The organism is Burkholderiales bacterium (assembly GCA_036262035.1).
In the GTDB taxonomy this organism is placed as follows: domain Bacteria; phylum Pseudomonadota; class Gammaproteobacteria; order Burkholderiales; family SG8-41; genus JAQGMV01.
Genome location: DATAJS010000029.1, coordinates 1 through 112999, shown reverse-complemented (window position 1 = coordinate 112999; position 112999 = coordinate 1). Strand labels below are relative to the sequence as shown.

113 protein-coding genes, 2 tRNA genes and 1 pseudogene (1 of these 116 cut by a window edge) are annotated in these 112999 nt (G+C 65.1%); 75 read left to right on the top strand and 41 right to left on the bottom strand.

Annotation, left to right across the window (positions count from 1 at the left end):
- Nucleotides 1–424 carry the 5' portion of a signal recognition particle-docking protein FtsY gene (gene ftsY / locus VHP37_28590; GenBank protein ID HEX2830330.1) on the bottom strand. 626 nt of this gene lie to the left of the window's left edge, so 424 of the gene's 1050 nt are visible here — the first part of the coding sequence; it begins with the start codon at nt 422–424; its stop codon lies off the left edge, out of view.
- A 149-nt stretch (nt 425–573) separates the two neighbouring features.
- Here ftsY and VHP37_28585 point away from each other — a divergent pair, with 149 nt between their 5' ends.
- The 5 genes from VHP37_28585 to VHP37_28565 are packed head-to-tail and all read left to right on the top strand — an operon-like array spanning nt 574 to nt 4615.
- Entirely contained in the window at nt 574–1965 is a 1392-nt protein-coding gene (locus VHP37_28585; protein ID HEX2830329.1) for a pitrilysin family protein, read from the top strand.
- A complete protein-coding gene (locus tag VHP37_28580) occupies nt 1955–3304 on the top strand; it encodes a pitrilysin family protein (GenBank protein ID HEX2830328.1) in 1350 nt (449 codons plus the stop codon). The genes VHP37_28585 and VHP37_28580 overlap by 11 nt, the downstream gene beginning before the upstream one ends.
- A gap of 17 nt (nt 3305–3321) precedes the next feature.
- Entirely contained in the window at nt 3322–3867 is a 546-nt protein-coding gene (gene rsmD / locus VHP37_28575; GenBank protein HEX2830327.1) for a 16S rRNA (guanine(966)-N(2))-methyltransferase RsmD, read from the top strand.
- Complete coding sequence (coaD, locus tag VHP37_28570) at nt 3864–4358, top strand: pantetheine-phosphate adenylyltransferase (GenBank protein HEX2830326.1); 495 nt, start codon at nt 3864–3866, stop codon at nt 4356–4358. The genes rsmD and coaD overlap by 4 nt, the downstream gene beginning before the upstream one ends.
- Nucleotides 4358–4615: a YfhL family 4Fe-4S dicluster ferredoxin gene (locus tag VHP37_28565; GenBank protein HEX2830325.1), complete on the top strand. Its 258-nt coding sequence runs from the start codon at nt 4358–4360 to the stop codon at nt 4613–4615. The genes coaD and VHP37_28565 overlap by 1 nt, the downstream gene beginning before the upstream one ends.
- A gap of 126 nt (nt 4616–4741) precedes the next feature.
- On the opposite strand, the gene mutM is transcribed toward VHP37_28565, so the two are convergent.
- From mutM to VHP37_28535, 6 genes are read right to left on the bottom strand one after another with little or no spacing between them, the layout of a single operon-like run.
- Nucleotides 4742–5560, bottom strand: coding sequence for a bifunctional DNA-formamidopyrimidine glycosylase/DNA-(apurinic or apyrimidinic site) lyase (gene mutM, locus VHP37_28560; GenBank protein ID HEX2830324.1), 819 nt, complete (start codon nt 5558–5560; stop codon nt 4742–4744).
- 6 nt (nt 5561–5566) lie between these two features.
- On the bottom strand, nt 5567–6712 hold the full coding sequence (locus VHP37_28555) for a hypothetical protein (protein ID HEX2830323.1): 1146 nt from the start codon (nt 6710–6712) through the stop codon (nt 5567–5569).
- Nucleotides 6709–7578, bottom strand: coding sequence for a DUF4340 domain-containing protein (locus VHP37_28550; GenBank protein HEX2830322.1), 870 nt, complete (start codon nt 7576–7578; stop codon nt 6709–6711). The genes VHP37_28555 and VHP37_28550 overlap by 4 nt, the downstream gene beginning before the upstream one ends.
- 16 nt (nt 7579–7594) lie before the next feature.
- Nucleotides 7595–8956 (bottom strand): GldG family protein, encoded by a 1362-nt coding sequence (locus tag VHP37_28545; protein HEX2830321.1) that lies wholly within the window; start codon nt 8954–8956, stop codon nt 7595–7597.
- A 2-nt stretch (nt 8957–8958) separates the two neighbouring features.
- Entirely contained in the window at nt 8959–9729 is a 771-nt protein-coding gene (locus tag VHP37_28540; GenBank protein ID HEX2830320.1) for an ABC transporter permease, read from the bottom strand.
- Nucleotides 9726–10661, bottom strand: a complete 936-nt coding sequence (locus VHP37_28535) for an ABC transporter ATP-binding protein (GenBank protein ID HEX2830319.1) — start codon at nt 10659–10661, stop codon at nt 9726–9728. Before VHP37_28535 ends, VHP37_28540 begins: the two co-directional genes overlap by 4 nt.
- 196 nt (nt 10662–10857) lie before the next feature.
- Between VHP37_28535 and VHP37_28530 the strand changes: the two genes are divergently transcribed.
- The 9 genes from VHP37_28530 to VHP37_28490 all read left to right on the top strand — a co-directional run bounded on the left by VHP37_28530 (nt 10858) and on the right by VHP37_28490 (nt 18994).
- Nucleotides 10858–12642: a tetratricopeptide repeat protein gene (locus VHP37_28530; protein ID HEX2830318.1), complete on the top strand. Its 1785-nt coding sequence runs from the start codon at nt 10858–10860 to the stop codon at nt 12640–12642.
- Nucleotides 12642–13202, top strand: coding sequence for a lipoprotein insertase outer membrane protein LolB (gene lolB / locus VHP37_28525; protein HEX2830317.1), 561 nt, complete (start codon nt 12642–12644; stop codon nt 13200–13202). The genes VHP37_28530 and lolB overlap by 1 nt, the downstream gene beginning before the upstream one ends.
- Nucleotides 13199–14050: a 4-(cytidine 5'-diphospho)-2-C-methyl-D-erythritol kinase gene (ispE, locus tag VHP37_28520; GenBank protein HEX2830316.1), complete on the top strand. Its 852-nt coding sequence runs from the start codon at nt 13199–13201 to the stop codon at nt 14048–14050. The genes lolB and ispE overlap by 4 nt, the downstream gene beginning before the upstream one ends.
- A gap of 98 nt (nt 14051–14148) precedes the next feature.
- Nucleotides 14149–14223: transfer RNA gene (locus tag VHP37_28515), tRNA-Gln, on the top strand.
- Nucleotides 14224–14330: 107 nt separating this feature from the next.
- Complete coding sequence (locus tag VHP37_28510; GenBank protein HEX2830315.1) at nt 14331–15281, top strand: ribose-phosphate pyrophosphokinase; 951 nt, start codon at nt 14331–14333, stop codon at nt 15279–15281.
- Between the two features lie 143 nt (nt 15282–15424).
- Complete coding sequence (locus VHP37_28505; protein HEX2830314.1) at nt 15425–16102, top strand: 50S ribosomal protein L25/general stress protein Ctc; 678 nt, start codon at nt 15425–15427, stop codon at nt 16100–16102.
- 147 nt (nt 16103–16249) lie between these two features.
- Nucleotides 16250–16840, top strand: coding sequence for an aminoacyl-tRNA hydrolase (gene pth / locus VHP37_28500; GenBank protein ID HEX2830313.1), 591 nt, complete (start codon nt 16250–16252; stop codon nt 16838–16840).
- Nucleotides 16841–16990: 150 nt separating this feature from the next.
- Nucleotides 16991–18085 (top strand): redox-regulated ATPase YchF, encoded by a 1095-nt coding sequence (ychF, locus tag VHP37_28495; protein ID HEX2830312.1) that lies wholly within the window; start codon nt 16991–16993, stop codon nt 18083–18085.
- Between the two features lie 132 nt (nt 18086–18217).
- Entirely contained in the window at nt 18218–18994 is a 777-nt protein-coding gene (locus tag VHP37_28490; GenBank protein ID HEX2830311.1) for an ankyrin repeat domain-containing protein, read from the top strand.
- Here the strand turns inward: VHP37_28490 and VHP37_28485 are convergent.
- Together VHP37_28485 and VHP37_28480 are read right to left on the bottom strand one after the other, a co-directional pair.
- Complete coding sequence (locus VHP37_28485; GenBank protein HEX2830310.1) at nt 18991–19308, bottom strand: DUF1840 domain-containing protein; 318 nt, start codon at nt 19306–19308, stop codon at nt 18991–18993. The two genes, VHP37_28490 and VHP37_28485, sit on opposite strands and share 4 nt — an antisense overlap.
- Nucleotides 19309–19328: 20 nt before the next feature.
- Nucleotides 19329–20264, bottom strand: coding sequence for an arginase (locus VHP37_28480; GenBank protein HEX2830309.1), 936 nt, complete (start codon nt 20262–20264; stop codon nt 19329–19331).
- A 285-nt stretch (nt 20265–20549) separates the two neighbouring features.
- On the opposite strand from VHP37_28480, the gene VHP37_28475 reads away from it, so the two are divergent.
- Nucleotides 20550–20909 (top strand): SPW repeat protein, encoded by a 360-nt coding sequence (locus tag VHP37_28475; GenBank protein HEX2830308.1) that lies wholly within the window; start codon nt 20550–20552, stop codon nt 20907–20909.
- A 114-nt stretch (nt 20910–21023) separates the two neighbouring features.
- Here the strand turns inward: VHP37_28475 and VHP37_28470 are convergent, their stop codons facing one another.
- Entirely contained in the window at nt 21024–22547 is a 1524-nt protein-coding gene (locus VHP37_28470; protein ID HEX2830307.1) for a helicase HerA-like domain-containing protein, read from the bottom strand.
- A 70-nt stretch (nt 22548–22617) separates the two neighbouring features.
- Between VHP37_28470 and VHP37_28465 the strand changes: the two genes are divergently transcribed.
- From VHP37_28465 to VHP37_28395, 15 genes are all read left to right on the top strand, one after another.
- Nucleotides 22618–23346, top strand: coding sequence for a YebC/PmpR family DNA-binding transcriptional regulator (locus VHP37_28465; GenBank protein HEX2830306.1), 729 nt, complete (start codon nt 22618–22620; stop codon nt 23344–23346).
- A 1-nt stretch (nt 23347) separates the two neighbouring features.
- Nucleotides 23348–23884 carry a crossover junction endodeoxyribonuclease RuvC gene (ruvC, locus tag VHP37_28460; protein HEX2830305.1) on the top strand — a complete coding sequence of 179 codons (537 nt, stop codon included), beginning with the start codon at nt 23348–23350 and terminating at the stop codon, nt 23882–23884.
- Nucleotides 23881–24456 carry a Holliday junction branch migration protein RuvA gene (gene ruvA, locus VHP37_28455; protein ID HEX2830304.1) on the top strand — a complete coding sequence of 192 codons (576 nt, stop codon included), beginning with the start codon at nt 23881–23883 and terminating at the stop codon, nt 24454–24456. Before ruvC ends, ruvA begins: the two co-directional genes overlap by 4 nt.
- Before the next feature lie 147 nt (nt 24457–24603).
- Nucleotides 24604–25647 carry a Holliday junction branch migration DNA helicase RuvB gene (ruvB, locus tag VHP37_28450; GenBank protein HEX2830303.1) on the top strand — a complete coding sequence of 348 codons (1044 nt, stop codon included), beginning with the start codon at nt 24604–24606 and terminating at the stop codon, nt 25645–25647.
- Between the two features lie 11 nt (nt 25648–25658).
- On the top strand, nt 25659–26132 hold the full coding sequence (gene ybgC, locus VHP37_28445; GenBank protein ID HEX2830302.1) for a tol-pal system-associated acyl-CoA thioesterase: 474 nt from the start codon (nt 25659–25661) through the stop codon (nt 26130–26132).
- Nucleotides 26129–26809 carry a protein TolQ gene (tolQ, locus tag VHP37_28440; protein HEX2830301.1) on the top strand — a complete coding sequence of 227 codons (681 nt, stop codon included), beginning with the start codon at nt 26129–26131 and terminating at the stop codon, nt 26807–26809. The genes ybgC and tolQ overlap by 4 nt, the downstream gene beginning before the upstream one ends.
- Nucleotides 26809–27228 carry a protein TolR gene (gene tolR / locus VHP37_28435; protein HEX2830300.1) on the top strand — a complete coding sequence of 140 codons (420 nt, stop codon included), beginning with the start codon at nt 26809–26811 and terminating at the stop codon, nt 27226–27228. The genes tolQ and tolR overlap by 1 nt, the downstream gene beginning before the upstream one ends.
- 19 nt (nt 27229–27247) lie before the next feature.
- On the top strand, nt 27248–28126 hold the full coding sequence (tolA, locus tag VHP37_28430) for a cell envelope integrity protein TolA (protein ID HEX2830299.1): 879 nt from the start codon (nt 27248–27250) through the stop codon (nt 28124–28126).
- Entirely contained in the window at nt 28126–29433 is a 1308-nt protein-coding gene (gene tolB, locus VHP37_28425; protein HEX2830298.1) for a Tol-Pal system beta propeller repeat protein TolB, read from the top strand. The genes tolA and tolB overlap by 1 nt, the downstream gene beginning before the upstream one ends.
- 55 nt (nt 29434–29488) lie before the next feature.
- A complete protein-coding gene (pal, locus tag VHP37_28420; GenBank protein HEX2830297.1) occupies nt 29489–30046 on the top strand; it encodes a peptidoglycan-associated lipoprotein Pal in 558 nt (185 codons plus the stop codon).
- Nucleotides 30047–30073: 27 nt separating this feature from the next.
- Nucleotides 30074–30940, top strand: coding sequence for a tol-pal system protein YbgF (gene ybgF, locus VHP37_28415; GenBank protein HEX2830296.1), 867 nt, complete (start codon nt 30074–30076; stop codon nt 30938–30940).
- A gap of 7 nt (nt 30941–30947) precedes the next feature.
- Complete coding sequence (gene queE / locus VHP37_28410) at nt 30948–31637, top strand: 7-carboxy-7-deazaguanine synthase QueE (GenBank protein ID HEX2830295.1); 690 nt, start codon at nt 30948–30950, stop codon at nt 31635–31637.
- A gap of 63 nt (nt 31638–31700) precedes the next feature.
- Nucleotides 31701–32372, top strand: a complete 672-nt coding sequence (queC, locus tag VHP37_28405; protein ID HEX2830294.1) for a 7-cyano-7-deazaguanine synthase QueC — start codon at nt 31701–31703, stop codon at nt 32370–32372.
- 24 nt (nt 32373–32396) lie between these two features.
- Nucleotides 32397–33524 carry a YeeE/YedE family protein gene (locus VHP37_28400; protein HEX2830293.1) on the top strand — a complete coding sequence of 376 codons (1128 nt, stop codon included), beginning with the start codon at nt 32397–32399 and terminating at the stop codon, nt 33522–33524.
- 53 nt (nt 33525–33577) lie between these two features.
- Nucleotides 33578–33653, top strand: a tRNA-Lys gene (locus tag VHP37_28395).
- Between the two features lie 58 nt (nt 33654–33711).
- Here the strand turns inward: VHP37_28395 and VHP37_28390 are convergent.
- Complete coding sequence (locus VHP37_28390; GenBank protein HEX2830292.1) at nt 33712–34827, bottom strand: hypothetical protein; 1116 nt, start codon at nt 34825–34827, stop codon at nt 33712–33714.
- A 162-nt stretch (nt 34828–34989) separates the two neighbouring features.
- Here VHP37_28390 and VHP37_28385 point away from each other — a divergent pair, with 162 nt between their 5' ends.
- The 7 genes from VHP37_28385 to VHP37_28355 all read left to right on the top strand — a co-directional run bounded on the left by VHP37_28385 (nt 34990) and on the right by VHP37_28355 (nt 42634).
- Entirely contained in the window at nt 34990–35568 is a 579-nt protein-coding gene (locus VHP37_28385; protein ID HEX2830291.1) for a CHRD domain-containing protein, read from the top strand.
- Nucleotides 35569–35687: 119 nt separating this feature from the next.
- Nucleotides 35688–36005, top strand: a complete 318-nt coding sequence (locus VHP37_28380; protein ID HEX2830290.1) for a hypothetical protein — start codon at nt 35688–35690, stop codon at nt 36003–36005.
- On the top strand, nt 36002–37888 hold the full coding sequence (locus VHP37_28375; GenBank protein HEX2830289.1) for a PAS domain S-box protein: 1887 nt from the start codon (nt 36002–36004) through the stop codon (nt 37886–37888). The genes VHP37_28380 and VHP37_28375 overlap by 4 nt, the downstream gene beginning before the upstream one ends.
- A 94-nt stretch (nt 37889–37982) precedes the next feature.
- The gene (locus VHP37_28370) at nt 37983–38735 is read left to right on the top strand and encodes a TonB family protein (protein HEX2830288.1); all 753 of its coding nucleotides are present in this window, start codon (nt 37983–37985) and stop codon (nt 38733–38735) included.
- 4 nt (nt 38736–38739) lie between these two features.
- Entirely contained in the window at nt 38740–39213 is a 474-nt protein-coding gene (locus VHP37_28365) for a hypothetical protein (protein HEX2830287.1), read from the top strand.
- A 77-nt stretch (nt 39214–39290) separates the two neighbouring features.
- A complete protein-coding gene (locus tag VHP37_28360; GenBank protein HEX2830286.1) occupies nt 39291–41435 on the top strand; it encodes a TonB-dependent receptor in 2145 nt (714 codons plus the stop codon).
- Entirely contained in the window at nt 41429–42634 is a 1206-nt protein-coding gene (locus tag VHP37_28355) for a sialidase family protein (protein HEX2830285.1), read from the top strand. Before VHP37_28360 ends, VHP37_28355 begins: the two co-directional genes overlap by 7 nt.
- An 18-nt stretch (nt 42635–42652) precedes the next feature.
- Here the strand turns inward: VHP37_28355 and VHP37_28350 are convergent, their stop codons facing one another.
- On the bottom strand, nt 42653–43534 hold the full coding sequence (locus VHP37_28350; protein HEX2830284.1) for a LysR family transcriptional regulator: 882 nt from the start codon (nt 43532–43534) through the stop codon (nt 42653–42655).
- Nucleotides 43535–43630: 96 nt separating this feature from the next.
- On the opposite strand from VHP37_28350, the gene metE reads away from it, so the two are divergent.
- The 4 genes from metE to VHP37_28330 all read left to right on the top strand — a co-directional run bounded on the left by metE (nt 43631) and on the right by VHP37_28330 (nt 48392).
- Nucleotides 43631–45919, top strand: a complete 2289-nt coding sequence (gene metE / locus VHP37_28345) for a 5-methyltetrahydropteroyltriglutamate--homocysteine S-methyltransferase (protein HEX2830283.1) — start codon at nt 43631–43633, stop codon at nt 45917–45919.
- 65 nt (nt 45920–45984) lie between these two features.
- Complete coding sequence (locus VHP37_28340) at nt 45985–47301, top strand: hemolysin family protein (protein HEX2830282.1); 1317 nt, start codon at nt 45985–45987, stop codon at nt 47299–47301.
- Nucleotides 47302–47415: 114 nt separating this feature from the next.
- Nucleotides 47416–47805, top strand: a complete 390-nt coding sequence (locus VHP37_28335) for a hypothetical protein (GenBank protein ID HEX2830281.1) — start codon at nt 47416–47418, stop codon at nt 47803–47805.
- A gap of 8 nt (nt 47806–47813) precedes the next feature.
- The gene (locus tag VHP37_28330; GenBank protein ID HEX2830280.1) at nt 47814–48392 is read left to right on the top strand and encodes a hypothetical protein; all 579 of its coding nucleotides are present in this window, start codon (nt 47814–47816) and stop codon (nt 48390–48392) included.
- Here the strand turns inward: VHP37_28330 and metC are convergent.
- Nucleotides 48389–49555: a cystathionine beta-lyase gene (metC, locus tag VHP37_28325; protein ID HEX2830279.1), complete on the bottom strand. Its 1167-nt coding sequence runs from the start codon at nt 49553–49555 to the stop codon at nt 48389–48391. The genes VHP37_28330 and metC overlap by 4 nt on opposite strands.
- A gap of 48 nt (nt 49556–49603) precedes the next feature.
- Here metC and VHP37_28320 point away from each other — a divergent pair, with 48 nt between their 5' ends.
- Genes VHP37_28320 through VHP37_28305 form a run of 4 tightly spaced genes read left to right on the top strand, consistent with a single transcriptional unit; the run spans nt 49604 to nt 54221 of the window.
- Complete coding sequence (locus tag VHP37_28320; protein HEX2830278.1) at nt 49604–50590, top strand: tripartite tricarboxylate transporter substrate binding protein; 987 nt, start codon at nt 49604–49606, stop codon at nt 50588–50590.
- A gap of 12 nt (nt 50591–50602) precedes the next feature.
- On the top strand, nt 50603–52921 hold the full coding sequence (locus VHP37_28315; GenBank protein HEX2830277.1) for a xanthine dehydrogenase family protein molybdopterin-binding subunit: 2319 nt from the start codon (nt 50603–50605) through the stop codon (nt 52919–52921).
- A gap of 28 nt (nt 52922–52949) precedes the next feature.
- Complete coding sequence (locus VHP37_28310; protein HEX2830276.1) at nt 52950–53750, top strand: xanthine dehydrogenase family protein subunit M; 801 nt, start codon at nt 52950–52952, stop codon at nt 53748–53750.
- A gap of 3 nt (nt 53751–53753) precedes the next feature.
- Nucleotides 53754–54221, top strand: coding sequence for a (2Fe-2S)-binding protein (locus tag VHP37_28305; protein ID HEX2830275.1), 468 nt, complete (start codon nt 53754–53756; stop codon nt 54219–54221).
- A gap of 145 nt (nt 54222–54366) precedes the next feature.
- Here the strand turns inward: VHP37_28305 and VHP37_28300 are convergent, their stop codons facing one another.
- The 5 genes from VHP37_28300 to VHP37_28280 form a co-directional block, all read right to left on the bottom strand.
- Nucleotides 54367–55662 carry an MFS transporter gene (locus VHP37_28300; protein HEX2830274.1) on the bottom strand — a complete coding sequence of 432 codons (1296 nt, stop codon included), beginning with the start codon at nt 55660–55662 and terminating at the stop codon, nt 54367–54369.
- Nucleotides 55663–55863: 201 nt separating this feature from the next.
- Entirely contained in the window at nt 55864–57006 is a 1143-nt protein-coding gene (locus VHP37_28295; protein ID HEX2830273.1) for a CocE/NonD family hydrolase C-terminal non-catalytic domain-containing protein, read from the bottom strand.
- 78 nt (nt 57007–57084) lie between these two features.
- Nucleotides 57085–57594 carry a CocE/NonD family hydrolase gene (locus VHP37_28290; protein HEX2830272.1) on the bottom strand — a complete coding sequence of 170 codons (510 nt, stop codon included), beginning with the start codon at nt 57592–57594 and terminating at the stop codon, nt 57085–57087.
- Between the two features lie 86 nt (nt 57595–57680).
- On the bottom strand, nt 57681–58844 hold the full coding sequence (locus VHP37_28285) for an alpha/beta hydrolase (GenBank protein ID HEX2830271.1): 1164 nt from the start codon (nt 58842–58844) through the stop codon (nt 57681–57683).
- Between the two features lie 11 nt (nt 58845–58855).
- Nucleotides 58856–59818 (bottom strand): tripartite tricarboxylate transporter substrate binding protein, encoded by a 963-nt coding sequence (locus tag VHP37_28280; protein HEX2830270.1) that lies wholly within the window; start codon nt 59816–59818, stop codon nt 58856–58858.
- A gap of 97 nt (nt 59819–59915) precedes the next feature.
- On the opposite strand from VHP37_28280, the gene VHP37_28275 reads away from it, so the two are divergent.
- From VHP37_28275 to VHP37_28255, 5 genes are read left to right on the top strand one after another with little or no spacing between them, the layout of a single operon-like run.
- A complete protein-coding gene (locus tag VHP37_28275; GenBank protein ID HEX2830269.1) occupies nt 59916–60896 on the top strand; it encodes an enoyl-CoA hydratase-related protein in 981 nt (326 codons plus the stop codon).
- A complete protein-coding gene (locus tag VHP37_28270) occupies nt 60893–62113 on the top strand; it encodes a CoA transferase (GenBank protein ID HEX2830268.1) in 1221 nt (406 codons plus the stop codon). Before VHP37_28275 ends, VHP37_28270 begins: the two co-directional genes overlap by 4 nt.
- Nucleotides 62110–62526, top strand: coding sequence for a methylmalonyl-CoA epimerase (gene mce, locus VHP37_28265; GenBank protein ID HEX2830267.1), 417 nt, complete (start codon nt 62110–62112; stop codon nt 62524–62526). Before VHP37_28270 ends, mce begins: the two co-directional genes overlap by 4 nt.
- Before the next feature lie 15 nt (nt 62527–62541).
- Nucleotides 62542–63519 (top strand): tripartite tricarboxylate transporter substrate-binding protein, encoded by a 978-nt coding sequence (locus VHP37_28260; protein ID HEX2830266.1) that lies wholly within the window; start codon nt 62542–62544, stop codon nt 63517–63519.
- A gap of 22 nt (nt 63520–63541) precedes the next feature.
- Nucleotides 63542–64597 (top strand): Ldh family oxidoreductase, encoded by a 1056-nt coding sequence (locus VHP37_28255; protein ID HEX2830265.1) that lies wholly within the window; start codon nt 63542–63544, stop codon nt 64595–64597.
- 152 nt (nt 64598–64749) lie between these two features.
- On the opposite strand, the gene VHP37_28250 is transcribed toward VHP37_28255, so the two are convergent.
- Nucleotides 64750–65730, bottom strand: coding sequence for a fumarylacetoacetate hydrolase family protein (locus VHP37_28250; GenBank protein ID HEX2830264.1), 981 nt, complete (start codon nt 65728–65730; stop codon nt 64750–64752).
- A 252-nt stretch (nt 65731–65982) separates the two neighbouring features.
- Between VHP37_28250 and VHP37_28245 the strand changes: the two genes are divergently transcribed.
- The 6 genes from VHP37_28245 to VHP37_28220 all read left to right on the top strand — a co-directional run bounded on the left by VHP37_28245 (nt 65983) and on the right by VHP37_28220 (nt 71038).
- Nucleotides 65983–66582 carry an ABC transporter substrate-binding protein gene (locus tag VHP37_28245; GenBank protein HEX2830263.1) on the top strand — a complete coding sequence of 200 codons (600 nt, stop codon included), beginning with the start codon at nt 65983–65985 and terminating at the stop codon, nt 66580–66582.
- 99 nt (nt 66583–66681) lie between these two features.
- Nucleotides 66682–68163 carry an ATP-binding protein gene (locus tag VHP37_28240; protein ID HEX2830262.1) on the top strand — a complete coding sequence of 494 codons (1482 nt, stop codon included), beginning with the start codon at nt 66682–66684 and terminating at the stop codon, nt 68161–68163.
- A complete protein-coding gene (locus VHP37_28235) occupies nt 68160–68783 on the top strand; it encodes a hypothetical protein (GenBank protein HEX2830261.1) in 624 nt (207 codons plus the stop codon). Before VHP37_28240 ends, VHP37_28235 begins: the two co-directional genes overlap by 4 nt.
- Before the next feature lie 13 nt (nt 68784–68796).
- Nucleotides 68797–70179 carry a sigma 54-interacting transcriptional regulator gene (locus VHP37_28230; protein HEX2830260.1) on the top strand — a complete coding sequence of 461 codons (1383 nt, stop codon included), beginning with the start codon at nt 68797–68799 and terminating at the stop codon, nt 70177–70179.
- A gap of 222 nt (nt 70180–70401) precedes the next feature.
- Nucleotides 70402–70710, top strand: a complete 309-nt coding sequence (locus VHP37_28225; GenBank protein HEX2830259.1) for a hypothetical protein — start codon at nt 70402–70404, stop codon at nt 70708–70710.
- Between the two features lie 79 nt (nt 70711–70789).
- Nucleotides 70790–71038, top strand: coding sequence for a hypothetical protein (locus VHP37_28220; GenBank protein ID HEX2830258.1), 249 nt, complete (start codon nt 70790–70792; stop codon nt 71036–71038).
- 106 nt (nt 71039–71144) lie between these two features.
- On the opposite strand, the gene VHP37_28215 is transcribed toward VHP37_28220, so the two are convergent.
- Genes VHP37_28215 through VHP37_28200 form a run of 4 tightly spaced genes read right to left on the bottom strand, consistent with a single transcriptional unit; the run spans nt 71145 to nt 74984 of the window.
- Nucleotides 71145–73262: a bifunctional (p)ppGpp synthetase/guanosine-3',5'-bis(diphosphate) 3'-pyrophosphohydrolase gene (locus VHP37_28215; protein ID HEX2830257.1), complete on the bottom strand. Its 2118-nt coding sequence runs from the start codon at nt 73260–73262 to the stop codon at nt 71145–71147.
- A 3-nt stretch (nt 73263–73265) separates the two neighbouring features.
- Nucleotides 73266–73478: a DNA-directed RNA polymerase subunit omega gene (gene rpoZ / locus VHP37_28210; GenBank protein ID HEX2830256.1), complete on the bottom strand. Its 213-nt coding sequence runs from the start codon at nt 73476–73478 to the stop codon at nt 73266–73268.
- 31 nt (nt 73479–73509) lie between these two features.
- A complete protein-coding gene (gmk, locus tag VHP37_28205) occupies nt 73510–74124 on the bottom strand; it encodes a guanylate kinase (GenBank protein ID HEX2830255.1) in 615 nt (204 codons plus the stop codon).
- Nucleotides 74121–74984: a YicC/YloC family endoribonuclease gene (locus VHP37_28200; protein ID HEX2830254.1), complete on the bottom strand. Its 864-nt coding sequence runs from the start codon at nt 74982–74984 to the stop codon at nt 74121–74123. Before VHP37_28200 ends, gmk begins: the two co-directional genes overlap by 4 nt.
- 115 nt (nt 74985–75099) lie before the next feature.
- Between VHP37_28200 and rph the strand changes: the two genes are divergently transcribed.
- The 4 genes from rph to VHP37_28180 all read left to right on the top strand — a co-directional run bounded on the left by rph (nt 75100) and on the right by VHP37_28180 (nt 78899).
- Nucleotides 75100–75816 (top strand): ribonuclease PH, encoded by a 717-nt coding sequence (gene rph, locus VHP37_28195; GenBank protein ID HEX2830253.1) that lies wholly within the window; start codon nt 75100–75102, stop codon nt 75814–75816.
- 182 nt (nt 75817–75998) lie between these two features.
- On the top strand, nt 75999–76625 hold the full coding sequence (gene rdgB / locus VHP37_28190) for an RdgB/HAM1 family non-canonical purine NTP pyrophosphatase (protein ID HEX2830252.1): 627 nt from the start codon (nt 75999–76001) through the stop codon (nt 76623–76625).
- 4 nt (nt 76626–76629) lie between these two features.
- Nucleotides 76630–77817 carry a radical SAM family heme chaperone HemW gene (gene hemW, locus VHP37_28185; protein HEX2830251.1) on the top strand — a complete coding sequence of 396 codons (1188 nt, stop codon included), beginning with the start codon at nt 76630–76632 and terminating at the stop codon, nt 77815–77817.
- Between the two features lie 110 nt (nt 77818–77927).
- The gene (locus tag VHP37_28180) at nt 77928–78899 is read left to right on the top strand and encodes a tripartite tricarboxylate transporter substrate binding protein (GenBank protein HEX2830250.1); all 972 of its coding nucleotides are present in this window, start codon (nt 77928–77930) and stop codon (nt 78897–78899) included.
- A gap of 67 nt (nt 78900–78966) precedes the next feature.
- Here VHP37_28180 and trmB read toward each other — a convergent pair.
- The 5 genes and pseudogenes from trmB to VHP37_28155 form a co-directional block, all read right to left on the bottom strand.
- Nucleotides 78967–79629: pseudogene (gene trmB / locus VHP37_28175) on the bottom strand (tRNA (guanosine(46)-N7)-methyltransferase TrmB).
- Nucleotides 79630–79643: 14 nt separating this feature from the next.
- Complete coding sequence (locus VHP37_28170; GenBank protein ID HEX2830249.1) at nt 79644–80450, bottom strand: thiazole synthase; 807 nt, start codon at nt 80448–80450, stop codon at nt 79644–79646.
- 84 nt (nt 80451–80534) lie between these two features.
- Nucleotides 80535–81494 carry a tripartite tricarboxylate transporter substrate binding protein gene (locus VHP37_28165; GenBank protein HEX2830248.1) on the bottom strand — a complete coding sequence of 320 codons (960 nt, stop codon included), beginning with the start codon at nt 81492–81494 and terminating at the stop codon, nt 80535–80537.
- A 38-nt stretch (nt 81495–81532) separates the two neighbouring features.
- Complete coding sequence (gene thiS / locus VHP37_28160; GenBank protein ID HEX2830247.1) at nt 81533–81733, bottom strand: sulfur carrier protein ThiS; 201 nt, start codon at nt 81731–81733, stop codon at nt 81533–81535.
- A 182-nt stretch (nt 81734–81915) separates the two neighbouring features.
- Nucleotides 81916–84051 carry a TonB-dependent receptor gene (locus VHP37_28155; protein ID HEX2830246.1) on the bottom strand — a complete coding sequence of 712 codons (2136 nt, stop codon included), beginning with the start codon at nt 84049–84051 and terminating at the stop codon, nt 81916–81918.
- 156 nt (nt 84052–84207) lie between these two features.
- Between VHP37_28155 and VHP37_28150 the strand changes: the two genes are divergently transcribed.
- The 4 genes from VHP37_28150 to VHP37_28135 are packed head-to-tail and all read left to right on the top strand — an operon-like array spanning nt 84208 to nt 88037.
- The gene (locus VHP37_28150) at nt 84208–85890 is read left to right on the top strand and encodes a PQQ-dependent dehydrogenase, methanol/ethanol family (GenBank protein HEX2830245.1); all 1683 of its coding nucleotides are present in this window, start codon (nt 84208–84210) and stop codon (nt 85888–85890) included.
- Between the two features lie 10 nt (nt 85891–85900).
- Complete coding sequence (locus VHP37_28145; GenBank protein HEX2830244.1) at nt 85901–86224, top strand: cytochrome c; 324 nt, start codon at nt 85901–85903, stop codon at nt 86222–86224.
- A gap of 24 nt (nt 86225–86248) precedes the next feature.
- The gene (gene soxC / locus VHP37_28140; GenBank protein HEX2830243.1) at nt 86249–87493 is read left to right on the top strand and encodes a sulfite dehydrogenase; all 1245 of its coding nucleotides are present in this window, start codon (nt 86249–86251) and stop codon (nt 87491–87493) included.
- 58 nt (nt 87494–87551) lie between these two features.
- Nucleotides 87552–88037, top strand: coding sequence for a cytochrome c (locus tag VHP37_28135; GenBank protein HEX2830242.1), 486 nt, complete (start codon nt 87552–87554; stop codon nt 88035–88037).
- 67 nt (nt 88038–88104) lie between these two features.
- On the opposite strand, the gene VHP37_28130 is transcribed toward VHP37_28135, so the two are convergent.
- Both VHP37_28130 and VHP37_28125 read right to left on the bottom strand, forming a co-directional pair.
- Entirely contained in the window at nt 88105–88737 is a 633-nt protein-coding gene (locus VHP37_28130) for a response regulator transcription factor (protein ID HEX2830241.1), read from the bottom strand.
- Nucleotides 88734–89687 carry a sensor histidine kinase gene (locus VHP37_28125; GenBank protein ID HEX2830240.1) on the bottom strand — a complete coding sequence of 318 codons (954 nt, stop codon included), beginning with the start codon at nt 89685–89687 and terminating at the stop codon, nt 88734–88736. The genes VHP37_28130 and VHP37_28125 overlap by 4 nt, the downstream gene beginning before the upstream one ends.
- A gap of 93 nt (nt 89688–89780) precedes the next feature.
- On the opposite strand from VHP37_28125, the gene VHP37_28120 reads away from it, so the two are divergent.
- The gene (locus VHP37_28120) at nt 89781–92048 is read left to right on the top strand and encodes a TonB-dependent receptor (protein ID HEX2830239.1); all 2268 of its coding nucleotides are present in this window, start codon (nt 89781–89783) and stop codon (nt 92046–92048) included.
- 889 nt (nt 92049–92937) lie between these two features.
- Here the strand turns inward: VHP37_28120 and VHP37_28115 are convergent.
- The 7 genes from VHP37_28115 to VHP37_28085 all read right to left on the bottom strand — a co-directional run bounded on the left by VHP37_28115 (nt 92938) and on the right by VHP37_28085 (nt 97704).
- On the bottom strand, nt 92938–93234 hold the full coding sequence (locus tag VHP37_28115) for a hypothetical protein (protein HEX2830238.1): 297 nt from the start codon (nt 93232–93234) through the stop codon (nt 92938–92940).
- Nucleotides 93235–93453: 219 nt separating this feature from the next.
- Complete coding sequence (locus VHP37_28110; GenBank protein ID HEX2830237.1) at nt 93454–93645, bottom strand: hypothetical protein; 192 nt, start codon at nt 93643–93645, stop codon at nt 93454–93456.
- The gene (locus VHP37_28105) at nt 93642–94745 is read right to left on the bottom strand and encodes a radical SAM protein (GenBank protein HEX2830236.1); all 1104 of its coding nucleotides are present in this window, start codon (nt 94743–94745) and stop codon (nt 93642–93644) included. The genes VHP37_28110 and VHP37_28105 overlap by 4 nt, the downstream gene beginning before the upstream one ends.
- A gap of 44 nt (nt 94746–94789) precedes the next feature.
- Nucleotides 94790–95272, bottom strand: coding sequence for a hypothetical protein (locus tag VHP37_28100; GenBank protein ID HEX2830235.1), 483 nt, complete (start codon nt 95270–95272; stop codon nt 94790–94792).
- A complete protein-coding gene (locus VHP37_28095) occupies nt 95269–95724 on the bottom strand; it encodes a hypothetical protein (GenBank protein HEX2830234.1) in 456 nt (151 codons plus the stop codon). The genes VHP37_28100 and VHP37_28095 overlap by 4 nt, the downstream gene beginning before the upstream one ends.
- Nucleotides 95725–96156: 432 nt before the next feature.
- Nucleotides 96157–96456: a hypothetical protein gene (locus VHP37_28090; protein HEX2830233.1), complete on the bottom strand. Its 300-nt coding sequence runs from the start codon at nt 96454–96456 to the stop codon at nt 96157–96159.
- A 636-nt stretch (nt 96457–97092) separates the two neighbouring features.
- On the bottom strand, nt 97093–97704 hold the full coding sequence (locus VHP37_28085) for a zinc ribbon domain-containing protein (GenBank protein ID HEX2830232.1): 612 nt from the start codon (nt 97702–97704) through the stop codon (nt 97093–97095).
- 445 nt (nt 97705–98149) lie between these two features.
- Between VHP37_28085 and VHP37_28080 the strand changes: the two genes are divergently transcribed.
- Together VHP37_28080 and VHP37_28075 are read left to right on the top strand one after the other, a co-directional pair.
- Entirely contained in the window at nt 98150–98428 is a 279-nt protein-coding gene (locus VHP37_28080) for a helix-turn-helix transcriptional regulator (GenBank protein ID HEX2830231.1), read from the top strand.
- Between the two features lie 626 nt (nt 98429–99054).
- Nucleotides 99055–99441, top strand: a complete 387-nt coding sequence (locus VHP37_28075) for a hypothetical protein (GenBank protein ID HEX2830230.1) — start codon at nt 99055–99057, stop codon at nt 99439–99441.
- Between the two features lie 58 nt (nt 99442–99499).
- On the opposite strand, the gene VHP37_28070 is transcribed toward VHP37_28075, so the two are convergent.
- Both VHP37_28070 and VHP37_28065 read right to left on the bottom strand, forming a co-directional pair.
- Complete coding sequence (locus tag VHP37_28070) at nt 99500–102598, bottom strand: plasmid replication protein, CyRepA1 family (protein ID HEX2830229.1); 3099 nt, start codon at nt 102596–102598, stop codon at nt 99500–99502.
- Between the two features lie 137 nt (nt 102599–102735).
- Nucleotides 102736–103503 (bottom strand): hypothetical protein, encoded by a 768-nt coding sequence (locus tag VHP37_28065; GenBank protein HEX2830228.1) that lies wholly within the window; start codon nt 103501–103503, stop codon nt 102736–102738.
- A 200-nt stretch (nt 103504–103703) separates the two neighbouring features.
- Between VHP37_28065 and VHP37_28060 the strand changes: the two genes are divergently transcribed.
- Nucleotides 103704–104780, top strand: coding sequence for a site-specific integrase (locus VHP37_28060; GenBank protein ID HEX2830227.1), 1077 nt, complete (start codon nt 103704–103706; stop codon nt 104778–104780).
- On the opposite strand, the gene VHP37_28055 is transcribed toward VHP37_28060, so the two are convergent.
- Both VHP37_28055 and VHP37_28050 read right to left on the bottom strand, forming a co-directional pair.
- Nucleotides 104746–105510 (bottom strand): hypothetical protein, encoded by a 765-nt coding sequence (locus VHP37_28055; protein ID HEX2830226.1) that lies wholly within the window; start codon nt 105508–105510, stop codon nt 104746–104748. The two genes, VHP37_28060 and VHP37_28055, sit on opposite strands and share 35 nt — an antisense overlap.
- Nucleotides 105511–105565: 55 nt before the next feature.
- Nucleotides 105566–106663: an XRE family transcriptional regulator gene (locus VHP37_28050; protein HEX2830225.1), complete on the bottom strand. Its 1098-nt coding sequence runs from the start codon at nt 106661–106663 to the stop codon at nt 105566–105568.
- Between the two features lie 236 nt (nt 106664–106899).
- Between VHP37_28050 and VHP37_28045 the strand changes: the two genes are divergently transcribed.
- The 7 genes from VHP37_28045 (at nt 106900) to VHP37_28015 (ending at nt 112647) form a co-directional block, all read left to right on the top strand.
- The gene (locus tag VHP37_28045) at nt 106900–107619 is read left to right on the top strand and encodes a hypothetical protein (protein HEX2830224.1); all 720 of its coding nucleotides are present in this window, start codon (nt 106900–106902) and stop codon (nt 107617–107619) included.
- A gap of 36 nt (nt 107620–107655) precedes the next feature.
- Nucleotides 107656–108696 carry a 5'-nucleotidase gene (locus VHP37_28040; GenBank protein ID HEX2830223.1) on the top strand — a complete coding sequence of 347 codons (1041 nt, stop codon included), beginning with the start codon at nt 107656–107658 and terminating at the stop codon, nt 108694–108696.
- Between the two features lie 6 nt (nt 108697–108702).
- Nucleotides 108703–109263 carry a non-canonical purine NTP pyrophosphatase gene (locus VHP37_28035; GenBank protein HEX2830222.1) on the top strand — a complete coding sequence of 187 codons (561 nt, stop codon included), beginning with the start codon at nt 108703–108705 and terminating at the stop codon, nt 109261–109263.
- Entirely contained in the window at nt 109264–110082 is an 819-nt protein-coding gene (locus tag VHP37_28030; GenBank protein ID HEX2830221.1) for an SIR2 family protein, read from the top strand.
- 153 nt (nt 110083–110235) lie between these two features.
- Nucleotides 110236–110748, top strand: a complete 513-nt coding sequence (locus VHP37_28025; GenBank protein HEX2830220.1) for a hypothetical protein — start codon at nt 110236–110238, stop codon at nt 110746–110748.
- Nucleotides 110749–110850: 102 nt separating this feature from the next.
- Nucleotides 110851–111852 (top strand): PD-(D/E)XK nuclease family protein, encoded by a 1002-nt coding sequence (locus tag VHP37_28020; GenBank protein ID HEX2830219.1) that lies wholly within the window; start codon nt 110851–110853, stop codon nt 111850–111852.
- Between the two features lie 21 nt (nt 111853–111873).
- Nucleotides 111874–112647, top strand: coding sequence for a hypothetical protein (locus VHP37_28015; protein HEX2830218.1), 774 nt, complete (start codon nt 111874–111876; stop codon nt 112645–112647).
- Nucleotides 112648–112999 lie beyond the last annotated feature (352 nt).

Below are 112999 nucleotides of genomic sequence, written 5' to 3'. Positions count from 1 at the left end.
TGACGAAAGGCTTGTGCGTCGACACGTCGAGCGGTTTGGCGATCGGCTCGAGCTCCTGCATGAGCAGATCGGCGAGGGCGACTCTCAACTGTGAAGCTTCGGTGTAGCCTTCGCGCTTCGCGCGCGCGCGCAGGTTCTCGATCAGGAACTCGGTCGCGGTGACCCCGACGTCGGAGGTGAGCAGCACCGTCTCGAGCTCTTCGTAAAACGCCTCGTCGAGCTTGCGCCCGCCGCCGAACAGGCCGACGAGCTGGCCGCCGAGCTGCTGGCGCGTCTTGCTGAGACCGTCCCTGAGACGCCTGAACCAGCCGCCGCCGCCCTCGGCTTCTGCGGCGGGCGCGGCTGCCGGAGCCTCGTCGGCTTTGTCGGCAGTCTCGGGCGCAGGCGCCGGCGCACGGGATTTCGGCTTGAGGAAACTGAACATGATGGAGTCGGTCTGAAACAACGGGACGCGCGTTCGGTGCGCGTCTTGCATGCGGAGCGCAGTCGCCCGAATGACGCAGAAGCGGGCGAAAACGCGACTTCGCTACAATTCTACCCCATCGTTTTCCGAGGCCCAGCGCCCGCACCTTCATGCCCATCCTCCTGCGAGCTCTACTTCAGGCGCTGTTCGCCGTGCTGCTTGCTTCGTCCGCCGGGGCCTACGCGGCGGCCGGCGCGGCGATCGCCGAGAGCAGCCTGCCCAACGGCATGCGCATCCTGGTCAAGACCGACCGCCGCGCGCCGGTCGCGGTGGTGATGGTCTGGTACAAGGCGGGCAGCATCGACGAAGTGAACGGCACGACGGGCGTCGCGCACGTGCTCGAGCACATGATGTTCAAAGGCACGAAAGCGGTGCCGGCGGGGGAGTACTCGCGCATCATCGCGGAGGCCGGCGGCCGCGACAACGCCTTCACCAGCCGCGATTACACCGGCTACTTCCAGACGCTGCACAAATCCCAGCTCGAGCTCGCGCTGAAGCTCGAAGCCGACCGCATGGCGAACCTCACGCTCTCGGCCGAGGAGTTCAAGAAGGAGATCCGCGTCGTCATGGAAGAGCGCCGCTGGCGCACCGACGATCGCCCGCGCGCGCTGGTCTTCGAGCAGCTCATGGCGGCGGCGCTCAAGGCGCACCCGTACCGCCATCCGATCATCGGCTGGATGAGCGATCTCGAGAACATGCGCGTCGAGGACGCGCAGGACTGGTACGACAAATGGTACGCGCCGAACAACGCGACGCTCGTCGTGGTCGGCGACGTCTCGGCGGCCGAGGTGCAGAAGCTCGCGCAGCGCTACTTCGGGCCGCTCAAGCAGAAGCCGCTGCCGCCGCGCCGGATCACCGAGGAGCCGCGCCAGCTCGGCATCCGGCAGTTCACCGTCAAGGCGCCCGCGGAGCTGCCGTACGTGATGATGGCGTATCACGCGCCGGTGCTGCGCGACATCGGCAAGGAATGGGAGCCGTTCGCGCTCGAGATGCTCGCCAACGTGCTCGACGGCAACGAGGCCGCGCGTTTGAACCGCAACCTCGTGCGCAGCGCGCGGGTCGCGTCGTCCGCGGAAGCGAGCTACGACGGCGTCGGGCGCGGGCCGGGGATGTTCTATCTCTCCGCGACGCCCGCACAGGGCAAGACGGTGCAGGACGCCGAGCGCGCGCTGCGCGACGAAGTCGCCAGGCTCATCAAGGACGGCGTCGCGGAAGAAGAGCTCCAGCGCGTGAAATCGCAGGCTGTGGCCTCTCACGTCTACGAGCGCGACTCGATGTTCTACCAGGCGCGCCAGATCGGCAGCAACGTCATGGCGGACCTGCCGCCGAACGCGGCCGACCTCTTCGTCGACAAGCTGAAGGAGGTCACCGCGGAGCAGGTGCGCGAAGTTGCCAGAAAGTATCTCGTCGATGAAAGACTCACCGTGGCCTATCTCGATCCCCAGCCGCTCGACAGCAAGAAGCCGAGCGCCCCGCCGCCGGGACTGCGCCATGGCCAGTAAGCGCGCCGCCTGGCTGGTCGGCCTGGTGCTGATGGCGCTCGCGCAGGCCGCGAGCGCGCTGCTGCCGATACAGACGTGGGAGACCCAGCGCGGCGCCCGCGTGCTGTTCGTCGAGAACCACGACCTGCCGATGCTCGACGTGAGCGTCGATTTCCCCGCGGGCTCGGGCTTCGACACGCGCGAGAAGAACGGCGCGGCGAGCATGACCAACAACATGCTGCGCCTGGGCGCCGGGGGCATGGACGAGAACGCGATCGCGCTGCGCCTCGCCGACGTCGGCGCGCAGTACGGCGGCCGAATGGACACCGATCGCGCCGGCGTGGGCATGCGCATGCTGTCGAGCAGGCGCGAGCGCGACGCGGGCCTCGACGTGCTGATGCGTATCCTCACGCAGCCGGAGTTTCCCGCGCCGGTGCTGGAGCGCGAGAAAGCGCGGCTGATCGCGGCGCTGAAGGAAGCCGATACCAAGCCCGAGACGATCGCTTCGCGCGCGTTCCAGCGGCTCGTCTATCCCACCCATCCCTACGGCCTGCGCTCGTCGGGCGAGGTCGAAACGGTCTCGAAGCTGACGCGCGACGACCTTACCGCGTTCTACAAACGTTATTACACCGCCGATCGCGCGATCGTCGCGATCATGGGCGACGTCAGCCGCGACGACGCGGCGGCGATCGCCGAATCGCTGACGGCGCCCCTGCCGTCTTCCGAAGGCGCCGCGCCGGCGCTGCCGCCGGTCACCGAAGCGGCGAAAGCGGAATCGCGCTGGATCACGCACCCGGCGACGCAAAGCCACATCATGATCGGCGCGACCGGGATCCGCCGCGACGATCCGGATTACTTCGCGCTCTTCGTCGGCAACCACATCCTCGGCGGCGGCGGCTTCACCTCGCGCATGACCGACGAGGTGCGGCAGAAGCGCGGCCTCGCGTACTCGGCGTACAGCTACTTCGCCCCGATGCTGCGCGAAGGACCGTTCGTCATCGGCATGCAGACCAAGGGCGAGCAGGCGAGCGAAGCGCTGGCGGTGGCGCGCAAGACGCTGGCCGATTTCGTCGCGAACGGCCCCACCGCGAAAGAGCTCGCGGCCGCGAAGAAGAACATCATCGGCGGTTTCCCGATGCGCATCGACAGCAACCGCAAGATCCACGAGTACCTCGCGGTCATCGGCTTCTATCGCCTGCCGCTCACCTATCTCGACGACTTCGTGAAGCGCGTCGAGGCGGTCACGGCGGAGCAGATCAAGGCCGCTTTTCAGAAGCGCGTGCATCCGGATCGCATGATCACGGTCGTGGTCGGTCAGCCCGAGCGGCAGGCGGCATTACCCGCGGCGGCGACGCAGTAACCCGGGTCGCACGCATCGTGAGCGCCAACGAGATCCGCATCGTCGGCGGGACGTGGCGCAGCCGGCGCATCCGCTTCACGCCGCGCGAGGGGCTGCGGCCCACGCCCGACCGCGTGCGCGAGACGCTCTTCAACTGGCTGGGCCAGGACCTCACCGGTCGTTCCTGTCTCGATCTCTTCGCCGGCAGCGGCGCGCTCGGTTTCGAAGCGGCGTCGCGCAATGCTACACGCGTGGTCATGGTCGAGCGCGACCGCGCCGTGTTCGACGCGCTGCGCGCGAACAAGGCCGCGCTCGACGCCCGTCAGGTGGAACTCGTTCGAGGCGATGCGCTAGAATTCGTGCGCGGCGGCAAAGATTTATTCGATGTGGTGTTTCTCGATCCGCCGTTCGATGCTGACTACTGGGCGCGCCTCCGGCCCGCATTGCCCGGTCTGCTGAACCCCGATGCGTTCGTGTACTGCGAATCGGGCGCGGCGATCGAATGGGGCGAGGGCTGGCAGGTCGCGAAATCCGGCCGCGCCGGTCAGGTCACCTATCAACTCTTACGAAGAGCCGACGCATGAGCCACACCGCGGTCTACCCGGGCACGTTCGACCCGATCACGCTCGGCCACGCCGATCTCGCGCGCCGCGCGGCGCGGCTCTTCGACCGCGTCATCCTCGCGGTGGCCGACAGCAAGACCAAGCGGCCGTTCTTCACCCTCGACGAGCGCGTGGAGATGGCGCAGCACGTGCTGTCCGACCTGCCCAACGTCCGGGTGATGGGTTTCTCCGGCCTGCTGATGAAGTTCGTGCAGGAGCAGGGTGCCCGCGTCGTGGTGCGTGGACTGCGCGCGGTGTCCGACTTCGAATACGAGTTCCAGCTCGCAGGGATGAACCGCGGCATGTATCCCGATGTCGAGACGGTCTTCCTCACCCCCGGGGAGCAGCACATGTTCATCTCGGCGACGCTCGTGCGCGAGATCTCGGTGCTCGGCGGCGACACGTCCAAGTTCGTGCCGCCGTACGTCGGGGAGCGGCTCAAAGTGAAGATCAAGCAGCTCGGGGGCAAATGATGGCGTTGATGATCACCGACGAATGCATCAACTGCGACGTGTGCGAGCCGGAGTGCCCGAACGAGGCGATCTCCGCGGGCGAGGAGTACTACGTCATCGATCCGAACAAGTGCACCGAGTGCGTCGGCCACCATGCCGAGCCGCAGTGCCAGAAGGTGTGCCCCGTCGACTGCATCCCGTTCGATCCCGAGCACGTCGAGACCAAAGAGCAGCTGATGGAGAAATACATCAAGCTGACGCAGGCCAAAGCGGCTTAAAAGCTAAAAGCGTTTAACCGCAAAGGACGCAAAGGACGCAAAGGTTAACTAACGCCGCGTCGTCATGCGTTTGCGATGTTTGGCTTTCCTTGGCGTCCTTGGCGGTTCATTGCCGTGCTCCAAGGCCTACCTCCGCTGACACACCGGACAATAGAACGTCGCCCGCTGTCCCTGCTTCAGTTCCCTGATCGGCGTCCCGCACGTGTAGCACGGCTCGCCGGCGCGGTCGTAGACCAGGTGCTCGTTCTGGAAGTAGCCCGCGCGGCCGTCGCCGCCGACGTAATCGCGCAGCGTGCTGCCGCCCGCGCTGATCGCCGCCTGCAGCGTCTCCTTCACCTTGTCCGCGAGCACGTCGTAGCGCGCGCGGCTCACGCGATGCGCCGCGAGCTTCGGATTGATCTTCGCGCGGAACAGCGCCTCCGACGCATAGATGTTGCCGACGCCGGCGACGACGTGGCTGTCCATGAGGACGAGCTTGACCGCCGCGGTGCGCGTGCGCGTCGCGTCGTACAGCGTCGCGCCGGTGAAATCGGGCGACAGCGGCTCGGGCCCGATGCTCGCCAGCAGCGGATGCTGCAAGGGGTCGTCCGTCTGCCACAGCACGAGCCCGAAGCGCCGCGGGTCGCGTAACCGCACCGCGGTCCCGTTGTCGAGCACGAGGTCGAAGTGATCGTGCCGCTCGGCCGGCGCGGCGGCGTCGACCAGCCACAGCCGGCCCGACATGCCGAGATGGATGATGAGCGTGCCGCGTCCGCAGCCGATCAGCAGGTACTTCGCGCGCCGCTCGACGCGCCCGATCGTCGCGCCCGCGACGAGCTGCGGCAGCTTCTTCGGCACCGGCTGGCGCATCGCCGCGTTGCGCACGATCGCGGTGCGGATGCGTTTGCCCACGAGATGCGGCGCGAGGCCGCGTTTCGTGGTTTCGACTTCCGGCAGCTCAGGCATCGTCGTTCACGATGCACGCGCAACCGTCGCGCGAAACCCCGGAAAGCTCGCCGGCAGACGCGGGTTGCGCGCGAGCGCGGCGCCGATGCGCAGCGTCCCGGGCGTGGCCGCGACGCTCATGATGTCGATGAGCTTGGTCTGGTCGCAGATGCGCACGTTGCCGTCGAGCGCGATGTCGTCCCAGCGATTGGTGGTGTGCTTCTGGATGCGGCCGTCGCGATCGAGCGAGCTGATGAGGACGACCCGGTCGAGCTTGCAGTCGGCGTCGTCGACGTCGAGCCAGACGTCGATGCCGCGTATCGTGCCGCGGCCGCGCTCGTGCTGGTTGTCGAGCGCGACGATGGCGTCGCCGCCGCGCTTGCCGCGGCAGCGCACGCGCACCCTGATGCGCGTCGTATCGCGGTGATAGCACTTGATGAGCACGTCGGTGAAGCCGGTCGCGTTGTTCGCGGTGTCGAGCTCGACATCGTGGTTGCTCACGCCGTACGGGAAGTACGAGCGCTTGACGTCGTCGCAGCGGATGCGCCGCGCGACCAGGTCGTCGGCGTTGTCCTGGAAGTTGAAGCCGTAGTATGACCGCCGCACCGTGAGATCGCTGAGCTCGATACCGCGCGTGCGCAGCTCGGGGTCGTCCTCGGTATAGCGCGACACCACTGCGCCGAGCACCGAATCGAAGCTGCAGTGGGCGATGGTGATGTCCTGGCAGCCTGCGCTGCGCGCGTTCGACAGCCGGATCGCCGCGGCGCCCAGCCAGTTCACGTCGCGTTTCAGCCCGTGATCGCGAAACGCGAGCCCCTCCACCGTGACGTTGCGGCAGCCTTCCAGCTCGAGCATGGTCGATGTGCCGTTCACGCTGCGGCAGGCGATCGTCGCGTCTTCGCCGACGATGCGCACGTCGCGCAGTCCCTTGGCGCTGACGAGATAGCTGTCGCTCGCGGTGCCGAGAAAGTACTGGCCGCGCGGAAACAGGACGGTCGAGCCCGGCCGCCGCGCCGCGGTTTGAATCGCTTCGCGCACCGTGGCGAGATCGGACATGCGGCCGTCGCCGTACGCGCCGAGTCGCTTGACGTCGATCGTCGGCCCCGAGGCCGCGCGCGCGAGCCGCACCAGCGGCAGCGCGGCTGCCGCGGCGAGCAGGCCGCGGCGCTTCATTTGTTCACCTTGTCGTCGATGGCCGGCGCGGGCGGCGCGATCAGCTTGCGCCCGGCGCCGGCGAAGAAGTGATACGCCACACGGTCGTCCTGCCGCACCAGCACTACGTCGGGCGAGCGCTCCGCAATGCCGAGCGTGATCTCGCGCCCGTCTTTCAGCGTCACCTTCACCGTCTCGTGCGGAAACGCCGCGGTATGTTTGGCGACCGTGAGCGCGGTCGCGTTCTTCCACGCTTCCACCCACGTGTTGCGCTCGTCGGCGCCCGCGTCGTTGTCGATCGGCGCGACGGCCCACGTGCCGTCTTCGAGCGCGACGGTGTAGCCGGGAAGATCGAAGCGCACCGGCTGTCGCTCGTCGGGCGCGAACAGCGCCTTGGCGAACAGCGTGTCGATGCTGCGCGGCAGGCCCGCGGCGTACGCGACCGGGAGCGGCAGCACGTGGCCGTCCGCGAGCACGTACTGCTCGCGCGTGGTCGGATTGATGCCGCCGTACGCGATCGTCCGGTCGTCGGCGGTCAGCGTCGCCAGCGGCGCATCGAGCCCGTAGCGCGCGAGATCGGTCGCGGGATAGCGGACGGTCGCCCGCGCTTCGAGGATGGAGAGCAGGCGCTCGATGGGCAGGGCTTCGGCGCGCCCGGTGAACGGTGCGGTGAAGCGCCAGATGCCGTCGCGCTTCTCGAGCACGATCTCGCCGGGCGGCGTATCCCCGCGCGCTTTGCCGGCGAGCCTCACGCGGGTCACGTCGGCGGCTTTGAGCGAGGACACGGCGTACGTTTCCTCCGCGCGCTCATCCGGCTCGCCGACCAGCCAGTACGCGAGCGCTGCGACGGCGACCCCCAGGGCGAGCAGCGACAGCCACGACCGCACGTGAGCTGCCCCGGGGTCACGCCGCCTTGCGGCGCCGCCACCAGATGCCGATCCCGGTGATGACGAACGCGAGCGGCAGCGCGACGATGAAGCCGAGCACGATCAGGTACAGCGCGGTCTGGTCGAGCTCGATGCGCGAGTCGGGGGCCGGCCGCGGATCGATGGCGACGAGCGTGTCCTCGGCGGTGAGCCAGTTGAGCGTCGCGACGCCGAGCTGCAGGTTGCCGGCATTGCCGAGATAGGCGTTGGACAGGAAGGCGCCGTTGCCGACGACGACGATCCGCTGCTGCTTCTCGTTCACCGTGCGCTCGAACGCCGCAGCGACGTTGACCGGTCCGGGCAGGTCGTGCGAGGCGTCGAACACCGGCTTCTCGTCGAGCTTGCTCATCTCAACCCAGCCGCGCGGCGCCACCTCGATCAGCGGCGTCACGCGCCAGTCTTCCATCTCGGTGACGCCGATCTGGCGCGCGTACGGGAACAGGCTGTTCTCGCGAAACGCCGAGGTGATCGGGTGCTGACCGTAGCTCGTCGCGACCGCGAACACCGGCGGGCCGCTGCGCGCGCGCAGGGTGGGATCGACGATGGTGCCGGGCGTGAGCACCAGCCCGAGCATTTCGGCGAGCGGCTGCAGTCCGCGCAGCGGCTCGGGATCGACCAGCCACAGCAGGTTGCCGCCGCTCCTCACGTAGCGCTCGATCTTTTCGACCTCGGCCGGCGCGAGATCGCTCTGCGGGCTCGCGATCACCAGCACCGAAGCGTTCGCCGGGACTTCCTGCGCGAGCGCGAGGTTCACGCTGTTGATCTTGAGCCCGCGCTGCTGGATCTGCCGCCCGAACTCGCCGAGGTCGTGGTTGGCGATGCCGTCCAGCCTGCGCTCGCCGTGGCCTTCGAGCCACATGACCAGGCTCGAGGTGCCGCGCATCAGCCGCATCAGCGCGTTGGCGAAGCTCTGCTCGCTGAAATCGCCCAGCGGTATGCGCTCGGTGCGCTTGCGATACTCGACGACCATCTCGTTGGGCGTGCGTATGCCCGCGGCTTCGGCGCGCTTGGGATCCTCGCGCGGATCGACCAGCGTCAGCGCGAGATCGGGCTTCGCCCGCCGATACGGACGCATGGCCTCTTCGATCTTCTTGTGCACGTTGGTGCCGCTCGCGCTCTGGCTGACCGCGTACGCGGTCACGTGCAGCGGCCCGTCGAGCTGGCGCAGCACGTCGAGGGTCGACTGCGACAGCGTGTTGCGCGCGCTGCGCGTGATGTCCCACTCCCGGTGGTAACGCTGCGCCGCGTACGCGAGCAGCATCACCAGCGCGATGAACAGCGCGACGAAGAGACCGCTCTGGACGAGCAGCCGGAACCGGAGCCTGCGGCCGGCCTGCATCGTCAGCCGCGCAGGCGCCGCGCGTCGAGGCGGCGCACCGTGAGCGTGAGGAAGAACGCGACGAGCAGCAGCGAGCCCGCGATCGCCGACGTATCGACGATGCCGGCGATCATCGGCTCGAAGTTCCTGAGCGGCGAGAACACCTGGAGCAGCGCCGCGGGCGCGGCCCAGCCGTCGCGTTGCAGCCCGTCGACGGCGGCGTCGCCCAGCGAGAGCATCACCAGGAGCAGCGCGAACGCGCCGAACGCCGCGGCCATCGGGTGCGTGGTGAGCGACGAGACGTAGAGGCTCAGCGCGGCGAATCCTGCCGCGAGCAGCAGCACGCCGCCGACCAGGGCCGCGATGTGCGCGTAATCGAGGCGGGTGCTCGCCGACAGCGTGAGCGGCATCGCCGCGATCAGCGCGACGATCAACGCGATGAACGCCATCAGGCCCGCGAACTTGCCGAGCACGATCTGCGTCATCGTCACCGGCGCGGAGGTGAGGAACACCATGGTCTGGTTGCGCCGCTCTTCCGCGATCGAGCGCATCGCGAGCAGCGGCGTGGCGAACATGAGCAAGCCGGCGCCGCTGAAGAACAGCGGTGCGATCACCAGCTGGGTGACGCCGGGCGGGCTGGCGAGCTGGACGAACTGCGACTGCACGTTGAGGAATTCATCGAGCTTCTTGAGGAACACGAAGCCCGCGATGAGCTGCACCGCGGTCAGCACCAGCCACGCGAGCGGCGACGCGAACAGGCTCTTGAGCTCCTTGCCGGCGATCGTCGCGATCATCTGGTGAGCTGGACGAACACGTCTTCGAGGCTCGTCTGCGCGGGTGCGAGATGATGCAGGCCCCAGTTCCCGGCCACCGAGCGCGCGACGATCTGCTCGGTCGGGTCGCTGTCGGCCGCGACTTGCAGCCTGTAGAGATGGTCGCCGGCGCTTTCGATCGCGGCGACCCCGGGGATGGCGCGCAGCGCGCTTTCGGCAGGCGGCCGCTTCAACCCCACCAGCAAGGTGCGTCCGCTGTGGAACGCCTTCAGCCCGGTGATGGTGTCGCTGTACACCACTTCGCCGTGATGCAGGATCTGTACGCGGTCGCAGATCGCTTCGACCTCCGACAGGATGTGCGTCGACAGGATCACGCTGTGCGAGCCGCCGAGCTCGCGGATCAGCGCGCGGATGTCGCGGATCTGGTTGGGATCGAGACCGACCGTGGGCTCGTCGAGCACCACGACGTCGGGCTCGTGCGCGATCGCCTGCGCGATGCCGACGCGCTGCTGGTAACCCTTGGAGAGCGTGCCGATCAGCTTGCGTCCCACGTCGTTGAGGCCGCAGCGGCCCTTGGCGCGCGCCACCGCCTTCACGCGCTCGCGCTTGGGCACGCGATGCAGCTTGACTGCGAGCTCGAGGTATTCGTCCACCGTGAGCTCGCGATAGAGCGGCGGGTTCTCCGGCAGATAGCCGATGCGCGCCTTGGCTTGCGCCGGCTTGGCGAGCAGGTCGACGCCGCAGATGCTGATCTCGCCTTCGGTGGGGGCGAGGTTGCCGGTGAGCATCTGCATCGTCGTGGTCTTGCCCGCGCCGTTGGGCCCGAGGAAGCCGAGCACCTCGCCGCGATTGAGCTCGAGCTCGACGTTTTTGACCGCGGCATGCGCGCCGAAACGGCGCTGCAAGCCGTGCGCGCGGATCGTCGTGGCTGGCGCGGCGCTGGGGTTCGACATGCGAAGAGGATGAGAAGTTCTGCAAAGCCGCTCGGCTGAAGCGCTTTCGCGTCCCGTCGAGCGTCTTGTGGTGTCGCCGAAATATACCTAATATGTCCACGATAATGAAGCTCACGCCGGCCGACTGAGTCGCAATGCGCGCGGTGCTTCTCATCCATCTTCCGATCCGCCGCTCGCGTCGCGAGCCGCTTCCCTCATGACACGTTTCCCAACCGCATTACTCGCAGTGGTGGTGTCGGCTGCAGTCGGCGCGGCGTTCGCCGACCGCGTGCTCGCACGCGACGTCGGCGCGGACCGCGCAGTGGACCAGTACGCGGCGGCCGCCCAGCCCCGAGGCAAGGTCGCGCCGCGCTCGCCGGAATCGCTGCCCGCCGTCGAGCTCACCAGCGACATCATGTACAAGCTCATGATGGCGGAAGTGGCGCTGCAGCGCGGCCAGCCGGAGATCGGCGTGCCCGCGCTGCTCGACCTCGCGCGCGAGACGAAAGACCCGCGCATCGCGCAGCGCGCGACCGAGGCGGCGTGGAACGCGCGCTACGCCGACGCCGCGGTCGAAGCCGCCGGCATCTGGCTCAAAGCCGAGCCCAAGAACCAGCGCGCGCGCCAGGTGCTCGCGGCGATGCTGGCGAGCCAGCAGAAGCTCGATGCGGCGCGCGCGCAATTCGAGCAGTGGCTCGCGGCCGATCCGGAGCACGTGCCGCAGAGCTTCCTCGAGCTCTCGACGATGCTCTCGCGCAATCCCGACCGCAAAGCGGTGCTCGAGCTGCTGCGCGGCCTCGCCAAGCCTTACCCCAAGGTGCCGGAGGCGCGCTTGGCGGTGGCGCAGGCGGCGTGGAACGCGGGCAACGATCAGCTCGCGCTCGACGAATCCGCCGCGGCGCTGAAGCTCAAGCCCGAGCTCGAGATCGCCGCGCTCTTTCACGCGCAGGCGCTGCAGAAGCGGTCCAACGACGAAGCGCTCGCTTTCCTCGGCGACTATCTCAAGACCCATCCCAACGCGAAGGACGTGCGCCTCAATTACGCGCGGCTCCTCGTGACGATGAAGCGCTATCCCGAGGCGCGCAAGCAGTTCGAGGCGCTGGTCGAGCAGTTCCCGCAGAACGGCGACGTGACCATGGCGGTCGCGCTGCTCGCCATACAGGCCCAGGACTACGAGGCGGCCGAGACCCAGTTGAAACGCTCGCTCGAGCACGGCTACGGCGAGCCCGATGTGGCGCGCGTCTATCTGGGTCAGATCGCGGAAGAGCGCAAGCGCTACGACGAAGCGCTGAAGTGGTACTCCGCGGTGCAGCCGGGCGAGCACTATCTCGGCGCGCAGACGCGGTATGCGGGCGTGCTCTCCAAGCAGGGCAAGCTCGCCGAGGCGCGCAAGCACCTGCAGCAGATCGCGGAGCAGCACCCCGACCAGCGCGTGGCGCTCACGCAGGCCGAGGCGCAGCTGCTGCGCGACGCGAGCCAGTACAAGGACGCGTTCGATCTCCTCGGCAATGCGCTCGCCAAGTCGCCGAACAACCCGGAGCTGCTCTACGAGCACGCGATGGCGGCGGAGAAGATCGACCGCATCGACATCCTCGAAGCTTCCTTGCGCAAGCTGATCGAGGTGAAGCCCGACAACGCCGACGCCTACAACGCGCTCGGCTATACGCTCGCCGATCGCAACCAGCGCCTGCCCGAAGCGCGCGAGCTCATCGAGAAAGCGCTCAAGCTCTCGCCCGACAACGCCTACATCATCGACAGCATGGGCTGGGTGCTCTTCCGTCTCGGGCAGAACCAGGAAGCGCTCGAGCACCTCAAGCGCGCGTACACGCTGCGGCCCGACGCCGAGATCGCCGCGCACCTGGGCGAAGTGCTGTGGGCGAGCGGCCAGCAGGACGAAGCGCGCAAGGTCTGGGTGCAGGCGCTCAAAGAGCACGAGAAGAACGAGCAGCTCACGAGCACGGTCAAGCGCCTCGATCCGGCGGTTCTCAAGACGGCGCAGTGATGCGTAACGCGCGGGGGCGCGCCGCAGCAGCGGCGCTGGTGCTGTTGCTCGCCGCGTGCGCCACGCCGCTCGCGCCGCGCTCGTCCCAATCTTTCGACCTCCTCGGCCGCGCGCTCGTCACCTATCGCGACGGCAGCGTCACCGCCAATCTGCGGTGGGAGCACGCCGCGGCGGCGGACCAGATCTGGCTCATGACGCCGACCGGGCAGACGCTCGCCTACATCGTCGACGGCAAGGACGGCGCGACGCTCACCCGCGCCGACCAGAAGCAGTTTCGCGCCGGCAGCGTCGAAGCGCTCACCCAGCAGGCGCTCGGCTGGCCGCTGCCGCTCGCGCTGCTGCAGTACTGGGTGAAGGGCGAGCCCGCGCCGTCGAGCAAGCCCGAAGCGCTGCAGCGCGGCGCCGACGGCAGGATCGCGAGCCTCGTCCAGAACGACTGGAAGGTCGCGATCGCGTACCACGGCGAAGGCGAGTACGCCGGCCGGGTGCGCCGCCTCGATCTCTCCGACGGTCCCAACGAAATCCGCCTCGTCGTCGACACCTGGCGCGACGCACAGTGACCGCACAGCGCTATCCCGCGCCCGCGAAGCTCAACCTGATGCTGCGCGTGGTCGGACGGCGCGACGACGGCTATCACCTGCTGCAGACGCTGTTCCGCTTCATCGATCACGGCGACCAGGTGAGCCTCGCGGTGCGCGACGATGGCGCGATCCGCCGCGTGCGCGAGATTCCCGGGGTGGCGGAAGACGACGATCTCACGGTGCGCGCGGCGCGGCTGCTGCGGCAGGCGACCGGCGCCCGCCTAGGCGCCGACATCGGCGTCGAGAAGCGCCTGCCGATGGGGGCGGGGCTCGGCGGCGGCAGCTCGGACGCGGCGACGGTGCTGATCGGGCTCAACCACCTCTGGGGGACCGGGCTCACGCGGGCGGAGCTCCAGGCGCTGGGGCTCACGCTCGGCGCCGACGTCCCGGTCTTCATCTACGGGCAAAGCGCCCTGGGTGAGGGCGTGGGCGAGGTCCTCACGCCGGTCGGGCTGCCCCCCGCCTGGTACGTGGTGCTGACCCCGCCGGTGGGCGTCTCCACCGCCGCGGTTTTTTCCCATCGCGATTTGAAACGCGACTCGAAAGTAGTTAAAATACAGGGCTTTTCGGCAGCCGGGCTTCTAAGTGGTGCGGTCAACGACCTCCAGGAGCTCGTTTGCCGGCTGTATCCCGAAGTTTCGCGGCATTTAAAGTGGCTCGATCGTTTCGGACCGGCGCTCATGACAGGATCGGGCGCCGCGGTCTTTTCGAGCTTCGAGACCGAGGCGGCCGCCCGGGAAGTGGTTTTGCAGCTACCGCCGGACATGAAAGGTTTTGCCGCGCGGGGGCTCGATCGGCATCCGCTCTTCGACCTGACGGCAGGCTGAAAGGCGCGCTGAAGCAGCAACAGTTACGAGCCGGAGTCGCAGCTTCGACTCCGGCCGGGTTTCAAGGACCGGCGTCGGGACACCGACGCCGGTTCAGTTGGGGAGTCGCCAAGTTGGCCTAAGGCACCGGATTTTGATTCCGGCATTCGTAGGTTCGAATCCTACCTCCCCAGCCCAACCGATCCGCCGCGGGTGGATCTACGCCTGCATGCGGCATGCTGCCGATGCAGCAAAAGCGTAGTCCGCTTTGCGGCTGTTTGTTTTTTAAGCGGGGACCGAAGTGGCGCTCGACAGGCTGACCGTCTTTACCGGCAACGCCAATCCCAAGCTGGCCGAAGACATCGTCGGGCACCTGCGCCTGCCGCTGGGCCGCGCGAAGGTGGGCCGTTTCAGCGACGGCGAAGTGATGGTGGAGATCCTCGAGAACGTCCGCGGCAAGGACGTCTTCGTGCTCCAGTCGGTGTGCGCGCCGACCAACGACAACCTGATGGAGCTGCTGGTGATGGTCGATGCGCTGAAGCGCGCTTCGGCCGCGCGCGTGACCGCCGCGATCCCGTACATGGGGTATGCGCGGCAGGACCGCCGCCCGGGCTCGGCGCGGGTGCCGATCACCGCCAAGGTCGTCGCCAACATGATGGCGAGCGCGGGGGTCGATCGCGTGCTCACGATGGACCTGCACTCCGAGCAGATCCAGGGTTTCTTCGACATCCCGGTCGACAACATCTACTCGGGCCCGATCATGCTGGGCGACGTGTGGAAGCACGGCTACCAGAACCTGGTGGCGGTGTCGCCGGACGTCGGCGGCGTGCTGCGGGCGCGAGCGCTCGCGAAGCGGCTCGAAGCCGATCTCGCGATCATCGACAAGCGCCGTCCGCGGCCCAACGTCGCGACGGTGATGAACATCATCGGCGAGGTCGAAGGCCGTACCTGCGTGATCATCGACGACCTCGTCGACACCGCGAACACGCTGTGCGAAGCGGCCAGAGCGCTGAAGGAGCGCGGCGCGGAGCGCGTGGTCGCGTACTGCACGCACCCGGTGCTGTCGGGGCCGGCGGTGGAAAGAATCTCGAAGTCGGTGCTCGACGAGATCGTCGTCACCGACACGATCCCGTTGCGCGAGGAAGCGCGCAACTGTCCCAAGATCCGCGTGCTCACGGTCGCGAGCCTGATGGCCGAGACGATGCGCCGGATCAGCGAGGAAGCATCCGTGAGCTCGCTATTCGTCGAATAACGGAAAGGTGTGAAATGTGAAACGTGAACAGTGAAACGTAGAATCCGGGCAGCGCCTTACGTTTCACGTTTTACGTTTCACGTTTCACTGTCGCAAAGAGGGAGTTTGGTCGCGAACCCCTCTAACTGGAGAGTGAAATGAAAATCGAAGTCACTGCATTTCCCCGCACGACGCAGGGCACGGGTGCGAGCCGCCGCCTGCGCGGCAGCGGCCGCGCCCCCGGGATCATCTACGGGGCGAACAAACCGGCTGCCAACGTCGAGCTCGATCAGAACGCGCTGCTGCGCCATCTGAAGATGGAAGCCTTCCACGCCTCGATCCTGGACATGACGGTCGACGGCAACAAGGAACGCGTGCTGCTGCGCGATTTCCAGATGCACCCGTGGAAGCCGATCGTGCTGCACGTCGATTTCCAGCGCGTCGACCCGAACAAGAAGATCCACATGCGCGTGCCGCTGCACTTCACCAACGAGGACGTCTCCGAAGGCGTGAAGACCCAGGGCGGCGTCGTCACCCACGCCATGACCGACATCGAGATCCAGTGCCTGCCGGACCACCTCCCGGAGTACATCGCGGTCGATCTGAAGTCGATGAAGCTGAACGACATCTATCACGTCAACGACCTGACGATGCCGGCCGGCGTCGAGCCCACGGCCAAGCTGAAGGGCGACAACCCGGCGGTCGTGTCGATGCACGTGCCGCGCGTCGCCGCCGCCGAGGAAGAGGCCGCCACGCCGGTCACCGAGATCACCGGCCAGGCGCCCGCGGAAGCCGCTGCCGCTGCGGCAGCGGAAGGCGAGCAGAAGGGCAAGGCGAAGTAAGTTCCATGCGCCGCCGCAAAAGCCCGCCCGCTGGGCGGGCTTTTGCTTTGCGACGCAGAAAGGAGAGAGGAGGCAGGAGAGAGGCGAGCCGCGCCGGTGACCTCAGACCTTCTCCTTTCTCCTATCTCCTTTCTCCTCTCTGAATCCATGAAACTCATCGTCGGCCTCGGCAATCCGGGCAGGAAATACGAAACGACGCGCCACAACGCCGGTTTCTGGTGGGTGGACGAGGTCGCGCGCGCCGCCAACGCGAGCTTCCGCGCGGAGTCGCGTTTCTCGGGCGAAGTCGCCAAAGGCCCGGGCACGGACATCTGGCTGCTGAAACCCCAGACGTTCATGAACAACTCGGGACGCGCGGTCGGCGCGCTCGCGAACTTCTATCGCATCGACGCGTCCGACATCCTCGTCGCGCACGACGAGCTCGACCTGCCGCCGGGCGCCGTCAAGCTCAAGTTCGGCGGCGGCCTGTCGGGCAACGGCTTGAAGGACGTCGCCGCGGTGCTCGGCACCAAGGATTTCTGGCGGCTGCGCATCGGCATCGGCCATCCCCGCGATCTCGCCGCCAGCGAGCAGGAAGTCGTCGATTACGTCCTGCACAACCCGCGTCTGGAAGAGAAGAAAGCGATCGAGGACGCGCTCGCCAAGGCGATGGACGTGTGGCCGCTGATCGCGAGCCATGAGATGGAAAAAGCCATGCTTCGGCTTCACACCGATAGGCCGAAAAAAGGTGACGGATAGAACGGTGACGGGTGAAACGGTGACGGGTGCAGCGCCACGAACGCTTTTCGTCACCGCCTTATCCGTCACCGCACTCTCCGTCACTGCTTCATCCGTCACTTTTTAGATTCCCGCCATTCCAACCCCGTCTCCCTACTCCTCGCTCTTACCATGTCTCTGAAATGCGGCATCGTCGGCCTTCCCAACGTCGGTAAATCGACGCTCTTCAACGCGCTCACCAAGGCGGGCATCGCCGCGGAGAACTATCCGTTCTGCACCATCGAGCCCAACACCGGCATCGTGGAAGTGCCCGATCCGCGCCTCGATGCGCTGGCGGCGCTCGCCAAGCCTGAAAAGGTCATCCCCGCGGTCACCGAGTTCGTCGACATCGCCGGTCTCGTCGCGGGCGCGTCCAAGGGCGAAGGCCTCGGCAACCAGTTCCTCGCCAACATCCGCGAGACCGATGCGATCGCCCACGTGGTGCGCTGCTTCGAAGACCCGAACGTGATCCACGTCTCGAACAAGGTCGACCCGGTCTCCGATATCGAGACGATCAATACCGAGCTCGCGCTGGCGGACCTCTCGACGGTCGAGAAGCAGCTCGCGCGCTATTCGAAGGTCGCCAGGGCCGGCGGCGACAAGGAAGCGCAGCGCCTGGTGGCGGTGCTCGAGAAGTGCCTGCCGGTGCTGAACGAGGCCAGGCCGGTGCGCACCCTCGACCTCTACGAGGAAGAGAAAGCGGTGCTGCGCAACCTCGCGCTGCTGACCGCCAAGCCGACGGTGTACATCGCCAACGTCAAGGAAGACGGTTTCGAGAACAACCCGCACCTCGACGCGGTGCGCAAGCACGCCGCGGCCGAAGGCGCGCCGGTGGTGGCGGTGTGCGCGGCGATCGAGGCCGAGATCGCCGACATGGACGCCGAGGACAAGACGGTCTTCCTGGCCGACATGGGCATGACCGAGCCCGGCCTCGACCGCGTCATCCACGCCGGCTACGACCGCCTCGGGTTACAGACCTACTTCACCGCCGGTCCCAAAGAGGTGCGCGCGTGGACGGTGAAGAAAGGCTCCACCGCCCCGCAGGCCGCGGGGGTGATCCACACCGACTTCGAGAAAGGCTTCATCCGCGCCGAAGTGATCGGCTACGACGACTACATCAAGCACAAGGGCGAGCAGGGCGCGAAGGAAGCCGGACGCATGCGGCTCGAGGGCAAGGAGTATGTCGTGCAGGACGGCGACGTCATGCACTTCCGCTTCAACGTCTGATCAAGGGAGGGTGCAGCACTTCGGTGGAGTGGCCGCCGCCGGCGTATGCAGAGGCTGCCGGATGGTGTCGATCAGCCGCTATACTTTGTCCATGGGCTCTCGGGGGAGAGCGCAACCGCCCAGGGTGAACGCATGATTCGACGCATCGCAGCTGTTCTGGCTTGTCTGTTAATCGTCGTGGGCCTCGCCGGCTGCGCCGGCGTCGGCGGAGGCGCGGCCGACAACGACCGCATCGTGAACGCGATCGGCACCGACGACGTGTACACCGTGCGCGGTGCGGTGCAGAACGGCGGCCTCAGTCCCAACGCGCGATTGTCCGTCGAAGCCTATCCCGACGGGGCGCCGATCATCGCGCTCGCCGCGCGCGCCGCCTCGCTCGAGGTGATGCGCTTCCTCATCTCCAGCGGCGCCGACGTCAACGCGCGCACGCCGGTGAACGAGACGCCGCTCATGCTCGCGGCGTTCTTCTTCGACGAAGTCCGCGGCAACCGCTCCTTCGACCGCCACGAGCGCGCGGTGCGGCTGCTCGTCGAGTCCGGCGCGGACCTCGAGAACTATTACTACTACACCCCGCTCGCCTACGCGGCCTACCAGGACAACGAGCGCGTGGTGCGCTACCTCCTCCAGCGCGGGGCGAAAGTGAACGGCGCAGCCCAGCAGGGCGGCACGTACTCGAACACGCCGCTCATGATGGCGGCGATCCAGGGGCACGAGCGCATGGTGCGTATGCTGCTCGCGGCCGGGGCGGATGCGGACGTCAGGGTGTACGGCGGTCATACCGCCGCGGAGTTCGCGGAGAAGTACAACCATCACGGGCTGGCGCAGCTGCTTCAGTGCGCGCAGCGGCAGTACGGCACGCTGCCGGTCGGCGTGAATTGCCGCGCGATGCTGGGGTTCTCCCAACACTAAAAAGCCGCGCGCTTCTCCGTGTCCCACACCACGTCGGCGTTCTGCTTGGCCGCGCGCTCGAGCAGCTCGATGAGCGGATAGGCGCGCTGGCGCATGCCCACCTGAGGCTCTCCGTCGTCACCGGCTTTCTTCGCCGGCGAGGGCTCGCTTTCACCGCCCAGCGCCTGGCGCAGCCGCTCGACCGCCGGCGGTATGTCCTGTGCGAGGATCGCGCCCGGGATCGAGCCGCTCTGTCCCATCATCTTCAGGAGCTTGGTGCCGACGTCGCCGAACATGGTGATCGTGCCGGCTTTGGAATCGAATCTGACGAGCATCTGCTGACGTCCTCTCCTGGTTAACCCGCCGCCCGCATCGGCGCGCCGAGCGCCGACTGCCCGAGCAGCATCGCGTCGAGCGCGTCGCCGACGACCCCCGCGGTCGCCGAATGGCGGTCGTGGTAGGGGTTGTACTCCACGATCTCGATACCCGAAAGATTGGGATGCGCGCCGTGCTCCGCAAGGGCCGCCATGAGCTCGCCCGCGCGCAGGCCGCCCGCCGCCGGGCTGCCGACGCCGGGCGCATCGCTCGGGTCGATCGCATCGAGGTCGAGCGTGATGCCGAAACCGCCGCTGGCGCAGCACACCAGCGACGCGGCCTCGCGCAGCGTCACGGATACGCCGCGCCGCGCGATCTCTTCCATGAAGAACACCCGCACGCCGAGACGTTCAAGGAGCTCGGCTTCGCCGCGCTCGAAGCTCCTCACGCCGTAAAGGCAGACGCATTTGGGATCCAGCCGCGCGCCGTCGGCGATGGCGGTCAGCTGCGGATAACCGTAGCCCAGCAGCGATGCCACCGGCATGCCGTGCAGCATGCCGCTCTCGGACGTCTGCGGCGTGTGCGCATCCATGTGCGCGTCGATCCACAGCAGCCCGACGAGACCGCGCTGGCGATTGGCGTGCGCGACGCCTTTCCAGGTGCCGATGGCGCAGGTGTGATCGCCGCCGACCACGACCGGGAACTCACCGTGCTGGACGATGCGCTCGACCCGCCGCGCGAGCCGCACGCAGGTGCGCCGCACCGATTCGAGCGCGTCGTGACGGTAGGCAGCCGCGGGACGGATGACCGGCGCCCAGCGCGCGCGAAAGCCGCGCGAGCGCAGTCGCGCGGTGAGCCGCATCGAGCGCAGCACGTCGGCGCCCGCCTCGCAGCCCATGTCCCGCGCGCCGAAACCGGAAGCGACGCCGACGACCTGCAGGGGTTTGGCGAGGTGCGACAGAGCGGAATCGTTCATTCCTGACCCCCCGCAAAAGATTGGTGCGTGTGTACTCCTGCCGTGCGCCCTGCGCAAGTCCCGCGCGGGCGCCCATCCCGAGGGACCTACAAGCGGTGTACCCGGGCGCTTCACGAACGTCGCCGGGCCGGGTAACCTTCGACGCTTAAGCGCCTGCGATCAAAAGCGAATAAGGCCGGAACGGCGCTTGCATCGACGAAACCAGGGAACGGGTGTACTCACCCGCAGTCGAACCTCGTGCGGGGCCGCGCTCGCGAGCGCGTAAGCCTCGGAAAGGAGTGCGCGATGGTCGCACGACGCTGGCAGGACTGGGCCAATCTGGTCCTCGGCGCCTGGCTGTTCGCTTCGCCGTGGCTGCTGCATTACGGCGGCACGTCGGCGGGCTGGAATGCGATCATCATGGGTGCTGGCATCGTCGTGTTCGCGCTCATCGCGGCCTACGTGCCGAAGGCATGGGAAGAGATCATCAACACGCTTTGCGGCGTGTGGCTCGTCGTTTCACCGTTTGTCCTGGGTTTCGCGACTTCGACCACTGTTGCATTGCACACGGTGCTCGTTGGAATACTCGCCACGGCTTTCGCCGTGTGGGCGATGGCGAGCGACAAGCGCCTCTACAAGCGCTGGCACAGCGGTCATTCCGCCTGATCTCCGCGAATGGCCGCCGGGCGCAGTCCGGCGCTGTAGCAAAGCCGCGCGGCCCTCAAAAGCCGCGCGGCTTTTTCACGTACCCTCGCGCGGATCCGAACGCTCCGGCACCGCCTAGCGCCGCCTGCGGCCGCTTCCGCCCGCGAGCAGCGAACCGAGCACACCCCTGACGATCTCGCGGCCGACCGACGAGCCGATGGTGCGCGCCGCGCTCTTCACCGCGGATTCGATGAGGCCGTCGCGGTGCCCGCCGCGCGGGCCGGTCGAGCCGCCGAGCAGGCCGCCGAGCTTGTCGAGCAACCCGCCGCCGGCTTCGGCCTGCGGCTGCGCGTCCGCGCCGCCCTTCGAGGCCGAAGCGGGCGCGTCCGCGACGCGCGCGGTGAGCTTTTCGTACGCCGATTCGCGATCGACGGCCGCTTCGTACACCCCGGCGACGATCGAGTCCTTCATCACCGCGGCACGCTCTTCCCTGGTCACCGGACCGAGCCGGCATCCCGGCGGCACGACGAACGCGCGCTCGACCACTTCGGGCCGGCCCTTGTCGTCCAGCGGTGAGACCAGCGCTTCGCCCACCGCGAGCTCGGTGATCGCGGCCTCCACGTCGAGCCCGGGATTCGCGCGCAGCGTGGTCGCCGCGGTCTTCACCGCTTTCTGGTCGCGCGGCGTGAACGCGCGCAGCGCGTGCTGCACGCGGTTGCCGAGCTGGCCGAGCACGGTGTCGGGGATGTCCAGCGGATTCTGCGTCACGAAGTACACCCCCACGCCCTTGGAACGGATGAGGCGCACGACCTGCTCGATCTTCTCCAGCAGCGCGGGCGGCGCGTCGTTGAAGAGCAGGTGCGCCTCGTCGAAGAAGAAGACGAGCTTGGGCTTGGCCACGTCGCCGACTTCGGGCAGGTTCTCGAACAGCTCGGAGAGCAGCCACAACAGGAGCGTGGCGTACATCTTCGGCGAGCTCATCAGCTTGTCGGCGGCGAGGATGTTCACCACGCCGCGATCGCCCACGGTCTGCATCAGGTCCGCGATGTTGAGCGCGGGCTCGCCGAAGAGCTTGTCGCCGCCCTGCGATTCCAGCGCGAGCAGGCCGCGCTGGATCGCGCCGATCGACGCCGAGGAGATGTTGCCGTACTGCGTCGTATACGCCTTCGCGTTGTCGCCGACATGCTTCAACATCGCGCGCAGGTCTTTGAGATCGAGGAGCAGCAGCCCTTCGTCGTCCGCGACCCTGAACACCGCGTTGAGCACGCCCGACTGGGTGTCGTTCAGGTTGAGCATGCGCGCGAGCAGCAGCGGCCCCAGCTCCGACGCGGTCATGCGCACCGGGTGGCCCTGGTCGCCGAAGACGTCCCAGAACACCACCGGGCAGGCTTCGTACGAGAAATCGACGAGCTTCAGCGCGTCGATTCGCGCCTGAATCTTCTCGTTGGGCTTGCCCGCCTGGCTGATGCCGGCGAGGTCGCCCTTGACGTCGGCCATGAAGACCGGCACGCCGATGCGGCTGAAGCCTTCGGCGAGGCGTTGCAGGGTGACCGTCTTGCCGGTGCCGGTCGCGCCGGCGATGAGGCCGTGGCGGTTGGCGTACGCGGGAAGGAGGTGGAGGGGCTTGCTGGATTGAGCGAGGAGGATGGGCTCGGCCATGGGTCGTCCCGCGGGGGCGTGTTAAAATTTCCTCGATATTTTAACGGCTTCGGACGTATCGGATCAGGCAATGGCGGGTCATAGCAAATGGGCGAACATCAAGCACCGCAAGGAGCGACAGGACGCTAAGCGCGGCAAGATCTTCACCCGTCTCATCAAGGAGATCACGGTCGCGGCCCGCCTGGGCGGCGGCGCCGACCCCGACATGAACGCCCGGCTGCGCCTCGCGATCGACAAGGCGCAGGAGAACAACCTTCCCAAGGACACCATCGAGCGCGCGGCCAAGCGCGGCGCGGGCGAGATGGACGGCGTCAACTACGAGGAAGTGCGCTACGAGGGCTACGGCATCGGCGGCGCGGCGATCATGGTCGACTGCATGACCGACAACAAGACTCGCACCGTCGCGGACGTGCGGTTCGCGTTCACCAAGAACGGCGGCAACATGGGCACCGAAGGCTCGGTGGCCTTCCTCTTCAAGCATTGCGGTCAGCTCATGTTCGCGCCCGGCACCGACGAGGACAAGCTGATGGAGGCGGCGCTCGACGCCGGCGCCGAGGACGTGATCACCAACGACGACGGCAGCATCGAGGTGCTCACCGCGCCCAACGATTTCCCTCAGGTGCGCGAGGCGCTGATCAAGGCCGGCTTCAAGCCCGAGCTCGCCGAAGTGACCATGAAGCCTTCGACCGAGACCGAGCTCGCGGGCGACGACGCCGCGAAGATGCAGAAGCTCCTCGATGCGATCGAATCGCTCGACGACGTGCAGGACGTGTACACCACCGCGGTCATCAACGAGTGAGATGACGGTTTCGCGGACCCGCATACTCGGGATCGATCCAGGACTGCGGATCACCGGGTTCGGTGTCCTCGATAAATCCGGACAGCAGCTCGCTTACGTGACGAGCGGCTGCATCAAGACCGGTCAGGCAAGCGAGCTGTCGTCGCGCCTCAGGATCATCCTCGACGGCCTTGCCGAGGTGATCGCCGAACACAAGCCCCAGTACATCGCGATCGAAAAAGTCTTCGTGAACACCAATCCGCAATCGACGCTGCTTCTCGGTCAGGCGCGCGGCACCGCGATCTGCGCGGCGGTCATGCACGACCTGCCGATCGCGGAGTACACCGCGCTGCAGGTGAAACAGGCGGTGGTCGGCAACGGTCACGCCAAGAAGGAGCAGGTGCAGGAGATGGTGAAGCGGCTGTTGAAGCTCGCGGGCGCGCCGAGCCCCGACGCCGCGGACGCGCTCGCCTGCGCGATCTGCCATGCGCACGGCGGGCACGGCTTCGGCACCGCGGCGACGAAGGGTTATCGCATCCGCAACGGCAGGCTGGTGTGATCGGGCGCATCGCGGGCAAGCTCGTCGCCAAGCATCCGCCGCAGATCGTGGTGGACGTGCACGGCGTCGGCTACGAGCTCGACGTGCCGATGAGCACGCTGTTCCAGCTGCCGTCGACCGGCAGCGACGTCGCGCTCCTGACTCACCTCATCGTGCGCGAGGACGCGCATCAGCTCTTCGGCTTCGCGAGCGACGCCGAGCGCAACCTCTTCCGCCAGCTGCTCAAGATCTCCGGCGTCGGCGCGCGCACCGCGCTCGCGGTGCTGTCGGGCATGAGCGTCGCGGACGTGAAGCAGGCGGTGAGCACGCAGGACAGCGCGCGGCTGGTGAAGGTGCCGGGCATCGGCAAGAAGACCGCCGAGCGGCTGTTGCTCGAATTGAAGGACAAGCTCGACGTCGCGATCGTCGCGGTGCAGTCCGAAACCGCGACCGCCGGCAGCGACGTCGTCAACGCGCTCCTCGCGCTGGGCTACAGCGACAAGGAAGCGCAGTATGCGGTCAAGAACCTCGACGCGGGCCTGTCGGTGACTGAAGCGATCCGCCAGGCGCTGAAGGTTCTTTCCAAAGCGTGAAACGTGAAACGTGAAACGTGAAGGGTGAAGAGTGAAAGGTAAGCACGAACGGGAAGCTGCATTGCGTGAGACGTCGCTATTCGACGTTTCACGTTTCACGTTTCACGTTTCACCGGTTCCATCACGGTTCACGTTTCACTTTTCACCATGATAGAGACCGACCGCCTCATCTCCGCCGCACCGATCACGCCCCAGGAAGAAGTGATCGAGCGCGCGCTGCGCCCCAAGGCGCTCGACGAGTACATCGGACAGGAGAAAGCGCGCGGCCAGCTCGAGATCTTCATCCAGGCGGCGAGGAAGCGCGGCGAGTCGCTCGACCATGTGCTGCTCTTCGGGCCGCCGGGACTCGGCAAGACCACGCTCGCGCACATCATCGCCCGCGAGATGGGCGTGAACCTGCGTCACACGTCCGGTCCGGTGCTCGAGCGCGCGGGCGACCTCGCGGCGATCCTGACGAACCTCGAGCCGCGCGACGTGCTCTTCATCGACGAGATCCACCGGCTCTCGCCGGTCGTAGAGGAAATACTCTATCCGGCGCTCGAGGATTTCCAGATCGACATCATGATCGGCGAAGGTCCCGCCGCGCGTTCGGTCAAGCTCGACCTGCCGCCCTTCACGCTGGTGGGCGCGACGACGCGCGCGGGCATGCTGACCAACCCGCTGCGCGACCGCTTCGGCATCGTCGCGCGGCTCGAGTTCTACACCGTCGACGAGCTCGCGCGCATCGTGCTGCGCTCGGCCAGGCTGCTCGATATGCAGATCGAGGACGCGGGCGCGCGTGAAGTCGCGAGCCGCTCGCGCGGCACGCCGCGCATCTCCAACCGCCTGCTGCGCCGCGTGCGCGACTATGCGGAGGTCAAGGCGCAGGGACGCGTCACGCGCGAGGTCGCCGACGCGGCCCTGAAGATGCTCGACGTCGACGCCGCGGGACTGGACGTCATGGACCGCAAGCTTCTGTCCGCCGTGATCGACAAGTTCGACGGCGGTCCGGTCGGGGTCGACAACCTCGCCGCCGCGATCTCGGAAGAGCGCGACACCATCGAGGACGTGCTCGAGCCCTATCTCATCCAGCAGGGTTATCTCCAGCGCACCCCGCGCGGCCGCGTCGCGACCGCCGCCGCGTACCGCCACTTCGGGCTGGTGCAGCCGAAGGACGGCGCGACGCCGGGGCTGTGGGACGACCCGCGCTAGCGGCCCCATCCTTGCAAGCAGCGGCGCACAATCCTGCGGCCGAGGAGCCGCGCAGCGAGAGCTTTGCATGGCCGGTGCGCGTCTATTACGAAGATACCGATGCGGGCGGCGTCGTTTACTACGCGAACTACCTCAAGTTCACCGAGCGTGCGCGCACCGAGTGGTTGCGCGCGGCGGGCTTCGAGCAGACCGATCTCGCAAAAGTGCACGGCGTCGTGTTCGTGGTGCGCGCGTTCGCGATCGACTACCTGAAGCCGGCACGCTTCGACGACGCCTTGCGGGTCACGGTGGAACTCATTAAGGTTGGCGCCGGTCAGATCGACTTGATTCAACGCGTCATGCGCGAAGACGAGGAGCTCGCGACTGCCGCGGTAAAAATCGCCTGCGTAAGGCTGGAAACGATGCGGCCGGTGCGCATACCGCGGGAGATCTTGGCGAAACTGCGTCAGGATAGTGGCATAAAAAAGGAAAGGGACGGCGTGTGAATCCCAGCATCACCCACGATCTGTCGATCATCAGCCTCATCACCAACGCGAGCGTGCTCGTTCAGCTCGTGATGGGTGCGCTGCTGCTCGCTTCGCTCTTCTCGTGGTACTACATCTTCCTCAAGCGCTTCCAGTTGAAGCGCGCGGAGAAGCAGGCCGACGAGTTCGAGAAGCAGTTCTGGAGCGGCACCGAGCTCTCCGCGCTGTATCACCGCGCCAACGCCGCGCGCCATCCCGGCACCCTGGAGCGCATCTTCGAAGCGGGTTTCCGCGAGTTCACCAAGCTCACCAAGCAGCCCGGCATGGACATCGCGGCGGTGATGGACGGGACGCGCCGTGCGATGCGCGCGACCTACCAGCGCGAGATGGACAACCTCGAATCGCACCTGTCGTTCCTGGCGTCGGTGGGCTCGGTCAGTCCCTACGTCGGCCTGTTCGGCACGGTGTGGGGGATCATGAACGCGTTCCGCGGCCTGGCGAACGTCGCGCAGGCGACGCTCGGCCACGTCGCGCCGGGCATCGCCGAGGCCCTGATCGCGACCGCGATGGGCCTGCTGGCGGCGATCCCCGCGGTGGTCGCCTATAACCACTTCGCCGGTGACGTGAACCGGCTGTCGATCCACTTCGATTCGTTCATGGAAGAGCTGTCGAACATCCTGCAGCGGCAGATCCACTGATGGAGAAGCGCGGCAAGCACCGGCTGATGAACCAGATCAACGTCGTGCCGTACATCGACGTGATGCTGGTGCTGCTCGTCATCTTCATGGTGACCGCGCCGCTGGTGAACCCGGGACAGATCGAGCTGCCGGAGGTCGGCAAGACCAGCGCGCCGCCGGTGCAGCCGCTCGAGGTATCCATCCACAAGGACCAGTCGCTGTGGCTGCGCGACCGCTCGCGCGGCAGCGCCGAGGTGAAGGTGACGCGCGACGATCTCCTCGCCCGCATCAAGGAAAAGCAGCAGAAGCACGCCGACCAGCCGGTCGTGATCTCCGCCGACAAGGACGTGCGCTACGAGTCGGTGCTCGAAGTGATGGACATGCTGCAGCAGAACAACGTGAAGAAAGTCGGGCTGCTCGCCAAACCCCGGACGCCGTGATCCTGCGTTTCAATGCACGATGACTTACGACGAAGACGTCAGCCCCCGCGAGCGAAAGGTCGCGCGCGCCCTCGCGATCGGCATGCACGTGGTCGCGCTGCTGCTGCTCATCTTCGGCGTGGTCTGGCAGCGCCGCGTATCGGAGCCGGCGGCGGTGGTGGAGCTGTGGGACACCATGACCCCGCCCCGCCACGAGGCGAAGCCGAAGCCCAGGCCCGAACCCGAGCCGGAGCCCGAACCGAAGCCCAGACCCAAGCCGAAGCCCGAGCCCAAACCCGAGCCGCCGCCCCCGCCGCCCAAGCCCGAGGCGAAGCCGATCCCCAAGGCCGACATCGCGCTCAAGGAGAAGCTCGAGAAGGAGCGCAAGCTCAAGGAGCAGCAGGAGCTCGAGAAGAAGAAGCAGCACGAGCTCGAGCGCAAGAAGGAAGAGGAGGCGAAGAAGCTCAAGGCCCAGCGCGAGCAGCAGCAGCTCGAAGCCAAGAAAAAAGAGGAAGAAAAGAAAAAGCTCGAGAAGGAGCGTCTCGCGCAGGAAGCGGAAGCCAAGAAGCTCGCGGCCGAGAAACAGGCGATCGCCGACAAGCTCGCCAGGGAAGCGGCCTCCGCGCGCGCGGGCGAGATCGACAAGTACACGCGCATGATCCAGGACCGCGTGCGCCAGCGGATCGTCGAGCCGCCGAACTTGCAGGGCAATCCGGAAGTCGAAATCGAGCTTCGGATACTTCCCGGCGGCGACGTGCTCGAGCCGAGCGTGAGGGTGCGCCGCAGCAGCGGCAACAGCCTGTACGACGACGCGGTGCTGCGCGCCGTGATGAAGGCTTCGCCGCTGCCGGTGCCGTCGGACCCGGCGCTGTTCAACCAGCTTCGAGAGCTGAACCTGAAAGTCAGACCGAAACAATGATGACCGCAACGCTCTACCGCACGCTCAACCGTTACCTTGCGATCGCATTCTTCGCGATGGCCGCGCTGTGCGCGGGCCGCCCCGCCCAGGCCGCGCTCACCATCGAGATCGTCGGCGCCGGCGCCAACCAGATCCCGATCGCGATCGTGCCTTTCCGCGCCGAGGAAGGCATCCCGCAGCCGCTCACGCAGGTGATCGCGGCCGACCTCACCCGCAGCGGTCTGTTCAAGATGGTGGACCCGGGCGGCGTCACGCCGGTGCCGTACGAGCCCGAGCAGGTGAACTACCCGACGTGGAAGGCGCGCGGCGCCGACGCGCTGGTCATCGGCACGGTCACCCCGAACGGCGCGAACTACGAGGTGCGCTTTCGCCTGATGGACGTCGCCAAAGGCACGCAGCTCGCCGGCTTCATGTACAACGCCACGACCTCGAACCTGCGCCTCACCGCGCACAAGATCGCGGACGCCATCTACGAGAAGCTCACCGGCGACAAAGGCGTGTTCGCCACCCGCATCACCTACGTGGTCAAGCGCGGCAGTCGTTACGAGCTGCAGGTCGCCGACGCCGACGGCTACGGACCGCAGACCATACTCGCGTCCAACGAGCCGATCATCTCGCCTTCATGGTCTCCCGACGGCACACGCCTTGCGTACGTGTCGTTCGAGCGCAGGAAGCCCATCGTGTACGTGCAGTCGCTCACGACCGGAACCCGTCGTGCGGTCGCCAACTTCACCGGCAGCAACAGCGCGCCGGCGTGGTCTCCCGACGGCCGTCGCCTCGCGGTCACGCTGACCAAGGACGGCGGCTCGCAGCTGTACGTGATCGGCGCGGAGGGCGGTAACGCGCAACGCCTCGCGAGCAGCGTGGGTATCGACACCGAGCCCAACTGGTCGCCGGACGGCCAGTGGATCCTCTTCACGTCGGACCGCGGCGGCAGCCCGCAGATCTATCGCATGCCGGCGGGCGGCGGACAGGCGCAGCGCATGACGTTCGAAGGCAACTACAACGTCTCGCCGCGACACAGCCCCGACGGCAAGAGCTTCACCTTCGTTCAGCGCAACGGCGGCGGGCGCTTCAACGTCGCGGTACAGGATTTCGCTTCGCGGCAGGTGCAGCTATTGACCGACGGCGGCATCGACGAATCGCCGAGCTTCGCCCCCAACGGACGCATGATCCTCTACGCAAGCGAGGTGAGGGGGCGTGGTATATTAGCCGCGGTCTCAAGCGACGGTCGCGTCAAGCAGCGCTTCACCGAGACGAGCGGTGATGTGCGCGAGCCGGCTTGGGGCCCGCTCACGAACAGATAACAACATTACAACTATAACCTGCTTTACAGGGGGACACTGACTTCAGGAGCGCACGATGAAAAGATTCACCATGATGTTCGCAGTGCTTGGGCTGGTTGCAGGATGCTCGTCGACGCCCAACGAAGGTCCCAAGGTCGAAGAGCGCAAGCCGGTGATGGCCGACACGCGGCCGGTGCAGCCGGCCAAGCCCGAGACCGGACCGCAGACCGCGCCGAGCCGGCCCGAGACCGTCGGCGCCGATCCGCTCGCCGCACTGAAAGACCCCAACAACATCCTCTCGCGCCGCAGCGTCTATTTCGATTACGACAGCAACGTCATCAAGGAAGAGTTCAAGCCGCTCGTGACCGCGCATTCGAACTTCATCTCGCAGAACCGCTCGCAGCGCATGACGATCCAGGGCAACACCGACGAGCGCGGCAGCCGCGAGTACAACCTCGCGCTCGGCCAGCGGCGCGCGGAGGCGGTCAAGCAGATGATGACGCTGCTCGGCGCGCCCGGCGCGAACATCGAGACGGTGAGCTTCGGCGAAGAGAAGCCGCGCGCCCAGGGCAACGACGAGAAGGCGTACGCCGAGAACCGCCGCGCCGACATCGTCTACGGCAACGAGCAGTAAGCGGGACCGAGTGACGTCGAGGGCCGCATGAGATCGATCTCGCGTGTCACGTTACTCGCACTGGCGCTCGCGTGCGCGTGGGCGCTCCCCGCGCAGGCGGCGCTGTTCGGCGAAGACGTCGACATCACGGCGCGCAAGCAGATCGCCGAGCAGCAGCGGCGCTTCGACGCGCTGTCCCAGCGGTTCGACGAGACCGCGGCGCGCATCGCCAAGCTCGAGGACACGGTGAAGCAGCAGGCGCAGAACCAGCCGGTGCTCGAGCTCGCGAACCAGATGCAGGTGATGCGCGAGGAGCTGCGCACGATCCGCGGCCAGCTCGAGGTGCTCACGAACAATCTCGACGCGGCGGCGAAACGCCAGCGCGACATGTACGTCGACCTCGACACGCGGCTGCGGCGCTTCGAGCAGGGCGGGCCGCCCGCGGCGGGCGCGCCGCCGGGCGCTCCGCCACCGCCGGGAGCCGGCGCTGAAACCAGGCCGCCTGCCGCGCCTGCTGCGGCCGTCACCGGCGCAGCCGCCGCCGACGAGCAGCGCGTGTACGAAGCCGCGCAGCAGCAGCGCCGCGTCGGCAACTATCAGGGCGCGATCGCGGGCTTCCAGGGCTTCGTCCAGCAGTTCGGCCGCAGCACGCTCGCGCACCGCGCGCAGTACTGGATCGGCGATTCGTACTACAACCTGCGCGACTTCAAGAACGCCATCGCCGCGCAGCACAAGCTGATCGCGACCTATCCCGACAGCGCGTCGGTGCCCGACGCCATGCTGAACATGGCGAGCTCGTACATCGAGCTCGGCGACACCGTGGCGGCGAAGAAGACGATGGACACCCTCGTCACGCGCTATCCGTCGAGCGAGGCCGCGGAAAAAGCGAAGCGCAGGCTCGCCGCGCTCCATTAGCAGCCCCATGGTCGTCGATCCCGCCGTCAGCGCGTCCGACACCGGCGCCGGGCTCGATGCCTCCTTGCGCATCACCGAGATCTTCCATTCGCTGCAGGGCGAGACGAGCCGCACCGGCCTGCCGACCGTCTTCGTGCGTCTCACCGGCTGCCCGCTGCGGTGCGGATACTGCGACACCGCGTATGCGTTCCACGGCGGCGCGAGCCGCACGATCGGCGACATCCTCGGCGAGGTCGCGAAGCATCGCACGCGCTACGTCTGCGTGACCGGCGGCGAGCCGCTCGCGCAGAAGAACTGCAACGGGCTGCTCGCGTCGCTCGCGGACCGCGGCTACAGCGTCTCGCTCGAGACGAGCGGGGCGCTCGACGTGTCGCGCGTCGATCCGCGCGTCTCGCGCATCGTCGACATCAAGACGCCGGGCTCGGGTGAAGTCGGGAAGAACCTCTGGGACAACCTCGCGCATCTCAGCGCGCGCGACGAGGTCAAGCTCGTCCTGTGCAATGAGGCCGATTACGAATGGGCGAAAGCGCTCGTGCTCGAGCGTGCGCTCGACCGCACCTGCCCGGTGCTCTTCTCGCCGGTCCACGGCGAGCTCGATGCCGCGGCGCTCGCCGAATGGATCCTCCGCGACGAGCTGCCGGTGCGCATGCAGGTGCAGCTGCACAAGGTGCTGTGGGGTAACCAACAAGGTCGATGAATCACCCAGGAAAAATTCCCTCCTCCTCAGGGGGAGGGGCAGGGTGGGCGTGGGTTTAAAGCGATGCCTGCCGCAGTCGTCCTCCTCTCCGGCGGGCTCGACTCCGCCACTACGCTCGCCGTCGCGAAAAGCGAAGGCCGCACGTGCCACTGCCTCTCGATCGATTACGGCCAGCGCCATCGCGCCGAGCTCGACGCGGCACGGCGTGTGGCCGAGTCGCTGGGCGCCGCCGAGCATCGCGTCCTCGCGCTCGACCTCACCGCGTTCGGCGGCTCGGCGCTCACCGACGCATCGATGGCGGTGCCGGTCGACGGCGTGCAGCCGGGCATTCCGACCACCTACGTCCCTGCGCGCAACACCATCTTTCTATCGCTCGCGCTGGCGTACGCCGAAGTCCGCGACGCCGCGGAGATCTGGTTCGGCGCGAACGCGGTCGATTACTCGGGCTACCCCGATTGCCGTCCCGGGTACATGCGCGCCTTCGAGGCGGTCGCCAACCTCGCGACCAAGGCCGCGGTCGAAGGCCGGCCGCTCGCGCTGCGCACGCCGATCATCGACCTCTCCAAAGCGGACATCATCCGGCGCGGCATCGCGCTGGGCGTCGACTACGCGCTGACCGTGTCCTGCTACCAGGCCACGCAGGACGGCCGCGCGTGCGGCGTCTGCGATTCGTGCCGGCTGCGCCGCGCGGGCTTCGCGGCGGCGGGCGTTGCCGATCCGACGCGTTACGCGTGAGTCCCCGCGTAAAATAGGCGCTCTATGGAATTCGGAATTCATCAGCAGCTCCTGCTGTCCGTGTTCGGTATCGCGCTTGTCCTGGGCGCGGTCGGGCAGAAGACGCGCTTCTGCACCATGGGCGCGGTCTCGGACTGGGTGAACATGGGAGACACCGGCCGCATGCGCTCGTGGGTGCTCGCGATGGCGGTGGCGATCACCGGCGTCGTCGCGCTCGAAGCGGCGGGTGTCGTGACGCTGTCCGCCGACACGTTCCCGCCGTACCGCACCGCGAATTTCCAGTGGCTGCGCTACATCGTCGGCGGCGTGCTGTTCGGCGTCGGCATGACGCTAGGCAGCGGCTGCGGCAACCGCACGCTGGTGCGCATCGGCGGCGGCAACGTCAAGTCGCTGACGGTGCTTGCGGTCGCGGCTGTGTGCGCTTACCTCATGCTGTGGACGCCGCTCTTCGAAAAAGCGTTCCTGCCGTGGATACAGGCGACGAGCATCGACCTCAGGCGTCACGGCATGCCGACGCAGGAAGTCGGCTCGATCGTCGCCGGGATGTTCGGCCTCGAGCCGAGCCGCGCCCTGAATCTCACCGTCGCGGCGCTCGTCGCGCTCGCGCTCTTCGTATGGATCTTCAGGTCGCGCGACTTCCGCGAGAGCTTCGACAACGTGCTCGGCGGCGCCACGGTCGGTCTCGCGGTCGTCGCCGCGTGGTACATCACCGGCGGCCCGATGGGCGCGGCGTGGAAGGAATACGCCGAGATGGCGACCGAGATCCCGAGCCGCGTGCAGATGCAGTCGTTCACGTTCGTCGCCCCGATGGGCGACACCGTGCGCTACCTGCTCGCTCCGACGAAGCTTTGGCTGATCAACTTCGGCGTGGTCGCGCTCGCCGGCGTGATCCTCGGCTCGCTCCTCTACGCGCTGCCCTCGAAAGGCTTCCGCTACGAGCGCTTCATGAGCTTCAAGGACTTCGGCAATCACGTGCTCGGCGGCGCGCTGATGGGCGTCGGCGGCGTCGTGGCGATGGGCTGTACCATCGGGCAGGCGGTGAGCGGCGTGTCCACGCTCGCCATGGGCTCGATCCTCGCGTTCTTCGGCATGGTGATCGGCTCGGTGGCGACGCTGAAGTACCAGTACTGGCGCCTGATGCAGGAAACCTGAGTGAGATCGGGTTGACCCGCGTATCCCCAAAACTATAAAATCGTGGGCTTTTCGGGCGGTTAGCTCAGTCGGTAGAGCAGCGGACTTTTAATCCGTTGGTCGCGAGTTCGAATCTCGCACCGCCTACCAGTCGTGAACGAAGGCTCAGGCCATTTTCGTGGCCTGAGCCTTCGTGTTTTTGCGGCGCCTACTTCAACGGCCTCGCTGCTGCGGCGCGCGACGCGGTGAGGAGCTTCGGCTTGCCGAGCTCGCGCCGGGCGTCGGCGGTGGCCTGCACGATCCCCTGCAGCTGCAGCACGGCGCGCGCGAGCGCTTGCTCGGCTTCGCGCGTGAGCGTGAGGAGCTTCGCCTGCGCGCTCTTCGGCGAACCGCGATAGCGCGCGAGCAGCGACGACAGCGCGCGCTGCAGCCTCTGGAGGTCGCGGATCGCCGCGGCCGCCGACGCTTGCGACGCGGACACGCGGCGGGCCGACAGCTTCGCGGCTGCGTTCACGCGCTGCTGCGCTTCGACGAGCGCGGCGAACGCTTGCGGCCGGCCGCCGGCGCTCTTCTGCCGCGCGTTCGAAAGCGCAAGCCCGATCGTCTTCTGCAATTCGCCCTGTGACGCGTAACGCAGCAGCCGCGCCCGCGGTTGTTTCCCGCTCAGCGCGAGCCATGCGGAGAACAGGTTGTGCACGGTGCCGGCAAGCAGCACAGTCTGCGAGACGACGATGCCGTAGACCTGTTCGCTGCCGCGCTCGGAGCGCTGGTCTTCGGCGGCCGCGTTGCGCACGGCGCCGACGCGCTGCTTGACGTGCTCCCAGCCTGCCGCAGGCCCACCGCGGATAATGTCGCTCACCAAGCTCCAAAGCTCCTCACCGCCGTCTATCGCGGTCGGACCGAAGATCCTGACGAGCTTCGGCCGCAGCCTGTCGTACGAGACGCCCATCGTTCGGAGCACGAAGGCGACGAGATCCTTCAGCGCGAGCGACCGGGGCGGATTCACCCCCGCCGCGGCCAACTCGCCGGTGAGCCACGCGACCAGACCGTTCGCGAGATGGTTGCCGGCGTTTTGGCCCAGGTCGGTCAGCCCTTCTTTGACAGCGCGGCCGACATTCGCGGCGAAGCCGACGGGATCGCCGGCGATCGCCTGCAGCGCGGCGCCGCCGCGCTCGCCGCTTTCACGAGCCGAGTCGGCAGTTTCGACGACGTCTTCGACGACGTCCTGAGCTTCGTCCGCGATGTCGCTGATCGTCTCCGCCGCCGCGTCGAGCACTTCCTCGGGCGGAGGCGGCGGTGGAGGCGGAGGGGGCGTCCAGACCATCGGTTTGTCCTCTTTGTAGGTTTTGTTGAAACGACAGCCGCCGCAGATTTGAGCAGGTTGCACGGGTCAGGGCAAACCCGGGAAGCGGTATGAGTCGTTCGCGGCGCGTGTTTACCGCGTGCAGTCCCGCACCCGACAACCGAACAACCATCGGAGGCAACCATGCGACTTCGCGCATTCCGCCCGCTACGCGTCGCGATCGGTGCAACACTGCTGGTCGGTGTCACCGCTCCGTCCGCGAGCTTTGCAGACAACGACAGGGATTTCCGGGCACGCCTGTCGGGTTTCGAGGAAGTGCACTTCATCGCCGCGCCGACGCCCGCGCTGCGCGGCGCCGTCTCGACCAAGGCGCGGGGCACGTTCAAGGCGAGCTTCGACCGGCGCACCAACGCGCTGCGCTACGAGCTGCGCTACGACGGGCTCGAGGCGCCGGTGACCCAGTCGCACATCCACTTCGGGCAGCATCACACGACCGGCGGCATCGTAGTGTGGCTGTGCCAGACGATGGGCACGCCCGCGCCGGCGGCCGTTGCCGCGGTCACGCCTTTTTGCCCGCAGTCGGGCGAAGTTACCGGAACGATCTTCCCGAACCAGGTGCTGACGGTGAACGGGCAGGGCATCGACGCGGGCCAGCTCGACGAGCTGCTCGCGGCGATGCGCGCCGGCGCCACCTATGCCAACGTCCACTCGCAGCTCTTCCCGCCCGGAGAGATTCGCGGCCAGATCAAGAACGACGACTGACGCAAAGCATCCGCACTTCCGAGAAGGGGGCCGCAGCGCGCGGCCCCTTTTTCATGCTTACCTGCTATCCTTGGGCATGGTAATTGCGTCCGGTCGCGATTACCTTGCGCCCGTATCGCATGGCGCACTCCAACTCAATAGCGGCGAAGACCGAACATGCTCACTGTTCAGCAACAGGCGCGGTGCGCACGCGGCGCGGCGCGCGCCGCCGTTTCGATTTCCACATGGCGCCGGTAGACCGGTTTCAACTGCCATTCCGGTGGGAGTTCGTGCCGGTCAGGTATCCGCGTGACGGGTCGATCCGCTGGAAGTGGCGCGCGTATTCGCAGACGGGCGACGTTGCGGTGTCCTCCGAGCACACGTTCGAATCGCTGACCGAGTGCATGAACGACGCGCGCAAACAGGGCTATGCCCAGCGGTCCGACGGCAACCGATGATCGATCCGGCCCTCTATCAGCTCGCCATCGAGCAGACCAAGGATTACGCGCTCTTTCTGCTCGACCCCGAAGGCCGCATCCTGACGTGGAATGCGGGCGCCGAGCGGCTGAAGGGCTACACCCCCGACGAGATCATCGGCAGGCACTTCTCGATCTTCTACACGCAGGACTCGATCGCGACCGGCTGGCCGCAGCACGAGCTCAAGGTCGCGACGATCGAAGGCCGCTTCGAGGACGAAGGCTGGCGGCTGCGCAAGGACGGTTCGCGCTTCTGGGCGAGCGTCATCATCACCGCGCTGCGCGACACCGACGGCCATCTCCTCGGCTTCTCGAAGATCACGCGCGACGTTACCAGCCGCAAGATGCACGAGGAAGCGCTCGCCCAGAGCGAGGAGCGCTTCCGTCTGCTGATCGAAGGCGTCGTCGATTACGCGATCTACATGCTCGATCCCGAAGGCATCATCACGAGCTGGAACAGCGGCGCGTCACGCATCAAGGGCTACACCGCCGACGAGATCATCGGCAAGCACTTCTCGCGCTTCTTCACGCCCGAGGACGTGCGCGCCGGCGCGCCGTGGGCCGAGCTCGCGGAGGCGAAGCGCAGCGGACATTCCGAGACCGAAGGCTGGCGCGTCAAGAAGAACGGCGAGCGTTTCTGGGCGCGCGCGGTGGTGTCCGCGCTGCACGACGCGCAGGGGCGGCTGCGCGGCTACGCGAAAGTGACGCAGGACCTGTCCGAGCGCCGTCACGCGCAGGAGCTCGAGCGCGCGGCGCGCAATCTTTCCGAATTCATCGCGGTGCTCGCGCACGAGCTGCGCAACCCGCTGGCGCCGATCAAGACGGCGGTCAACGTGATCGAGGCGACGCAGCCCGGCACGCCCGCGCGCGAGGAGATGTACAAGGTGATTGCGCGCCAGGCGACCCAGCTCGCGCGCATCGTCGACGACATGCTCGACATCTCGCGCGTGACGCGCGGCGAGATGCAGATCGAACGCAAGCCGGTCGACCTCGCGGACGTGGTGAACCAGGCGGTCGAGACCGCCGCGCCGGCGATCGAGGCCGCGAAGCACAGCCTCGAAGTGAAGCTCGCCGACGAGGCTCTGGTCGTCGAAGGCGACGCGCGGCGGCTCGCGCAGCTCGCGGCGAACCTGTTGAACAACGCCGCGCGCTATACCCCCCAGGGCGGGCGCATCTCGGTGAGCACCTCGGTCGAGGACCGGTGCGCGCTGCTCACGGTGGCCGACACCGGTCGCGGCATCCCGCCGGAATGGAGGGAGCGCATCTTCGACATGTTCGTCCAGGCGAGACCCGCGCTCGAGCGCGTCGAGGGCGGGCTCGGCATCGGCCTCGCGCTCTCGCGCAAGATCGCGCAGCTGCACGGCGGGTCGCTCACCGTTCACAGCGCGGGCGAAAACAAGGGCAGCGAGTTCACGCTGCGCGTCCCGCTTCGCGTGAGCCCGGCGCAGGCCTACGATCCGTATGCCGCCCAGGGGCGCATCGACGTGCCGCCGCGCCGGGTGCTGATCGTCGACGACAACGACGATGCCGCGGTCACGCTGCAGCTCCTGCTCACGTCGCTCGGGCACCAGACGAGCGTCGCGCGCAACGGCCTCGAAGCGCTCGAGCGCGCGCCCGAGTTCAGGCCGGACGTCGTGCTGCTCGACATCGGGCTGCCGGGGCTCGACGGCTACGAGGTGGCGCGGCGCCTGCGCGCGCAGGATACGCAGCGGATGGTACGTCTGGTCGCCGTGACCGGCTGGGGACAGCCCGCCGATCGGGCGAAGTCGCAGGAGGCGGGTTTCGATCTGCACCTGGTGAAGCCCGTGGGACCGGAAGATCTGGAGAAGGCGCTCGCCGCACCGGCCGGCGCGGCGGTGCATTAGGGAACGCCCGACCCGTATCGCGCATCTGAGACAGGCATGCGAGTTCCAGTAAGATCGGACTTCCGCCGCGTCTCACATCCGACCTACGGCACCCATGAGTGTCGCGATCCATCCCGTCGAGCTTTTCGGCGTCGCCCCGCGCGACAAGAGGCGAGAGCGGCAGCTCGCGTTCGCCGTCGCGGCGAGCCTCGCCGTCCACGGGCTGGCGCTCGTGGTCTTTCCCGGGGTGCGCAGGGCGGACGTCGAGCCGCAGCGGCCTTTGGAGGTGCGGATCGTGCCGCCGGTGCCGAAGGTCGAGCCGCCGTTGCGCATGAAGCCGCCTCCGCCGCCACCCGCGGCACGCGCGCCGTCGCCCAGGCCGCAGCCCAGGCCCGCGCCGGTGCAACCGGCGACCGTTCCCGAGCGCAAACCGGTGCTCGCCCTGCCCGAGAACGCCGCGCCTGCGACACCGGCCTTCACCGTGCCGGCGCCGGCGCCCGCAGCGCCCGCAGCGCCGCAGGCGCCTGTCGCGTCCGCGCCCGCAGCGGCGCCGCCGGGGCCCGCCAGGGAATCGGCCGCCGCCAGCGCCCCGGTCTACAACGCCGCCTATCTCGGCAATCCGGCGCCGCGGTATCCGCCGATGGCACGCAGGAACGGCATCGAAGGCACCTCGCTCGTGCGGGTGCTCGTCAGCAAGGACGGCCGCGCGCTCCAGGTGGCGCTCGAAAAGACGAGCGGCTCGTCGGTGCTCGACAACGCCGCGCTCGAACAGGCGAAGACGTGGAAGTTCGCGCCGGCGCGCCGCGGCCAGGAAGCGGTCGAGCAGTGGGTGACGATGCCTTTCGTGTATAAGCTCGAAGGCAGTTGACGCCATGACGAGCACACACCGCCCGGTACATCGATCGAAACGCCGCTCGCGCGCGCTCGTCGGCGCGTGGATGGCGCTGGTCGCGGTGATCTATGCGGCGCTGTCGCCTACATTGGCCGCGGGGGTGCTCCGCGAGCATCCGGCCGCGCTCGCGCGCATGCTCGGCCTGCCGCACGACGTTACGGCCGCGAGCGCGCACGACGGGCATGCGGCCCATGGCGGGCACGGCGGCCACGCAGCACAAGCCGCGCACCAGCCGGCACCGGTGCAGCCCGCCGACCATCGCACGCATTACGCGCACGGCATCTACTGCTCGTTCTGCCTGAACGCGGCCTCGACCGTCGCGTTGCTCGCACCGCCGCTTACGCACGATGCCGTCGCAATCGTCGCTTCCGCGGCGATCGCCCAGGAGCCGCAGTCCGCCGCGGCGTCCGTCTACCCGTACTTCCGCTCCCGCGCGCCTCCGCGCGCCTCCTGACTGTCGCTCCATCGAAAGCCATCGACTGCCGGTTGCGGCACGTCGTGGTTTTCACTCGTCAGCAATCGGGAGGCACCATGAAAAGCAAACACCGACGGCGCGGCTTGCGCACATCGTCGATGTGCGCGGCTGCGGCCGCACTAGCGGCTGCGCAATGTCTTGCGGCCGAAGAGACTCTCATCATGCCGGAAGTCGTCGTGACCGGCACGCGGGAGAAGGAATCGTTGAACGAGACGCCGGCCGCGGTCGGCGTCGTCAAGAAAAACCAGATCGATCTGGTCCGCCCCAACCACCCATCGCAGATCATGGGGCAGATACCGGGCGTCGCGGTTGCCGTGACGAACGGCGAAGGCCATACCACGGCCATACGTCAGCCGTTCACCACGAACCCGGTTTATCTGTTTCTCGAGGACGGCATTCCGATCCGTTCCACGGGCTTCTTCAATCACAACGCGCTCTACGAGACCAACATCCCGCAGGCCGGCGGCATAGAAGTCACCCGCGGCCCCGGAACCGCCCTGTATGGTTCGGATGCGATCGGCGGCATCGTCAACGTGCTGACCCGCACACCTTCCGGCAAGCCCGAGCTCGACGCTTCGGCCGAACTGGGTACGCACGGCTTCTGGCGCGTCCTCACCGGCGGCGGCAACGGTTATGCGAACGGCGCATGGCGGGCGGATCTCAACCTCACGCATACCGACGGCTGGCGCGACGCCACCGGTTACGATCGGCAGAGCGGAACGTTCCGGTGGGATCACTTCGTCAACGGGAACGCGATGCTCAAGACTGTGCTGTCGTTCTCCAATATCGATCAGCAGACCGGCGCCAACTCGCCGCTGGTGATGAGCGACTATCTCAACAATCCGAAGCGCAACTACCTGCCGATCGCGTTCCGGCAAGTCCAGGCGTTCCGCTTGTCGACGAACTACGAGCACGCATTCGGCGACAGCCTGCTGTCGATTACGCCGTACATACGCGACAACAGCATGGACCTGCTGGCGTCGTTCACGCTCAACTTCGACCCCACGATATCGACGGTACAGAACCGCTCGTTCGGACTGCTCGCGAAGTGGCGCACCGACTTTCCCAACTTCATGCGCGCGCGCGTGATCGTCGGCACCGATATCGACATCAGCCCCGGCGAACGGCGGGAGGACAGTCTCAACGTCACCACATCGGGCGCGGCGCCCACGCGGACGTTCAGCGCGTACTCGGTCGCGCGGCGCGTTTACGATTACGACGTGACCTTCAGCGGCATCTCGCCGTACGTCCACGGCGAAATCTCGCCGACCGAGCGGCTGCGCATCTCCGCGGGCCTGCGTTACGACCACCTCTCGTACCGATTTCGCAACCGCCTGGCCGGCGCTCCGATCTTCGTCGCGCCCGGTGCGCCTTTCCCCGGGGCGCGCTTCTACGGTCAGGCCGACGATGCCGATCCGACGTTCACCCATCTGAGCCCCAAGCTCGGCGCGACTTATGCGATCGCCCCGAACATGCACGCGTTCGCGGGCTACAGCCACGGCTTCCGCGCACCCTCGGAAGGAAACCTCTTTCGGCCGGCTGTGGGCGCGAGCGCCGCTGCAGCGGCGGCCGCGGCGCAATCGTCCGCGGCGCTCAAGCCGATCAAGGCGGACCAGGTGGAAGTCGGCCTGCGCGGTCTGATCGCCAAAGTCTCATACGACGTCGTGCTGTACGAGCTTCGCAAACGCGACGACATCGTGTCGCAACGCGATCCGGTCACCACGTTCACGCAGACCGTCAATGCCGGAGAGACTCGCCATCGCGGCGTGGAGATAGGTCTCGGTGCGCCCCTCGTCTCGGCGTGGCGCCTCGACACCGCGTTCTCCTACGCGAAACACACGTACGAAGACTGGGTGACCAGTGCCGGAATCTTCTCCGGCAAGGAAATCGAGTCGGCGCCGCGAGTGATGGCGACGACTCGATTGACGTGGCAGCCGCGCACCGACGCGCAGGTGCAGTTCGAATGGGTGCGGCTCGGCCGCTACTGGCTCGACGCCGCGAACACCCAGACCTATCCGGGACATGACCTGTTCAACGTGCGTACGAACTGGCGTCTCACGAGGCATCTCGCGCTCTTCGGGAGTATCTACAATCTGACCGACAAGCGTTATGCGGACAGCGCGCAGCTTTCGAGCAACCAGCCGGTGCTCTCGCCCGGCCTGCCACGCACGTTTTACGCAGGACTGGAGCTGAAATGGTGAAATCGCACCCAATTACCGGGAAAGCCGCCGCATGGCTGATCGCGGCGCTGCTGGGGGGTGCGCCGGCCATGCCGTCGCCGGCGGCGGAGCATGCGCACGAAGCGCACGCCGCGGGCCGGAACGTGCTGAGCCTCGACGTCTACGCCGCCGGCGACACGATCGATCTGTTGACGGCCGAGACGGCCGGAACGAACGGCACACCCGCGTTGTGGTATCGGCGCTCGGGCGACGGCGGTAAGTCCTGGTCGGCGCCGGTTCGCGTCGGCGAAGGCATGCCGGTCCCTCATCAGCCTCACCGCAGCAACGATCCGCAGGTCGCATCGAACGGCAAGCAGGTGATCGCCGTCTGGGCGAGCGCGGGCCGCGGCTTCCGCAGCTCCGGTCCGATGGTGACGGCGCTGTCGAACGACGGCGGCAAGACCTGGCGCCGCGGTCCCAACCCGGCCGACGATAACCGCCATGACGGCCACGGTTTCGCAGACATCGTCGCGCGCGACGGGCGCTTTCACCTGACGTGGCTCGACAGCCGCAGCGGCGCGCAGGGCGTGCGTTATGCGCGCAGCGGGGATGGCGGCGCGACGTGGTCCGCCAATATGTCGGTGAAGTCGGGGAGCTGCGAGTGCTGCTGGAACACCCTGCTGCCGTCCGCGAAGCGCGACGTCTATCTCCTGTACCGCGGCAAGGGCCCTCGCGACATGGGGCTGATGGCCTCGAAGGACGACGGCGCGACGTGGGTCGCCGAGGGGCCGGTCGGTGCGTTCAACTGGCAGGTCGAGGCATGCCCTCACACCGGCGGCGCGCTCGCCCGCACGGGTGAGGGTGGTTCGTCGCGCCTGCACTCTCTCGTGTGGACCGGCAAGCCGGGCGAACGCGGCGTGCATTACTTCGCGTCGAAGGACGGCGGAACGCGATGGAGCATGCATGCGCGCATGGGCGGCGAGTTCGCGCAGCGCGCGGATCTCGCCGCGCGCGGCAACGAGCTCGTCGCAGCCTGGGACGAGACGGTCGGACAGACCGGCGCGGTATTCATCTCCCGCTCGCAGAACGCGGGCGCGGAATGGAGCAAGCCGATGAGGCTGACCTCCGACAGCGTCAGCGCGACGTATCCGCGCGTCGTGGCTGCCCGTTCGAATCTGCTGGTCGCGTGGACCGAGACGGCCGGAGGCGAGAGCCGGCTACGGATGCTGCTACTGAAGTAGCGCGGATGTCGCAGTGCTCTACCCACGCCGCGCGAGGGCGATGAAGTCTTCGAGGTAGTCGGTGCCTGCGTCGGCCTCACGGACTCCGAGGAAGATCTGCTTGGCGATACCGGCCGCGCCGAGGCGCACCGGTGTCACCTCGACCTTGCCCGCGTATTCGTCGACGAGCCAGCGCGGCAGCGCGGCGACGCCGCGCCCGCTCGCCACCATCTGCAGCATGATGTCGGTGGTCTCGATGGTCTTGTGGCGCCGCGGCGTCACCCCGGCGGGCATCAGGAATTGCGTGTAGACGTCGAGCCGGTCCACGCCGACCGGATACGTGATGAGCGTTTCGTCCGCCAGATCCTTCGGCTCGACGTGCGGCACGCCTTGCAGGCGATGGCCGCGGCCGACGACCAGCACCTGCTCGTAATCGAACACGGGCTCGAAGCGCAAGCCCGGCCGGCGCAAAGGATCGGGCGTCACCAGCATGTCGATCTCGTGGCCGAAGAGCGCGCCGATGCCGCCGAACTGGAATTTCTGGATCACGTCGACGTCCACGTCCGGCCATTTGTCGAGATACGGGGCGACCACCTTGAGCAGCCACTGGTAGCACGGATGACACTCCATGCCGATGCGCAGCGTTCCGCGCTCGCCGCGCGCGAACTGTCGCATGCGCTCCTCGGCATGCGCGAGCTGGGGCAATAAGCGATTCGCGACGGCGAGCAGGTATTCGCCGGCCTGCGTGAGCCGCAGCCGGCGCCCCTCGCGGTGCCAGATTTGCGTTCGAAGCTGGTCCTCGAGCTTCCTGACCGTGTGGCTCAACGCCGACTGCGTGAGATGCAGCCCGGCCGCCGCGGCCGTCAGCGAGCCTCGGCGGTCGACCTCCTGCACGATGGCGAGGTGGATGCGCTCGATCATGGTTTTCATGAATACAGCTAATGGATCCATGAAATCTTACCACTTCCGCTCATGGATCGCGGTCCCTACCATCGTGGCTCATCTCCGGAGTCGCTCATGGTCACTACACATAACCTCGGTTTTCCGCGCATCGGCGCCAGGCGCGAGCTCAAGTTCGCGCTCGAGTCCTATTGGAAGGGTCACTCCTCGCGCGACGCGCTGAAGGCGGCCGCTGCTGAGCTGCGCCGGCGGCATTGGGCCGACCAGTCCGGCCTGGACCGGGTCCCCGTCGGCGATTTCGCCTACTACGACCACGTGCTCGACATGAGCGCAACGCTGGGCAATCTGCCCGAGCGCGTCCGAGGCTTCCACGGCGATGCGCTGGACAACTACTTCCGCGTCGCTCGCGGCCGCTCCGCGCAAGGCGCGGCAGATCACGCCGCCTGCTGCGGGGGCGTCGCCGCGGGCGAGATGACCAAGTGGTTCGATACCAACTACCACTACATCGTGCCCGAGCTCACCGCGCAGACCGGGTTCGAGCTGGATGCGTCACGCCTGCTGGAGCAACTGGCCGAAGCCCGGGCGCAGGGGGTCAACGCCAAGCCGGTGATCGTCGGTCCGGTCACCTATCTCGGCCTGGGCAAGTCCAAGGACGGTTGCGACCGGTTGGCGCTGCTCCCGCGGCTCCTGCCCGTCTACGCCGCGCTTCTCGATACGCTCGCGGCACACGGCGTGGAGTGGGTGCAGATCGACGAGCCGCTGCTCGTGACCGAGCTCGATGCGGATTGGCAGCACGCCTTCAACAACGCCTACCACCAGTTGAAGAGCTGCCGCGTCAAACTGCTGCTCGCCACGTACTTCGGCCGGTTGCAGGAGAACGCCTATCTCGCCGCCAACCTGCCGGTAGCGGGCCTGCACATCGACGCGATCAACGGGCGCGACGACGTGATGCCGCTGCTGAACGTGCTGCCGTCGCACAAGGTCGTGTCGCTGGGCGTCATCGACGGCCGCAACATCTGGAAGACCGACCTCGAAGCGGTGCTCGATCGGGTCGAGCCGATCGCCGAAAGACTGGGCGACCGGCTGTGGATCGCGCCCTCGTGCTCGCTGCTGCACGTGCCGGTCGATCTCGACAGCGAGGAGACGCTCGATCCGGAGATACGCTCGTGGCTGGCGTTCGCTCTGCAAAAGCTCGGCGAGCTGAAGGTCCTCGCGACAGCCCTCGATCGTGGGCGCGATGCCGTCCGCGCGGAGCTCGCGGCGAACAAGACGGCCGTCGCCGGCCGGCGCGCTTCATCGCGCGTCAACAACCCGGCGGTCAAGTCGGCGGTCGCGGCGCTGGATGCCGTCTCGGGCGAGCGCAAGAGCGCTTACGCCCGACGGGCGCCGAAGCAGGCCGCGCACCTCGGCCTGCCCAGGTATCCGACGACGACCATCGGCTCGTTCCCGCAGACCGCCGAGATTCGCAACGCGCGCAGCCGATACCGCGCGGGCGAGCTCGACGAGGCTGCTTACCGGACGGCGATGCGGGCGGAGATCGAGCGCAGCGTGCGCGAGCAGGAAGCGCTGGGTCTGGACGTGCTGGTGCACGGCGAGGCGGAGCGTAACGACATGGTCGAGTACTTCGGCGAGCAGCTCGACGGCTATGCCTTCAGCCGGCTCGGCTGGGTGCAGTCGTACGGCTCGCGCTGCGTGAAGCCGCCGATCCTGTTCGGAGACATCGCACGTCCGAGTCCGATGACCGTGGAGTGGATCGAGTACGCACAGTCGCTGACCGGCAAGCCGATGAAAGGCATGCTGACCGGTCCCGTCACGCTCCTCAACTGGTCTTTCGTGCGCGACGATCAGCCGCGTTCGGCGACGTGCAGGCAGCTTGCGCTCGCGATGCGGCAGGAAGTGCTCGACCTCGAGCGCGCCGGCGTGCGCGTGATCCAGATCGACGAGGCGGCGCTGCGCGAAGGGCTGCCGCTGCGCAAATCGCAGTGGAAGGCTTATCTCGACTGGGCCGTGGAATGCTTTCGCATCACCGCGAACGGCGTCGCCGACGAAACGCAGATCCACACCCACATGTGTTATTCCGAGTTCAACGACATCATCGCGTCGATCGCGGGGATGGATGCGGACGTGATCACGATCGAGACTTCGCGCTCCGACATGGAGCTGCTGGATGCGTTCGACGACTTCAAGTACCCGAACGAGATCGGGCCCGGGGTCTACGACATCCATACGCCGAACATCCCGACCGAAGCGCACATCGTGCAGCTCATGCGCAAGGCGTCCGAGCGGATCCCGGCCGAACGGCTGTGGGTCAATCCGGACTGCGGACTGAAAACGCGCGCCTGGGCGGAAGTGATCCCGGCGCTGAAGAACATGGTGGCGGCGGCCAGGACATTGCGCGAGCGCTGACCGCCGGGGCCGTCCCGGGTAAAGCGCGGTATGCTCGGACCTTTCGTAACGCGCTTCACCCCTCTATGGAACTGGTCGTCCTGCTGCTGCTCTTCGTCGTCAACGGCCTGTTCTCGATGTCCGAGATGGCCGTCGTCTCATCCCGCAAAGCGAGGCTGCAGCAGCTCTTCGACGAAGGCCGCGCCGGCGCCGGTACCGCGCTCGAGCTCGCCAACAACCCGAGCCACTTTCTGTCGACGATCCAGGTCGGCATCACCGTCATCGGCATCAGCAGCGGCGCTTTCGGCGAGGCGAAGCTGACCGCCGGCTTCGCGTCGTGGCTCGCGCAGTGGCCGCTGATCGCGCCGCGCGCAGAGCCGATCGCAGCGACGCTGGTCATCGTCGGCATCACGGTGGGATCGCTCCTCATCGGCGAGCTCGTGCCCAAGCGCGTCGCGCTCCTCAATCCCGAAGCGGTCGCGAGCACGGTGGCGCGGCCGATGAAATGGCTGTCGTCGCTCGTGCACCCGGTGGTGCGGCTCTTGAGCATGACGACCGAAGCGGTGCTCAGGATCCTGCCCAAGCGCACGGGCGAAGCGCCGCCGGTCACCGAGGAAGAGATCCGAGTGCTCATGGAGCAGGGCGCGGAGGCCGGCGTTTTCGAAGAGCACGAGCACCAGCTCGTCTCGCGCGTGTTCCGCATGGACGACGTGCGCGTGACCTCGGTGATGACGCCGCGCACCGACATCGTCTATCTCAATCTCGAAGACGGCGAAGACGCGATCCGCCAGCGCCTCGCCGGCGCCGAGCATTCGCGCTTCCCGGTGACGCGCGGCGATCTCGACAACGTCGAAGGGCTCGTCGAGGTGAAAGCGCTGCTCGGCGATCTCGTGCTCGGCAGGAAGCTCGATGTCACGGCGCACCTGGTCAAGCCGCTGTACCTGCCCGAGACGCTGACGGTCAACGAAGCGCTCGCTTCGTTCAAGCAGCACCGCCAGACCGCGGCTTTCCTGGTCAACGAATACGGCGAATTGCAGGGTCTCGTCACGCTCTACGACGTGCTCGAAGCGCTGGTCGGCGACATCGGCGGCGAGGTCGAAGCCGGCGACGAGGAGATCGTGCGGCGGGAAGACGGCTCGTGGCTGATCGACGGCGGCGTCGCGGTGGAGCGTTTCAAGGAAGCGCTGGAGATCGAGGACGCCCTGCCCGAGGAGCACACCGGCAGCTACAACACCCTCGGCGGTTTCGCCATGCTCCAGCTCGGCCGCGTGCCGAAGTCCGCCGACCGCTTCGAATGGGGCGGGCACCGCTTCGAGGTCATCGACATGGACAAGAACCGCGTCGACAAGCTGCTCGTCACGCGCATGCCCGAAGCGCCCGCGTCCGATCCCGGGCTCTCCTGAGCCCTGCGCGGGCGTGCCGTTGAACAAACCCGGTTTCCCGGGGTCTGTCGTAACGTCTTGTAACAAAATTCCAGGGCCGGTTCGGCCGGGCTCGGCTACCATTTCCGGACCATCATGAGAACGCTCAACATCGCAGTGCTGTCGCTCGCCGTGGCGGCGGCCGTCCTGGCGCCGCTCAGTGACGCCGACGCGCGCGGCCGCGGCGGACACCGCGGCCACCACCACCATCACGGCAGCGTCGGGGTGTTCTTCGGCGCACCGCTCTTCCCGTATTACTACTCGCCGTACTGGTATCCGCGTTACTACTACCCGCCTGCCGTCGTCGCCGCGCCTGCGCCTGCGTACATCGAGCAGGGCGCGACCGGCGCCTACGGCCCGGCGCCGGCGCAGCAGAACGCCTACTGGTATTTCTGCCCCGACTCGCAGACCTACTACCCCTATGTGCAGCAATGCGCATCGCAGTGGCAGCAGGTCCAGCCGCAGGCGTCGGCGCCCCCACAGTGAGACCTCGCATGAAGCTTCTTCCCTTCGGCATGCTCGGCGCGGCCCTGCTCGCCGCCGGTTGCGTGTCCGTCCCGACCGGCCCGAGCCACATGGCGCTGCCCGGCACGGGCAAGCCTTTCGAGCAGTTCCGTGCCGATGACGGTTATTGCCGGCAGTACGCGTACGACGCGGTCGGCGGACACACCGCCGGTCAGGCGCAGGTGGAGTCGGGTGTGGCCAGCACGCTGGCCGGCGCCGCGATCGGCGCGCTGATCGGCGGCGCCGCGGGCGGCGGTCACGGCGCTGCAGTCGGTGCGGGCATCGGCGGAGGCGCCGGGGCGCTCGTCGGCGTGAGCGCGGCCGACGCTTCGGGATACGGGGCGCAGCAGCGCTACGACCAGGCTTACACCCAGTGTATGTACGGCAAGGGACACCGCGTGGCGGTCTACGGACGCCAGCGCTACCAGGCAGCCGCCAGCGGCTACTACCCGCCGCCTCCGCCGGCGCAGACCACTTACAGCCCGCCGCCCGGAACGCCGGTCGCCGGCAGCTTCCCGCCGCCGCCTCCGGGGTCGCCGCCGCCCAACCCGGCCTGGATCGTCCGCTAGCGACGGTCTCTGAGCGCGGCGAAGCCGCGCTCCAGGTCGGCGATCACGTCCTCGGGGTCTTCGAGCCCGATGTGCAGGCGTAGCGCCGGCCCGCCGGGGTTCCACTTCGTCGCGGTGCGGTTGGCGTCGGCGTGCACCACGCTGATCAGGCTCTCGTAACCGCCCCAACTCGACCCGATCCCGAACAGCTCCAGCGTGTCGACCAGCGCCGCCACCGCGCTCGCGCTCGCGGGCTGCAGCACCACCGCGAACAGCGACGCCGCGCCGTCGAAATCGCGCTTCCAGATCGCGTGTCCCGGGTCGCTCGGCAGCGCGGGATAGATCACGCGCTTCACTTCGGCTCTCCCTTCGAGCCATGTCGCGACGCGCAGCGCGTTCGCCATCTGCTGCTTCATGCGCACGCCGATCGTGCGAAAGCCGCGCAGCGCGAGGTAGCAGTCGTCGGGGCTCACCGCATAGCCGTAGTCGGTGACCGCGCGGCGCACCGGCAGCCAGCAGCGCTCGTTGGTCACGACGATGCCGATCATCACGTCGGAGTGGCCGCTGATGTATTTGGTCGCGGCGTGTATCGACACGTCGACCCCCCGCTCGAACGAGCGGAAGAAGTACGGCGTGCCCCACGTCGTATCGGCCAGCACCCGCGCGCCGCGCGCATGTGCGACTTCGGCGATGGCGGGGATGTCCTGCATCTCGAAGGTCTGCGAGCCCGGCGCTTCGCAGAACACGACCTTGGTATTCGGCCGCATGAGCTTGTCGATACCCGCGCCGATCAGCGGATCGTAATACTCGACCTCGATGCCGTTGGGCCGTAGCTGCCGTTCGCAGAAGTTGCGATTCGGCCCGTACGCCGAATCGGTGACGAGCAGGTGGTCGCCGGTCTTGAGGAATGCCGTCAGCGCCGCGCTGATCGCCGCCAGCCCCGAAGGCACTGCGACCGCGCGGAACCCGCCTTCCATGGCCGCGACTGCTTCTTCGAGCGCGAAAGTGGTGGGCGTGCCGTAGCGCCCGTAGCGCACGATCTTCTCGCCCTCGGGCGGGCGCTTTTCGTACGACTCGAGATTGGGATGGATGACGGTCGAGGTGCGGAACACCGGCGTGTTGACCATCCCGTCGTGGCGCGCGGGGTCGCGGCCGACGTGCGTGAGCAGCGTATCTTTTTTCATGATTGGGATATCCTAGCGGAAAAAGACGTTCCCACCGGAGCTTCCCCGTTGTTCCCGCTCAGCAGCGTCACCGCGCGCGCCGTCGCGTGCGTCCTCTCGTCCGTGGTCGCCGGCGCAGCCGCCGCCGGCGAAGCCGCCTACCCGTCCAGGCCGATCAGGCTCGTGCTCGGCTTTCCGCCGGGCACCAACGTCGACGTGCTGTCGCGTCCGATCGCGGCGCGCATGAGCGAAGCATTGGCGCAGCCGGTGATCGTCGACAACCGTCCGGGCGCGACCGGGCTCATCGCGAACGAGTTCGTCGCCAAGGCGCCGCCCGACGGTTACACGCTGCTCGTGGCGCCCGGATCGTCGCTGACGAGCACGCCGCACTTGAGGCTCAAGATGCCGTACGACACGTTCCGCGACTTCGCGCCGATCATCCAGATCAATGCGTTCCCGAACGTGGTCATCGTCAATCCGGTCGTGCCGGCGAAGACGGTGAAGGATCTCGTCGCCATCGCGAAGGCCAAGCCGGGAATCCTCACCTTCGGCTCCTCGGGCGTCGGCAGCGCGTTCCATCTCGCGGGGGAGCTCTTCAAGACGCTCGCGAAAGTCGACATGCTGCACGTCCCCTACAAAGGCGGTAATCTCGCCCTGAACGACCTCGTCGGCGGGCGCATCGACGTCCTGTTCTACACTCTGGCGGTCGCCAGGCCGCAGATCGAAGCCGGCAAGGTGCGCGCGATCGCCGTGACGAGCCTCACCCGCGACCCTGCGCTGCCCGATCTGCCGACGGTGGACGAGGGCGGCCTCAAAGGCTACGAGATCGTCGGCTGGCACGGATTTCTCGCGCCCGCCGGCGCGGCGCTCGAGATCGTCGACCGTATCAACGGGCTCGTCGGGAAGATCCTGACGACGCGCGAGATGCGCGAGCTCTGGACGAGCCAGGGCATGCAGGTCGTGACCAACACGCCCGAGCAGTTCGCGAAGCGCATACGCGCCGATTACGAAAAGTACGGCAGGGTCATCAAAGCCGTCGGGATACAGCCCGAGTAAGTAGGAGCGTTCATGGGTCACCACGATTTGTTCGAAGTCGACGGCGCGCACGTGTCGCGGCTCGAAGACCTGCGGCTCATCACCGGCGCGGGCACGTACGCGGCCGACTGGAACCTGCCGGGGCAGCTCCACGCCTATTTCCTGCGCGCCGATCGCGCGCACGCGAAGATCGTCTCGATCGACACGAGCGCCGCATCGAAGGCGCCGGGCGTGGTCGGCATCTACACCGGCGAGGACGCGGTCAAAGCCGGCTACACGCGCGGCGTCACGTTCCTCAACTTCAAGGGCATCGGCGGCATGGAAGGCCGCATTCCCGAGCGTCCCGCGATGGCGCACGGCCGCGTGCGCTTCGTGGGCGAGCCGGTGGCGCTGGTCGTCGCCGAGTCGGCGGGCGCTGCACAGGACGCCGCCGAGCTGATCGCGATCGAGTACCAGGACCTGCCGGTCGTCATCGATCCCGAAGAGGCGGTGCGCCCGGGCGCTACGCAACTGCACGACAGCGTTCCGGACAACACCCCTTTCGAATACGAAGCGGGGGACAAGGCCGCGACCGACGCCGCGTTCGCCAAGGCGGTGCGCGTGACCAAGCTCAGGATGGAATCGACGCGCGTGGTGCCCAACCCGATGGAGCCGCGCGCGTGCCTCGTCGCGTACGAGCCCCGCGACGAGAGCTACACGGTGCACGTGTGCATCCAGGGCCAGAACATGATGAAGCGCCAGCTCTCGAGCTATACCAAGGTGCCCGAGGACAAGCTGCACATCGTCGCGCGCGACGTCGGCGGCGGCTTCGGCCAGCGCAGCACCGCCTATCCCGAGTACTGCGCGCTGATGATCGCGGCGAAGGCGACCGGCCGCCCGGTGAAATGGGTGTCGTCGCGCACCGAAGGCTTTCTCTCGGATACGCACGGTCGCGGCAACATCATCGAAGGCGAGCTCGCGCTCGACAGGAACGGCAAGTTTCTCGGCATGCGTCTCAACTGGCTCGCCGACATGGGCGCGTATCTCTCGCCCGCAGGGCCGGTGAGCCACATCCGCAATCCGGCGACCATGCTGTCCGGCGTATACAAGATCCCGGCGCTCTACGGCTACTGGCGCCTCGCGGTGACCAACACCGCGCCGATCGCGGCGTACCGCGGCGCGGGCCGCCCCGACATCGCGTACGCCATCGAGCGGCTCGTGAGCAATGCGGCGGCGGAGATGAAGATCGACCCGGCGGAGCTGCGCCGGCGCAACTTCATCCAGCCCGAAGAGTTTCCGTACAAGACGCCGACCGGCACCACGTACGACAACGCCGATCTTCCCGGGGTGCTCGAGAAAGCGCTCGATCTCGCCGATTGGATGGGCTACAACGCCCGCTGCTCGTCATCGAAGGCGAAAGGCAAGCTGCGCGGAGTGGGCATCGCGACGGTGATCGAGAACACCGGCGCGGGCATGTATCCGAAAGACCAGGTCGAGCTCGTCGCGAACGAGGACGGCACGGTCACCGCCTACACCGTCGCCAAGTCGCAGGGCCAGAGCCACGAGACGACGTTCGCGATGATGGTCGGCAAGGCGCTCGGCATCCCCGCCGAGCGCGTGAAGGTCGTCCAGAATTTCAGCGACCGTGCGCTGATCGGCAATCACACCGGCGGCTCGCGCTCGATGGTCGGCGCGGGCACGGTCTGCCACATCGCCGGCGAGAAGCTCGTGCAGCACGCGACCAGCCTCGCCGCGGAAGCGCTGCACGTCGAGCCTTCTCAGGTGACGTACCGCGCCGGCGAGTTCACCGGCCCCGAGGCCGGCATGACGATCACGCTCGCCGAGCTGGCCGCGACGCGCGAGGTGAAAGTGACCGGCGAAGGCACGTTCGGCACGACCTATCCGAACGGCTGCCACATCGCAGAGGTCGAGATCGATCCCGACACCGGCGTCACCGACATCGTGCGCTACCTCACCATCGACGACTGCGGCGTGGTCGTGAACCACACCGTGGTCGAAGGCCAGATGCACGGCGCGGTCGCGCAGGGCGCGGGACAGGTGTTCGGCGAGCACGCGATCTACGACCGCGAGACCGGTCAGCTCGTCACCGCGACGTTCAGCGATTACTACATGCCGCGCGCCGGCCTGCTGCCGGACATCGAGATGGCCGAGCACGTCACCGCGTCGCGCGTGAATCCGCTCGGCATCAAGGGGATGGGAGAATCGGGCTGCACGGCATCGCTGCCCGCGCTCGTCAACGCGGTGGTCGACGCGGTCCGCCCGCTCGGTATACAACACCTCGACATGCCGCTCACACCGGCTAAAGTATGGGCCGCGATCGCTGCGAAGCGCCCGGCGGCCGACGCCCGATAGAAACCGCTCACGACCGAAGGAGTCGCGTGTGTATTCATTCAACTACGTAAAACCCAAGTCCCTCGCGGAAGTCGGCGAGTTCCTGCAGGCCAATCCCGACGCGCGTCCGCTCGCGGGCGGCATGACGCTGATCCCGACGCTGAAGGCCCGGCTCGCCCAGCCGTCGCATCTGGTCGACATCGGCGCGCTCGACGAGCTCAAAGGCATCGAGGTCAGGAACAATGCGCTGGTCATTGGCGCCGGCACCCGCCACGTCGAGGTCGCGCGCTCGCAGAAAGTGCGCGAGGCGATCCCGGCGCTCGCCGACCTCGCCAACCACATCGGCGATCCGGCGGTGCGTAATTGCGGGACCATCGGCGGCTCGGTGGCCAACAACGATCCGGCCGCGGACTATCCGGCAGGCGTGCTGGGCCTGGGCGCGACGATCGTCACCAACAAGCGCGAGATCGCCGCCGACGATTTCTTCCAGGGCATGTTCGCGACCGCGCTGGAAGCCGGCGAGCTGATCGTGCGCGTCTCGTTCCCGGTGCCCAAACGCGCGGCGTATCAGAAGTTCGCGCATCCGGCGTCGCGTTACGCGATGTGCGGGGTGTTCGTCGCCGAGACGAGTAAAGGCGTGCGCGTCGCGGTGACCGGTGCGGGTCCGGGCGTGTATCGCTGGAGCGAAGCCGAAGCCGCATTGGGCAAGAACCTCTCGGCCGACGCGCTCGCGGGGCTCGCGACCTCGCCCGACGGCATGAACGAAGACATCCACGGCACGCGCGAGTACCGCGCCAACCTGGTGAATGTCATGACCAAGCGCGCAGTCAACAAACTACTCGGGAGATAGGCCGTGGCCAAAGTCGAAATCACCGTCAACGGCAAGAAGGAATCGCGCGAGGTCGAAGACCGCACGCTGCTCGTCAACTTCATCCGCGATTCGCTGGGGCTGACCGGCACCCACGTGGGCTGCGACACCAGCCAGTGCGGCTGCTGCACGGTGCACATGAACGGCCGCGCGGTGAAGTCCTGCACCGTGCTCGCGGTGCAGGCGAACGGCTCGGACGTGCTGACGATCGAAGGGCTCGCCAAGGACGGCGAGCTGCATCCGGTGCAGCAGGCGTTCACCGAGTGCCATGCGCTCCAGTGCGGCTTCTGCACGCCGGGCATGATCATGGCGACCGCGGGTTTCCTCAAGGACAACCCGAACCCGAGCGACGAAGAGATCATTCACAACCTCGAAGGCAATCTCTGCCGCTGCACGGGTTACGTCAACATCGTCAAAGCGGTGAAGCGCAGTTCCGAGCTGCTACAGAAGTAAAGGCAATTTGAACCGCAAAGGACGCCAAGGACGCAAAGGAAGACGAAGCGGTCGAAACGCCCGTCATTCCCGCGCACAGGCGGATGAAGCGCGCAGAGTGCTCGTCATTCCCGCGCACAGGCGGATGAAGCGCTCAGCGCGCTCGTCATTCCCGCGCAGGCGGGAATCCATTTTGACTTTCCTTTGCGTCCTTGGCGGTTAACAACGCCTTTTCTCTGTCCTCGGCGGCGGCCCGCAGCGCAGTCCTGACGCGCTCGCGGCCGCGGATGAACTGCACCCCCGCCGCGGCGCACGCGACGCCGCCCAATCCGAGCGCCACCTGCACCCCAGCCGCCGCGGCGATCGCGCCGATGCTGATCGAGCCGAGCGGTGCCACGCCCATGAAGGACATGGTGTAGAAGCTCATCACGCGGCCGCGCATCGCGTCCGCGACGATGACCTGGATCAGGGTGTTCACGCCCGCGCCGGTGACGACCACGCCGAAACCGACGACCGCCATCATCGCGCCGGAGACGTAGATCGACGGCGAGACCGCGAAGACGACGAGCGCCGCGCCCGCGGCGATCACCGAGCTTGCGATGATCGTGACCAGCCCCTTGAGCTGGGAGCGCACCGCGAGATACGCGGTCCCGATCACCGCGCCGACGCCGGCCGCGCTCAGCATGTACCCCATCGTGTGCGGCCCGCCGTGCAGCACCCGGTCGACGTAGACCGGCATCAGCACGGTGTACGGCGTCGCCATGAAGCTCATGCACGCGAGCAGGAACAGCAGCCGCCGTACCGGCCAGTTGCGCCACGCGTAGCGCGCGCCGCCCTTCAGCGCGTCGATCACGCCCGCATGCTCGCGCGGCGGGCGCACATGGTCGATGCGCATCGCGAGCAGCGCGCAGAGCACCGCCAGATACGACAGCGCATTGAAGGCGAAGCACGCGCCTTCGGAGGTGACGGCGATCGTCGCGCCCGCGATCGACGGCCCGATCAGCCGCCCGCTGTTGTTGGTGAGCGAGTTCATCGCGATCGCGCTCGGCAGGTCCTTGCGGTCGCCGACGATGTCGACCACGAACGACTGGCGCAGCGGCATGTCGACCGCGTTGATGATGCCGAGCATCCCCGACATCGCGATCACGTGCCACACCTGCACGTTGCCGCTCAGCGTGAGATACGCGAGCAGCGCCGCCTGCACCATCGCCGCGGCCTGGGTGAGGATGAGGAGCCGCCGGCGGTCGGCACGATCGGCCCAGATGCCGCCGAACGGCCCGATGACGAGCACCGGCACTTGCGACATGAAGCCCGACAAGCCCAGCAGGAGCTCCGAACCGGAGAGCCGGTAGACGAGCCAGTACATCGCCACGCGCTGCATCCACGTGCCGAGCACCGACAGGCCCTGACCGGCGAAGTAATACTGGTAGTTACGGTGCCGCAGCGCGGCCGGCAGCTGCATCGATCAGCGCGGCTCGCGCGGCTGGCGTGCGCCGCAGCGCGGGCAGAAGCGGTCGCGTGAGCCGATCGGCTGGTTGCAGTCGTGGCAGCGGCGTAGCCGGAGAACGTCGTTCCCGACCCGCGCGAGCGGAAATGATCGGGAATCCATTTTAAATGGACGCGAAGATCAAGATGGATTCCCGCCTACGCGGGAATGACGTATTCACGGGATTATCGGCAACAAGACGTATGGCTGTCGGGCGCTGTCCGCGTGCAGCGTCACTTTCCCGCCGAAGATCGAAGGCGGCCGGTCCGCCGGATCGTCGTGCACGAAAGGCCCGCAGCCTTTCATCGGGTTCTTCATGTTCGAGAGCGTCGCGGCTTCGCCTTCGTACTCGTAATCCCTGCCGCGGATCGTCAGCGCGATCGTGTAGCCCGCGGGCACCACGATGCACGTCGGCCAGATCTCGACGTCGAGCTCGACTTGCTCGCCCGGCTTCAGCGGCTGCGCTTCGTCGTGCGTGTGGTACGGGCGATGGGGCAGCGAGAGCTGCGGATCGAGCTTGCGGTGCGAGGCGCGCAGCCAGCCCTGCGCGACCGGCGTATGCGGATCGAGCGCGCCCTGGAACACGATCTCCGTGCCGTCCGGTGCGAAGACGCGCAGCACCGCGAAGACGTCGGCGTCGGTGGTCGACGAGGACAGGAAGAGCTTGAGCGCCGACGGGCCGGTGATCTCGAGCGGCGCTTTCAGGGGCGGCATGCGAAAGGTGACGCCGTCGCCCATCGCATCGTACTCGAGCGTCGCCGCCGTCGAAGACGGCGCCGTCGACAGCGTGCGCTCCTTCAGGTCGAGGTAGTAGCGCGTCCACTGCGTGCGCGCGAGCGGCCACTCGTTCTCGTGCCGAGGCTCGAACCGTTCCCCCGGATGGCGGACGTTCAGCAGCACCTTCGGCTGACGGTCCCAGCCGTTGTCCTCGCCTTTGAGGAAGTGGTCGAAAAATCGCTTCTGCAGCCCGACGCCGTAGTCGGTATAGAACGGCGCCCAGTGCGAGTCGCCGTGCACTTCCAGCCACTTCTGCTTCGAGCCGGCGCGCGTGTAGCCTTCGAAGTTGCCCCGCGTGTGCAGGCCTTGCCCACCCCAGTTCGCGGCCGAGAGCAGCGGCGCGGTCAGCCTGGAGAGATCGGCGGTGCGCTCGCGGTAGTAGTCGTCGATCAGCGGGCGCGAGAGCACATTGCCCCACATGTCGGCGCGATTCTTTCTGAGCTCTTCGTCGGGGAGCGTCACGTCGCCGCACACCGGCTCGCCCGTCACGCGGCTTTTCGGGCCGCGCTCGCCCCGCCCGTGCTGCACCGTGACGACCTGCATCTCCTGCCAGTTTTTGCGGAAGGTGCACGCGATGCCGCCGTGACGCGCGCCGTCGCGGTAGTAATCGGCCCAGCCTTCTCACACGCAGATCGCGGCGAGATGCGGCGGCTGCAACGCCGCCGCGCGCCACTGGCTCGCCGCGTAATACGAGATACCGTTCAGTCCGACCTTGCCGGTGCACCACGGTTGTCGCGCGACCCATTCGATGCAGTCGTGAAAGTCGCGGTTCTCACGCGCGTTGTTGTGGTCGAGATAACCCGGCGAGCGCCCGGCGCCGCGCGAATCGACCCGCACGCAGACGTAGCCGTCCGGCACCCACTTCTCCGGGTCGACGACTTCCCAGCTCTGATACCGATTGGAGGTATGGGCGACCGCGTCGGGGAACTGCTTCGCCATGATCTCCCAGGCGGTCTTGTAGCCGTCCTGGAACGCGAGGCCCTTGCCGTACGGACCGTAGCTCACGAGCGCGGGATACCTGCCTTCGGCAACCGGGCGATAGACGTCGGCGCGCAGGACGAGGCCGTCGTCCATTGCGATGGGGACGTCGAAGTCGACTCTCATGCCGTCTCGCACTTCGGATTTGGTCATGCGGGCACCTACGGCGGTTGCGGCTGTACTGCGTGAACGGGTGAACGAGTGAACAGGTGCCGGTTTGCCTTTACCCGTACACCCGTTCACGCCTTGAGCTTTTCCTCGAACCAATCCCACATCGTCGCCGTCACCAGCGTCAGATAGTCGCGCTGGCAGTGTTGCGCGCCGCCTTCTTCGGCGGTGAAGACGCGCAGCGTCTTGTCCTGCGAGCCGACGGCGTTGTAGAGCGCTTGCGCGTCGGCGAGCGGGACCTGCTCGTCTTCGGCGCCGTGCACGCACAGGAACGGGCAGCGCATCTTCTGAACCACGCCGTCGAGGCGGAACGGCTCGAGGCGCTTCAACGCGTCCTCGAGGGTGTCGACGCCGAGGATCCACGTGATGTGGTGTCCGGGCACCGACATGGACGTGCGGAACTTCGCGTCGATGCGCTTCTTCCACGTCGCGTAGTAATCCCAGATCGCGCCCCACGCTACGCACGCGGCGAACCGCGGCTCCATCGAGGCCATGCGCGGCGAGTAGTAGCCGCCGAGGCTGATCGCGACCACGCCGACGCGCTTGGGGTCGACGTCGTCGCGCTTCTCCAGCCAGTCCATGCACGCGCTGCCCGCGACCTCGTAGTCGTGGCGCAGGTAATGGTTGCGGAAGCGGATCGCTTCACCGGTGCCGGGACCGTCCATCACGAGGCACGAGATGCCGCGCTTGATGAGGTCGGGCACGCCGCGCACGTACTGGATCTCCTTCGTCACGTCGAGACCGTCGAAGAACACCACGCAGGGCGCTTTCTTGGCATCGGTGTTCTGCGCGTGCACGAAATAGCCGGGCAGGCTGCCGCCTTCGAAAGGCACTTCGACAACTTCGATCGTCACGTCGCTCAGCTTCGCGTGCGACTGGAAGCAATCGACGCCGCGCTTGTAGATCTCCAGCGCTTTAGCGTCCTTCGGCGTGCGGAAGCGCTCGGCCATCTGGTAGTAGTTGCACGCGCGCAGGTAGGCCGCCGCGGCCGAAACCCGGTGGCCCTTGTCCTCGAACTTGCGGGCGTGGTCGCGCACGCCGTCGGCGACTTTTGCGCACGCGTCGAACCATGCCTCGTCGTCTTCCGCCCCCTTGCCTTTGAGGAGCTGGCCGATCTTGTGCAGCTCGCCGATCTCGGAGCCGCCGTACGGCGCCGAGCCGAGCATGTTGATGAACGCGGCAGACCAGCGATAGTTGCCGGGGAAGTACATGAAATACGTATCGTCTTTGGCCATCTCGTCGTCTCCTATTGCTTCGGAATTCCGGCGCGCTGCGCGACGTCCGCCCACTTCTCGGTTTCGGCTTTGATGAAGGCGGCGTATTCCTCGGGGCCGATGCCGCTCACCTCGTGCCCCTGGCTGGTGTAGAGCTTTTGAGCTTCGGGGGTCTTCAATGCGTTGCCGATCACCTCGTGGATGCGCGCGATGATCGGCTTGGGTGTGGCGACCGGCGCGAGGAGCCCGTTCCAGTTGTAGCTCTGGAAACCCTTGAGTCCCTGCTCCGCGATCGTCGGCGTATCGGGCAGCAGCGGCGAGCGCTGGATGGCGGTGACGCCGAGGCAGCGCACCTTGCCTTCTTTCGCGAGCGGCGCCGATCCGGCGAGCTGTATCTGCGCGAGCTCGATGTTGCCGGCGATGAGGTCGACGGTGAACTGCGCCGCGCCCTTGTACGGCACGTGATTCATCTTGATGCCCGCCGCGGTCGCGAACGATTCGGTGGCGAGGTGTCCGACGGTGCCCACCCCGGGCGTACCGTAGTTGATGCGGCCGGGGCGCGACTTGGCGAGGGCGACGAAGTCCTTGACGCCTTTCACGGGGAGGCTGGGATGCACGCAGATGCAGCTCGGGCTCTTGGCGATGAGCACGATCGGCTGGAGATCGCGCAGCGTGTCGTACGGCAGGTGCGCCTTCACCGTCGGCGCGATCACCAGCGGGCCGGGATTGCCGGCGAGCAGCGTGTAGCCGTCGGGTGCGCTCTTGACCGCCGCTTCGGTGCCCGGCACGCCGCCGGCGCCGGCGCGATTGTCCGCGATGAACGGCTGGCCGAGCGCGGCGTTGAGCTGCTGCGCCGCCCAGCGCGCCTGCGTGTCGGTGGGACCGCCCGGCGCGAACGGGATGATGATGCGCACCGGTTTGGTCGGATACGTCTGGGCGTCAGTCGATGCGGCGGCGACGCAGAACAGCGCGGCCGCGATGGCGGTGAATCGCATGCTCCTCCTGGGGGTGCTGCGGGGTGTTTGCATTTATTCTAAACTCGAACGCCTCCCTGATTTCATTAATAAAACACCGAAGGAACGAGGAACAGCCATGCCTGCCGCAAAGACCAGGCCCGCCAAGGGCAAGTACCGCGACATCCTGTTCGAAGTGAAAGACCAGGTCGCGTGGATCACGATCAATCGTCCGCGGGTGCTGAACTGCTTCCGCGAGCAGTCGCTCGACGAGATGATCGACGCGCTGAAGTCGACGCGCGAAGACCCGTCGATCGTGTGCGCGGTGATCACCGGCGCGGGCGACAAGGCGTTCTCCGCCGGCGGCGACTTCTACGCGATGAAGCGTCTGAACTTCACCAACGGCTACATGTGGAACGACCGCATGCTCGGTCTGGCGATGACGATCCGCGGCCTGCCGATCCCGGTCATCGCGATGGTCAACGGCTGGTGCATGGGCGGGGGCCACGAGCTCGCGCTGTGGTGCGACCTCGTCATCGCATCGGAGAACGCGATCCTCGGGCAGACCGGCGCGAAGGTCGGCGCGTGTCCGACCGTCGGCGCGACGCAGTACCTGCCGCGCATCATCGGCGAGCGCCTCGCGCGCGAGATGATCTTCTGCGCGCGCCGCTTCCCCGCGAAGGAAGCCGTGGAGGTCGGCCTCATCAACAAGTGCGTGCCGCAGGACAAGCTCCTGGAAGAGACGCTGAAGTGGTGCGAGACGATGAAAGGCCACAGCGCGCTCACGCTGCGCATGACCAAGAAGTCGCTCAACTTCGAGTCGGACAATCTCTATTCGTCGTGGCAGCACGGCATGGAGCTCCTCGCGCACGTGTGGGGCTCGCCCGAGGCGAAGGAAGGCATGAACGCGTTCCTCGAAGGCCGCAAGCCGGACTTCCAGCAGTTCCGCATGCGCGACAAGAAGGAGCTCGAGGAATACATGGAGGGCTATCACAACGACGAGAACGAGCCGCCGTCGATGCGGGGCGGCAAGGGCCAGCAGACGGTGAGTGTCAAGCCGGTCAGGAAGACCGTCGCGGCCAAGGCGGCCAAGTCCGGCAAGAAGTCCGCCAGGCGGTGAGCGGTACGAACGGCAGCGCCGCGCAGCCGCGCGGCGCGCTCGACTCCTTGCGCGTCCTCGACCTCACGCGCATCCTCGCGGGGCCGCTCTGCACGATGATGCTCGGCGACATGGGCGCCGACGTCATCAAGGTCGAGCCGCCGGGCAGCGGCGACGACACGCGCACGTGGGGCCCGCCGTTCGTGGACACGGAGTCGGCGTATTTCCTCGGCATCAACCGCAACAAGCGCTCGATCACGCTCAACATGGCGGTGAAGCCGGGACAGGAGATCCTGGCCAGGCTCATCGCACAAGCGGACGTGCTCGTCGAGAACTTCAAGGTCGGCACGCTGGAGAAATGGGGTTTCGGCAACGACTGGCTCGAGAAGAACGCGCCGCGCGTCATCCGCTGCTCGATCACCGGCTACGGATCGACCGGACCCAAAGCCGGACTGCCCGGCTACGACTTCATCCTCCAGGCCGAATCGGGGCTGATGAGCATCTGCGGCGACCCGCAGGGCGAGCCGATGAAATACGGCGTCGCGATCGTCGACATCGTCACCGGCATGCTCGCGTGCAACAGCGTGCTCGCGGCGCTGCAGGCGCGCCACACCACGGGCAGGGGCCAGCACGTCGAAGTCTCGCTCTTCGATTCGAGCCTCGCGATGCTCGCGAACGTCGCGTCCAATCACCTCGTGTCCGGCCGTGACGCGAGGCGCTTCGGCAACGGCCATCCGAACATCGTTCCCTATACGGCGTACCCGGTGAGCGACGGCATGATCGCGGTCGCGGTCGGCAACGACGGACAGTTCGCGAAGTTCGCTGCGCTGCTCGGCAGGACCGAGTGGGCGAGCGACCCGTGTTACGCGAAGAATCCCGACCGCGTCGCGAATCGCGAAGCGCTCGACGCCGCGATCTCGGAGCAACTGCGCACCGCGAGCGCGGACGCGTGGATCGAGCGGCTGACTGCCGCGGGCATTCCGTGCGGCCGCATCAACTCGGTGGCGCAGGCGTTGTCCGATCCCCATACGATCGCGCGCGAGATGGTGCGCACGGTGCAGCATCCCACCGCGGGCGAAGTGAAGACGCTCGGCATTCCCTTCCGCTTCAGCGATACGCCGCCTTCCGTGCGGCGCGCGCCGCCGACGCTGGGGCAGCATACCGGGCAGGTGCTGCGCGACCTGCTGAACCTGTCCGATGCGCGAATCGACGAGCTGCGGGCGGCGAGGGTCATATGATCACCGGGCTCAGCCACGTCTCGATCGTCGTCCCCGATCTCGACAGCGCCGCCGATCGCATCAAGGCGACTTACGGCCTCGAGATCGGAGACATCGCGGTGAACGCGCAGCAAGGCGTGCGGCTCGCGTACATCGATCTCGGCAACGCGAAGATCGAGCTCATGGAGCCGTCGCGCGCGGACTCGCCGATCGCGAAGTTCCTCGAGAAGAACCCCAAAGGCGGCATCCATCATTTCTGCCTCGCGGTCGACAGCGTCGACGCCACGGCCGCGTCGCTCGCGGAAAGAGGTGCGCGGGTGCTCGGCGACGGGAGGCCGCAGAAGAACGTGCACGGCGAGCGCATCGCGTTCGTGCATCCGCAGGATTTTCTGGGAGCGCTGGTAGAGATCGAAGAACACGCACGCGCTTCATAACAACGGAGGAGGAAGATGAAGAAGGTCGTGCTTGCCTGCGCGCTCTCGCTCGCCGCATCCGCTGTCCATGCGGCGCAATCCGCCGAGCTCTCGTATCCCGTCAAACCGATCCGCGTGCTGATCCCGTTCGCGCCGGGCGGCGCGACCGACATCATCGCGCGCGTGCTGGAGCCGAATCTCTCGAAGCGTCTCGGCCAGCAGATCGTCATCGACAACCGCAGCGGCGCCGCGGGCAACATCGCGGTCGAGCTCGTGGCGCAGGCGCAGTCCGACGGTTACACGCTGCTCGTCGGCAACATCTCGACCAACTCGATCAATCCCTATCTCTTCGCGAAGCGCATCAAGGTCGACGCGTTGCGCGACCTCGCGCCGGTCACCAAGCTCGTCGCGATCCCCAACTTCATCCTCGGCAGCCCCAAGCTTCCGGCGAAGACGCTCAAGGAAGCGCTCGCCTACGCGAAGGAGCGCCCCGGCCAGCTCAACTTCCAGGCGCCGCTCGGCTCGTACTCGCACCTCGACATGCTCGCGCTCACCGGGGCGGCGGGCGTGAAGATGGTGCACCTTCCGTCCAAAGGCGCGGGCGAGACGCTGACCGCGATGCTGCGCGGTGACATCCACATCACCGAGTCCAACGTGGCTTCCAACATCGGCGCGGTGAAAGACGGCCGCATCAAGGCGTTCGCGGTGACGGCCGAGCAGCGGCTCGCCGATCTGCCCGAGGTGCCGACGATGGCCGAAGCCGGTTTTCCCGGCATCGGCAGCCTGAACTGGAACGGGCTCTTCGCGCCGGTCAGGACGGCCAAGCCCGTCGTCGCCAAGCTTCACGCCGACACCGTCGCGGCGATGAAAGAGCTCGACGCGGACGGCACGCTCGCCAAGCGCAACCTGCCGGTGAGCCTCTCGGCGTCGCCCGAGGAGTTCGCGGGATTCGTGCGCTCGGAGGCGGACCGGTGGAAGAAGATCATTGCGGACAACAACGTCAAGATCGATTAGGGAACGAACGAAAGGCAGGTCGATGGCAGAAGCACAGAGAATCAAAGCGGCAGCGCTCGAGGCATTCATCGCGCGAGCGTTCGAAGCGGTCGACGTGCCCGCGGCCGACGCGAAGACGATCGCGGAGCTGATGGCGCGCGCGGACGTGAACGGCTCGGAAGGTCACGGCATCTTCAGGCTGCCGCAGTACATCCGCCGTATCAAGGGCGGCGCGGTCAACGTCAAGCCGAACATCCGCGTCGAGCGCGAAGCAGCGGCGATGGCGCTCGTCAACGGCGACAACGGCATGGGCCATCTCGTGATGAAGCGCGCCGCCGAGATCGCGATCGAAAAGGCGAAGACCGCGGGCGTCGCGTGGGTCGGTGCGCAGTGGAGCAACCACGCGGGTCCCGCGTCGCTCTACGCCGCGATGCCGATGGCGCACGACATGATCGGGCTCTATCTCGCGGTGGGCAGCGCGAACCACCTGCCGCCGTGGGGCGGGCTCGACATGCTGCTGTCGACCAACCCGCTGGCGGTCGGGGTTCCGGCGGGGGAGGAAGCGCCGATCGTGCTCGACATGGCGACGACGGTCGCGGCCTACGGCAAGGTCAAGACCAAGGCGCAGCGCGGCGAGCAGATGCCGGTCGGCTGGATGATGGACCGTGAAGGCAGGCCGCTCACCGATCCGAAGCGCGCCAGCGAAGGCTTCCTGCTGCCCATCGGCGATTACAAGGGTTACGGCCTCGCGCTCATCATCGGTCTGCTCGCAGGGACGCTCAACCGCGCCGCGATGGGCAAGGACGTGGTCGATTTCAACGCCGACGACGTAACAAAGACCAACACCGGCCACGCGATCGTGGCGATCTCGATCGATAAGTTCGGCGACGTGCAGGAATTCAAGAGGAATGTCGACGCGCTGGTGCGCGACCTGCGCGCATCCAAGCGCCTACCCGGGGTGGAGCGCATCTGGCTGCCGGGCGAGCAGAGTCACGCCAAGCGCGAGGACAACCTCAAGAACGGGGTGCCGATGCCCGATGCGCTTCTCTCCAGCCTTTCGCAGCTGGCGACAGACCTGAAGATCGCCCCGCTCGGTTGAAAAGCAAATTAGCCGCAAAGGACGCAAAGGACGCAAAGGAAACCAAGGCGGTACGGGAGCGGGTGCCGCAAAGCATCGTGCTCAAGAGAACACCGACCGCTGTAAACCTTTGCGTCCTTTGCGTCCTTTGCGGTCAATAAGCTTTTGCCCCTTCAAACCTCAGGCTCGTCGACGACGCCGTTGCGCAGGATCCCGATCCCTTCGATCTCGCACTCCACCACGTCCCCCGCCTTGAGCATCCAGTCCGGGTTCGACAGTCCGCCGCCGCCCGGGGAGCCGGTGGCGATGATGTCGCCGGGGGCGAGCGTGATCTGCGAGATGTAGGAGACGAGCTTCGGTATCGAGTGGATCATCTGGTGCGTGTTGCCGTCCTGGCGCGCTTCGCCGTTCACGCGCGTCTGGATGCGCAGATGCATGGGATCGGGGATCGCCTCGCGCGTGACCAGCCATGGTCCCATCGGCGCGAAGGTGTCGAACGTCTTGCCCAGCAGCACGCTGCCGCCCTGGCGCTCGCGGGCGGCGATGTCGCGCGCGGTCACGTCGTTGAGGATCGTGTAGCCCGCGACCACGCCGTAAGCCTCGTCTTCGCTTACGTTCTTGCACCGTTTGCCGATCACCACCGCGAGCTCGGTCTCGAAATCGAGCTCGCGGCATGCGCGCGGTTTCACGATGTCGCGCTCGGGACCGGTCACCGACGACAGCGTCTTGGCGAACGCCGCCGGCAGCTCTCCCGCGACGCGCGGCGTCGCGCGTGCGTAGCCCGGGTAGTTGTGGCCCACCGTGATCAGCTTGGACGGTCGCACCGGTGCGTAGAGACGGCACTCCGCGAGGGGCATGAAAAGCTGCTCGCCGCCCAACCCGGCTGCATCGGGCGCGGTTTCGACCAGCCCGGCCAGATACGAATACGCGTCGCCCAGCGCCCGCCACGCCGCCTCGCCGCCGTGCAGGAACTGGGTAATGTAGGCGGGCATGTACAGCTGGGCGAGCTCGCGTCCCTTGGGATGGCCGGCTTCGTCGACGAGGTAGAGCGCGTACCCTGCACGCAGGTCCGCGACGAGGTTGTGCCCGACGAGCACGCCGAGCCTCGACAGGGCCGAGGGCTCGTGGCGACGGCTGTAACGCATCAGTTTCATGCGGCAGGCTTTCGAAAGAGAATCGGCGCAGAATCTTAGCGTACGGCCGCAAACAGTCTTGCGGCAGCGCAGCGTGCCGGCATGCCGGTTGCTCTATCGTCCGGAACCAACGCCGCCGCCGCCGTATCTACACTCAGGCGTGCAGTGCGACAACGAAGACCGCGCTCGCGCGTTATGGCCCCGACGGCTCCGCGCCGCGGTGCCGCATCCGGACGCTCGCTTCAGGCGCCGTCCCATTATCGGGAGAAACACGTGAAACGATTGATCGCCTTATTCTGTGCCGCCTTCATCACCGTCGGGATGAACGCGCACGCCGCCGAAACGTCCCCCGACGCGCTCGTGAAGAGCGTGTCGGACGAGGTGATTTCGGTCATCCGCACGACCAAGGACAAGCGTGCGCTGCGCCAGGCCGCAGAGCAGAAAGTGCTCCCGCATTTCGATTTCCGGGCGATGACCCAGCTCGCGGTCGGACGCTACTGGCGCGAAGCCTCTGCCGCGCAGCAGAAAGCGCTCACGGACAACTTCCGCACTCTGCTCGTGAACACCTACACCGCGTCGCTCAACGTCGCTGCGCTCGGCAACGAATCGGTCGAGGTCAAGCCGTCGGACGCGAAAGGCAACGACACCATCGTGCGCACGATCGTGAAAACCGGCAGCCGCCAGCCGATCCCGGTCGACTATCGCATGCAGAAGGGGCCCGAAGGCTGGAAGGTGTATGACGTCATCGTCGAGAACCTCTCTCTGGTGACCAATTACCGCAGCTCGTTCGCGTCCGAGATCCAGCGCTCGGGCATCGACGGCCTGATCAAGGCGCTCGAAACGAAGAACCGCGAGCTCGCACAGCAGACCTAGGAGCAACGCTCCCGCACAGGGGCGGTATCATCGATGCAACAGGGGCCGCAGACGCGAGAGCGTCTGCGGTATTTTTTGTAGCCGGGAGCATCGCGGCCGATGCGGTTCTACTATCCGCGCTCGTTTTTCAAGCTGCTCGTCGTCGGCTTCGCGCTCATCGCGCTGCCGCTGATGATCGCGATCATCAACAACGCGATCTCGATCGACCAGCTCGGCAACCAGAGCCAGAAAGCGGTCTACCAGGCGGTGCAGGCGACGCAGAGCAGCCGCAAGCTCGCCGAGCTCATCCCCGCGATGGAGCGGGCCGCCCACCAGATGCTGATCCTCGGCGACCGCTCGCTGCTCGACACCTATCGCGTGCACAGGAAGCAGCTCCTCGCAACCGCGGCGGAGTTCCGCAACCTGCCTTTCGACAGCGAGCAGCGGACGAGCTTGCGCGAGATCGTGAACGGGGAAGCCGTCGTCTACGATCTGCTCCAGAACCCCAATGCCCGTCCCGAGGAGCTGCAGAAGGCGGTGCAATCCTTCGTCACCCTCGGCGACCGCGCCCAGGAGATCAACCGCCGCAGCAATGCCCTCATCGACCACGAAGTCGAGAACATGCGCGCGACCGCGCGCCAGGCCTACGACATCACCCTCTGGCAGCTCGTCGCGTTGTTTCCCGTCGTCATTTTCCTGGTCGTCGGCTTCACGATCCTGATCGGCCGGCCCATCCGCCAGATCGACGAAGCGATCCGGCGCCTGGGACAGGCGGATTTCAGCGTCGCGGTGGAAGTGGGCGGTCCGGAAGACCTGCAGCACCTCGGGGAGCGCCTGGACTGGATGCGGCTGAGGCTCGCCGACCTCGAGCAGCAGAAGAACCGGTTCCTGAGGCACATGTCCCACGAGCTCAAGACGCCGCTGACCGCGCTGCGGGAAGGGGCGGAGCTGCTGTCGGACGAGATCGTGGGCAAGCTCACGCCTGAGCAGCGCGAGATCGCCGAAATACTTCGGCACAACAGTATAGAATTGCAGAAGCTCATCGAAGACCTTCTGTCCTACGGCGCAAGCCAGTCGCAGAAGCGCACGCTGGACCTCGCACGAGTCGACCTGCGGCGCGCGGTCAACAGGGTGGCGGACGACCAGAAGCTCGCTCTTCGGAGCAAGCGCCTGAAGCTCAACGTCAACGTGCAGGATGTCGCGTTGAGCGCCGATTTCGAAAAGCTTCGGGTCATGCTCGACAACCTACTCTCCAACGCGATCAAGTTTTCACCCATTGCCGGGACCATCTTCGTGCGCGCCGCGCAGGTCGACGGCATGGTCGAGATCGACGTCGCGGACCAGGGTCCGGGAATCAGGGAAGAAGAGCGCAACCTCGTGTTCGAACCTTTCTATCGCGGCCAGTACGCGGCGGATGCGCTGGTCAAGGGGACCGGCATCGGGCTGTCGGTGGTCCGCGAGTACGCGCAGATGCACGGCGGCAGCGCCGAGATCGTCGACGACGGACCCGGCGCGCACATCCGGATCCGCTTGCCGATCGCGCCCGAAGACGCGGGTCAGGCTGCGCAGGCGTCGATGGGCGAAGCCGAGGCGGCGCGATGAGGCGCTACGCCTTCTCGCTCGCGGCGGTCGTGGCGCTGGCATTCGGCGGCTGCGTCACCACGCAGGAGGAGCCGGAGGCGACGACACCCGAGGAGCCCGCGCAGGTCGCGGTCGCGCCGCCGACGGTCAAACCGCAGCCGCCGACCGTCAGGCCCAGACCTCCCGACAGGCCCGATACCCGCGCGAGCGAGGTCGACGTGCTGCTCGCCGACTTCGAGCGCATGCGCCGCATGTCGGCGCCGGAGCTCGCGCGCGAGCTCGACGCGGCGCGGCTCGCGTTCACCCAGACCCGCAGCGACGCTTCGCGCGTGCGGCTCGCGATGATCGCGACGGTGCAGGGCGCCGGCGACGAGACGCGCGCGCTGGAGATGCTCGACCCGCTGGTGAAGAATCCTTCCGCGTCGCTGCACGCGCTGGCGTTCCTGCTGTCGGCCTATATCCACGAGCAGCGACGGCTCTCCGTCCTGGCACAAGGGCTGCAGCAGAACGTGCAAGGGCTGCAGCAAAGTAATCAGACCCTGCAGCAGAACGTGCACGCCCTGCAGCAGAAGCTCGACGCGCTGCGCACACTGGAGCGCGCGCTGACCGAGCGCGGCGAGCCCGGCCCGCGCCGCCGATAACCGACAAGACCGAATGAACACCCAAGTCCGTCCCAGCATTCTCGTCGTCGACGACGACCCCGATCTCCTGCGCCTGATGCAGATCCGACTCTCGGCCGCGGGTTACGCGGTCACGACCGCCGAATCCGCGGAGCGTGCGCTCGCGCAGCTCGCGGTGGCGCGCCCGCGCGTGGTGGTCACCGACCTGCGGATGAGCGGCATGGACGGCATGGCGCTGTTCCAGTCGATCCAGAGCCAGAACCCGGCGCTGCCGGTGATCATCCTCACCGCGCACGGGACGATTCCCGACGCGGTATCGGCGGTGAAGAGCGGCCTCTTCGGCTATCTCACCAAGCCTTTCGAGGCGAAAGCGCTGCTGACCGAGATCGAGCGCGCGCTGTCGCTCGGACGCGCGCCCGCCGAAGGCGCGCCCGACAGCGGCGACGAGACGTGGCGCAAGGGAATCATCACGCGCAACCCGGCGATGGAGGAGGTGCTGTCGAAAGCGCGCCTCGTCGCCGACAGCGACGCCTCGGTCTTCATCTACGGCGAATCCGGCACCGGCAAGGAGCTGATGGCGCGCGCGATCCACAACGCGAGCCGCCGCCGCGCCCAGGCCTTCGTCGCGATCAACTGCGGCGCGATCCCCGAGCAGCTCCTCGAGTCCGAGCTCTTCGGCCACGTCAAAGGCTCGTTCACCGGCGCGGTGCGCGACCACAAAGGGCTCTTCCAGACCGCGAACAAGGGCACGCTCTTCCTCGACGAGATCGGCGACATGCCGGTGCCGCTGCAGGTGAAGCTGCTGCGCGTATTGCAGGAGCGCACGGTGCGGCCGGTCGGCTCGACCGAAAGCTTCGAGGTCGACGTGCGGGTGGTCTCGGCGACTCACCGCAACATCGAAGCGGAGATGGCGGCGGGGAACTTCCGCGACGACCTCTATTACCGGCTCAACGTCGTGGCGCTGCACCTGCCTTCGCTGTCGGAGCGCCGCGAGGACATCCCGCTGCTCGCGAACCACTTCCTCGGCCAGATCGCGGAGAAGTACAGCCGCAACATCAGCGGCTTCGCGCCCGAGGCGATCGAGGCGCTGGTCTCCGCCTCGTGGCCGGGCAACGTGCGCCAGCTCTACAACGTGGTCGAGCAGGCCGTGGCGCTCGCGACCACGCCGCTCATCCCGGCGACGCTGGTGCAGACTGCGATCCAGCATCAGCAGAGCGAATTCGCGTCGTTCGAAGACGCGCGGCGCAAGTTCGAGCGCGAGTATCTCGCGCAGATCCTGCGGATCACCGAAGGCAACGTGACCCAGGCGGCGCGGCTCGCCAAACGCAACCGGACCGAGTTCTACAAGCTGCTCCAGCGTCACCAGCTCGATCCCAAGCTGTTCAAGGAAGCGCGCAAGCAGCAACAGCCGCAGTAAGAATTGTCGCCGGAGGGTGTCGCGCTGTCGCGCATTCGCGACAGGGTGAAATCCCCACGGGCGCGGCGCAAGTCACGTTTTTCGCCCTTCACACCGCGTTGACATGTTGCCCCGCGGCGACAAAGAACCGCCCGCAGTCAGCTGATTCCACTGCGAAAAGAATCTGGCATAGACCGTGCTTACTAAACCGGCAACTCAGAACCTTGCGGGTCGGGAAACAGCATGGAAATCGGTCAGATTCGGAACAGCCCGGGATTGCTCTACCCGATGATGATCATCGCGGCGATCGCGGTGATCGTGTTCAGCATCATCGGCATCGCCTCCATCACCGGCTTCATGCCCAACGCGATGCTCGGCACCGGTACCGCGGTCGCGGCGGTCGGCGTGGACGACGAGGCCAAGCCCGTCTTCCAGTGCGCCGAATGCGGCGTGATCCAGTCGGTGCGCGACATCGAGCAGCGCGGCTCGCTTTGGGGCATGCCGGTAGCGGTATACGACGAAGGAGCGCAGCCTGCGACGACCGGCCTCTGATCGCCGCACGCTCGAAACAAGAACGGCCGCCTGCGCGGCCGTTCTGTTGTGTCTCGCCGGCTGCGAGACGCTGTCCGAGATGAATACGAGCTCGCCGCCGAAGGCGAGCCCCGCACCGAGCGCCACGACGACGGGCACCAGCGCTCCCACCACGACGTCCCGCGCTCCCGCGCCCCGCTACAACCTCACCGGCTACTCCTCCGCTTTCAAGCAGGGTTACGCCGACGCGTGCGCGACGCCGAAGCGGCGCAACGGCGAGCGCTTCAGGACCGATACCGATTATTCGATGGGTTGGCAGGATGGCTCGAGCGCCTGCCGCAGCCGGTAGGTTTCGTCATTCCCGAACCGCGACAGCGGGGGTGTCGGGAATCCATTTTCAAAACGCTTCCGAACGACCAGATGGATTCCCGCCTGCGCGGGAATGACGTCTCGCGTTAGCCGGACTTCACGCGGGAGATTCGGATGACCTCGGGTATCCCGCGCAGCGCCCGCATGATCTGCGCGAGGTGCAAGCGATTACTCACCTGCAGCGTGAAGTGCATGGTGGTGTAACTTCCGCCGTCGTCGGGGTCGACCGCGACGTTCTGGATGTTCGAGCCGGCGCTGGAGATTTCCGCCGCGACCTTGGCGAGCACGCCGCGCTGGTTGGCGACGACGAGCTTGATCGACACCTCGAAGGACTTTCTCGTCTCCTGGTCCCACTGCACGTCGAGCAGCCGGTCCGGATCGGGCCGGCTCTTGCCGATGACCGGGCAGTCGTGGGTGTGGATCACCATGCCCTGGCCTTTGCTGATGATGCCGATGATCGGATCGCCGGGGATCGGCTTGCAGCACTTGGCGAACTGCACCGCCATGCCTTCGGAGCCGCGGATCACCACGGTGCCGGGCATCGCCGCTTCGCTGGCGGAAAGGCTGCCGAGCGACAGCAGTTGCCGCGCGATGACCGCCGACAGCCGCTTGCCGAGGCCGATGTCCGAGAGCAGGTGCTCGCGCGACTTCGCGCTCGATTCCTTCAGCAGCTTCTCCCACTGCTGACCCTTGATCTCGGCGACGGTCGACTTGAAGCTCTGCAGCGCCTGGTTGAGTAAGCGCTCACCAAGCTGCACCGATTCCTGGAAGTGCAGCGTCTTCACGAAGTGCCGGATGTGCGAGCGCGCCTTGGCGGTGACGACGAAGTTGAGCCACAGCGGGTTGGGCTTGGCGTGCGCCGCGGTGATGATCTCCACGCGGTCGCCGTTCTTGAGCTCGGTCCGCAGCGGCATGAGCTCCTGGTTGATCTTCACCGCGACGCAGCGGTTGCCGATGTCGGTGTGCACCGAATACGCGAAATCGACCGCGGTCGCGCCGCGCGGCAGCGCCATGATCGTGCCCTTGGGCGTGAAGACGTAGACTTCGTCGGGGAAGAGATCGACCTTGAGGTGCTCGAGGAACTCGACCGAATCGCCCGATTCGGACTGCATCTCGATCAGGCTTTGCAGCCATTGATGCGTTTTCTGCTGGAGCTCCGAGAGCGACGCATCCGAGCTGCGATAGAGCCAGTGCGACGCGACGCCGGCCTCGGCGATCTTGTGCATCTCCTGGGTGCGGATCTGGATCTCGATCGGGCTGCCGAAAGGACCGAAGAGCGTGGTGTGCAGCGACTGGTAGCCGTTCGCCTTGGGGATCGCGATGTAGTCCTTGAACTTGCCCGGTATCGGCTTGTAGAGCGAGTGCAGCGCGCCGAGGGCGAGATAGCACGAAGCCACGTCCTTCACGATGATGCGGAAGGCGAAGACGTCGAGCACCTGCGCGAAAGTGAGGTGCTTCTCGCGCATCTTGCGGTAGATCGAATAGAGGTGCTTCTCGCGGCCGTGCACCGCGGCGTCGACCTTGTTGTCCTTGAGCTTCTTCCTGAGCGCGTCGGCGACCTTGCTCACCACCTCGCGGCGGTTGCCGCGCGCGGCCTTGACCGCTTTCGCGAGCACGCGGTGGCGGTCGGGATAGAGGTGCTTGAACGAGAGGTCTTCGAGCTCCTGGTAGATCGCGTTCAGGCCCAGCCGATTGGCGATGGGCGCGTAGATCTCGATCGTCTCGCGCGCGACGCGCCGCCGCTTCTCGGGCGGCACGGCGTCGAGCGTGCGCATGTTGTGCAGCCGGTCGGCGAGCTTGATCAGGATGACGCGCACGTCGCGCGCCATCGCCAGCAGCATCTTCCGGAAGTTTTCGGCCTGCGCCTTCTCCTGCGTCTCGAACTCGATCTTGTCGAGCTTGGAGACGCCGTCGACCAATTCCGCGACGGGTCTGCCGAAGTTGCGCGAGATCTCGGTCTTGGTGACCTCGGTGTCCTCGGTGACGTCGTGCAGGAGCGCCGCAGTCAAAGCCTGCGGGTCCATGTGCCATTGCGCGAGGATGTCGGCGACGGCGAGCGGGTGGGTGATGTACGGCTCGCCGGAGTTGCGGAACTGCCCTTCGTGGGCAGTCTTGCTGAAGTGGTAAGCCGATTCGAGCTGAGTGAGGTCCTCGGGCTTCAGATACCCGGACCATTCACGGAACAGCTCGGCAGCTTCGGGCATCCGTTACGTCGTCGTGGGCGCCTTGTTGAGGATTTCGCTGCCGTATTTGCCCGCCGCCATCTCGCGCAGCGCGATCACGGTCGGCTTGTCGCGGTTGGCTTCCATCATCGGCTGGGCGCCGTTGGTGATCTGGCGCGCGCGGTAGGTCGCCGCGAGCGACATTTCGAAACGGTTCGGGATGTTCTTCAGGCAATCGTCAACGGTAATGCGGGCCATCGAGAGTCCTCAAAAGGTCAGGTGGTGTCGCTCAGGTAGCGGTCAGGCGGCTGATCAGGTCGGCGTGGCGGGCACGCTGGCGGGGAAGCCGGTGCCGTTCCGCGCGGACGATGCTGATCAGGTCCTGCGCCGCGCGATCGAAGTCGTCGTTGATAATAACATAATCGAATTCAAATACATGCGCGATTTCCCCGCGAGCGGCCGCGACCCGTCGGGCGATGATTTCGTCGCTGTCCTGGGCCCTGCGGCGCAGCCGCTCCTCGAGGGTCCGGATCGAGGGCGGCAGCACGAAGATCGACACCACGTCCGATTTGACCTTGCGGACCGCCGCCGCGCCCTGCCAGTCGATCTCGAGCAGCACGTCGAAACCCGCCTCGCACTCGCGGTCGACCGTCCGGCGCGACGTCCCGTATTCGTTGCCGTGCACCAGCGCGTGCTCGAGGAACTCCCCGCGCGCCTTCATCGCCGCGAATTCCTCGGGCGGGACGAAGTGGTAGTGCACGCCGTTCTCCTCGCCGGGCCGCATCCCGCGCGTCGTGTACGACACCGACTTCTTCACGAACCGGTCGGTGCCGAGCAGGTTCGAGACGAGGCTGGTCTTGCCGGCGCCCGAAGGCGCACTGACGATATAAAGCGCGCCGATCATTCGATGTTCTGGATCTGCTCCCGCATCTGCTCGATGAGCAGCTTGAGCTCCATGGAAACCTGAGTCACCGTCACGTCCGCGGCTTTGGACCCCAGCGTGTTCGCCTCGCGGTTGAGCTCCTGCATCAGGAAATCGAGCCGCTTGCCGACCGCGCCGCCTTTATCGAGGATGCGGCGCAGCTCGGCGATATGGGTGGTCAGGCGCGTGAGCTCCTCGTCGACGTCGATCTTGTTGGCGAAGAGCACGACTTCCTGCCGGATACGATCTTCATCGGCATTGGCCAGCGCTTCCTTGAGGCGCGTCGCGAGCTTTTCCTGAAACGCCGCGATCACCTGCGGCATGCGGGGGGCGACGTCGGCGAGCCGCCCTTCGACCGCTTTCGCGCGCTCGAGCAGGATCGCCTTGAGCTTCTCGCCTTCGCGGCCGCGGGTGTTGGTGAAGTCTTCCAGCACCTGGTCGAGCAGCGCCAGGCACACTTTGCGCAGCTCGTCGATATCGAGGCTTTCGGCGCCGAGCATCCCCGGCCAGCGCAGAACGTCGGCGGCCGACAGGCTCTGCGCGTCGGGCAGCGCTTCGCGCACCCGCGCGTTCAGCGCGACGAGCTGTGTCAGGAGATCGTGATCGACGTCGAGTCCCTTGCGGCCGGGAATCGGCGTGTACGAGATCCGGCACTCGATCTTGCCGCGGTTCAGGCGCGCGGTGAGCGTCTCGCGCAAGGTCGATTCGATGGCGCGCAGCTCGTCGGGCAGCCTGAACTGGATGTCGAGATAGCGGTGGTTGACGCTGCGCAGCTCGAGGTTGAGCACCGCGTTCTCGAGCTCGCGCGATGCAACCGCATAGCCGGTCATGCTGTAGATCATCGGCGGCCGTGAATGCGTGAAGGGTGAAGGGTGAAGGGCGGCGGCGCCTGTCGGCGGCCGCGCAAAGCGGCTACCATACAGGCCCTCACGAAAGATAGCATATCCAAGGAGTTACATGCGACCCAGCGCACGCCTGCCCGATCAGATGAGACCCGTCAGGATCACGCGGGGCTTTACGCGGCACGCCGAAGGCTCGGTGCTCGTGGAGTTCGGCGACACCCGGGTGCTGTGCACCGCGAGCGTGCTCGAACGCCAACCTCCGCACCTGAAGGGCACCGCCAAAGGCTGGGTCACCGCCGAATACGGCATGCTGCCGCGCTCGACGAACACGCGCACCGACCGCGAGGCCGCGCGCGGCAAGCAGTCGGGACGCACCCAGGAGATCCAGCGGCTCATCGGACGCTCGATGCGGGCGGTTGTCGACCTCAACCACCTCGGGCCGCGCACCATCCACCTCGACTGCGACGTCATCCAGGCCGACGGCGGCACGCGCACCGCGTCGATCACCGGCGCTTTCGTGGCGCTGCAGGACGCGATCGGTGTCCTGCTGAAGAACAAGCTCATCGGCGCGTCACCGGTGCGCGATTCGATCGCCGCGGTGTCGGTCGGCGTCTATAACGGCGTGCCGGTGCTCGACCTCGATTACGCCGAAGACTCCGCGTGCGGCACCGACATGAACGTGGTGATGACCGGCAGCGGCGGGCTCGTCGAGGTCCAGGGCACGGCCGAAGGCGAGCCGTTCACGCGCGAGCAGATGAACGCGATGATGGCGCTCGCGGATAAAGGCATCCGCGAGCTCGTCGCCGCGCAGCACGATGCCTTGGCGCGCTAAAAGCATCAACACGGAGGGCACGGAGAAACACGGAGGACACGGAGGGAAGCGAGACGGGCGGCAATGACCACAAGCGACGCCCGGCTGCTAACCGAGTCTGCTATCTGACAATTCCGCGCGCCTTGTTATTCCTCCGTGCCCTCCGTGAACCTCCGTGTCCTTCGTGTTAACGCTTTGATGTGATGAAAACCCTCGTAATTGCGACCAGTAACGCCGGCAAGCTGCGCGAGTTCCGCGAGATGCTCTCGCCGATCGGCTACGAGATCGTGCCGCAGGGCGAGCTCGGGATACCCGATGCCGAAGAGCCGCACGAGACGTTCGTCGAGAACGCGCTGGTCAAGGCGCGCCACGCGAGCCGCATCGCGCGCTTGCCGGCGTTCGCCGACGACTCGGGGATCTGCGTCGCGGCGCTCGGCGGCGAGCCCGGCGTGCATTCGGCGCGCTACGCGGGCGAGCCGCGGCCGGGCGAGTCGCACGAGCGCGACGCGCAGGACGCGCGCAACAACGCCCAGCTCCTGCAGGCGCTTGCGGACAAGGCCGATCGCCGCGCGCACTACTACTGCGTGATCGTGCTCGTGCGTCATGCCGACGATCCCGAGCCGCTCATCGCCGAAGGGCGCTGGCACGGCGAGGTCGTGCGCGAGCCTCGCGGCTCCAACGGTTTCGGCTACGACCCGTACTTCCGCGTTCCCGCCTATGGCCGCACGGCAGCGGAGCTCACGCCGGACGAGAAGAACGCGGTGAGCCATCGCGGGCAGGCGCTGCGCGAGCTCATGGCGCGCCTGATCGAGCTGCCCAACTGGATATGAGGATGTGAGCGCGCAGGTACAGGGCCTGGCGGTCGCCCGCGGTCCGCGCTTCAAGGCGCTGCCGCCTCTCTCGCTGTACATCCACGTGCCGTGGTGCGTGCGCAAGTGTCCCTATTGCGACTTCAACTCGCACGAAGCGCGCGGCGGCGTGCCCGAGGAGCGCTACGTCGCGGCGCTCACCGCCGATCTCGACGCCGCATTGCCGCTCGTGTGGGGACGGCGCTTCTACACGATCTTCTTCGGCGGCGGCACGCCGAGCCTCCTGTCGGCCGAAGCGATCGACGCGATCCTTTCGGCGGTGCGCGCGAGGGTGCCGCTCGCGGTCGACGCCGAGATCACCCTCGAAGCGAATCCCGGAACGTTCGAAGCGGAGAGGTTCGCGGGCTTTCGCCGCGCCGGCGTGAACCGGCTGTCGATCGGCATCCAGAGCTTCAATCCGCGGCATCTCGAGGCGCTGGGCCGCATTCACGACGGCGAGCAGGCGCACGCCGCGATCGGACACGCGCGCGAGACGTTCGACAACTTCAACCTCGACCTCATGTACGCGCTGCCCGGACAGACGCCGGACGAAGCGCGCGCAGACCTGGCGACCGCGATCGCCTGCGCGCCGCCGCATCTGTCGCTCTATCACCTGACGATAGAGCCCAATACCTACTTCCATCGCTACCCGCCTTCGGTACCGGATGACGACACCGCGGCGGCGATGCAGGACTCGGCCGCGTCCGCCCTGCGCGAGGCGGGCTACGAGCACTACGAGACGTCGGCGTATGCCAAGCCCGGCCTGCGCTCTCGGCACAATCTCAACTACTGGACCTTCGGCGATTACCTCGGCATCGGCGCCGGCGCGCACAGCAAGCTGTCGTTCCCGGATCGCATCGTGCGCCAGGCGCGCTATCGCCAGCCGCGCGAATACATGGACCGCGCGCTGGAAGGATCGGCGCTGCAGACCGACACGCCGGTCGCAGCGGACGACATCGCGTTCGAGTTCATGATGAACGCCCTGCGGCTGAACCAGGGTTTCGCGGTATCGCTGTTCGAAGAGCGTACGGGAATGCCGCTCACGCCCGTACTCCCGAAGCTCGATGAAGCCGAGCGCCGCGGCCTGATCGAGCGCGACCATCGGCACATCGCCCCGACCGAGCTCGGCCGGCGATTCCTCAACGACCTTCTCCAGATCTTCCTGCCGGCTTGATCGGTGCGTTACGCCTGCTGGCTGACGCACCTACGGCTGTACGCATAGAATGCTTCGAGCCGCGCTACAGCGGTGAGACGCGGCGCCCACCTTCGGAGGAGGAGGACACAGTGAAGCGTGCATCACACGGGCTCGCCCTTGCGGCGGCCGCGGCGGCTTTGGCCGCCGGCGTAGCGCAGGCTCAGCAGTACCCCGTCAAGACCGTCAGGTTCATCGTCACGTATCCCGCGGGCGGAAGCTCCGACGCGATGGCGCGCATCATCGGGGCGCCGCTCACCGAGATGTGGGGCCAGCAGGTCATCGTCGACTCGCGTCCCGGCGCCGCGGGCGCGATCGGCATGGAGTACGCGGCGAAGCAGCCGCCCGACGGCTACACCTTCCTCCTCGGCAACTTCGGCCCGGTGGTGGCGAACCCGCTGCTGCAGAAGGTCAACTACGACGCGCGCAAGGACTTCATTGCGGTGTCGCAGATCACGCGCGCGGCCAACATCCTCGTCGTGCCGATCGCGATGCCGGTGAAGAACGTCAAGGAGCTGATCACGCTGTGCCGCACGCGCCCGAACGAGCTCGTCTACGCCACGAGCGGGCCGGGCAGCATGTCGCACCTCGCCGGCGAGATGTTCAAGCGCATCACCAACGTGAAGATCGAAGCGGTCGCCTACAAGGGCGGCGTGCAGTCCATCGCCGACCTCATGGGCGGTCACATCCCGATGATGTTCTCCGACGCGCAGCCGGTGATGGCGAACATCAAGCACGGCAAGCTGCGCGCGCTCGCGGTGACGAGCGAGCAGCGCACGCCGTTCACGCCGCAGCTCCCGACGCTCGCGGAAGAAGGCGTCAAGGGATTCTCCGCGTCGAACTGGTGGGGCATCCTGTTTCCGACCGGTGTTCAGCGCCCCATCGTCGAAAAAGTCGGCAACGATCTGAAGGTCGTGCTCGCGCGCCAGGACGTGAAGGACAAGATGGGCGAGCTCGGCATCGAGACCGTGTGGAGCACGCCCGAGGCGTTCGGGAACTACATGGATACCGAACGCGCGCGATGGGGCAAGCTGATCAAGGAAGCCAACATCCGCATCGACTGATGCGATGGTGTTTGTCGTAGGGTGCGTGCTAACGCACCGCTAAAGGCGCGGTGCGCTCGCGCGCACCCTACGGTTTACGTCGAAAGACGACATCCCATACCCCGTGCCCGAGCTTCAATCCCCGCTGCTCGAACTTGGTGAGCGGCCGGTACTCGGGACGCGGCGCGTACTCTTCGGCGGTGTTCGTAAGCAGCGGCTCTTTCTCGAACACTTCGAGGATCTGCTCCGCGTACTCCTGCCAGTCGGTCGCGGCGTGCACGTAGCCGCCGGGCTTGAGCTTCGAGGCGAGCAGCGCGACGAGCGGCGGCTGGATGAGCCGGCGCTTGTGATGGCGCTTCTTCGGCCACGGGTCGGGAAAGAAGATGTGCGCGCCGTCGAGGCTTGCGTCGGGGATCATGCGACCGAGCACCTCGACCGCGTCGTGCTGGATGATGCGCACGTTGGCGAGTGAGTACTCTTCGATGAGCTTCAACAGGCTGCCGACGCCCGGCGTGTGCACTTCGAGCGCGAGGTAATCGGTCTCGGGATGCGCCGCGGCGATGGTCGCGGTGGTCTCGCCCATGCCAAAGCCGATCTCGAGCACGCGCGGCGCCGTGCGTCCGAACGCGCGCTCGAAGTCGAGCGGCGACTCGGAGTACTCGATGCCGTAGCGCGGCAGCAGCGTGTCGTGCGCGCGCCGCTGCGCGTTCGACACGCGCCCCTGGCGCAGCACGTAGCTGCGGATGTGTCGGTGCTGCTCGTCGGTCAAGCTTTGGGCGCGATCATCCCGGTGGTCGGGGAGCTCGGCGACGAGGCATAGAGCTTCTTCGGCATCCGTCCCGCGAGGAACGCTTCGCGGCCGGCTTCGACCGCTTTCTTCATCGCCGAGCCCATCAGCACCGGATTCTTCGCGGTGGCGATGGCGGTGTTCATCAGCACCGCGTCGCAGCCGAGCTCCATCGCGATCGCCGCGTCGGACGCCGTGCCCACGCCTGCGTCGACGATGACCGGCACGCGAGCGTTCTCGATGATGATCTGGAGGTTCCAGGGGTTCAGGATGCCCATGCCCGAGCCGATGAGCGAGGCGAGCGGCATCACCGCGACACAGCCGATCTCTTCGAGCTGCCTGGCGATGATCGGATCGTCGGAGGTGTACACCATCACCTTGAAGCCGTCGGCGACGAGCGTCTTCGCCGCGGCGATCGTCTCGACGACGTTGGGGTACAGCGTCTTCGGATCGCCGAGCACCTCGAGCTTGACGAGGTCGTGGCCGTCGAGCAGCTCGCGTGCGAGGCGCAGCGTGCGCACCGCGTCGTCGGCGCTGTAGCAGCCGGCGGTGTTCGGGAGCATCGTGAACTGCGAGGGCGGCAGGGCGTCGAGCAGGCTCGGCTCGTTCGGGTTCTGGCCGATGTTGGTGCGACGGATCGCGACGGTGACGATCTGCGCGCCGCTCGCTTCGACCGCGGCCCGCGTCTCGGCGAAGTCCTTGTACTTGCCGGTGCCGACGAGGAGGCGCGACGCATAGGGCTTGCCCGCGATGACCAGCGGGTCGAGGTTTTCGTGAGGTTTCATGGCGGGGCCTCTATAGGTAGCGACGTCGAGTCTGCCCGCGCCGGGAGCGGCGCGCAATGACCGGCGTCAACGGCGGATTTCGCGTCACATCGGCTGGATGTCGGCGCGCTTGACCACTTTCTCGTACTTTGCCATCTCGGCGCGGACGAACTTCGCGAACTCGCCGAGAAAGAGCGTGCCGGGCTCGATGCCGAGCTTCGCGTACTGGTCTCGCACCTCCGGCGACGCCAGCGCGGCCTTGATGTCGCTCGCGATTCTTTGCAGCACCGGCCGCGGCGTCGCGGACGGCGCCCACGCGCCGAACCAGACCTCCATCTCGAAGCCGGGCAGGCCCTGCTCCGCGATCGTGGGCACGTTGGGCAGCATGCTGATCCGCCTGGCGTTGGCGACACCGAGCACCGCGACGCGATTGTCCTTGATGAGCCCGATCGACGTGTTGACCGGCGCCATGTAGAACGCGACGCGGCCGGCGGCGACGTCCTGCAGCGCCTCGGCCGATCCCTTGAAAGGCACGTGGATCAGCTTCACGCCCGCCGCCTGCGCGAAGTATTCGCCGGTGAGGTGGGTCGAGGTGCCCACCCCCGCCGAGGCGAACGGAAGCTCGCCGGGCTTTGCCTTGGCCGCATCGATCAGCGCTTTCAGCGGACGGTATGGACCGTTCGGCGCGGTCACCATCGCATAAGGCGTCGAACCGAGCAGCGCGACGTCGGCGAGGTCTTTCAACGAATCGTAAGGCAGGTTCTTGTAGATCGAAGGATTGACCGTGTGCGAGGAGGACTGCACGAGCAGCGTATAGCCGTCGGGCGCCGAGCGCACGACGATCTGCGTGCCGATCTGCCCGCCCGCGCCGGGACGGTTGTCGACGAGCACGGTCTGCTTCCAGATCTCGCCGAGCTGCCTGCCGACGATGCGGCCGGCGATGTCGGCGCCCGACGCCGGCGTGAGCGGAACCACGACGCGCACGGGGCGCTGCGGGAACTGCTGCGACGCGGCTGCCAGCGGCAACAGCGCGAGCGCGGCGGCGACGAACGTGCTTCGTTTCACTTCATCCTCCGTGTTGTTATGGCAGTGCGGTGCAAGCGTCAGCCGCCACCGACCGCGACGACGATCTCCAGCGTGTCGCCGTCGGCGACCGCCGCCCGCGCGAACTGGCTGCGCGGCACGATCTCGCCGTTGCGCTCGACCGCGATGCGCTTGCCCGCGAGGCCGAGCTCTTCGACCAGGTCGGTGAAGGCGAGCGGCTGCGCGAACTCGCGGCGCTCGCCGTTGATGGTGATGGTGATCATCGTGATTCGTAGTCCCCCGCGAAGGCGGGCTGTCGTCATTCCCGCGAAGGCGGGCTTTCGTCATTCCCGCGAAGGCGGGAATCCAATTTTACCGTCCAAGAGTACTTCAAAATGGGTCCCCGCCTGCGCGGGGATGACGTTTCGACTGCCGTCGCAACGTCACCTGCGCGGGGACGACGTCAGAACGTCACGTGGGCAGTCACCCCGACCAGCCAGTTGCGCGTCGGCGCAGGCTCGAAGAACCGGCGGTTGCCTTCGGCGACGATGACCGAGCCGATGTATTTCTTGTCGGTGACGTTGTCGACGCGGACGAACTCGGTGAGGCGCCACGTGCCGATCTTCTGCTCGAAGCCGGCGCGCAGGTTGGCGAAGGTGTACGACTCCGCGGCGTCGCTGTTCTGGTCGTCGACGAAGATCTTCGCGCTGTAGCGCACCTCGGCGCCGGCGTGGAAACCCCACGGCTGGTAGCGCCATACGAGCTCGCCGTAGAGCGTGCTCGCGGGCACGCCGGGGAGACGGTTGCCGGCCGGCACCGTGACCGCCGGTGCTCCCGTGGTGAAAGTATCCCGGAATCGCGCTTTCAAATACGTATAGGCGACTGCCGCTTCCCAGCCGGCGCCGAACTTGCCCTGCCAGCCCACTTCCAGGCCTTCGCGGCGCGTGTGCGGCGCATTCTTGAAGGTGGTGCGTCCGCCGGAGTTGGCCGCCACCACGATCTCGTTGGAGACATTGATACGATAGATCGCAGCGGTGAGCAGGCTCTTCTCGGTGATCTTGAACTTGACCCCTGTCTCGTAATGCGTGCTGAGCGAAGGCTGCAGCGCGAAGTTGAGCCCCGACGTACCGTCGGGGCGATATGCAAGCTCCGCGAACGTGGGCGTCTCGAAACCCTTGCCGGCGTTCACATACGCGTTGAGTCGCGGCATGACCTCGTACGAGATGCCCGCGACCGGCGTGGTGCGCACATAGCGGATCGAGCCGCTGTCGTTGCCATTGGCGGTGGCGGGCACGACGAAGAAATCCTCCGACTCGAACTTGACGCGGCTGTGACGCACGCCCGCGAGCACGAGCATGCGCTCGAGCGGATGCCATTCGAGCTGCACGTACCCGTCTGTGGTGCTCACCGTGTCGTCCTCGTTACGCTTGAGTGCGCCAGCGTTGCCGAAGATGTTCAGAAAGCCGCGACGCCGCTCCTCCATGCGCTCGTAGTCCATGCCGACGTGCACGCCGAGCACGGTACCCGCGAACTCCGCCATGTGTGTCCATCGCAGTCCCGCGCCGCCGAATTGGCGGTCGAGGTCGACGACGCCGCCCGAGTGCGTCGCTGCGAGCTGCACGGGTGCACCGGCTGGCGTGGTCAATGGAATCCCTAGATATTGCGTTACCTGTCGGTCTCCGTAGTACACGCGCGCGTGTAGCGAGTCGCGGCTTCCGAGCTTGATGTCGTGCAGCAAGCCGGCCTGAGTCTGCGAGATGCTCTTGCGCGTATCGAACTGCGTGGCGACGGGGTCGGCCTGCCGCCGGTTCGCCTGCACCTGCGCGCGCGTGAGGCCGAGCGGATCCTGCGTCTCGGGCTGGTCGAGCGCATCGGCGACGAACGTGAAAGTGCCCGCGGTGCCGCCGTCGACCTTGAGCTTCGCGTGCGTATGGTCGCGCCGCGCCGCGCTGTGGTCGCGATAGCCGTCGGTGCGGAACACGCTGGTGATCGCGTTCAGGTTGAGCGGCCCGTGCGTGCCGCCGTAGCCGAGCGCCCACTTGCTGGTGTCGTAGCTGCCGAGCGAATACTTGCCGGTGAACGTCGGGTCGCGCGGGCCGTCGGCGGTGAAGATCTGGATGACGCCGCCCGACGCGTTGCCGTACATCGACGCGAAAGGTCCGCGCAGCACTTCGATGCGCTCGGCGGTGTCGAGGTTGAACGACGCCGCCTGCCCCTGGCCGTCGGGCATCGTCGCGGGTATGCCGTCGGAGATGAGGCGCAGGCCGCGCACGCCGAAGGTCGAGCGCGCGCCGAAGCCGCGCGAGGAGATCTGCAGGTCCTGCGCGTAGTTCTGGCGGTTGGAGACGACGATGCCGGGGACGGCATTGAGAGCCTCCGAGAGATTCACTCCCGGCCGGTCTTCGCGGATCGTCTGTGCGCCTACGGTGTCGATCGACACCGGCAGCTCGAAGCTCGGGCGCTCGACGCGCGTCGCGGTGACGCTGACATTGGGCAGCACGACCGGCGCGGCGGCCTGCTGCTGTGCATGCGCGGCGGCAGGCACCAGCGCGAGCGCGCTCGCGGCGGCGTGGAGGAACGTGGCGGACGTCGTTTTCATTGTATTGAAGGCACGGTCGGCGGCGGCGTATCGTGCCGGTTCATATGCTGAGCGTTCGCCGGCCCGAAGTCTAGGCGCTTCATGCGAAAGTGCTAAAGTAACGCCATGCCGCAAGCGTGAACAATACAAAGCGCGGCGTCCGTTCAAGGAGGGTTTATGAGCAAGCGTCTCGTCATCGCGGCGCTGTCCGCCGCATTCGCCTCTTCGTTCACTTACGCCCAGACCGCGCAGGATTTGCTCCGCGACGGTAACGGCGGCAGCACCGACAACGTGCTGACCTACGGCATGGGCTACCACCAGCAGCGCTACAGCCCGCTCAAGCAGGTCGACCGGAGCACGGTGAAGCGTCTCGTCCCGGCGTGGACCCTGTCGCTCACCAACGATCTCGGCGAGCAGGCCCAGCCGCTCGTCTACAACGGCGTGCTCTATGTCGCGAACGTCAAGCGCGTCGTCGCGGTGGACATCGGCACCGGGCGCCAGCTCTGGAACTACGACATCGAATGGGATCCCGCGGTCGCTCGCGTCGTCTGCTGCGGCCTGTCGAACCGCGGCGTGGCGCTGTACGACGGCAAGGTCTACGTCGCATCGCTCGACGCGCACCTGCGCGCGCTCGACGCGAAGACCGGCAAGGAGCTGTGGAAGACCAAGGTCGCCGAGTGGAAGGAAGGCTATTCGATCACCAGCGCGCCGCTCGTGGCGAACGGCGTCGTGATGACCGGCATGACCGGCGGCGAGTACGGCGTGCGCGGCTTCGTCGCCGGCTACGATCCGCAGACCGGCAAGGAAGTGTGGCGGCGTCACATGACGATGGCGCCGGGCGAGCCCGGCGGCGACACCTGGCCGAAAGACGATTCGTACAAGCGCGGCGGCGGCGCGACCTGGATCACCGGCTCGTACGATCCCGAGCTCGACCTCACGTACTGGGGCACGAGCAACGGCGGCCCGTGGGGCGCGAACTGGCGTCCCGGCGACAACCTGTGGGTCGCTTCGGTCGTGGCGATGCGCCCGAAGACCGGCGAGATCGCGTGGGGCTATCAGTGGACGCCCGCCGAGACCTACGACTTCGACGGCGTGAACGAGAACGTGCTCGCCGACATCAACATCGGCGGCCAGAAGAGAAAAGTGCTGATGCACGCCGATCGCAACGGCTTCCTCTACGTCCTCGACCGCACCAACGGCAAGCTGATCGCGGGCAATGCGTACGTCCCGGTGAACTGGGCGAAGACGCCGATCGATCCCAAGACCGGCCGCGTCGAGGAGACCGACGTCGCCAGGCGCCTGCGCGCAGGGGAAAAGGTCGAGCTCCAGCCGCGCTGGACCGGCGGCAAGAACTGGTTCCCGATGGCGTTCAACCCGAACACGCAGCGTCTCTACTTCCCGGTCAAGCACGAGACCGCGATCTATCAGATCAACAAGGATCTGCCCGCCTACAAACCCGGCGAACGCTACCAGGGCGTGACCAACACGACCGCGCCGCGCAAGCCCGAGGAAGCGTGGGGCTATTTCGCCGCCTTCGATCCGCTCACGGCGAAGCGTCCGTGGCAGGTGCCGCAGACCGAGTTCCCGATGTGGTCGGGGTCGCTCGTCACCGGCGGCGGTCTCGTCTTCAGCGGCAAGATCAGCGGCGAGTTCGTCGCGTTCGACGAGTCCAGCGGCAAGGAGCTCTGGGCGTTCCAGACCGGCTCGAGCGTCACCTCGCAGCCGATCACCTACACCTACAAGGGCAAGCAGTACGTGAGCGTGCTCTCGGGTATCGGCGGCGGCACGTCCGCGCGGCGCGAGACCGACGGCAAGATCCAGAAAGGCGGCTCGCTCTGGACGTTCAGGCTCATGGATTGACGCGGTCGAAATGAAGAAACTCCTCGTAGCCGGTGCGCTCGTCGCCGCCGCTTCCGGCGCTTACGCCGATTCGCCCGAAACGCCGGCGGTCACTCCGGAGCAGATCAAGAAGGGCTCGGGCATGTACGCGCAGCACTGCGCGCCGTGCCACGGGCCGCGCATGCAGGACCCCGAAGGGGCATTCGACCTGCGCAAGTTTCCGCCCGACGGTTACGAGCGCTTCGTGCGCTCGGTGAGCAACGGCAAGAACAGCATGCCGCCGTGGGGCGGCCTCTTCAAGCGCGACGAGATCGACGCCCTGTGGGCTTACGTGTCCGCCGGCGAAAAAAAATGAGACTACCCATCCAAGGGAGGGGCCATGGAGAAGGACGAACGCGCCGACCGCCGTAACTTCCTTGCCCGCAGCGCGGCGCTCACCGCGGGCGTCGTAACCGCAAGCGCATCGGCTGCGACCGGCTCCGAAGCGCTGCCCGCGTGGTCCCGCGCGCCCGGCACGCCGCTGCGCGCGTACGGCATGCCTTCGAAGTTCGAAGAGCCGGTGAAGCGCGTGGTGACGTCCGGCTATCCGACGGTCTCGCCCGGCACCGGCAGCTCGCTCACGCCGCTGCAACTGCTCGACGGCACGATCACCCCCGCGGGGGTGCACTTCGAGCGTCATCACAGCGGCGTTCCCGACATCGATCCGAAAGCGCACCGCCTGGTGATCCACGGGCTGGTGAAGCGCGCGCTGACGTTCTCGCCCGCGACGCTCGACCGCTATCCCATGGTGAGCCGCGTGCACTTCGTCGAGTGCGCGGGCAACAGCTCGCGCAACACCGGTCCGCAGCCGCTGCAGGTGACGTGCGGGACGATCCACGGCCTGCTGTCGAACAGCGAATGGACGGGCGTGCCGCTGTCGATCCTGCTCGAGGAAGCAGGCGTCGACCCTGCCGCGAAGTGGATATACGCGGAAGGGGCGGACTCCGCGGCGATGAGCCGCAGCGTCCCGCTCGACAAGTGCATGGACGACGCGGTGATCGCGCTCTACCAGAACGGCGAGCGCATCCGCCCCGAGCAGGGCTACCCGATGCGGCTCCTGCTTCCCGGCTGGGAAGGCAACATGAACGTGAAATGGCTGCGGCAGTTGAAGCTCACCGAAGGCCCGCAGCACAGCAAGGACGAGACGTCGAAGTACAGCGACCTCATGCCCGACGGCAAGTCGCAGCAGTTCACGTTCGTGCTCGGCGTGAAGTCGACGATCACCCGGCCGTCGTGGGGCATGACGATGCAGGGCCCGGGCCTCTACGAGATCTCGGGTGTCGCGTGGTCGGGCGCGGGCCGCATCACGCGCGTCGAAGTGTCGGCCGACGGCGGCGCGACGTGGAAGGACGCGCGGCTCTCCGGCCCTTCGCTGACGAAGAGCGTGACGCGCTTTCGCCTGCCGTGGGAATGGAGCGGCCAGCCCGCGCTGCTGCAAAGCCGCGCGACCGACGACAAAGGCAACGTGCAGCCCGGCCGCAAGGCGTGGACCGCGCTCTACTCGCCGGGCAACCGCTATCACAACAACGCGATCCAGACCTGGAGCGTGAAAGCCGACGGGAGCATCGACAATGTCTACGCGTAAGCGCTCGATGCTCCCGCTCGTCGTCTCGCTCGCGCTCGCCGCCTGCGCGGCCGAGACGATGGAGCCGTCGGGGCAATCGCTCGGCAGAGGTCCGGGGCTCGGACAACCGGCCAGCGCACAGGACATCGCCGCGATCGACATCGTCATTCCGCCGAGCGGCGCAGGACTGCCGCCCGGCGGCGGCGACGCGCGCGCCGGCGCGAAAGTGTATGCCGCGAAGTGCGAGTCGTGCCACGGCGCCAAAGGCGCCGGCAAACCCGCCGATGCGCTCGTCGGCGGCAAGGGCACGCTCGCGTCGGGCAACCCGGTGCGCACCGTCGGCAGCTATTGGCCGCACGCGACCACGCTCTTCGACTACACCCGCCGCGCGATGCCGGTCACCGCGCCGCGCACGCTCACCAACGACGAGGTGTACGCGGTGACCGCGTACATCCTGCATCTGAACGGCATCATCGGCGAGACCGATACGATGAACGCGCAGACCCTGCCGGCGGTGAAGATGCCCAACCGCGACGGGTTCGTGGATCACTCGAAAGTTCGATGAGAGTCAAAATGGATCCCGGATCGCGCCCGCTTTCGCGGACGCGTCCGGGATGACGCGGGCGCCCGCGTCATTTGCCCGTCAAGCCGTGGCGCGCCGCAATCGCGAGCAGTTGCGCGGCGTTCTCCGCCCCGAGCTTGGCGCGGATGGACGACTGGTAGTTCGCGACCGTCTTCGCGCTCAGTGCGAGCTTCTCGGCGATCGCGGCGATCGAATCGCCCGCGACGAGCAGTCGCATGATCTCGAACTCGCGCGCCGAGAGCGCGTCCACCGCGCCGTCGGAGACGTTCTTCAGCGCGAGCGCCTGCGCCACGTCGTGGCTGAGGTACATCGTGCCCGCCGCCACCGCCCGGACCGCGTCGACCAGCACTTCGGGCGCGCTCGCCTTGGTGACGTAGCCGCGCGCGCCGGCTTCCAGCGCGCGCGTGGGGAAGATCGTCTCCTCGTGCATGCTGAACATCAGCACGCGCGCCTCGGGCTCGCGCGCGAGCATGCGGCGCAGCGCCTCGATGCCGCTCACGTCGGGCAGCGACACGTCCATCACGACGACGTCGGGGACGAGGCGGCAGAACTCGTGGTAAGCCTCGGCGCCCGTGCCCGCTTCGCCGACGACGGCGAGGTTGTCCTCGCGCTCCAGGAGCCGCCGATAACCCTGTCTCACCACCGCGTGGTCGTCGACCAGCAGGACGCGGGTGCGGCTCACGACATCGCCCCCGCGACGGGCACCGTCGCCGCGACGCTAAAGCCGCGATCCGGCGCGGTGACGACCTGCATGCTGCCGCCGAGCGATTCCACGCGCTCGCGCATGCCGATCAGGCCCACACCGCCGCTCGTCCACGGTGACGGCGCGCCCGCGCCGTCGTCTTCGAGCGTCACGCTCACCGCGCTCGCGCCGCGCTCGACGCGTATCGTCGCGTGCCGGGCGCGCGCGTGCCGCGCGACGTTGGTGAGCGCTTCCTGGATGAAGCGGTAGACGGTGATGTTCACTTCCTCGGGCAGGCCTTCGAGCTCGCCGGCGATGTCGAGCGAGACGCGCGCGCCCGCCTTGTCCTTCCAGCCTTCGACGTAGTTCTCCAGCGCGGCCGCGAGACCGAGCTCGTCGAGGCCCGCGGGCCTCAGCGCTCGCGTCATGTCGCGCACGATCGCGTGCAGATGGTCGGCGCCGGCCGCGATCGACTCGGCGCCCCGCCGAACCTCCTCGCCGTCGGCGTCGCGCCGGAGGGTCACCGCTTCGAGCTTGATCGCGTTCAGGTGCTGTCCCAGCTCGTCGTGCAGCTCGCGCGCGAGGCGGCGCCGCTCGTCTTCCTGCAGCCGCACGCTGGTTTGCGAAAGACGGCGGTTCTCGGCGAGCGCCGATTCCAGCGCGCGCTCCGCCGCGATGCGCCGCGCGAGCTCCGCGCGCACCTCGCCGATGCGGCGCCATACGAACCACGCGAGCGAGACCGCGGCGACGAGCGCGATGACCGGGAACTCGTCGAGCTGATATCGCTCCCAGGCGCTCGCCCAGCGCTGCAGCGCCTCGCTGACTTCGAAATGCACCGTGACGACCGCGGCGACGGCGACCGCCGCCGCGACGATCGCGAGATCGCGCCTGACCGTGGTCGCGGGCTGTTCGGAAGAGGGCGGCACGTTGGGAATTTTTCCCGGCTTCATCGGGAAGGCGCGAATGGCGCGTTCGCCTATGCTCGACCGGCTGAGCGCGATATTAGAGTTGCCGCCGACGAGCCGCAACGACGGAGGGGGGAGTTGCCGCACGTTGACCTCAGGAACATCGCACTCGCGGCGGCGTGCTGTGCGGCCGCCGCGGGGTCCGCGTACGCGGACGAACCGGTGCAGCTTCCCAACGTCGAGGTCATCGGCGCGACACCGGTGCCGGGCACCGACGTGCCGCGCGAGCACATCCCGGCCAACGTGCAGCTGCTCGACGGCTCGACGCTGCGCCGTTCCCACGCGCTGTCGCTGCCCGAGGCGCTCGCGACGCACGTGCCGAGCGTCCACGTCAACGAGATCCAGGGCAATCCGTATCAGGTCGACGTGAGCTATCGCGGTTTTGCCGCGAGCCCGCTCCTCGGCACGCCGCAGGGCCTGTCGGTCTACCAGGACGGCGTGCGGCTCAACGAGCCGTTCGGCGACATCGTCAACTGGGACCTCATCCCGCTGCTCGCGATCGAAAGCCTTTCGCTCGCGCCGGGATCGAACCCGCTGTTCGGCCTGAACACCCTCGGCGGCGCGCTGGTGCTGCAGACGCGAAGCGGCTTCACCAGTCCGGGCACCGAAGCGCTGGTATCGGGCGGCTCTTTCGGACGGCGCCGCGTGGAGCTCGCCCACGGCGGCCGGTCGGGCGACACCGCCGCATTCGTCGCGCTCTCCGGTTTCGAGGACAACGGCTGGCGCGACGAATCGCCTTCGCGCGTGCGCAACGTCTTTGCGAAGCTCGGCCAGCGCCTGGGCAAGCTCGAATGGGACTTCGCGTTCACGTACGGCAACACGAGCATGATCGGCAACGGGCTGCTTCCCGAGCCGATGCTCGTCATGCGCCGCGAGCAGATCTACACGCATCCGGACATCACGAAGAACGAGATGACCCTGGCCACGCTCAACGCGGCGTGGTGGCTCGCCGACGACCAGCGTGTCTCGTCGATCCTGTACCAGCGCACCAACCGCACGCGCACGGTCAACGGAGACATCAACGACGATTTCGACGACCCCGGCGATCCGAACGCGGTGGAGCGCCGCACGCGCACGCAGCAGCGCTCGCGGGGCGTGACGCTGCAGTGGAGCCGGCTCGCCGCGGCCAGCCAGAGCGCCGCGGGCGTGTCCTACGACCGCGCGACGAGCCGCTTCCAGCAGACCGAGGCCGAAGGCAATCTCGACGACGGCCGCGGCGTCGTTCCCACCGAGGGCCCGCAGACCGATGCGCAGCTACGCGGCACGACGCGCACGGCGAGCGTGTATCTCACGCATACGCATGCGCTGCGCTCCGATCTCCACCTCACGGTCTCGGGCCGCTACAACGTCACGCACGTGCGGACGACCGACGAGCTGAGCCCGGGCGTGACGCCCAATCTCGACGGCGATTTCATCTATCGCAGGCTCAATCCGGCGATCGGCGCGACGTGGCAGCCCTCGGGCGCGCTGACTTTCTACGCCGGCGCGAGCCAGAGCAGCCGCGCGCCGTCGCCGATCGAGCTCGGCTGCGCCGACCCGGCGAATCCGTGCACGCTGCCCAACGCGCTGCAATCCGATCCGTTCCTGAAGCAGGTGGTCGCGCGCACCTTCGAAGTCGGCGCGCGGGGCATGCTGCCGCACGCGATGCGCTGGAACGCCGGACTCTTCCGCACGCAAAGCGCCGACGACATCCTCTTCGTCGGCACCACGGCAAGCGCGGCGCGCGGCTTCTTCCAGAACTTCGGGCGCACGCTGAGGCAGGGCGCGGAGCTGGCACTTTCCGGACGCATCGCGCCGTTCGAATGGCAGGCGAGCTACAGCCTGGTGCGCGCGACGTTCGAATCGAATACGTGCGTGGTTTCGGCGAGCAACAGCACCGCGGGCACGTCGCCGGCGTGCGCGGCGCAGCAGATCGAAGTGAAGTCCGGCAATCGCATACCCGGCGTGCCGATGCACAACTTCAAGGTGAACGTGCTCGCGCATCCCGCCGCGCGCTGGACGGTGGGGACGACGCTCACCGCGTACTCCGGCCAGTACGTGCGCGGCAACGAGAACAATGCGCACGAGCCCGGCGGCGCCTTCAGCGGCGCGGGGAAGATCGGCGGCTACGCGCTCATCGACCTGAGCGCGAGCTACGACCTCGGCTCGCACTGGCAGATCTTCGCCAAAGTGACGAACCTGTTCGACCGCGACTACGCCAGCGCCGGCCAGCTCGGCCGCAGCGCGTTCGATGCGCAGGGACGCTTCATCGCGGACGCGGCGCTCTGGACCAACGAACAGTTCGTCGGTCCCGGCGCGCCGCGGGCGGGGTGGGTGGGAATACGGTATAGGCTTGCGCGTAAATGACGGGTTGCGACAGCGACCCGTCAACCCCGCGGATCGTCATCCCCGCGAAGGCGGGGATCCATTTTGGCTTTGTATTCGGAGTCAGCGACGGTCGCGGCTGTATAATCGCAACCGCCGCGGGTGTAGTTCAATGGTAGAACATTAGCTTCCCAAGATTCTTGCCTATGTGTACTACGCCCGCGATTTCCCGGTCTCTCCGTCCCCCACCATCGTTGTAAACGACCGTTTTGGTCGTAAGTCGCCCAATTAGGTGACCTTCACCGCTTCACGTACGGGAATGGTCGTCGATCCGATGCCGCCGGAGCACCGCCGAGTGGGGGATAACGGATTCATTTTTTAATAATATAAACAACCATCGGGACCGTTATCCTCTTCACGGTTGGACGTCGTACCGTGGGGATAACGGTTAAAAACCGACGCCGGAATCCATGTTCATAACCGTTATCCCCTTACCCCTCCGGCCAGGAGCGGGGCTAACGGATTCATTTTTTAATATTAGAAACAAACATACGAGTCGTTAGCCCCAGCAGTTGGGGGACCAGGTTCAAGGGAACGTGGCATGGCAAATTTGCCACTGGTTACGGTTGATGCGTTCTGTCGGGTCGCACGACGCCGTTGCGGTCGTCGTTTTTCACGACGCCGACAGGGTGACGATCAGTCTATGGCAGCGTAGACGAGGTCCATGAGACTGGCTCGATACGCTTCATGATCGACGATCCTCGGAATCTCTGACACGAACCGCTCCGAGATCTCTCGATCGTGCAAGCGGAAGCGGTATTCCAGCTTTACGACGTGTTCTCCAGCTCGATCATCGACGCTCTGCTCTGTCACCCTGAGCGATGAATGTTCGATCGGAAGCCCCGTGTTCTGATCGAGGAGCTCACGGATGTCACGATCGAGATGCACGACGTTCGCCTTTCCGCTGTTCGCTCTCGATGTTCTGCATTGCACGGATCGCCTGCGCGTCGGCGATGACGTGCCGCAGCAGCGCCATCTCGCCTCGTCGCGCATCGGCCGGCTCGGCGTTCGCGGCAGGCTCGATCATTCGGTATTCCAGCTTAACGGTCGTTTCGCCCGTTCCCCGATCGTGCCTGTATGACGTGCAGCTCAGGGCCGATAGCTCGTTAGGGATGACCCCGTAGATCTCGTCTAACAGGTCTTTGATTTGCGTCCAATTGTCGGCCATTGGTCTGTTCCTCTTCTTCTGTATTTAGAAGAACAGCGCTGGATCGACGGTTCACCAGCACAAAAAAATGGCCCGGTTCAAAACCGGGCCATTTAACCGCCTGAATCCTGCGACGAACGGTGCCTACACGCTTAGCTTAGAGAGCTATGAGTGTTGGTGGTCATTGCCGAAAACAGTTAAGCCGATTTAACGCGTTTACTCTCGCACCAAAACGTCGTTCTACTTGCTCTTGTCGTCCCACTCTCCAGGCCATGGAGGCCCGGGATCGTTGCTATTGTCGAAACGGCCGAGTGTAGGGCGATCACACCCTTTACTCCGCTCCGAAGCGTCGAGTTGCAGCAGGGCTGCCGCCGTATCAATTTGACCATCCAATGCCTTGATACGTCGTAACATTTGCTCTGTCTTGCTCATGAAGTAATACCTCCTTCGAGCGCATTTAAAACGGTTTCGGCCGGGTAAATCTTAGCATTGCGACAATAGCGTGTTTCGGTCGCCATGAGGTTTCCCGTCTCATAAAACTTGTTGCTAGCTTGTCCTCCGCCACAAAATAGGAAGTACTCGCATGTCTCACGACACCGTTCTACTCCAACGAAAAATTCAGCCACGTACCGATGGGTACGGCTCTTTTGGATTATCTCCTCAAGGTCGTCTTGGAGAATGTTGCCAACCATAAAGGTATGTCGCACGTGCGCCGGAGCCGCAGCGAATTCTGGGGACAGCAGAAATACGTTCCCATTCACATCAATCGTTGGATATAGGTTGCGCTCCTTCTCCAACTTCGGCATCCCGCCGCGAGAAACCAGTCTCATAATCGAGACCACATCAGAAAATTGGCGGATTGGCACCTGCGGATTTGCGCGCCAAGCCTGGTATAGGCCCATCCAGAATGCTCTCGTATCGCCATCTCGTACATGACTGTGCCCGACGTTGGCCCCTTCGGCCTCCTCAACATTGATGCTGATGGAAACCGGATTGAGGGACAACAGCCCTTCATAGAAATCGAGCGGTGAAGCTACATTCGCGCTATTCACCACCGCTATGACACCAAAAGGGATGTCGAACTTACGCAAACATGCGATGCCTCTCGCCGCCGCACTGTATGCTGGTCGTCCGTTCCAAAATGCACGCGCCGCGTTTAATGCTTGATCCCCATCTACGCTGACGCCAACTTTGAATCCGTGCGATTTAAATAATCGACACCAGTAGTCGTTTATTAAGGTCGCGTTTGTTTGAAGGCTGTGCTGGCATATCCCTTGAGATACCGAACGCCTAAACCTTTCTAGGTGTCGCTCAAAACGCGCCACGCCGGTAGCAAGCGGCTCTCCCCCATGCCACAAGACGTATGTCCGTTTCCTCTGTCGTCCCACAACTTCGGCCACGCGAGCGACCACATCATCCGACATAAACGCTTTAATGCGCCTATCTGGCAGGTAGCAATACGAGCAATTCATATTGCAGAGCGTGGTTGGCTGAAGTACAACGGTGCCGAGCTGTAGTGGCAGGGAGCCCATCGGTAACGCCCTTAGGTTCTTAACTCTTGTCGTTGCGACTTGACCTAGTTGTACTCCGCCTCCAGTTGCTTAATTCTCGCTACGATTCCATTGTAGTGGCGAACGTGATTGTCATAATCTTTTAGCGCCGCGCTGATTTCTTTGACTACCGCGTGTAATTCGTTGGTCTTCGCCTTTAAGACTGGTATGTCCCCGTGCGCCCGATCATCGTAAAGCTGCGCCTTCATCGCGTTTATTCGGCGAATGTCGGTCCACATAACATCTAGACGCTCCCGGTATTCGGTCTTTAAGGCATAAAACTGCTGAGCTTTCGAAACGTATTGAAACTTTGCCGCGCGAATCGTGCTCAGAGCCTGCTTGCGCGTCATGCTCGCCACGTCCCGCTGTAGTTGGCGTTCGACTTTCTCGATTTCGTCTGCGGCAACTCGCGCCTCCCGTTGTGCTTCGCTGTCGCTGGCACGTATGGAATTGCGGAGCAACCATGCCGCCGCGAGAGATGCAATTACGGCGCTGAATGGATCGATCAAGATGAAAGCCTCCGCACCGGAAGATGATCTATACGCAAGATCGGTGTCGCCTGCATTTCCTCGATTGAGCGCAAGACAGATTTTCCGATGACAGTATGTAGCTCCAGGATCGTGATCGCCGCGCGTTCGCGCGTGACGAGTGAATAGGTGTTATTCATTTCAACCTGTCTAGCGATGCTGATCTGACTGGCCAAGAAGTCACGATCGGCCCGAAGGTAATCGAGACGCTCGAGAGTCCTGCCATAGACTTCGTTAGCAGTTATTTGAAGTGTGTGCGCGTGCTGGCGCCGGATACCGTCCTCTTCACTGGTATCGCTAACGATCACTTCTGTTACAACGGTGCTGACGGCCGGGCGCGTTAGCGAATAGAGGAACTGTGCCGCACGAAATATCTGAAACACTGGCGAGATTACGCCAGAAGCGTGCTCGATGTAGTCGAGGAGGCTATACACGGCTCAAGGGAAAACATGGGATCTAACGATGTAATCCTTAGCTGCTTTTTTCCGTTCCCCCCTCGCCATTCGCGCGCGACGCGACGAAGAGAGAGCCACGCGGCAATTCCAAAATATAGTCGCACGGCTTGGGCAGTCAGGCAAACACCAGCAGAAACGCGATGCCACTCACCGTCGATAGCGTTTACGCTGTGGGAGTCGAGCGGTCGACGTCGGCAGGCCGCAAAGTTCCAGAATAGGGTTGCCGCCCTAGGAATACGATAGGTCTCTGAGGCCGGTGCCACAACGCTGGCGTCCGATTCCGGATCGCTGCGGCGTTAGCACAGCAACTGAACCGCAGTCAGCCACGTGCTTCTGGCGCCTCGGCCCAAGACGGTCGGATCTCCATAAGTCGGCTAAGCGCTGACACGACGCTGTCCGCTACGTGCAGAATCAGTGCAGGCTGCTGCAGTCGTCCGTTGGATCAATACTTAAAGAGAGGAACGCAACAAGCGTCTTTAGGCCGAGTTCAAGGGCTTGTATGTGAGCGAGACTCTGCCGGTCCGTCTGCAGCACGATCAAACTTTCTTCCACCGCAGTGCGCCCGAATCGTTGCTCCAGGCAGCCGATGTGTATCGCCAGCAATCGGCAGACTTCCTCGATCGAGCGCCGATCGGCGGCTGCAAATAACTCCGCCGTCAGCTGATGATAGTCGAGAACGTCTGCGTTGCGATCTGTGTGGTGCTCAGTCATTGCTAAAAATATAGTCGGTGCGCCGTCCTACTCCGGCCCGTGCACCATTGTGTAGTGAGGTTCGAATTCCGTTGCAATGTGAATCACCTCACTTCCGTCAGTGCCCAGCTTATACGCGGAAAGAAGAGGCTGTTGTTCTAGAAGTGCCAAGTCGTTCTTGGCCTTCTCTGCAGGAGGCATATCGCCCCAGTCGCCGGCGGCATGTCGCTTCAGCAATGCACCGAGATCGGCGCCCGTCCGCTCGTGAAATGTGCGCGCGCTCGAGGTAACTATGACGGCACCAAGCTTGAATTTTCGATCTACCATGCGTTGCTGTCCCACAGAGCGCCAAAGGTTATGCGCGCAAGCTCAACTGCGAAGGAGAGAGCCGAGAACGTTACCGTAGCCGACGAGCATCCCGCCTGCATCGTACGTCGCGTTAGTGTTTGGATCATAGCGCCCAAGTACTTTGCCGCCTCGGTCGTACATGTATAGAAAGGGCCCTTGCTGCTGAACATGACCGAGCACAGCCCCGTTCCGATCTCTAATGTAATTATCCATTGCCACATCTCCCAGTTTGAATATTGAAGGCCGTGAGCTGACGGCGTGGATAGCGCCAGTCGCAAGGGGTAGGCGCCGACTGGCACTGCTTTCGCGTTACGCCGGGATAAGCCCGACTCCGCACGCCGAGCAAAAGCGCGCATCCTGTATCTTCTGTTCAACACCACACTTGTGGCAGTACCGCCGTGCGTCGACCGTCGGCACGCTGTGGTCGCCCTTGAGCACGTCGCGCAATGCCGCGACGAAGTCGGCGTAAACGGTTCGAGACGAGTGCGCGTACGCGGTGACATGTCGCCTAACGCTGTCACGGTATGCGTCCGCACACCCATTTAGCAGTTCGCCTTTGCCCTCCGTATTAAGATCGATCCAGCGGCGCTTGAGCCACTCGTCCGACCATAAGTGCCGCACGGTAATTTGATTGTCAATCCACTGAGCCATATCGGCCGCTGACGCGTTGGTCAGATGCAGGCCGATTCTCCGTTCGGAACGCTGGCGAGTCGGGCCAGCCACGATGTACCACCAGCCGAGGATTGCGGCGATCCAAGGTATGAACGAAGCAAACAAGAACAGCAATAATTGGCCGACAGCTTTACCCCCCGCTGTCTGCACTTCGGGCGCATCAGAAAAGGCGAGCCTGCCAGTAAACCAGATGCACGCTAACCAGCCTGGAATAACGACAGCCCACAGAGCGACATAGAACCCGGTCATGTCTTTCTTTCCTTGGAAGTAGCCGATCCGATCAAAACCGATCGAAAGCGGCCGCGTAGGTCGAAGGCATATTGGGGCAGGTCAGGGCGGAGCCGGTGCCTAATGCAGCGTCGGCTCGTAAGACGGACTCCATGGCACTGCGGCTTTGCGTCTGGATACATGTATCGATAAACGTATACGCGCACTGGCCGCTGCGGTAACCCTGCGCCTTCGCTTGCTCGATGCAACGCGCCTCCGCCTGCTTTGTTTCCGATCCCCCCTTTCCGCAGCCGCTCAACACTGCACCACACACCACCGCACAGAGGAACCCGACTCGATTCATTGTTTTTCCGCTCCCTTTTTCGCGACGGTCGGCATATGCCGGTTCCGAAGGCGATGGTGCCTTTGTTGCGACAGCCTTGGATTGCTGCCACCGACGTCGTTGCAAATACGAGGACCATGGTCCGTGGCCTTAAATGCAGCATACATCAATCATTCATGGGTGCCCAAGCTTACGATTCGCCATCGCGATCCTGCCCTACTCGCTCTAGGTAAGGCAATTCGCTCTACACGCTTGAGCCGTGACATTTCGCAGGAACAACTGGCTTTGCGAGCTGAAGTGGATCGAAGCTATGTCGGCCGCGTAGAACGGGGTGATAACAATGTTGCGATCCTCACCCTGATGCGGCTCGCCGCTGCACTCGACACTCCGATGTGGCAGCTGCTCCGCAAGGCAAAGCTGTAGTCTCAGTACTCGTCAGGCAGCAGGATCGTTGTCACAGAGCGATCCGCCTCAGTAATGATCCATATCGTGTTTGAACCGAAGCCTCTGCAGTCTTTCTGAGGGTCGATCGGGTATGCCGATAGAATTCGGAATCCACGTTCCAACGAAAGATCGTTTTCCTTCCAGTCGTCGGGGCTGACGTGCCCCCAATCACCCGCGGCGTGTCGTGCAACTAGCGTCAGCAGGTTCACTCCGTGTTGCTGCGCCACCTCCAAAGAGGCAGGCGTCGCAACTACTCTTCCCAACGGGAATTTGGCAATCGGCAGCATAGCGGCGCCGATTATCAATGCAGCTATAGCGTCGTCGACAAGCGCTTTTCTAAGAGCGCTGGCGAGTCCCTGTTGTGCCGAGACAGGTTTGAAGGGACCGTGCGCGCATGGTCGCGAAGCACAGTCCTTTGCATTCCCTCACCGCCGAACAGCGAAGGACGCTTGTCCGCATTGTTCGAGATGAGTGCGGATACCACCTGACGAGCGCGGCATTTTCAGAATCGATTCTGAACCTGCTTGATGACGTCGCCGGCTTCGAGACCATCGCCCAATCAGAATCTAGGCGTCTGATTAAAGAACTATGGGAGATGTATCGCAATGGTCAAAAAGCCGAAAACCAAGGAGAGCAAGAAGATGGATGCAGCCACAACTGAGCTTCAGTCGGAGCAGGAGCAAGTGAACTCGGACGGCCATACTGGCGCAGGTGGGCAATCGACGGCGATCACTGAGCCGACACCGGCGGCCGCAGCGACTAAGGCGCCTCCCGACCTGACCCGGCCGCACATCAAAGGTGCGATCAAGGCAGGGTTGGCGGCAATCAAGGAGGGTAAGTCGAAGGCCGACGCAGCCCGGCTGATTTACGACGCCCTGCAAGCCGAAGACAAGGAATTGATCGTCGCGGCATTCGTGGAAGGTGCGACCCTTACGCCGAAGGGTGCGCTGACCTATTGGTATAACTGCAAACGGAAGACCGTCAAGCGGTAAGGCTGGGCGGGGCGGACTGCTCCGCCTCGCTGCCCGTTACACTCGTTGCGCAGCCGCGCTAAGCCTTCGCAGCGGCCGCGCGAGCGCGGACGGCCTGCAAAGCGACTAAGAAATCATCGGCCGCTGTCGCGTCCGGAGGAGCGCTCGCACGGCGCACGCGAATTTGGTTTGCCCGCTCTAGCGCCTCCGCATCGAGGCGGTATTCATAAATCTTCCGCCCGTTCAATTTGCGAATTCGCGGCTTCGCGAATCTCAGTCCCACATACGCCAGCAGTTTTCCGAGGACCTGCGTCGGCTTGTGTTCTAACGCCTCATCATTTCGGATCGTAACGTTAAACAACCGGGCGATCTGCGCCTTGTGCTTTAAACAATACTGGGCGAACGGCCGCAACGAATCCATCGTCACGACGGCATCGACGTCGAATTGCCGATCCGAGAAGAGCCCAGTCGTGCGCAGAGCGCACTGCAGCACCGACGCCTTCAGTTGGAAGTAGTCGCGATCGCCTGGCAGCGAGCCTTCTTGAGCCTTGTCGTGCTTTGCTAACGCTGCGTCATCGGCAAGCAGCATCTCGAACGCCCGAATAGATCGACGGTAAGTCCCATCATCGTCTCGGATTATCAGATCGCGTGTAACAGTCGTTTTGTAGAAACTCTCGAGCTCGTAACGTCGCATCGACGCCGAATCAGCCGGAGTAGGAGTTGTTGCCTTAACCTTGAGCGCCTCATAGCTGTCGCGCTCTAGTACCGCGGCGGCAAGCACGGCCTGCGCGAATTCTTCGACCATGACCGCCTTTCCCTCTCGCACCACTTCTCCGCCTCGCTTCGCCGACACGTCGTTTGCATCGATAAAACGAATATCCCAGCCGTTGTGCTTGCGCAGCTCGACGAAATTCGTGCGCAGGCGGTTCTTCGAGCCCCTCTCCATAGCGGTGATTTCGGAATAAATCATTTCATAGACGCGCTCAATCTCGTCTTTCGCGTACTCGCGCTCTCCCTTATCGTTAATCCCAATGAGTTGGCGGTGGTCTCCTTCCGTGTGGCTGAGTTCGCGCTGAATAGCGGCCGGCTCAGTTTCGAATCGATATTCCGTGGGCGATACCCATACGGCGACGCTTCCTGGATTCCGCACCCGTGACAGCTGCTGGTCGATGTCAAAATGCGTATTGATGCATCCCTCGAAGAACCCAAAGACGTGGTCGATTCGGCAAGCCCCGTCCGGAAACGAGATGTCGATCCCTGTGCCGAGCGAGGGCGACGCGATAAGGCAGTCCACGTTCAAAATTTGTGATCGGATATCACGTATGAAATCCTGAACGGCGGGATTTTGTGAGTTTTCCGAATCTATTTCGACGATGCGTCGTGAGTGCCTGAATCGCTTGGAAAGCGCCGCGCAAAGGCTTCGACACAAGCGCTTGGAATTCGCGGCGACGTAACAACGTCGGCCTGCGCCGATCGCTTCTTCAAGAACGCGGATCAGGTGATTTTTGCTCCGGTAGATGTCCATCACCCGGCCGACTCGGCTCTCTTGGTTGATTACGAGTTCGCTCGACGGGCTGCCCATTAGGGCCGCAGCAACGTCCAACGTGACGCGACTCAGATCCGCGTCTAGAAAACAAACGCCCTTCGCACTCCTGAGGTAATGCCGCAGGTATACCAGTGTCTCGCGCCGTCGCCCTTTTAGCGTGTCAGCCAACAAATGCGCGAATACTTGCTCGCTCTCATCGACGATGACCACATCGTAACGGTGGTGCTTTGGGTCTAGCCGCTTTGACAGACTGTCAACACAGATCGCAAACCGACTTGAGGGTTCGCGGTATACGATTCGGGCGGATGGCGTCTCATCACAGCCCCCGCGCAACGACTCACATGAAGCGGCATGCGCGTCCGCGGGCGCTGAAAACCGCAATACTTCGTCCTCAAGCGCACGCTGAGGATCGTGCCGTGCGGGTGCCCCATCCCGCACGTAATCAAAGTAACAGGTAAGTCCAAGTCGTTCCGCTGTGGCACTTATCAGCGATTGCCGATGGCCTATGAGCAGCACGGACTGCCTGTTCTTCTTAAGAAATTTGACATAGGCGGCTAGCAGTTCTGTTTTACCAGACCCCTTAGGGCTGCGCACCGCGGTCAGCGTCGCCGTCGGGCGCCACTCCCCGTCGACCTGTTCCCATTGCAGGTATGGCCTGTCGCCCAGCAGTCCTTCCACAACGGGTGACTGGCAAAAGTGACGCTGCGTGAGAAATGACGCGGCTAAGGGTATGACACTTCCTCCCCACATTTCGTAGTAATCAACATTGTCCTGGTCATCACCATAGAGCTCCCATTGCTCGGCTGATGCCGTCAGGTAACAGCGCAATCCATAGTCAAAAGGGTACGTTGGCGGCGCCTCCACTGCGAAATACGTAAGGTTGCAGGCGCTACACCACACTCCGGGTGTGCCTGATCGGGACTTGACTACGACGGCGCTCGCCCGTTGGTCCGAGTGGACCGGGCAATGGACCGCGAGGCCCGACGGCGCCTGATCCAGCGGGTGGCTAAGACCGTCGCTCGTCTGCAGAACCGTGGTGATCGGTATAAGCCGCCGCGATCGCACAGGGCTTGCGCCGCCCCCGGCCCGGCTACCGCGCGCCGAGGTTCGCCGCTCCTTGCCCGCTGCTATCAGGTCGGTCAGCGTCGCCGCCGATAGCGTTCGATAGAACCGGTGGAACTTGCCTTTATGAGATCCGTAGAACAGATGACATGCGTCTTTGCAGCTAGCGTCTCCACCAAAACGAGCAATAAGCCCGGTCTGCGCGGCCTTCATCTCGGCGGCGCCAGTAATGGGTCGCTCAAGCTCACATACGATGCGGAAGCGGTTGAACTGCTCGGTGTGATTGGCGGTTGTGTATATGAATGCGACGTTACTTTTAACGAATGGATCGTTTAGGCAGTCATTCAAGCGGAGGCCATGATCAATATCGACAGCCAAAAAACCCGCGCTGAGAAAATTGGCTGTATTGCGCCACCCATTTGCGTGCTGTGCACAGAATGGATGTCCTTGAGCCACATGATTCGCTAGCTCGGCGACAGAGATATCAACGTTGCGGAATGATCGATTCAGCTCCGCAAACTCATTGGCGTTCGCCTTATCAATCACTGCTGTACTAATAGCGATCTGCATTGCGTTTGTCGTGTGGTGTGTTTCTTAGGAATACGCTGGAATTCCAGCGGAGCACTCTTGCGCGGCCACAAGGGAGCCGACATTGAGCCTCGGGCTGGCATTCCAGCGTGAGCTTTAGGAATCGAGGAGCACGGCCGTTACGCAGCGGCTTTCGTCCCGCCGGCACTGGAAAGCGGCGTCACATTCGCGGAGGGCGCCGTCTGCTCAGCCCCAGCCATCTTCAGCAGGCCGCTGACTCCGGAGCTTCGACTGGAAACCCACTTGATTTCGGCGACGCCGTCGCTTGTGCAAGCGACGAGCGCCGCACGCAGCTGCGCACGCTCGGGAGGATTTTCAACGACGCCGCGCTCGCCTGCTGCCAAGGGTTTACGTTTCAGCAAAGACCTTTCCAGCATCTTTCGGTCGGGGGTAGCACTGGCGTTCGGCCCGTCACGACCCAGGCGAATCGCCTCTAAACCGCCCGCACCATCGATGTATGACGCAAAGCTATCGACGGACACATTAGCCATGTGCACTTTGCGTAGGATGATCGAATATGCGCTCGCCAGCCCGCGCTGCACGTCGAAGATGTAGTACACGATCTTCGTCATAAGCGTGCTGGAATTCTGCGGTTTGATGCCGCGCTCAGCCAGCACCGGATCAATCATGTCGTCCAGTTGTTCTTGCCTACCTGCTGCCTCTGCCGCATCCGTCGGGTGCGCCCATTCGTAGACCTGGTAGCAGCGTTGCAGTATGCGAATTAGCTGCTTGTGACCCGGTTGGTACACTTGCTCGATGTAATGGTCGGCCTCCCTACGTAGAGCAGGAAGTACTTGGGAAATGTCTTCGATGGGCGGTAACGCGCCATTACCGCCGTTCAGAGCTGTAGCCGTAACTGCGTGCTGCGAATGTTTGCTTTGTGCCATATGTGATAGTCCTGTCGAGTGGTTGAAGTGCGCCTGCAGGCGCAGCGCGTTTTTACCGAACTGCCTCGCCGGACACACCCCACAACCAAAAGGGCCCCATTACCCTGCGGTCTTACCGTCGTGAGTCACGACCGCACGAAGCCTTGCCTAAGAAGGGAAGAGGGTGGACGGTCCCCCATCAATTCGTGGAGGACATGGAAATGGCGGTCGTACGTCGCGCCGGATCACGCAGCTGGTACATCCAATTCCAATGGCGCCACAAGCTCTATATCCGCAGCGCCCGCACTACGAACAAGCGGCTTGCAGAACAGTTGGAGGCTGAATGGCGTGCTCAGATATACCGTCAGCAGCAGCTCGGTGAGCGTGAGCGAATCACCATGGAGGGCGCGTTAGACCTGTTTTGCCGATCAAAGGAGAGAACGCCTCACCACCCCGCGCTGGTGGCGAACAAAAAGGCTGTCTTGGCATCGATCACTGGCGGTAAGCGTCTCGATGACCTCAGCCGTCAAGACTTGGAACGATTCCGCCACGACCGGGAGGCCGCCGGCTTGTCTCCTCAGACGATTAAGCACGGCATAGGATTGATTCGATGTGCGGTGGTATACGCGAAAGCAATGGGCTATCACGTGCCCGATATTGCTTTTCCGGTCATCAAAATCCCGCGTTATAAGGAGCGTTACCTTTCGGCAGCAGAGGAAGCGAAGCTGTTGGAGTGCTTGGACCCCAGACGTGAACGGCCTCGCCTCGCCCCATATGATCGTCGGCCGATTGCGCTAAGGCGAGCAATGCAGGACGCTTATGACTTAACCGTATGCTTACTAGACACGGGTTGTCGGTACTCTGAGATGGCGAAAATTGAGTGGGTCAGAATCGACCTTGAGAATCGCTCGATACAAGTTTGGCGTCAGAAGACGCACACGGAGACGCTTATCTTTATGACCGACCGTGTCGCGGCCATCCTTACGCGCCGTCGTGCCCATGCACCGGCTTCACGATGGGTTTTCGAAAGCAAGAGCGGCGGCCCTCGCGGCTATGCCGCCAAGGCCATTATGAAGGCGCTGAGGGCGGCTGCGCCGGGCGCCACCATCCATACACTTCGGCACTCATGCGCCTCGAAGCTGATTCGCAATGGCCTGAGCATCTATGAAGTCGCCGCGATACTTGGTCACAGCTCCCCAGCGACGACACAGCGATACGCGCACCTCGAGCGGCGTGACGTGTCGTTAAAAGCACGCGACGTCATTAACCGGCTAAACGAGCGTTCAGAACCTGTCTAAGCGCGTGGCGCGTGGGGGGATCGGGGTGTTCGGCGAAATAAACGTGCGACTCAAGGCCTGGGGCAAGCGTATATTTAGGAAACACTCCTCTCGCTGCGTTTTCGATCATCGCCTCTGCTTCACGCAAGTACCTGCCGGCCTCCTCCTCCATTTTCATGCGATCAGCTTCATGCCCGGCATCGAGCGCGGGACTAAGCTGCGCAACTTCGCAAATCTTCCAGAGAGGGTCGGCCAGGCGGCGCCAGCTGAGATCAAAGACGTCGAGTCGCGTCTTAATTACATCGCAATTAGGTCGGGCGAAAAACGGATAGGTTTGGCCGGTGTAATCGGCTTTCGGCCTACCGCGTGTCAACTCGCCCCGTTGCTTGAAAATCTTCTCGACGTCTTCAAGCACGAGTTTGAGTGGAGCATACCGGTTTAATACGACAACATACGAGTCTGGTGAACCGGCGTGGTCGCGCCACTCCTCGAGCGTATGCACTTCGAACGCGCCGTGCATCCGCGGCTGCCAAAACATCCGCCGAAGCGCCTGCATTGCTTCGTCGTCCGTCTGACTGCAAACGTCGCCAAAGCTGTGCAGGGTCTTGGCATACGGCCCGACCGGTGCCTCGCCCGTTTTTTCTGCTTCGCAGCACTTACGGTAGCCGGCATGACGGCGTAGGCAACCAATCTGTAGCCGTCTTGCATGCTCTTCATCCGACGGTAGTTCGTATGCTGGTGGTTGACTCATCGGCTAAGCTAGGCAGGCCTCATTAAAGCGAAGCCTACAGTTGACATGTCGTGGACTAGCCGGCCCCAGACGGTTTAGCGGAGGGTCCACGCAGGCCCAGTTCCACTGTGCTGACGGATTGTCGCAGCAACTCCGATGCCTTTGTGAGAGAGATCAACCCTTCTGCCAGGGCTCTGTAGCAAAGCCGATCGAACCGAGTCGGTTTCTCATACTCGCCTCGTTGTTCTTGGGGCTCAAGCTCATGTGGCTCCTGCGTTCGCCACGTCCTTGCAATACTCTGGAATGCGTATATCAGTGTCGCGTCAGATATGGTGCCAATATGGCGCAACCGCATGAGCAGCGCGGCGCCACTTACGCGATAGCGCCTCTTTAGTTCGATGAGCTCGCTATATCCCAGTGCATTGCGGCGAGCACCCACTTCGCCCTTCAAGTGGGTGCGTGGCATGAGAAAAGCCGATGCGAAAATCGTCGCCGCCTTTTCCTCATCCTTCTCTGACAGGCAGTCGGGCTCAATGAGCCGGTGAGCCAGTTCGTGTGCGAGCGTTAGGCGCCGGCGCTCCAGCGAGACTGCGCTGTTGACGACAATGACGGGCACGTCTGGTTGGTTACGAGGTCGTTTGACGATGCATGTAAAACCTGACACGCGCAAAGGGAAGGGTTGGATGAGCACTTTGAGCCCCTTTTCCTCTAGGAGCTCGGTCATGCTGGGAATTGGATCTAGGCCGAGGTTCCACGTGGCGCGCACATCCTCAGCGAGAGCTTCAGCACCATCTATAGTCTTCAACTGCCTCGGCGCCGCTAGTGGCCTCTGCCAGTCGGCGCTTGGCAGTTCCAGCGCCAACTCGATCTCCAGATAGCGTTCTATCCAATCGAGCACGACCGTATGAACATGTGCACGTTCTCGCGCCGTGGTGCTAGCGTGCTTTCTGAATTCGACTGCAGAAAGCTCTACCCCTTGCGCATCCATGAGGTAGCTGACGGAGACGTTTAATGCGGCGGCAAGCTGCTGCAGCATGACGCTACTCGGCACCGTCTCGCCGCGCTCGTACTTGCCGATTGCCTGAGGCGTGGGCGAGCCTCCTAGGCGGTCGGACAGACCTTGTAACGAGAGGCCCGCCTTGCGACGAGCCAGCTTAATACGCTCACCTACCATCCAGATCCTTGAAGTTTACAAAAACGCCTGTAAAATATGATCCGGAAACCGGAGGGCGCGACGGCAACCTTCTGCGCCGTGACGGCGGCTCCAAGGGAAGGTACCACCTAACACTGTACCGTACAAGGAGTTTTGCATGGCAAAGAATCCTCCTGCAGGCGACGGGCATCGAGTCGGGGCGGTTAAGAACCGTTCTCAAGTGCACAACCCTCAAAACGACCGCTGGGTAAAGCGAGATGGCGACAGTGGCCGGTTTATGGATCAGAAAGCCGACCCCAAGCCGTTTAAAGGCGTCCGCCGCGAAAAGTGAGGTAGCCGTGACGCCGACAACGCTGCCAAGCCTCACTGTTAAAGCAACGGCGGAGTTGCTCCGAATGCCCGCGCATGAGCAGCGGCGGATCTTGCTAGAGCACAAGTATCCAAAGCGAGAGCCACAGAAGTTTCGCACTCCCTACTACAAGCCCGCGGTCACCGGAATCCTCGACTTCTACAGGTCGGGCAACCAGCCGAGTCGGCTTCTTGCCGCTAAGAGCCGCATCGAGGGGCTGATGTTGCCCTCCCGTCGGCTCAACAATAACCGCGTTTTAGACCGCTTCGAACTCAGCGCAGCCGCGAAACGTCACCTGATACCGGTTAGCAACCCCCGCATTCACTCCTGTCTAGGAGGGGTGACGCTGCGCCTTTCCCCCGAGTTGCGCGCATTGGAAGACGGTGAGGAGCGCACGATTTACATCAATCTCCGTAATGAGAAGTTGAATGAAGAAGTCGCGCGGCTGACGCTCGAGATAGCCCATTTGACGTTGGAAGCGAGTGGCATAAATGTCCAGCCATCCCAAATTGAATTTATTGACTTGTTTTCAGGCATGGTGCATCAGATCGGCCGACGCCGATCAAAGACCGAGAAGGTGCTAGCAGAGAACGCAGACATTATGCGCATGATGTGGGACGCTCTATAAGTAGCACACTCACTCAGCGGAGGAAGTCAACAACGAATGGCCTTCCCGATAGAACGCAAGCTCGTAATCGGCATTGCGTCCAGCGCGCTGTTCGACTTGTCCGAGTCTCATCAGATATTCTTGACGAAGGGACCGGATGAATACCGCAAGCATCAGGAAAAGAATATCGACGTCCCCTTTCCCAAAGGCGTCGCATTTCCGTTCATTCGCCGGTTTTTGAGCATTAACGAAGCGATGCCGGCGCAAGCGCCGGTTGAGGTTGTACTGCTTTCGAGAAACTCGCCCGAAACTGGCCTGCGGGTGTTTAGGTCAATTCGACATTATGGGTTAACTATTACTCGTGCCGCGTTTCTCACCGGCCGGTCGCCGTATCAATATCTCCCAGCTTTCAATGCATCGCTATTCCTCACAGCTAATGAGGAGGATGTCCAAAGAGCAATTGAGGCCAATTACCCTGCTGGACTCGTCCTTCCGTCGCAGGTCTACGATGATGACCTTGACACCGAGCTACGCGTCGCCTTTGACTTCGACGGCGTAATCGCCGATGACGAGGCCGAGGCTGTATTCAAGAAGAACAACGATCTGGACGAGTTTCAGGCGCACGAAGTTGCGAAGATGACACTAGCGCACAATCCTGGCCCGCTCGCCGAGCTTTTCAAAAAGCTCTCGTTCATGCAGCGCTTAGAGGAGCGAGAGTTACGTTCTACAGGTAAGCCGAAGATTCTGCGGATCGCGATCGTTACAGCTCGCAACGCCCCTTGTCATGAGCGGGTGGTAACGACACTCAAAGAGTGGGGCGTCTCGGCAGACGAGACTTTCTTTCTTGGAGGCATGGAGAAGTCCCGGATACTGAGTGTGCTAAAGCCGCACATCTTCTTCGATGATCAACGCACTCACTTGCATTCCGCGGCGGGGAATATACCAATGGTCCACGTGCCTTTCGGCGCGGCGAACAAAGCGGCTACTAATGATCCGCGAGCGGCTGCCGAGGTCGTAAGGCCGTCGTACGTCGGACCGGCGGCCTTAGAGAGTAATACACACGAAGCCGCCCTGGCCGCGCACCCATCGGAAGAGTGACAGCGAGTGATCCATACGAAACTCCGGTTCGTTTCTAAGAACGAATTCAAACGGAACGAAGCCGCCAGTATTCTCGTTAGCAGCGGCGTGGATGTCGTGGCGCTAAACATAACAGTTGAAGAACTTCAAACGGAGGACACGACACGCCTTGTGAAGGACAAGACTCTCAAAGCGTTTGCGAAGGTGGGCAGGCCCTTGTTCGTAGAACACACCGGCTTATATTTAGCGTATCTAAACGGGCTGCCAGGAGGATTGACGCAGATCTTTTGGGATCGCCTTGGCGCGGATCGCTTCGCCTGCCTCTTCGGACAATCGTCGGACTGCGCAGTAGTAGCGAGGACGGTGATTGGGTACACCGATGCTCGGCGGTTCTTTAGTTTTGTCGGCGAAATCGCTGGCCGCATCACACCAGAACCGCGAGGGCCGCGTGATTTTCAGTGGGACTGCGTATTTCAGCCGTATGGCTTTGATAAGACATTTGCTGAACTTGGGGCAAAAAAGAACGAGATTTCGATGCGGCGTATTGCCTTGGATCAATTCGCGAATTTCTTGCGGCAGCATTGTTAAATGAATGCGGAGCTAATTGAAGCAGTCCGTTCTCGTCGAACGCTTCTGTTCGTGGGAGCCGGCGTTTCAAGATGCCTCGGCTTGCCCGACTTCGCGCAACTAGTCTCGTATGTCGCCGAGGATCTTGGTTACGATGCAGAACTGTTTGCTACGCATGGCGATTATCTTGCCCTTGCCGAATATTATGTGCTCGAAAAAGGCGCGATCGCCCCACTCCAGCGATGGATGGAGCGGACGTGGCACGCGAAAACAATTGATATCCGGTCGTCACGGATTCACGACGCGATTGTAGATTTAGATTTTCCCGTGATCTACACCACCAACTATGACCAATGGTTGGAGCGCGCCCACGCCGCGCGAGGCAAACCATATATCAAGATCGCAAATGTCGGGGACATTGCTAAAGGCCATGGGAATACTACACAAATCGTCAAGTTCCACGGTGATGTAGAAGATCAGTCATCGATTGTCCTAAGCGAGTCTAGCTACTTCTCTCGCATGGACTTTGAGTCGCCGCTCGATATCAAGCTCCGAGCCGACTTGTTAGGCCGCAGCGTACTCTATATCGGCTATAGCCTGTCCGACATAAACATGCGGTATATGCTGTATCGGCTCAATCGCCAGTGGACTTCGGTCGGTTCCGAGGAAGCTCGGCCGAAATCGTACATTTTTCTAACACGGCCGAACCCTGTTCAGCAGCGCGTGCTGGAAAGTCGGAATATCCAGCCCATCGTGTCAGACCGCGATGACCCGAAAGAGGGCCTCGCTGAGTTCCTCACGTCTCTACTGCCGGCCGCGGCGACGAGCATCGAGACCTGAGGCAGACAGATTACTAATCCGCGTCGCGCAGGGCCTGTCGCAGTCGTTCCGCGTAGCGGAGGGCAACATTGTCGTCGGCTAATATCAAGTGTTGGGCGCTGAAGGCAGCGGGCCAATACATCGTCTAAGTAGTGGCGTATCTCAGGAGCAACGATGCTGCCAGTTTTACCGCTCGACCGCTATCTGAATGGTCCTCTCTCTGAGTTAAAAACGGCCATCTTGAACACGCAGAAACCGCGCGTCGGCGATGTCAGGCTGCGAGACTTTGCATCGACAGCAAGCAAACCGTCTGGTGTGTACGTGTTTTGTAACGCGGCGCAAGGCGGAACCCCGTTATACGTCGGCAAGGCATCCAGCCGCAGTTTTGCTGAGCGCATCCCGATGCACTTCGATCCGCGTCCGTTGTCTTGGATGAACAACTTCACGAGGAAGTTCAATGGGCAAGAGCGTTTCCGCGGTATCTACGCAGACGCTCTTGCCCACGCATTCGATCAATACTTGATCCTCATCGGCCTTGATATCGTGCCTGCTGCTGACGCCGCCGCTCAGAGAGCACGCATCTGCAAATTGGAAACGATCCTTCGTCGCTACCTGCAGCCCGAACTAAACGCAGGCAAACCCCACCGTGACTTCTGCGATGACGCCCTGATTAGCAATCTGCTCTAGGCATTTATGGTCTCAACTGGGCTGTTGCCGAGCATATTCAATCGGCTGCAACGGTACCGGCCTAGCTTAGGCCGTAATCCGGAGGAAGACTTTTTTACCGAAGTGTTTGTCGCAGTGCTGGAGCGCGATCGAAGCCTCCTTGGCGCATTCGTCAAGTTCATTACAGGGCTGAACGTTCTCGATGCAGCAATTGTTACGCAACAGCGCTTTGCCTTGCCGGGCGTGTTGGCCGCAGAGCGACCGGACATCGTGATAACTGCTCATTGCTTGGCACAGAAGCGGCACTGCATTTTCATAGAGAGCAAGCTTGAGTCAACCGAGGGCGACGAGCAACTGAATCGGTACAGCAAGCTGCTCGAAGAGCATGTTGCGGCAGACTCCAAGATGCTGGTCTACGTAACGAAGCATCCAGAGGGCAAGAAGGAGATCACGCTCGGGCACGGCGTGCAGTTTCGCCAGCTACGTTGGTATGAGATTTATGCCTTCATAATGTCTCTCCAGGGTATCGAGACGGCAAATCCGTTACTCAGAGAGTTAAGCGTATACATGCGCGAGATGAAGATGACTTTTCAAATCACCATTGCAGAACTGTTGGCAGGCGTTATCCACGCTCAAGCGAGAGCGACGTACTGGGAGATATTGGATCAGGCATGGGAGCGAAGCAAGATCCACAAATTTTTTGACGACAGGAAGAAGCTCGAGGGCAAATGGCTGACAAGTGAATTAGACGATGGCGATATAAATTATTTCTCGCCATCTCTACCCAAAGCCAAACTGTTGTTAGTGTTTGGCTTTCACTTTGACATGACCAGCCCGGGGCAGTTGGGCCTCGACGTAACAGGTCATGAGCTTCCCGTGTTGTATGTCGCGTTAAGCCATTGGGAGGATAGAACGTCGGCCATTAATGCGCACGGAGAGTTCTATAGAAGCCTAAGTAAACGCGGCTGGTTGGACGGCAACACCTTGAATCTTCAAAGTCGTCAAGTTGTGATTCGCAAGCAGGCGCCTGTAAGCTTGGCGCCCCCCGGGGCGCTCGGCGACTACTTGGCAAACGCACTGACGGAGATGTTGGACGATCTGTCGGATGCGCCGTTCTTCACCTGACATCTGATTCAAGCTGCGCCTATGAGCAGTAAGGCTGATGCCCCTCTGATTGCCGGCACGCTCGAGTGTTACGTCTTTCTGTCGCAACAGACCATAGGAATGACGGTGCTGAAGTTTGTAAAGGAGCTTCAGAACGCCATGCCGACAATTGCTGCGATGCTTCCGGAGCTACCGGCGCTCGCCGAGCAAGCAAAGGACCTTTGGCCCCAGCTTCCGGAACACATCCAAGTCGAGCTTCAAGCGGTCGCAACGAAGATCGCCGGGACAAGCGTTTCATTCGACGAGGGTGGAATACTCGAGCGATTCTGCCTTGAGACGTTCGTCACTCGTCAAACAGACGCTTTCGAATCGTACCTGTCGCAGATTGTTGAGCGATGCTTGCGGTCGCATCCTGGAGCACTCAGCGATTCTCAGATTTCAATAAGGGAGCTACAGGAGTGCGGCAGCATCGACGAAGCGGTCGCGCGGCGGATAGAGATGAAAGTTCGCGAACTTTCGTTGGGTGGGTTGGGCAGCGTTGTCGAGTTCTTACGCAAGCAGTTTGGGATTAGCATCGACCATAAAGCCGCAAGCTTTGCGATCGTATTCGAGGCTATTGAGGTGCGGCATCTGATCGTGCACAGAGATGGAAAGATTGATCGGCCATTTGTGGCGAAGACCGGCCGCAACGATTTATCGCTCGGTCAACCGTTTCCTCTGACCTGGAAGTTTGTGCTCCGCACACTCGGCGCGTTTTCCGATGTAGCGAAGAACATCGACGCCGCAGTTATCCAGACCTTGCGCATAACGCAATGAGCGCTCCCCATCATAGGCTTATTGACTGAAGAGTTTGTTCCTGCGTGAACGCCCACGTAACGCTCCCTTCGCACAACGACGATCCACACTCATAGCTCTCTAAGCTAAGCGTGTAGGCACCGTTCGTCGCAGGATTCAGGCGGTTAAATGGCCCGGTTTTGAACCGGGCCATTTTTTTGTGCTGGTGAACCGTCGATCCAGCGCTGTTCTTCGTAAGCGTCCGGCCAGCACCCTCTTGAGAGGGTAATGCATCAGCGCTAAAGATGGTGTCCACCATGAAGATAGTGGACACCAATTCTGGAGCGCCGGGCGCGCCGTTTCGCGTGCGCGTGAACCGCACCGGTCGTCGGAC

Excerpts from the sequence above, each read along its gene's own strand:
- VHP37_28540 (HEX2830320.1), bottom strand. The coding sequence starts at position 9,729 with ATGATCGCGACGATCGCCGGCAAGGAGCTCAAGAGCCTGTTCGCGTCG.
- VHP37_28055 (HEX2830226.1), bottom strand. The coding sequence starts at position 105,510 with ATGAGTCAACCACCAGCATACGAACTACCGTCGGATGAAGAGCATGCA.
- VHP37_28585 (HEX2830329.1), top strand. The coding sequence starts at position 574 with ATGCCCATCCTCCTGCGAGCTCTACTTCAGGCGCTGTTCGCCGTGCTG.
- VHP37_28365 (HEX2830287.1), top strand. The coding sequence starts at position 38,740 with ATGACGAGCACACACCGCCCGGTACATCGATCGAAACGCCGCTCGCGC.
- queC (HEX2830294.1), top strand. The coding sequence starts at position 31,701 with ATGCCTGCCGCAGTCGTCCTCCTCTCCGGCGGGCTCGACTCCGCCACT.
- VHP37_28275 (HEX2830269.1), top strand. The coding sequence starts at position 59,916 with ATGCCTGCCGCAAAGACCAGGCCCGCCAAGGGCAAGTACCGCGACATC.
- VHP37_28125 (HEX2830240.1), bottom strand. The coding sequence starts at position 89,687 with ATGAAGCCGGGAAAAATTCCCAACGTGCCGCCCTCTTCCGAACAGCCC.
- VHP37_28375 (HEX2830289.1), top strand. The coding sequence starts at position 36,002 with ATGATCGATCCGGCCCTCTATCAGCTCGCCATCGAGCAGACCAAGGAT.
- lolB (HEX2830317.1), top strand. The coding sequence starts at position 12,642 with ATGCGTAACGCGCGGGGGCGCGCCGCAGCAGCGGCGCTGGTGCTGTTG.
- VHP37_28545 (HEX2830321.1), bottom strand. The coding sequence starts at position 8,956 with ATGCAGGCCGGCCGCAGGCTCCGGTTCCGGCTGCTCGTCCAGAGCGGT.
- rpoZ (HEX2830256.1), bottom strand. The coding sequence starts at position 73,478 with ATGGCCCGCATTACCGTTGACGATTGCCTGAAGAACATCCCGAACCGT.
- VHP37_28285 (HEX2830271.1), bottom strand. The coding sequence starts at position 58,844 with ATGGCCAAAGACGATACGTATTTCATGTACTTCCCCGGCAACTATCGC.
- VHP37_28105 (HEX2830236.1), bottom strand. The coding sequence starts at position 94,745 with ATGGGCTCCCTGCCACTACAGCTCGGCACCGTTGTACTTCAGCCAACC.
- VHP37_28145 (HEX2830244.1), top strand. The coding sequence starts at position 85,901 with ATGAAGAAACTCCTCGTAGCCGGTGCGCTCGTCGCCGCCGCTTCCGGC.
- VHP37_28380 (HEX2830290.1), top strand. The coding sequence starts at position 35,688 with ATGGCGCACTCCAACTCAATAGCGGCGAAGACCGAACATGCTCACTGT.
- tolB (HEX2830298.1), top strand. The coding sequence starts at position 28,126 with ATGACCGCAACGCTCTACCGCACGCTCAACCGTTACCTTGCGATCGCA.
- VHP37_28225 (HEX2830259.1), top strand. The coding sequence starts at position 70,402 with ATGGAAATCGGTCAGATTCGGAACAGCCCGGGATTGCTCTACCCGATG.
- VHP37_28350 (HEX2830284.1), bottom strand. The coding sequence starts at position 43,534 with ATGATCGAGCGCATCCACCTCGCCATCGTGCAGGAGGTCGACCGCCGA.
- rdgB (HEX2830252.1), top strand. The coding sequence starts at position 75,999 with ATGAAAACCCTCGTAATTGCGACCAGTAACGCCGGCAAGCTGCGCGAG.
- mutM (HEX2830324.1), bottom strand. The coding sequence starts at position 5,560 with ATGCCTGAGCTGCCGGAAGTCGAAACCACGAAACGCGGCCTCGCGCCG.
- ruvC (HEX2830305.1), top strand. The coding sequence starts at position 23,348 with ATGACGGTTTCGCGGACCCGCATACTCGGGATCGATCCAGGACTGCGG.
- VHP37_28340 (HEX2830282.1), top strand. The coding sequence starts at position 45,985 with ATGGAACTGGTCGTCCTGCTGCTGCTCTTCGTCGTCAACGGCCTGTTC.
- VHP37_28300 (HEX2830274.1), bottom strand. The coding sequence starts at position 55,662 with ATGCAGCTGCCGGCCGCGCTGCGGCACCGTAACTACCAGTATTACTTC.
- VHP37_28255 (HEX2830265.1), top strand. The coding sequence starts at position 63,542 with ATGGCAGAAGCACAGAGAATCAAAGCGGCAGCGCTCGAGGCATTCATC.
- VHP37_28040 (HEX2830223.1), top strand. The coding sequence starts at position 107,656 with ATGGCCTTCCCGATAGAACGCAAGCTCGTAATCGGCATTGCGTCCAGC.
- VHP37_28555 (HEX2830323.1), bottom strand. The coding sequence starts at position 6,712 with ATGAAGCGCCGCGGCCTGCTCGCCGCGGCAGCCGCGCTGCCGCTGGTG.
- metE (HEX2830283.1), top strand. The coding sequence starts at position 43,631 with ATGGTCACTACACATAACCTCGGTTTTCCGCGCATCGGCGCCAGGCGC.
- gmk (HEX2830255.1), bottom strand. The coding sequence starts at position 74,124 with ATGATCGGCGCGCTTTATATCGTCAGTGCGCCTTCGGGCGCCGGCAAG.
- VHP37_28295 (HEX2830273.1), bottom strand. The coding sequence starts at position 57,006 with ATGCAGGTCGTCACGGTGCAGCACGGGCGGGGCGAGCGCGGCCCGAAA.
- VHP37_28045 (HEX2830224.1), top strand. The coding sequence starts at position 106,900 with ATGGCGACAGTGGCCGGTTTATGGATCAGAAAGCCGACCCCAAGCCGT.
- VHP37_28535 (HEX2830319.1), bottom strand. The coding sequence starts at position 10,661 with ATGTCGAACCCCAGCGCCGCGCCAGCCACGACGATCCGCGCGCACGGC.
- VHP37_28290 (HEX2830272.1), bottom strand. The coding sequence starts at position 57,594 with ATGACCAAATCCGAAGTGCGAGACGGCATGAGAGTCGACTTCGACGTC.
- VHP37_28085 (HEX2830232.1), bottom strand. The coding sequence starts at position 97,704 with ATGACCGGGTTCTATGTCGCTCTGTGGGCTGTCGTTATTCCAGGCTGG.
- VHP37_28565 (HEX2830325.1), top strand. The coding sequence starts at position 4,358 with ATGGCGTTGATGATCACCGACGAATGCATCAACTGCGACGTGTGCGAG.
- VHP37_28260 (HEX2830266.1), top strand. The coding sequence starts at position 62,542 with ATGAAGAAGGTCGTGCTTGCCTGCGCGCTCTCGCTCGCCGCATCCGCT.
- coaD (HEX2830326.1), top strand. The coding sequence starts at position 3,864 with ATGAGCCACACCGCGGTCTACCCGGGCACGTTCGACCCGATCACGCTC.
- VHP37_28390 (HEX2830292.1), bottom strand. The coding sequence starts at position 34,827 with ATGGTCTGGACGCCCCCTCCGCCTCCACCGCCGCCTCCGCCCGAGGAA.
- VHP37_28150 (HEX2830245.1), top strand. The coding sequence starts at position 84,208 with ATGAGCAAGCGTCTCGTCATCGCGGCGCTGTCCGCCGCATTCGCCTCT.
- VHP37_28475 (HEX2830308.1), top strand. The coding sequence starts at position 20,550 with ATGGTCGCACGACGCTGGCAGGACTGGGCCAATCTGGTCCTCGGCGCC.
- VHP37_28090 (HEX2830233.1), bottom strand. The coding sequence starts at position 96,456 with ATGACTGAGCACCACACAGATCGCAACGCAGACGTTCTCGACTATCAT.
- pth (HEX2830313.1), top strand. The coding sequence starts at position 16,250 with ATGAAACTCATCGTCGGCCTCGGCAATCCGGGCAGGAAATACGAAACG.
- VHP37_28060 (HEX2830227.1), top strand. The coding sequence starts at position 103,704 with ATGGCGGTCGTACGTCGCGCCGGATCACGCAGCTGGTACATCCAATTC.
- tolR (HEX2830300.1), top strand. The coding sequence starts at position 26,809 with ATGGAGAAGCGCGGCAAGCACCGGCTGATGAACCAGATCAACGTCGTG.
- VHP37_28465 (HEX2830306.1), top strand. The coding sequence starts at position 22,618 with ATGGCGGGTCATAGCAAATGGGCGAACATCAAGCACCGCAAGGAGCGA.
- VHP37_28480 (HEX2830309.1), bottom strand. The coding sequence starts at position 20,264 with ATGAACGATTCCGCTCTGTCGCACCTCGCCAAACCCCTGCAGGTCGTC.
- VHP37_28240 (HEX2830262.1), top strand. The coding sequence starts at position 66,682 with ATGCGGTTCTACTATCCGCGCTCGTTTTTCAAGCTGCTCGTCGTCGGC.
- rph (HEX2830253.1), top strand. The coding sequence starts at position 75,100 with ATGCGACCCAGCGCACGCCTGCCCGATCAGATGAGACCCGTCAGGATC.
- VHP37_28110 (HEX2830237.1), bottom strand. The coding sequence starts at position 93,645 with ATGAGCAAGACAGAGCAAATGTTACGACGTATCAAGGCATTGGATGGT.
- VHP37_28330 (HEX2830280.1), top strand. The coding sequence starts at position 47,814 with ATGAAGCTTCTTCCCTTCGGCATGCTCGGCGCGGCCCTGCTCGCCGCC.
- VHP37_28315 (HEX2830277.1), top strand. The coding sequence starts at position 50,603 with ATGGGTCACCACGATTTGTTCGAAGTCGACGGCGCGCACGTGTCGCGG.
- VHP37_28050 (HEX2830225.1), bottom strand. The coding sequence starts at position 106,663 with ATGGTAGGTGAGCGTATTAAGCTGGCTCGTCGCAAGGCGGGCCTCTCG.
- VHP37_28235 (HEX2830261.1), top strand. The coding sequence starts at position 68,160 with ATGAGGCGCTACGCCTTCTCGCTCGCGGCGGTCGTGGCGCTGGCATTC.
- VHP37_28155 (HEX2830246.1), bottom strand. The coding sequence starts at position 84,051 with ATGAAAACGACGTCCGCCACGTTCCTCCACGCCGCCGCGAGCGCGCTC.
- VHP37_28015 (HEX2830218.1), top strand. The coding sequence starts at position 111,874 with ATGAGCAGTAAGGCTGATGCCCCTCTGATTGCCGGCACGCTCGAGTGT.
- VHP37_28385 (HEX2830291.1), top strand. The coding sequence starts at position 34,990 with ATGCGACTTCGCGCATTCCGCCCGCTACGCGTCGCGATCGGTGCAACA.
- VHP37_28135 (HEX2830242.1), top strand. The coding sequence starts at position 87,552 with ATGGAGCCGTCGGGGCAATCGCTCGGCAGAGGTCCGGGGCTCGGACAA.
- pal (HEX2830297.1), top strand. The coding sequence starts at position 29,489 with ATGAAAAGATTCACCATGATGTTCGCAGTGCTTGGGCTGGTTGCAGGA.
- tolA (HEX2830299.1), top strand. The coding sequence starts at position 27,248 with ATGACTTACGACGAAGACGTCAGCCCCCGCGAGCGAAAGGTCGCGCGC.
- VHP37_28025 (HEX2830220.1), top strand. The coding sequence starts at position 110,236 with ATGCTGCCAGTTTTACCGCTCGACCGCTATCTGAATGGTCCTCTCTCT.
- ychF (HEX2830312.1), top strand. The coding sequence starts at position 16,991 with ATGTCTCTGAAATGCGGCATCGTCGGCCTTCCCAACGTCGGTAAATCG.
- VHP37_28230 (HEX2830260.1), top strand. The coding sequence starts at position 68,797 with ATGAACACCCAAGTCCGTCCCAGCATTCTCGTCGTCGACGACGACCCC.
- VHP37_28370 (HEX2830288.1), top strand. The coding sequence starts at position 37,983 with ATGAGTGTCGCGATCCATCCCGTCGAGCTTTTCGGCGTCGCCCCGCGC.
- VHP37_28115 (HEX2830238.1), bottom strand. The coding sequence starts at position 93,234 with ATGGCCGACAATTGGACGCAAATCAAAGACCTGTTAGACGAGATCTAC.
- VHP37_28250 (HEX2830264.1), bottom strand. The coding sequence starts at position 65,730 with ATGAAACTGATGCGTTACAGCCGTCGCCACGAGCCCTCGGCCCTGTCG.
- VHP37_28200 (HEX2830254.1), bottom strand. The coding sequence starts at position 74,984 with ATGATCTACAGCATGACCGGCTATGCGGTTGCATCGCGCGAGCTCGAG.
- VHP37_28530 (HEX2830318.1), top strand. The coding sequence starts at position 10,858 with ATGACACGTTTCCCAACCGCATTACTCGCAGTGGTGGTGTCGGCTGCA.
- ybgF (HEX2830296.1), top strand. The coding sequence starts at position 30,074 with ATGAGATCGATCTCGCGTGTCACGTTACTCGCACTGGCGCTCGCGTGC.
- VHP37_28070 (HEX2830229.1), bottom strand. The coding sequence starts at position 102,598 with ATGCAGATCGCTATTAGTACAGCAGTGATTGATAAGGCGAACGCCAAT.
- VHP37_28470 (HEX2830307.1), bottom strand. The coding sequence starts at position 22,547 with ATGGCCGAGCCCATCCTCCTCGCTCAATCCAGCAAGCCCCTCCACCTC.
- VHP37_28170 (HEX2830249.1), bottom strand. The coding sequence starts at position 80,450 with ATGAAACCTCACGAAAACCTCGACCCGCTGGTCATCGCGGGCAAGCCC.
- VHP37_28360 (HEX2830286.1), top strand. The coding sequence starts at position 39,291 with ATGAAAAGCAAACACCGACGGCGCGGCTTGCGCACATCGTCGATGTGC.
- soxC (HEX2830243.1), top strand. The coding sequence starts at position 86,249 with ATGGAGAAGGACGAACGCGCCGACCGCCGTAACTTCCTTGCCCGCAGC.
- VHP37_28065 (HEX2830228.1), bottom strand. The coding sequence starts at position 103,503 with ATGGCACAAAGCAAACATTCGCAGCACGCAGTTACGGCTACAGCTCTG.
- metC (HEX2830279.1), bottom strand. The coding sequence starts at position 49,555 with ATGAAAAAAGATACGCTGCTCACGCACGTCGGCCGCGACCCCGCGCGC.
- VHP37_28580 (HEX2830328.1), top strand. The coding sequence starts at position 1,955 with ATGGCCAGTAAGCGCGCCGCCTGGCTGGTCGGCCTGGTGCTGATGGCG.
- ruvB (HEX2830303.1), top strand. The coding sequence starts at position 24,604 with ATGATAGAGACCGACCGCCTCATCTCCGCCGCACCGATCACGCCCCAG.
- queE (HEX2830295.1), top strand. The coding sequence starts at position 30,948 with ATGGTCGTCGATCCCGCCGTCAGCGCGTCCGACACCGGCGCCGGGCTC.
- VHP37_28075 (HEX2830230.1), top strand. The coding sequence starts at position 99,055 with ATGGTCAAAAAGCCGAAAACCAAGGAGAGCAAGAAGATGGATGCAGCC.
- VHP37_28490 (HEX2830311.1), top strand. The coding sequence starts at position 18,218 with ATGATTCGACGCATCGCAGCTGTTCTGGCTTGTCTGTTAATCGTCGTG.
- VHP37_28280 (HEX2830270.1), bottom strand. The coding sequence starts at position 59,818 with ATGCGATTCACCGCCATCGCGGCCGCGCTGTTCTGCGTCGCCGCCGCA.
- mce (HEX2830267.1), top strand. The coding sequence starts at position 62,110 with ATGATCACCGGGCTCAGCCACGTCTCGATCGTCGTCCCCGATCTCGAC.
- VHP37_28400 (HEX2830293.1), top strand. The coding sequence starts at position 32,397 with ATGGAATTCGGAATTCATCAGCAGCTCCTGCTGTCCGTGTTCGGTATC.
- VHP37_28030 (HEX2830221.1), top strand. The coding sequence starts at position 109,264 with ATGAATGCGGAGCTAATTGAAGCAGTCCGTTCTCGTCGAACGCTTCTG.
- VHP37_28220 (HEX2830258.1), top strand. The coding sequence starts at position 70,790 with ATGAATACGAGCTCGCCGCCGAAGGCGAGCCCCGCACCGAGCGCCACG.
- VHP37_28355 (HEX2830285.1), top strand. The coding sequence starts at position 41,429 with ATGGTGAAATCGCACCCAATTACCGGGAAAGCCGCCGCATGGCTGATC.
- VHP37_28485 (HEX2830310.1), bottom strand. The coding sequence starts at position 19,308 with ATGCTCGTCAGATTCGATTCCAAAGCCGGCACGATCACCATGTTCGGC.
- VHP37_28335 (HEX2830281.1), top strand. The coding sequence starts at position 47,416 with ATGAGAACGCTCAACATCGCAGTGCTGTCGCTCGCCGTGGCGGCGGCC.
- VHP37_28215 (HEX2830257.1), bottom strand. The coding sequence starts at position 73,262 with ATGCCCGAAGCTGCCGAGCTGTTCCGTGAATGGTCCGGGTATCTGAAG.